This window comes from Citrobacter sp. C348 (assembly GCF_047467975.1).
GTDB classification, from domain to species: Bacteria; Pseudomonadota; Gammaproteobacteria; order Enterobacterales; family Enterobacteriaceae; genus Citrobacter; species Citrobacter gillenii.
Genome location: NZ_JASJUJ010000011.1, coordinates 1 through 115,343 on the forward strand (window position 1 = coordinate 1; position 115,343 = coordinate 115,343).

Sequence of the window (115,343 nt, forward strand, 5' to 3'; positions counted from 1 at the left end):
CGTTTAAGAAAATGCAGGTTTAAGCCTCAACTGGCATCATTCCGGCTTTTGCATGAGGGAAAAAAGATGCTGGTTGGTTATGTGCGCGTATCAACAAACGAACAAAACACCGCGCTACAGCGTGATGCGCTGGAGCGGTCGGGATGTGAGCTAATATTCGAGGATAAAATCAGCGGTAAATCGACAAACAGACCCGGATTAAATCGCGCGCTCAGGCAACTAAATGCCGGTGATACTCTCGTTGTCTGGAAGCTAGACCGGCTCGGGCGTAGCATGCGTCATCTTGTCTCGATGACCGAAGAACTTCGCCAGCGTGGGGTTAATTTCCGAAGCCTGACCGACAGTATTGATACCTCAACGCCGATGGGGCGTTTTTTCTTCCATATCATGGGCGCTCTTGCGGAAATGGAGCGTGAGCTAATTGTCGAACGAACCCGCGCCGGTCTGGATGCTGCCAGAGCACAAGGCAGAATCGGAGGTCGTAGGCCGAAGCTGACACCTGATGAATGGGCTCAGGCTGGCCGGTTGATTACGGCCGGTGAATCCCGTCAGCGTGTCGCGATAATTTTTGATGTGGGCATATCGACGCTGTATAAAAAATTCCCGGCGACAAATCCAGTTGTGTCAGCCACCGGCGAACCCTGACAAATAGCCCCCTGTAAACGTACACCCGACAATATCACCCACCCCAACTAACGGAGTTAAACGGATGAGTGATTTTCATCACGGTGTCGAGGTCGTCGAAATTAACGACGGCACCCGCACAATCTCGACGGTATCAACAGCGGTCGTTGGTATGGTCTGCACGGCCAGCGATGCTGACGCCGGGGCATTTCCGCTCAATGAGCCGGTGCTGATTACCAACCCACAAAGCGCCATCGCCAAAGCCGGTACTAAAGGTACTCTGGCAAAGTCCCTACAGCTCATCGCTAACCAGTCAAAACCGGTTGTCGTTGTTGTGCGTGTCGCTGAGGGAACTGGCGACGACGAAGAGGCACAGGCGCAAACCATTTCTAACATCATCGGCACCACGGATGAGAACGGCAAATACACCGGGCTGAAAGCGCTGTTAACGGCGAAAGCGGTCACTGGCGTGAAGCCCCGCATTCTCGGTGTGCCGGGTCTCGATACTCAGGAGGTGGCGACCGCGCTTGTCTCTGTGGCTCAGAAACTGCGCGCTTTCGCCTATGTCAGCGCGTGGGGCTGTAAAACCATTTCTGACGTCATTGCCTATCGTGAGAATTTCAGCGCGCGTGAACTCATGATTATCTGGCCTGAATTCCTCGGATGGGATACCACGGCCAGCGCCACAACGACCAGCTACGCGACCGCCATCGCGCTGGGTCTGCGCGCAAAAATTGACAATGACACCGGCTGGCACAAAACCCTGTCAAACGTCGGCGTCAATGAGGTCACCGGTATCAGTGCGTCCGTCTTCTGGGATTTGCAGGAAAAAGGCACCGATGCCGACCTGCTGAATGAGGCCGGTGTTACCACGCTGATTCGTGCCGATGGTTTCCGCTTCTGGGGTAACCGTAATTGCTCCGATGACCCGCTGTTTAAGTTTGAGAACTACACCCGCACGGCACAAGTCATCGCCGACACAATGGCCGAGGGGCATATGTGGGCGAACGATAAGCCCGTCACTGCTGTACTGATTCGCGACATTATCGACGGCATCAACGCGAAATTCCGCGAGCTGAAAACCGGCGGTTACATCATCGATGCGACGTGCTGGTTTGATCCAGAATCCAACAGCGAAGAGACTCTGGAGGCAGGAAAACTGCTTATCGATTATGACTATACGCCGGTGCCACCTCTTGAAAATCTGACCCTGCGTCAGCGCATCACTAAAAAATACCTGGCGAATCTTATCTCGTCCGTCAACAGCAAATAAGGAGCCTGACAAATGGCATTACCGCGCAAGCTCAAACTCATGAACCTGTTTATCGACGGGGTGAGTTATCTCGGCGTCGTGCAATCCGTCACGTTGCCAAAATTAACCCGAAAGCTCGAGAAGTATCGCGGCGGCGGGATGAATGGCTCAGCCTCGGTTGACCTTGGCCTCGATGACGATGCGCTGTCGGCTGAAATCTCGCTCGGCGGTTTTCCTGATGATGCTGTCTGGTCGTTATATGCCGCCACCGGTACGGCCTCCGTGCCGCTACGTTTTGCCGGGTCTTACCAGCGTGATGACACCGGCGAGACCGTGCCGGTTGAGGTTGTTCTCCGTGGACGTCAGAAGGAAATCGACCTCGGCGAAGCCAAGCAGGGCGAAGACACGGAGTCGAAAATCTCGCTCGAGTGCTCGTACTACAAGCTGACCCTCAACGGTAAAGATATGGTCGAAATTGACACCGTGAACCTCGTCGAAATGGTGAACGGTACCGACATGCTCGAGGCACACCGACAGAATATCGGCCTGTAATTATTGTCCCGGTCAGTATGGCTGGCCGGGCATCCTGAAACCTGAATTTAACGAGAAATATCATGGAAAAAGCTAACGAAAATATCGTCACTCTGATTAAACCCATCAAGCGCGGTGAGCAGGTTATTACCGATGTCACCCTGTTAAAACCGTGTGCCGGAACCCTTCGCGGCGTCAGCCTGGCATCTGTCGCAAACTCTGACGTCGATGCGCTGATTAAAGTGCTGCCGCGCATGACCATGCCATCGCTGACCGAGCAGGAAGCCGCCGCGCTGGAGCTGCCCGACCTGCTGTCATTTGCCGGTAAGGTGGTCGGTTTTTTGTCACCGAGTTCGGCAGCGTAACCTTCCCGAAAAAACTCTCGGTCGATGACCTGATGGCTGACATAGCGGTCATTTTCCACTGGTCGCCATCAGATCTTTATCCCATGAGCCTGACCGAGCTCGTCAACTGGCGCGAAAAAGCGCTACAGCGAAGCGGAAACACGAATGAGTAATAACCTCAAACTCGAAGTGCTGCTGAAAGCTGTCGACCAGGCGACCCGACCATTTAAAGCGATCCAGACGGCGAGTAAATCGCTGTCTGGTGATATCCGCACGACTCAGCAATCCCTGCGTGATTTGAATAGTCAGGCATCGAAAATCGACGGTTTTCGTAAAACCAGTGCGCAACTGGCGGTAACCGGTCAGTCGCTGGAAAAAGCAAAACAGGAAGCTGAAGCGCTGGCGGTGCAGTTTAAAAACACGGAGCGACCAACAGCGGCACAGGCCAGAGTGCTGGAGTCAGCGAAACGCGCAGCAGATGGGTTGCAGACGAAATATAACAGCCTCACGCAGTCAGTTAAGCGGCAACAGGCCGAGCTCGGTAAGGCGGGGATAAATACCCGCAACCTGACGAATGATGAAAATCGCCTGAAAAATAATATCAGCGAAACGACCACACAGCTTAACCGACAGCGTGAAGCACTGGCGCGTGTCAGCGCGCAACAGGCGAAACTGAGTGCGGTACAAAAACGCTATCAGGCAGGGAAGGCTCTGGCAGGGAATGCCGCCTCGATGGGCGCTGCCGGGGTAGGTATGGCAACAACAGGTACTCTCGCCAGTGTTGCACTAATGAAACCCGGTTATGATTTTGCTCAGAAAAACTCTGAGCTTCAGGCTGTTCTCGGCGTCGAAAAAGATTCAGCTGATATGGTGGCTCTTCGCAAACAGGCGCGTCAGCTCGGTGATAACACTGCCGCGTCGGCTGATGATGCTGCCGGTGCTCAGATTATTATTGCAAAAGCCGGTGGTGATACCGCTGCTATTCAGGCGGCTACGCCAGTGACGCTTGATATGGCGCTCGCAAACCGTCGAACGATGGAAGAGAACGCTGGGTTATTGATGGGGATGCGATCTGCATTCCAGCTCTCAAACGATAAGGTCGCTCATATCGGTGATGTTTTGTCGATGACGATGAACAAAACCGCCGCCGACTTTGACGGCCTGAGTGATGCGCTGACCTACGCCGCGCCGGTGGCGAAAAATGCCGGGGTCAGTATCGAAGAAACAGCCGCAATGGTCGGCGCACTGCATGACGCCAAAATTACAGGCTCGATGGCGGGTACGGGGAGCCGCGCCGTGTTAAGTCGCCTACAGGCTCCTACGGGAAAAGCGTATGACGCTATTAAAGAGCTCGGCGTAAAAACCGCTGATGGTAAGGGGAACACGCGCCCAATATTTACAATCCTGAAAGAAATGCAGCGGAGCTTTGAGAAAAACAATCTCGGTACCGGTCAGCGCGCTGAATATATGAAAACCATATTCGGTGAAGAGGCAAGCTCAGCTGCTGCTGTATTAATGACTGCCGCCTCAAGCGGAAAGCTGGACCAGCTTACCGCCACGCTTAAAGCATCTGACGGTAAAACGGCTGAGCTCGTCAAGGTCATGCAAGACAACCTCGGCGGCGACTTTAAAGAGTTCCAGTCAGCTTATGAGGCGGTCGGAACAGACCTGTTTGACCAGCAAGAGTCATCCTTGCGTAAGCTGGTACAAACGGCGACCGGGTATGTTTTAAAACTTGATGGCTGGATACAAAAAAATAAATCACTGGCGACGATGCTTGGGGTTATTTCAGCGGCGGCTATCGGTGTTGTGGGGGTTATAGGGGCAATCGGCCTTGTTGCGTGGCCGGTTATTATCGGTATTAACGCCATCATCGCTGCTGCTGGCGCACTTGGTGCTGTCTTTACGACAATCAGTGGCGGGGTTATCGCCGCTATCGGTGCGATTACATGGCCGGTCGTGGCCGTTGCGGCGGCGGTTGTCGCTGGCGCGCTGCTGATTCGCAAATACTGGGAGCCTGTCAGCGCCTTTTTCGGCGGTGTTATCGAGGGGCTGATGAGCGCCTTTGCGCCGGTCGGGGAAATGTTCGCGCCGCTGGCACCCATCTTTGACGGCCTCGGAGAGAAACTTCGCGGTATCTGGCAGTGGTTTAAAGACCTGATAGCGCCGGTAAAAGCGACTCAGGACACATTAAACAGTTGCCGTAATGTTGGTGTCATGTTCGGTCAGGCACTGGCTGATGCTTTGTTGATGCCGCTTAACGCCTTTAACAAGCTGCGAAGCGGGATTGACTGGGTGCTCGAAAAGCTCGGGGTTATCAACAAAGAATCCAGCTCGCTTGACCAGACCGCGGCGAAAGCCAGTGCGGCGACGCAGAACGGTTACAGCCCGGCTATCAGCTCTTACAACAGCTATCAGCCGGTCACGGCACCTGCCGGTAAAACCTACATCGACCAGAGTCGGCCAACCTATCAAATCAACGTGCCGGGAAACGGTATGCCGGGCGGTCGGTTAGGTAATGATTTACAGGATGCCTTAGAAAAATATGAGCGTGAGAAACGCGCCAAAGCCCGCGCAAGCATGATGCATGACTAAGGAGACCGATTATGATGCTGGCACTAGGTATGTTTGTTTTTATGCGTCAGACGTTGCCCTATCAGAGTATGCAGCGCAGCGCGGATTATAGCTGGACGTCAAACTCCCGCGTCGGGAAGCGTGACGCATTTCAGTATCTCGGTGAAGGGGAGGACAAAATTACCCTGAGCGGTGACCTGTATCCTGAGCTGACCGGCGGCAAGTTTTCGATGCTGACGCTTTATGCGATGGCCGAGCAGGGGCGAGCATGGCCGCTTATTTCTGGCTCAGGCTGGATTTACGGGATGTTTATTGTCAGCAATGTCTCGGAGACCGGCACGGTATTTTTTGAGGACGGGTCCCCCCGAAAAATCAGCTTCACTCTGTCACTGACCCGTGTCGATGAATCGCTCGCGGCGGTCTATGGCGATATCGGAAAACAGGCCGAAAGTCTGGTCGGTAAAGCTGGCGATCTGCTGTCTAAGGTGGGGGCTTAATCATGCTGGATATTATCACCGGCGCGGGGGCCACACTGACGCCCGATTTTATGCTGACACTGGAAAGCAAAGATATTACCGGCAATATCAGCGACCGGCTGATTAATCTCTCGATGACGGATAACCGGGGCTTTGAAGCTGACCAGCTCGACATTGAACTCGATGATTCTGACGGACTTGTCGCGCTGCCGATTCGTGGAGCGGTGTTGTCGCTGTACCTCGGCTGGAAAGGTTTCGCACTCGTTGGTAAGGGGCGATTTACCGTCGATGAGGTGGAGCACCGGGGGGCGCCAGATACGGTGACCATTCGCGCCCGTAGCGCTGATTTTCGCGGAACGCTCAATTCACGCCGCGAGGAATCATGGCACGACACCACACTCGGCGCTATCGTCAGCGCGATAGCCGCCCGTAATAAATTAACGGCCAGCGTCGCGGATTCTCTTGCCGGGATAAAAATTCCGCATATCGACCAGTCGCAGGAATCCGACGCTGTTTTCCTGACTCGCCTAGCGGAACGCAACGGCGGCGCGGTATCGGTCAAAGCGGGTAAATTGCTGATGCTTAAAGCGGGAAGTGGTACGACGACCAGCGGAAAAGCTATCCCTCAGATTACTATCCAGCGCAGTGACGGCGACCGGCATCAGTTTGCTATTGCTGACCGTGGTGCTTACACCGGCGTAACGGCTAAATGGCTGCACACCAAAGACCCAAAACCAGCGAAGCAAAAGCAATCGCTGAAGCTGAAGCGCAAGCCCAAAGAGCAACACCTCCGGGCGCTACAGCACCCGAAAGCAAAAGTCGTGGGCAGTAAAACCGCAGCGAAAAAGAAGAAAGAGCAGGAAGCCCGCGAGGGTGAATATATGGCCGGTGAGGCTGACAACGTTTTCGCACTGACGACCATTTACGCGACAAAGGCGCAAGCGATGCGAGCGGCTCAGGCGAAGTGGGATAAATTGCAGCGTGGCGTTGCGGAGTTCTCAATCATGCTGGCAACCGGTCGGGAAGATATTTATCCCGAAATGCCGGTCAGGGTCTCGGGCTTTAAGAGCGTCATCGATGACCAGTCGTGGATAATCAGTAAGGTGACCCATAATCTAGGCGGGAATGGCTTCACGACGGCTGTAGAGCTCGAGGTTATGCTTTCTGGCATAGAATATGAGTCGGAAGAAAATGGTTCTCAAATGGTGAATAACTGAGTATTATTAATTCACTTTTTGTGAATATGTGGGGGTGGCATGTTCCATTGTCCAAAATGCCAGCATGCAGCGCATGCTCGTACCAGTCGCTATCTTAGCGAGAATACTAAAGAGCGTTACCATCAATGTACGAATATTAATTGCAGTTGCACATTCGTAACGATGGAGTCTGTAGAACGTTTTATCGTTACACCGGGAACAATAATTCCGGCGCCACCTCACCCGTCGGTGAGTGGTCAGCGGCCATTGTGGCTCTGATAAATTTTCTCTAAAGACCCGCCGCGCGCGGGTTTTTTTATGTGCTCATGAAAGTGGTGGTAAAAAATCCACCGCCATTTCATCGCCACTCGAAAACAAGATAACAAAAAAGCCACTCGCTAGAGTGGCTTAATTATATGATTATAAAGCTAAAATTTGGTGGCCCCTGCTGGACTTGAACCAGCGACCAAGCGATTATGAGTCGCCTGCTCTAACCACTGAGCTAAGGGGCCGTGGCGGTGGATTATAAAGTAACTCTGCGTTGCAATCCAGCCATAAGCGTACGGATGCTGTTTTTATAAACAATGTATTTTCAGTCCGTTATACTGGTTGCCTGATGTATTGTGCGGAGTGATTATGGTTAAGGACATACTGGCGCCGGGGCTGCGGGTGGTTTTTTGCGGCATCAATCCGGGGCTCTCTTCGGCGGGTACAGGTTTTCCCTTTGCGCATCCTGCCAACCGCTTTTGGAAGGTCATCCATCAGGCGGGATTTACCGATCGTCAGCTAAAGCCAGAAGAGGCACAACACCTGCTGGATTTTCGCTGTGGCGTCACCAAATTTGTCGACAGGCCGACGGTGCAGGCCAATGAAGTGAAGCTCCAGGAGATGCGTAGCGGTGGTCGTCAGCTCGTTGAGAAGATTGAAGACTATCAGCCAGCGGCGCTCGCTATTTTGGGAAAACAGGCATTTGAGCAAGGCTTTAGCCAGCGTGGTGCACAGTGGGGGAAACAGACGCTGACGATTGGCGCGACGCAGATCTGGGTGTTGCCGAATCCTAGTGGGTTAAGCCGCATTACGCTGGATAAGTTGGTGGAGGCGTATCGGGAAGTGAATGATGCGCTGATTGCGCGCGGGCTATAAAGAAAAACGCCACCTTGCGGTGGCGTTGATGTTTATACGGCGAGATTAATCGTCGAGGAAGCTACGCAGCACTTCAGAGCGGCTCGGGTGACGCAGTTTACGCAACGCCTTCGCTTCGATCTGACGGATACGTTCGCGGGTAACGTCGAACTGTTTGCCGACTTCTTCCAGCGTGTGGTCGGTGTTCATATCGATACCGAAACGCATACGCAGAACTTTCGCTTCACGCGCTGTCAGGCCAGCCAGAACGTCGTGCGTTGCGGCACGCAGGCTCTCGGTGGTGGCAGAGTCCAGCGGCAGCTCGAGGGTGGTATCCTCGATGAAATCACCCAGATGCGAATCTTCATCGTCGCCGATCGGCGTTTCCATGGAGATAGGCTCTTTGGCAATCTTCAGCACTTTACGGATTTTGTCTTCCGGCATCAGCATACGTTCAGCCAGCTCTTCCGGCGTCGGCTCGCGGCCCATCTCTTGCAGCATCTGGCGGGAGATACGGTTGAGCTTGTTGATGGTCTCAATCATATGTACCGGGATACGGATGGTACGCGCCTGATCTGCGATAGAGCGGGTGATCGCCTGACGGATCCACCAGGTTGCATAGGTGGAGAACTTATAACCACGACGGTATTCAAACTTATCTACCGCTTTCATCAGACCGATGTTGCCTTCCTGAATCAGATCGAGGAATTGCAGACCACGGTTGGTGTATTTCTTAGCGATAGAGATAACCAGACGCAAGTTCGCTTCAACCATCTCTTTTTTCGCACGGCGGGCTTTCGCTTCACCGATGGACATACGACGGTTGATGTCTTTAACCTGCTCGATGGTCAGGCCGGTTTCTTCTTCAATTTGACGCAGTTTCTGCAGGCCGCGGTGGACGTCATCTGCCACATCGTGCAGTTTTTCAGACCACGGTTTGTTCATCGCGATGGCCGCGTTGAACCAGGTTTCGCTGGTTTCGTTGCCGGTAAACAGAGTAATGAAGTTTTTCTTCGGCATTTTGCACTGCTCAACGCAGAGCTTCATGATCAGACGTTCCTGAGTACGCACGCGGTCCATCATGACGCGCATGCTGTTGACCAGGTAGTCGAACTGCTTCGGCACCAGGCGGAACTGTTTGAACACTTCAGACAGCTTCTGAATTTCTTCCTGTGCGGCAGCATGGCTGCGGCCTTTCGCTTTGATTGTGTCGCGGGTGATTTCGTACTGAGTACGCAGCTCACCGAACTTCTCACGCGCTAATTCAGGGTCGATGCTGTTGTCGTCATCGCTGCTGTCGTCGTCTTCTTCTTCATCTTCGTCTTCGTCGTCATCCATCTCTTCCTGAGAGAGTTCAGACCCGACGTGCGTCGCCGTTGGTGCCATGTCTTCTTCCGCGTTCGGATCGACAAAGCCGGTGATCAGGTCGGAAAGACGCGCTTCTTCAGCTTCTACGCGATCGTACTGCTCGAGCAGATAGGTGATGGCTTCCGGGTATTCTGCAACGGAGCATTGAACCTGGTTAATCCCGTCTTCGATACGTTTAGCGATGTCAATTTCGCCTTCACGGGTTAACAGTTCAACGGTACCCATTTCACGCATGTACATGCGCACCGGGTCAGTTGTACGACCGATTTCGGACTCAACGCTGGACAGAACCTGGGCAGCCGCTTCTTCCGCGTCTTCATCGGTGCTGTTGGAGGTTTCAGCAAGCAGCAGATCATCGGCATCCGGTGCTTCTTCCATCACCTGAATACCCATGTCATTGATCATTTGGATGATGTCTTCGATTTGATCTGAATCGACGATATCTTCCGGCAGATGGTCATTGACCTCGGCATAGGTCAGATAGCCTTGCTCCTTACCACGTTGGACAAGTAGCTTCAGCTGTGACTGCGGGTTTTGCTCCATAAGACGGTATCCACACTTAATTCGTTTGATTGGTGTTGGGCGGTAAAACCGCCAACGGCAAAACGAGGGCATACTTATATTTTGCCGCTGCCTCTCCGTGCGGCTGTCGGGGGCTTCCCGATCGATATTCGGCAGTTAAGCCGTTAAATACTTCATCTTTCACGTTGTCTCTGCGTTAGCTGCGTTCTCTCTTCCTGGTCATGTACTTATGTACACTCCCAGGCGTTCGTTCACTTGCTGCCTTGATACAACGCGAATGATTTTGTCTTTGTTTTGTCTTTCTCTTATTTCTTGGCCAGTTCCTGGTTCAGCGTCCAGAGTTCCCGGCGTTCTTCGTTGCTTAAACCATGTGTGCGCTCACGAGCTATCAACTCTTCCTGGCGCAGTTCAAGCATCGAATCAAACATATGGTTGAGTGAGTCGGTGAAGGTTTTTTCCGCGATATCTTTATCTGCTATATCGTCCCACATCGACAGTTTTTCAAGGGTGGCCGCATCATTTGTGCCACGATAGTGTTCTAACAGTTGTCCGGTGGTCAGACCTGGCTGGGCCAGACAAGTGTTGACCAGTTCTCTGAATAAGCCAAGGCCGGGCAACTTATTTTGATCCAGAGCGCCTAACGGCGGCACCAGCGGGGCTAAACCTGGGTTCTGTACCAGTAACCCTATAAGTATACGCATGGTCGTACGTTTTAGCTGTGGAACAGGGCGGGAAGCTCCATTTTCTGCCAGTTTTGGCATTAAACGTTCAAGCTGGCTGTCATCCAGAATGCCGAGCTTGTTTCCCAACTCCTGCCGCAGATAAATGCGCAACGTTTCGCCCGGGACTTGAGTGATCAGCGGCAAGGCCAGCGTACTGAGCTGTGCTCGTCCGTCCGGGGTACTCAAATCTACCTGTGGTAACAGGCTGTTAAACAGAAACGCGGAGAGCGGTAAGGCCTGCTCCATCCGGGCTTCAAAGGCTTCTTTCCCTTCTTTACGCACCAGCGTATCGGGATCTTCACCGTCAGGTAAGAACATAAAGCGCAGCTGGCGTCCGTCCGTCATATACGGCAGTGCAGTTTCCAGCGCGCGCCATGCGGCATCGCGTCCGGCCCGGTCACCGTCGTAACAACAAATCACCTGGTTCGTTGCACGGAACAACAGCTGGATGTGATCGGCAGTGGTTGACGTCCCGAGGGAGGCCACGGCGTAGTTAATGCCGTATTGGGCCAACGCCACCACATCCATATAGCCTTCAACCACTAACAGGCGCTGCGGATCGGCGTTATCCTGCTGGGCTTCATAAAGGCCATACAGCTGGCGACCTTTATGGAAAATATCGGTTTCCGGGGAGTTCAGGTACTTCGGCAGGGCATCGCCCAGCACGCGTCCACCAAAACCAATGACCCGACCGCGTTTGTCGCGGATAGGGAACATCACTCGCTCACGGAAGCGATCGTAACTGCGTCCCTGATCGTTGGTCACCAACATACCCGCGTCAATCAATGCCTGGCGATTCTCAGGATTGCCGCCAAACCGTTTCAGGACGTTGTCCCAACCGGGGGGGGCAAAACCAATAGCAAAACGATCGATCACGTCGCTACTGAGTCCTCGCTTTTCCAGGTACTGGCGCGCAGGGGTAGCGGCGGGTTGTATCAGAGACTGTTGATAAAAAGTGTTCAGGCCGTCCATCAATTGATAGAGGCTTTGCCGTTGATGGCGCTCTATCTGACTGGGGCCGTTGCCTGCTTCATAAGGCACTTCAAGGTTGTGCATTGCGGCCAGTTCTTCGACGGTTTCCACAAACTCGAGCTTGTCGTAGTTCATGAGAAAGTCGACGGCGTTGCCGTGCGCGCCACACCCAAAGCAGTGATAAAACTGTTTTTCACCGTTTACGGTGAAAGAGGGGGTTTTCTCGTTATGGAACGGACAACACGCATGATAATTTTTGCCCTGCTTTTTCAGCTTAACTCGTGCATCGATGAGATCGACGATGTCGGTTCTTGCCAGCAGGTCATTAATGAATACACGTGGGATTCGTCCAGCCATATGCCCCGTTTATTTTTTTATGACTTAATTACACAAAATCATTCAAGTTGCATCAAGGCGGCAAGGGTGCGAATCCTCAGGAGCGTACATCAGTACGTGACTGGGGTGAGCGGCTGCAGCCAACGCAGAGGCAGCTTGAATGATGACGTGTATAAACGAAAATAAGCCGCGCATTCCTTCCGGAAGCACGGCCTTACAACTACAACTCAGTCTGAATTGAGAGCTTTAGCTCCCAATAGATTAGTACAGACGAGTGCGGCGTGCGTTTTCGCGAGCCAGTTTCTTCGCGTGACGTTTCACAGCAGAAGCTTTAGCGCGCTTACGTTCGGTAGTCGGTTTTTCATAGAACTCACGACGACGAACTTCCGCCAGAACACCTGCTTTCTCGCAGGAACGCTTGAAGCGACGCAGTGCTACGTCGAACGGCTCGTTTTCACGTACTTTAATTACCGGCATGTAACTCTCACCTTTATAAATTCGGTTTGCCGCTGGCATCTACGCCAGCTTATTTCAAAATGGTGCGGAATTTTACTGCAATTGCTGCTGCTTTGTAAAGCACCGACGCGATTTTGAAAGGGACTTTTATAAGGGTGAGGAGTATACACGAGGGTTCTTCCTTGGGCGAACAAAGTTTTACATCAACCCGCATTCGACCTACACTGCGCGGTATTAGAGCGAGGTAAAACAAGTCATGCGTGTACTGGGAATTGAAACATCCTGCGATGAAACCGGCATCGCCATTTACGACGATGAAAAAGGTCTTTTAGCCAACCAATTGTATAGTCAGGTGAAATTGCACGCTGACTACGGTGGAGTTGTGCCTGAATTGGCTTCGCGCGATCACGTGCGTAAAACCGTACCGTTGATTCAGGCGGCGCTGATTGAAGCAGGATTAACAGCAAAAGAGATTGATGCGGTGGCCTATACCGCAGGACCGGGTCTGGTCGGTGCGCTGCTGGTGGGGGCGACCGTAGGGCGTTCTCTGGCGTTCGCCTGGAATGTTCCGGCCATTCCTGTACACCATATGGAAGGCCATTTGCTGGCACCGATGCTGGAAGATAATCCGCCGGAATATCCTTTCGTGGCGCTGCTGGTTTCTGGCGGACACACGCAGCTGATTAGCGTCACCGGTATTGGACAGTATGAGTTGTTGGGCGAATCGATTGACGATGCTGCCGGTGAAGCGTTTGATAAAACGGCCAAACTGCTGGGGCTGGATTATCCTGGTGGCCCGATGCTGTCTAAGCTAGCGTCTCAGGGCGTGGAAAAGCGTTTTGTCTTCCCGCGCCCGATGACCGATCGTCCGGGGCTGGATTTCAGCTTTTCAGGCCTGAAAACGTTCGCCGCAAATACCATTCGCAATAACGAAAACGACGATCAGACTCGTGCGGATATCGCTCGTGCATTTGAAGATGCGGTGGTCGATACACTGATGATTAAGTGCAAACGCGCGCTGGATCAAACCGGCTTTAAGCGTCTGGTGATGGCGGGGGGCGTGAGCGCTAACCGTACCTTGCGGGCGAAGTTGGCGGAAATGATGCAAAAACGCCGTGGCGAAGTGTTCTATGCGCGCCCGGAATTTTGTACCGATAACGGGGCGATGATTGCCTACGCGGGAATGGTGCGTTTTAAAGCCGGAGCAACGGCAGACCTTGGTGTCACCGTACGCCCTCGCTGGCCGCTGGCGGAGCTACCGGCGGCGTAAGCGCACCGGGAAAGCGGTCTGATGAGATGCGCAGGGAAAAGGGGCGACGCTACGCCGCCCCGGCGGGATTTACAGTAAAACCAGAGGCATCCACAGCAGGCCGGTTATCACCAGCAGGACGAGGAATATCAGGCCGAAGATGGCGCCCAGTCGCCAGTAATCGACCGTCGGCAAGTAGCCGCTGCCGTAGTAGATCGGGCTTGGTCCGGTAGCGTACGGGGTCAAAATGCTGCCCAGACCAATGGCAGCGCCGACCATCAGGCAGAATACCGGCAGCGGGATGTCCGGCATCGCCAGCGCGGCTGCAATCATCATTGGCGCGAGGGCAGAGGTATAGGCCGTGGCGCTGGCAAAGAAATAACGCAACAGATAGAACACCACGATCAACGCTACCATTACCATCATTGGTGAGTAGCCGCTCAGTCCGTTCGCCAGCAGTTTACCGAACCAGGAGATAAAGCCGGTATTGTTCAGCCCGGTGGCCAGGGTAATCAGCGAGGCCAGCCAGAAAAAAACGTTCCATGCCGCTTTATTACTGACGATGTCATCCCAGCTGATGATGCGCAGTACCAGCATCAGCGCTACCACGCTGTAACCGACCATCGCGGCATCAATATAGTCACCGCCAAAGATCCACAGCACCAGCGCTCCCACCATCAATACCAGCATCTTTTTCTCACGCGCGCACAGTGGCCCCATCGCCTTCAGCTCGGTTTCCGCCCAGCGCGGGACCTGATCGCCAGATTTCTGCATCGGTGGGTACAGCACGTAGGCCAGCCAGGGCACGATCAAGACCAGCAAAATACTCAACGGCAGCATGCCTAAGAACCAGTCCCCCCAGCTTAACGCGGTGTGAGAAGCGCCTTTCATCAGGCCGATCAACAGCAGGTTTGGCGCCATCGCCGTTAAGAAAATGGCGCTGGTGACGCAGTCGGCGACGATCCCCATCCACATAATGTAAGAACCAATAGAGCGGGCGCTGGGATCGTTGGGTTGAGAGTGGTACAGCGGTGGCAGGTTACGAATGATCGGGTAGATAATGCCAGCGCCGCGCGCGGAGTTAGACGGCGTAACGGGGGCGAGGATCAGCTCAGAGAACATTACCGCATAGCCGAGAAACAGCGTGCGATGCCCCATCTTCTTCACCAGCATCAGCGCGATACGCCGACCCAGACCGGTTTTCTCGTAACCGGTGCCGAACATAAAGGCGGCGAAAATCAGCCAGATAACCGAGTTAGAAAAACCCGACACCGCCCATGACAGCGATTTGGCGGTAAATTTAAATCCGTCCTGGGCGAGTTGCTCCGGGCTGAACAGCAGCCACGGCGACAGCACGGCAATGATAGAAATACCAATCATCGCCACTACCGCACCGGGAACAGGTTCCAGAATAAGCCCGACGATGACCCCGGTAAAGACGGCAAAATAGAGCCAGGTGTGGCTTTCAAGACCGCCAGGAACGGGCAAAACAGCAATAATGGCGATGACCACCAGCGGAGCCAGGTATCGCCACCAACCAGCTAAAGGTGCCATTGTTGTATCCCTGCGAAAGGGGGAGAGGCACAGTGCCCCTCCGGAAGGGTTATTTGATGTAGTGCACGTGCTCGCAGATTTCGTCGACTATCGGGTCACGACGTTCAGCGAACAATTTTTTGTTTTCGGCGATCAGGTTATTGCCGTGGGTGTCGATGGAGACAATCAGCGGACCGAACTCTTTAACCCGGCACACCCACAGGGATTCCGGCATGCCCAGTTCCGTCCAGTGCACTTCTTCAATTTCTTCAACCTGGGTTGCGGCAACCACCGCGCAGCCAGCCGGGAAGATCACGTGCAGCGCTTTGAATTGCTTACACCCTTCTTCGGTCAACGGTCCCATGCCGCCTTTGCCGACCACCAGTTTGACGCCGGTTTGCTCGATGAACTCTTTCTCAAAGGCTTCCATACGCATGCTGGTGGTTGGGCCGACGGAGACCATCTCCCATTTTTCCCCGTTCTTACGCACGATCGGGCCAGCGTGAAAAATGGCTTTACCGTTTAGATCGTACGGGATCGGGCGCTTGAGTTCGATCAAACGGCGGTGGCACACGTCGCGACAGGTCACCAGCGTACCGGTCAGGTAAATGACATCGCCGACGCGAATGTCTTCCAGATCTTCGGCTTTGATCGGGGTTGTCAGGATCTTTTTCATAACGCGCTCCGGGTGTGAGACAGATTTTCGAAGGAGAGATCGGCATGAACCCGCAGCGTGCCGCGACGGTGTGCCCAGCAGCCGGTAGAAACGGCCACGCCGATAGTCGACGGGTGACGTGCGGCAGATTCGATATGCACGCCCATGACGGAACTGTTGCCTGTCAGCCCTTGTGGACCAATGCCCAGGCGGTTAAGTCCCTCTTCCAGACGTAGTTCGAGCTCTGCCGCTTTCGGGTTCGGGTGACGGGTGCCGATCGGACGCAGAACCGCTTTACGCGAAAGCACGGCGGCGGTTTCAACGGAGGTCGCAATACCTACGCCGACCAGCACCGGTGGGCAGGCGTTTACTGCTAGCGTGGAGATATTCTCAAAAACAAACTTCACGACACCTTCGTAGCCTTCGGAAGGCATTAACACTTTGGAACGCCCCGGCAGCGTACAGCCGCCGCCCGCCATATAGACTTCAATTTCTGCGTCGTCAGCGTCGGGGATGATGTCCCAGGTGACCCACGGTACGCCGGTACCGGTATTTTTGCCGGTGTTCACTTCGTCAAAAATCTCTACCGCATTGTGGCGCAGAGGCGCTTTCACGGTGGCGTCTTCAACGGCCTGCTTCAGGATGCTTTGCAGCTCGCCCAGCAGTGGAAAACGGGAACCGACCTTCACAAAGAACATAATTTCACCGGTGTCCTGACACGCCGGGCGATTCAGGTCGATCGCCTTCTGCATGTTGTCAAACATGGTGTGGTAGATAATTTTACCCATCGGCGAGGTTTCGCCTTCGCGTAGCTGTTTTAATTTATCCACCACATCGTCGGGCATGCGGGTTGAAATCATAGCCGTAAAATTAGCGACAATATCTGTCAGCGTCTTTATCGCGTTTTGGTTATTTTGATTGCTCATCATGTCAACTCCAGTTCTTTTATTTATCTGGAAATAAATTCTCCGAAACAAACTACCACTAAAAATGTGGTTTTATATTTTTTAGCGCTGTGAATAACCAATTAACAGTTCGTGAATGATGTCCGTTTAAGATAATAAAAATTGCGCAAAGGCAGGGTTTAGTATGCCAAAGGGAATTACACTGCGGCTCACACCCTCACGGATAACCTGAACATGCTGAACACCTATCCCCTGGCGAAAGACCTGCAGGTGCTGGTTGAAATTGTGCATAGCGGCAGCTTTAGCGCGGCGGCAGCGACCCTTGGGCAGACGCCAGCGTTTGTGACAAAACGTATTCAGATCCTGGAGTCTACGCTAGGGGCCACGCTGCTTAACCGCTCCGCACGCGGCGTGGCGTTAACGGAAAGCGGTCAGCGGTGCTATGAACATGCGCAGGAGATCCTTGCCCGCTATCAGCATCTGGTGGATGACGTCACGCAAATCAAAACGCGTCCGGAAGGGATGATCCGTATTGGCTGTAGTTTTGGGTTTGGGCGTAGTTATATCGCTCCCGCGATAACAGAATTGATGCACAGCTATCCTGAATTACAGGTGCATTTTGAACTGTACGATCGGCAAATTGATTTAGCGCAGGATAATATCGATTTAGATATTCGGATTAATGATGAAATCCCGGATTATTATATTGCGCATTTGTTAACGAAAAACAAAAGAATATTGTGTGCTGCACCGACATATTTACGAGAATACGGGGATCCAAAGACGTTACAGGAATTAAGTCGCCATGATTGCCTGGTTACCAAAGAGCGCGATATGACGCACGGGGTTTGGGAACTTGATAATGGGCATGAGAAAAAATCGGTTAAGGTGGCGGGGCATCTTTCTTCTAACAGCGGCGAGATTGTGTTGCAGTGGGCGTTACAGGGAAAAGGGATCATGCTGCGTTCTGAGTGGGACGTACAGCCGTTTCTGGCAAGCGGTGAACTGGTTCGCGTGCTGCCAGAATATGCGCAGAGCGCCAATATCTGGGCGGTGTATCAGGAGCCATTGTATCGCAGCGTAAAGCTACGGGTGTGCGTAGAGTTTCTGGCAACGTGGTGCCAGCAGCGGTTGGGCAAGCCGGTTGACGGGTATCAGATCCTGTAAGCCGGATAAGATACCGTCGCATCATCATCCGGCAGCACCGTCACTCGGGATCTTTTTCGCGCTTTTTCTTCAGCTTGGTCCAGATCTTCGGCTCCTGTCGACGCCACAGACGCTGGATATTGTCATGATGGCGCAGCAGAATTAAGCACGACAGCATGGAGACCGGGAAAGTGAACTGCGGTTTGAACCACCAGACATAGAATGGGGCTATCAGGGCGCTGACGATGGCCCCTAATGAGGAATAACCGCTCAGCAAGATGGTCAGCAACCAGGTGCCCGCCATGACGCCAGTTAAATCCCAGCCAATCGGCGCAATGGCGCCAAAGGCGGTGGCGACGCCTTTCCCACCTTTAAAACCGAAGAACACCGGCCAGATGTGTCCCAGGCAGGCGGCGATAGCAATCAAGCCCAACCAGAAAGGACTAACGCCTAGCGCGTATGCACCCCATACGGGTAACATACCCTTCAGGACGTCAAAAATCAGCACGGCGACGGCGGCTCCTTTGCCACCAATTCGCAATACGTTTGTCGCGCCCGGATTTCCAGAACCGCTATCACGTGGGTCCGGCAATCCAGCGAGGCGGCATACCAGAATAGCACTGGAAATTGAGCCGCAGAGGTACGCGAAGATAATCATTCCAGGCGCGATTGCACTCATAAGCTGTTCCGTTTTGAAAATGTCGTGTAAAACACTACTTCCGTGGATAATACGCATATTTCGCCGGAAGTGGTATCCGGGTTAGCCAAAAAGCAGGCAGGTCGTGATGGATATTGTATTTATAGAGCAACTTTCGGTAATCACCACTATTGGTGTTTATGACTGGGAACAGACTATCGAACAAAAACTGGTGTTCGATATCGAAATGGCATGGGATAACCGCAAATCAGCGAAAAGCGACGATGTTGCCGATTGCCTGAGCTATGCTGATATCGCACAAACGGTGGTCAGCCATGTGGAAGGCGGACGTTTTGCGCTGGTTGAACGCGTGGCTGAAGAGGTGGCAGACCTCCTGCTTAGCCGTTTTAATTCCCCATGGGTACGCATCAAGCTCAGCAAGCCGGGGGCGGTGGCGAGAGCGGCAAACGTCGGCGTTATCATTGAGCGTGGCAATAATCTGAAAGAAAGTAATTAAATTAATAATATCTAAACCTAACAGGTATAAAAGAGTCCTAACGTTGGCTCTTTTTTGCCGTGGTTTTCTATCTAGGGGTTAATTGATGAGTGATATGCACTCGCTGCTGGTGGCGGCAATTTTGGGTGTGGTCGAGGGATTGACGGAGTTTTTGCCTGTATCCAGCACCGGCCATATGATTATTGTTGGCCACCTGCTGGGGTTTGAAGGCGCTACCGCAAAGACATTTGAAGTGGTTATTCAACTGGGTTCTATTTTGGCTGTTGTGGTGATGTTCTGGCGCCGCTTGTTTGGCCTGATTGGCATTCACTTTGGTAAAGCCCCGCATGAAGGAACCGGCAAGGGACGCCTAACGCTGGGGCATATCCTGTTAGGGATGATCCCGGCCGTAGTACTGGGACTGATTTTCCACGATACCATCAAATCGCTGTTTAACCCGATCAACGTGATGTATGCGCTGGTGGTGGGAGGCGTGCTGCTGATAGCCGCAGAATGCCTGAAGCCGAAAGAGCCGCGCGCGCCGGGTCTGGATGATATGACTTATCGCCAGGCGTTTATGATTGGCTGCTTCCAGTGCCTGGCGCTGTGGCCGGGATTTTCCCGCTCCGGAGCGACCATTTCAGGCGGTATGCTGATGGGCGTGAGCCGCTATGCCGCATCGGAATTCTCATTCCTGCTGGCGGTACCAATGATGATGGGTGCCACGGCGTTAGATCTCTACAAAAGCTGGTCGTTCCTGAGCGCGTCAGACTTTCCAATGTTTGCTGTGGGCTTCGTGACGGCATTTATCGTGGCGCTGGTGGCGATCAAAACCTTCCTGCAGCTGATTAAACGTATCTCGTTTATTCCATTTGCGATTTATCGTTTTATTGTGGCGGCCGCCGTCTATGTGGTTTTTTTCTGATCGTCATTAAATGCCGGATGGCGCTGCGCTTATCCGGCCTACGGGCGCAATATGTAGGCCGGATAAGGCATTTATGCCGCCATCCGGCAACGTCAGTTTAATGGGCTGGTTTTGGGCAACGCTGTTCCTTCCAACTGGCCACCGCCGCAATGCGACGTCGTGTCAGCTCCTCGCGAATGTCCGGCCCTTTGAATCCTGCCTCAACGACCTCTTTTGTCGGCACTGTCTGTGCGACTTGCCATGCCTCCCGCAGCAGCCTACCTTGCGGGTAATCTGCTGCTTCAAAACCGGTGCGACCCCGGACGTCGGCCTCACTGGTCAGGGCAATTTGTTCCACACGCTGCGGTTTACGCCAGGCATCGATGGAATCAAACAACTTCACGATAGTTTTCGGCTGCAGGATCGGGAACGTATGAATGAGATCGTGGAATTCCGCCACCAGTTTGGCTAAATCGCGGATGTCATTGGGCACCCGCAGACGCTGACATAACTGCTCTACCAGTTTGACGCCCGCCGGGCCGTGACCATGATGACGTGGCCACAGCGCTTTTGGCGTCAGAGCCTTGCCAAGATCGTGGCACAGCGTGGCAAAACGTATATCTACGTTTGGGCTCAACATGGCCGCCATCGACAGCGTCATCAGCGTGTGAATACCGGTGTCGATTTCCGGATGCCATTGCGCCGGCGCCGGGACACCAAACAGAGCGTCTATTTCCGGGAACAGAACGCGCAGTGCGCCGCAGTCGCGCAGGACCTGGAAAAAGACCTGCGGATTACGGGTAGTTAACGCATTTTCCGTTTCTTTCCAGACTCGTTCCGGCGTCAAATGTGCCAGTTCTCCGGCAGCGGTCATCTCGCGCATTAAGGCCAGGGTTTCATCGGCGATACGGAAGCTGAGGTGTGCATAACGCGCGGCAAAGCGCGCCACGCGCAGTACGCGCAGCGGATCTTCGCTAAAAGCAGGGGAAACATGGCGCAGTAGACGATTTTCCAGATCGCGACGCCCGTGATATGGGTCGATAATCTCGCCGTCATCATCGCGGGCCAGCGCGTTGATCGTCAGGTCGCGGCGCTGGAGATCGGCTTCCAGCGTTACGTCTGCTGCGGCATAGCAGGTAAATCCGGTGTAGCCTGAACCTGATTTTCGTTCGGTTCGCGCCAGCGCATATTCTTCGCGTGTTTGCGGATGGAGAAAAACAGGAAAATCGCGGCCTACCTGCTGGTAGCCCGCGTCGAGCATCTCTTGCGGCGTGGCGCCGACGACAACCCAATCTTTATCTTTAACCGGTAGCCCTAATAACGCATCCCGAACAGCTCCACCGACCAGATAAATCTTCACGCCACTTTCCTTTTGAAAAAAATCATCCCTTAATCATATGTCAGTGTGGCGGAGAAGGCGATTCAGTTCATCCAGCGATCTTTGCGTTTACGGCTTGGGATCATGTGTGGCAGAACCAAACCGAGCAACAGACCCAGTCCCAGTACGCCGCCGCCATACATAAACCACTGCATGATGATGGTGCGCTGCTTGTCATCAAGCTGCAAATTCGCGGCACTGACCTTTTTCTGCGCCACAATCAGCTCGTTTTTTAGCTTCTGGTTCTCTTCTTTCAGCCCATTGATCACGCTGTCGCTTTGCGCCACTTTTTGCTGCATATCGGCGGTGCGCTGATTCCAGGTCGTATCGATATTATTGAGCTTATCGGTCAGCGTTTTAACCTGGTTCTCCAGGTCCGGAACGCGGGTCCGCAGGCTTGGCGTGCTGTTCAGCTCTTTCAGTGGGATCCAGGCCGTACGTCCGGTGCTGTCTTTCACCTGGGCGTAGTTAGTGCTGGCATCGGTTTGTAACAGAATGACTTCCTCGCCGGCGTTAACCGTACCCACGAGGCGATAATTATCTCCCGGACCGCTGCGGACCCAGGTGTTCAGTTCGTCAGAGACATAGCGCTTTTCTTCTGCATGGGTGACGGCAGTGGCGCTAAGTGCGAGTAAAGTTAATCCAATCAGGCGTAATTTTGGCATCAGGCTGTCGTTATTGTCATAGAAAGTGGAACGATAGTAGTGGCATCAGTGTCTCTACGCAAAGCATTCAACATCAATCGGAATCATCTGTGTCCTTTTTGCCACCACTCGAAACTTTTACGCCCGTCAAATTGCTCGTTGCATGGCAATTTGGCGCAAAATACTATCTACTGACAATCAAGAACGCACTTAGTTCGCAGTCTGTTTTCTCAACTGTGACATAACCCATAAGTACAAGATCATGACCCAGGAAATCGAATTAAAATTTATCGTCAATAATGATGCTGTTGATGCATTACGCGAACGTCTGAATACGCTGGGGGGAGAGCATCATGCGCCCAGCCAGTTGCTGAATATCTACTATGAAACGCCGGATGGGTGGTTGCGTAGCCATGATATGGGGCTGCGTATTCGCGGTGAGAATGGTCGTTATGAAATGACCCTGAAAATTGCCGGACGGGTGACGGGCGGTTTGCATCAGCGACCAGAGTATAATGTTGCGTTGAGCGAGCCAGAACTCGATCTTGCGCTGCTTCCCGCCGAAGTCTGGCCAAATGGCGAACTGCCAGCCGATCTCGCCTCTCAGCTACAACCGCTGTTCAGCACTGATTTTAACCGTGAGAAATGGCTGCTTGAGGTTGACGGTAGCCAGATTGAAATCGCCCTCGATCTGGGTGAAGTGAAAGCTGGAGAGTTCGCTGAACCTATCTGTGAGCTCGAACTGGAGCTGCTAAGCGGTGATACCCGTGCGGTACTGAAGCTGGCACATCAGCTGGTTGCCCATGAGGGGTTACGCCAGGGCAGCCTGAGTAAGGCGGCACGGGGTTATCATCTTGCGCAGGGGAACGCCCCACGCGAGCTGAAGCCGACGAGTATTCTGCACGTTCCGGCGAAGGCCAGCATTGAGCAGGGGCTGGAAGCCGCGCTGGAACTGGCATTGTCGCAATGGCAGTACCATGAGGAGTTATGGGTTCGCGGCGTAAAAGGCGCCAAATCGGAAGTGTTGGCGGCGATGGGGCTGGTACGCCACATCCTGATGCTGTTCGGCGGGAATGTTCCACGTAAAGCGAGCGCTCACTTACGTGATTTGCTGACCCAGTCGGAAGCGATTATTGCTGCTGAAACTTCTGCGGTATCTGCGGTTTACAACCCGCAAACGGCAATGGCCAAACTGGCACTCACCGAGTGGTTGGTGACTAAAGGGTGGCAACCGTTCCTCGATGCGAAAGCGCAGGCTAAAATCGCCGACTCCTTCAAGCGTTTCTCTGATACTCATCTTTCACGTCATGCGGCTGAACTGAAAACGGTGTTTGGTCAGCCATTGGGCGATCAATATGCCGACCAAATCCCGCGCCTGACGCGAAACATTGACAGTATTCTGATGCTGGCAGGCTATTACGATGAGAAGGTGGCATCGGAATGGATTGCGACCTGGCAGGGTTTACGTCATGCCATTATGACGCGCCAACATATTGAAATTGAACACTATCGTAATGAAGCGATCTCTGAGGAGCCGTTCTGGCTGCACAGCGGTAAACGATAATCAGGACCGAGATCAGGATGCCTTTATCAGGCCTACGCGATGGGCGTAAATGTCTTGTAGGCCGGATAAGGCAAAACGCCACTATCCGGCATCATTTAAAGGATAACCCGTAAATGCAGCAGCTCTCTTCACCGTTACAACAGTACTGGCCGGCCGTTGTTGATCGGCTGCCAGCAGCAATACCTGAAGCGTCGCTTAGCCTGCAGGCTAAGTCAGTGCTCACATTCAGTGATTTTGTTCGCGACAGCGTGATTGCCCATCCCGAGTGGCTGGCAGAGCTGGAAAGCGCACCGCCGCTGGCGGATGAATGGCAGCACTATGGCGTCTGGTTGCAGCAAGCATTGGCTGACGTCGGTGATGAATCGGCGCTGATGCGTGAGCTGCGCCTGTTTCGCCGTCGCATCATGGTGCGAATTGCCTGGGCGCAGACGCTGTCGCGGGTGACGGAAGAGAGCATTTTGCAGCAGTTAAGCCATCTGGCTGAAACGCTGATTATCGCTGCACGAGACTGGCTGTATGACGCCTGCTGTCGTGAGTGGGGAACGCCGTGCAACCCTGACGGTGTCCCGCAGCCGCTGCTGATTTTAGGGATGGGAAAACTGGGCGGCGGCGAGCTTAACTTTTCCTCCGACATCGACCTGATTTTTGCCTGGCCAGAACACGGGTCGACGCAGGGCGGACGGCGTGAGCTGGATAACGCGCAGTTCTTTACCCGTATGGGCCAACGGCTGATTAAAGTGTTGGATCAGCCGACTATGGATGGATTTGTCTATCGGGTGGATATGCGTTTACGCCCGTTTGGTGACAGCGGTCCGCTGGTGCTGAGTTTCTCGGCGCTGGAGGATTATTACCAGGAGCAAGGGCGTGACTGGGAACGCTACGCGATGGTTAAGGCGCGGATTATGGGGGATGCTGACGGTACTTACGTCGCTGAACTGCGCGCCATGCTGCGGCCTTTTGTTTTTCGTCGTTATATCGATTTCAGCGTGATCCAGTCTCTGCGTAACATGAAAGGGATGATTGCCCGTGAAGTCCGCCGCCGTGGTCTGAAAGACAATATCAAGCTGGGGGCGGGCGGTATTCGTGAAATCGAATTTATCGTTCAGGTCTTCCAACTGATTCGCGGCGGGCGTGAGCCATCGCTACAATCCCGCGCGCTGTTACCTACGCTTAGCGCCATCAACGCGCTGCATCTACTGTCTGATACCGATGCGGAGCATTTACGAAGTGCCTATCTCTTTTTACGTCGTCTGGAAAACCTGCTGCAGAGCATCAACGATGAACAGACCCAGACGCTGCCGGGCGATGAGCTAAACCGCGCACGTCTTGCTTGGGCGATGGGTGTGGATGACTGGTCGCAGTTGACGGCTGTCCTGAACGTTCATATGGGCAACGTGCGTCGGGTGTTCAATGAATTGATTGGTGATGATGAAACCGAAACTCAGGAAGAGTCGTTGTCGGAACAGTGGCGCGAACTGTGGCAGGATGCTTTGCAGGAAGATGACACCACGCCAGTGCTGGCGCATCTTGCGGAAGACGATCAGCGCCGCGTGCTGACCCTTATCGCCGATTTTCGCAAAGAGCTGGATAAGCGCACCATCGGCCCACGCGGACGTCAGGTGCTGGATCATTTGATGCCGCACTTACTGAGCGATGTCTGCTCCCGCGCTGATGCCTCGGTGCCGCTGTCGCGTATTACTCCGCTGCTGGTGGGCATTGTCACCCGTACGACCTATCTGGAGCTGTTGAGTGAATTCCCCGGTGCGCTGAAGCACCTGATTTCGCTGTGCGCCGCCTCGCCGATGGTCGCCAGCCAGCTGGCGCGCTATCCGCTGCTGCTGGACGAGTTGCTGGATCCGAACACCCTGTATCAGCCCACCGCAACCGATGCCTACCGTGATGAGCTACGTCAGTATCTGCTGCGTGTGCCGGAAGATGACGAAGAACAGCAACTGGAAGCGTTGCGTCAGTTCAAGCAAACCCAACTGCTGCGTATTGCGGCGGCCGATATCGCCGGGACGCTGCCGGTGATGAAGGTGAGCGATCACTTAACCTGGCTGGCGGAAGCCATTATCGATGCCGTGGTTCAGCAGGCGTGGACGCAAATGGTCGCCCGCTACGGGCAGCCAACCCACCTTGGCGATCGCGAGGGCCGCGGTTTCGCCGTTGTCGGTTACGGCAAACTGGGCGGTTGGGAGCTGGGCTACAGCTCCGATCTTGATTTGATCTTCCTGCACGATTGTCCGATGGACGTGATGACTGACGGCGAGCGTGAAATTGACGGGCGGCAGTTCTATCTGCGTCTGTCACAGCGCATCATGCACCTTTTCAGTACCCGCACGTCTTCCGGCATTTTATATGAGGTGGATGCGCGGCTGCGCCCATCCGGTGCCGCAGGCATGCTGGTGACATCAACCGAGGCTTTCGCCGATTACCAGCGCAACGAAGCCTGGACATGGGAGCATCAGGCGCTGGTGCGTGCTCGGGTGGTGTATGGCGACCCGCAGCTGACCTCTCAGTTTGACGCGGTGCGTCGCGATATCATGACGCTCGCCCGTGATGGAAAAACGTTGCAGACTGACGTGCGTGAAATGCGCGAGAAAATGCGTGCTCATTTGGGTAATAAGCATCGTGATCGCTTTGATATCAAAGCAGATGAAGGCGGGATCACTGACATTGAGTTTATTACTCAATATCTGGTGCTGTGCTATGCCCATGAAAAACCGAAACTGACGCGCTGGTCAGATAACGTGCGCATTCTGGAATTACTGGCACAAAACGACATTATGGAAGAGCAGGAAGCCCTGGCGCTGACTCGCGCCTATACCACGCTGCGTGATGAACTTCATCATCTTGCTCTGCAGGAGTTGCCGGGCCATGTGGCGGCGGAGTGCTTCAGCGCTGAGCGTACGCAGGTACGCGACAGCTGGCAGAAGTGGCTGGTTGCCGAGTGAAGTGTGCTATGATCGCGCGCAAATTTTAAGACCCTCAGAGAATCTCTCAGGAGACAGGAATGAAAGTAACGCTGCCAGAGTTCGAACGTGCAGGAGTCATGGTTGTCGGTGATGTGATGCTGGATCGCTACTGGTACGGGCCAACCAGCCGTATTTCGCCAGAAGCCCCGGTCCCGGTAGTCAAAGTGGATACCATTGAAGAACGTCCCGGCGGCGCGGCAAACGTGGCAATGAATATTGCCTCTCTGGGCGCCAATTCTCGTCTGGTGGGGTTGACCGGTATTGATGACGCGGCACGCGCGCTGAGCAAAACGCTGGCGGACGTGAACGTGAAATGTGACTTCGTTTCGGTGCCGACGCATCCGACGATCACCAAACTACGCGTACTTTCTCGCAACCAGCAGCTGATTCGTCTGGATTTCGAGGAAGGCTTCGAAGGCGTAGATCCACAGCCACTGCACGATCGTATTAATCAGGCGTTAGGGTCTATCGGGGCGCTGGTACTGTCTGACTACGCCAAAGGCGCGCTGGCAAGCGTTCAGCAGATGATTGCGCTGGCGCGCAAGGCGGGCGTACCGGTGCTTATCGATCCGAAAGGAACCGATTTTGAACGTTACCGTGGCGCAACGCTGTTAACGCCGAACCTGTCCGAGTTTGAAGCGGTGGCCGGTAAGTGTAAAAGCGAAGAAGAACTGGTTGAGCGCGGCATGAAGGTAATTGCGGATTTCGACCTTTCTGCACTGCTGATCACCCGTTCCGAGCAGGGAATGACACTGCTGCAGCCGGGCAAAGCACCGCTGCATATGCCGACCCAGGCGCAGGAAGTGTATGACGTGACCGGTGCCGGCGATACGGTTATTGGCGTGCTGGCGGCAACGCTGGCGGCGGGTAACTCACTGGAAGAAGCGTGTTATTTTGCTAACGCCGCGGCGGGCGTGGTGGTCGGTAAGCTGGGGACGTCCACCGTTTCGCCTATCGAACTGGAAAACGCCGTGCGTGGTCGTGCGGACACCGGTTTTGGCGTGATGACAGAAGCCGAGCTGAAACAAGCCGTGGCCAGCGCGCGCAAGCGCGGTGAGAAAGTGGTCATGACCAATGGCGTGTTCGACATCCTGCACGCGGGCCATGTCTCTTATCTGGCGAATGCGCGCAAGCTGGGCGATCGTCTGATTGTGGCAGTAAACAGCGACGCATCCACCAAACGTCTGAAAGGTGAAACGCGTCCGGTCAACCCGCTCGAGCAGCGGATGATCGTACTGGGTGCGCTGGAATCCGTCGACTGGGTGGTCTCTTTTGAAGAGGATACCCCACAGCGACTGATCGCAGGTGTTCTGCCGGATCTGCTGGTAAAAGGTGGTGACTACAAGCCGGAACAAATTGCAGGTAGCGAAGAGGTATGGGCGAACGGTGGTGAAGTGCTGGTGCTGAACTTTGAAGACGGCTGCTCAACGACCAATATCATCAAAAAGATCCAGAAAGACAGCGATAAATAACGAATGCTGGAAACGGGTCGTACTTTTTGTTTCGGCGCGCTTTCCGCTGTTGACGCTGCTGTTTTTTCGACCTAAAGTACAGGAATAAGGGTGAGAGGGGATTTCTCCCCCCTCTGATTGACTGTTAATAGGTCTGGAAACTTATCAATAACAGCACAACCAGTATGATGACGAACTTCATCATAACCCTTTCCTTATTAAAGCCCCTTCTTCGAGAGGGGCTTTCTTGTTGCAGCCCCATGCTGACAAGGCGATTGTTAGTGAGCCTCCTGACAGGGGCAAGGGCTTTCTCCTGCTGATTTCTTATTGCTGGATCGTCCACGCAAAACGCTGCTCCAGAATAAAAAATCCCCGGCTTTACGGGCCAGGGATGGGGGGAAACTCGGCAGACGTTGTTATTATTCTTTTACTGCAGCCTCATGGTTAATATCGACTCCTGCCGTTGTGTTTAACGGCGTAGTCAGGGCGTGTAGCGACCCCCCGGACAAGCCTACCTCATTTAACAGCGAATCAATCAGCGGCGCCTGGGTACGGTAGGCAAGGGCGGCGGATAACGCCTGCTCAGCCAGATTCCCGCCGCTTACGCTGCCGGCTGCGACTTCACCCACTGCGCCACCGCGATTGAGACCATCAACCTGAATAATCTTGATCCCATCGATAGACTTCATTGGTTCCACGGATTTTTCAATAACCGCTGGCAGAGACTGCAGCAGTGCCAGTTTAAACTTCAGGCTGGTTTGCTCGTCAGAAAGCACGTTGATAGCATCGTTCAGCGCACGCTGGGCTTCGGCTTCCGCCAGCCCTTTTTTACGCGTGGCTTCGGCCAGTTCAACAATCGCCGCCGCCTGCAGTTCGGCTGCTTCTTTCTCCGCTTTCGCCCGCACGGTCAGTTCAACCGCCTGGGTTTCTGCATCCTGCGCGGCGGCGATCAGCGCCACCTGTTTCGCGCGATCGGCTTCTGCGGTCTGGCGAGTGGTTTCTACATTCTGCTGGGCGCGAACGGCTTCTGCCAGCGCGTCGTTAGCGCGCGCTTCAGCCTGAGACTGCTGTTCGGACTTGGCGGCAATGGCGATGGATTTGGTCTGATTCGCAATCTCTGTGACCTGCTGTTGTTCGATCTCCTTAATGCGTACTTCACGTTCGGCCTCGACTTTTCTCGAACGAACGGCCTGCTCACGCTCGATTTCTGTTTCCTGAATCTGGCGTTCGGCAAGAATGCGCGTCTGTTCCGCTTCGCGGTGACGTTCGGCCTCAAACGCGGCGATTTTCGCGTTTTGCTCGGCGGTGCGGGTTTTCACCTGCTGCTCCTGCTCAAGCGTCATAAAGGCTTCCTGCTGTTCGATTTCCAGCTTACGTGACAGTGCATCACGATTTTTCTCGCGCACGGCAACCTCAACGTCTTGTTCAACCTCGTTGCGTTCGCGGCGACGGCGTTCGGTTTCCTGCGTCAGTTTTGTCAGACCTTCGGCATCGAAGGCGTTATTTGGGTTGAAATGGACCTTTTCCGTCTGGTTAAAGTTGGTTAACGAGACGCTTTCCAGCTCCAGACCGTTTTTTGACAGGTCTTCCGCAACGGTGTTCTGCACGCCTTGAACGAAGTTTTCACGGGTGTCCTGAAGCTCGTGCATGGTCATTTGCGATGCGGTTGCGCGCAGGGCATCGACAAATTTATCTTCGATCAACACGCGTAAATCTTCCGGTGACAGGGTGCGCTGCCCCAGTGTCTGGGCGGCGGTAGCAATACCTTCAACGGAGGGTTTTACTCTGACAAAGAACGCGACGACGACGTCAACGCGCATACGGTCTTTGGTGATCAGGCTGTCGACGGTGGAACGGCTAACCTCAAGCTTGAGGGTATTCATGTTGATCGGAATGATTTCGTGGAAGATGGGCATCACGATCGCACCGCCGCTCATCACCACTTTCTGTCCGCCAAGTCCGGTACGCACAAAGGCTTGTTCAGCAGAGGCGCGACGGTAGAGGCGAGCAAGGATAATACCGATAATTAATAAGACGACCACCGCCACAATGGCGGTAAACATCCATGAAGGTAGCATGCCAAAAACATCATCCATTCTGTTATTCCCTTAAAGTAAAACTACAAGACATTTGGCCAGGGGTTTAGCTCAGCTAAATAACGTGTTGCGGAGAGTCGGCAGATAATCAGCACCTTGTCTCCCTTTCTAAATTCTTTCCCGGGCTCAGGTTCCAGCAACAAATAGTGGGTCTGGCCAAACTTATCGGTAAATTTGCCTTCACAGGGCATTCCGGCAACGGCGCAGTGCCCGGTGACTATGGCCATGTTGCCGATAAAATCATCCTCCGCGAGGGCGGTAGTTTCGTCGCGGGGCATCCAGGGGGCAATGACCTTCCCGCTGTAATGCACGGCGAAAACCGAAAGCAGTAAACATATCGGGGCCAGCAACAGGTTACTGAACGGTGTTTGCCATAGCGTGACCCAGCCATGCTGGATGAGTATGCCGAAGAGCCCGAAGAAGCCGGCGAGTAAGCAAAGCACGATAAGTGAGGGAATGCGTCCGATGTTCAGATAGTGCAGCGCTTGTCCAATATTGCCGGAGGTCAGGGAGTCATAGTGATCGAGATGTGCATCCAGCGCGCCTGAAAGAAAATGGCCAAAAATAAGCGAGATAATTTCCAGTAGGCCAATAAGTAGAACAAATGAAATAGCAAACAGGTAGGGGCTGTTATATTCCGCAAATAAAATCAAGTCTCGTCCTCCTGTAACCGCGTTCCCTGATATACCCGTCATTCTTCAAGTTATTTGGGCATAGTGTCGTAAGTGATGGTTTTACCTCTTACTTTTACATAACGTTACAATAGCATGGACGCCCTTGATCCTTAAATCCGAAAAAGGACTCTTCCCCCTCTCAGATTTCGTAGGAAAGTGTGAAGCATAGCTCTCAATTTGCGCACATTATGTACAGAACAACTTTCTGTATAGGGAAATACTGAAATCAGAAAAAGCATATGGCCTTAACAGATATTCAATAACTGGAGGGTATGCTCATGAACAGCAATATGTATTCACTGAACAATTTCGATTTCCTGGCACGGAGTTTTGCCAGGATGCAGGCTGAGGGCCACCCTGTTGATATCCAGGCCGTAACTGGCAACATGGATGAGGAGCACCGCAGTTGGTTTTGCAAACGCTACGCGCTGTATTGCCAGCAGGCAACTGAGGCGAAAAAATTAGAGCTGGAACACTAACAGATAAACGGGCCTTGCGGCCCGTTGTCGTTTTTACGCTTGCGGATCTACGGGCGGGATAGCAGGCGCAGGCTTCACTTCAGCCGGTTTCTCGCGCGCTTCCAGCTCGGTCAGGCGTTGCTCAAGCAGCGCGAGCTTTTCGCGGGTGCGCAGCAAAACCTGGGTTTGTACATCAAACTCTTCGCGGCTTACCAGATCCAGGCGCGTCAGCTGTGACTGCAGCGTTTGGCGAATCTTTTTCTCGACATCTTCCCCAAACTCGCGGATCCCTTTCGGCATCGACTCGTGGACCTGACGAGCAATCTGCTCAATTTTTTTCGGGTCAATCATGGTGGTTTCCCTGAACTGGTACGTGTTGCTGCCTATTGTAGTGCGAACTGGCAGCGGCATAAACCAGAATTGTGTGAAGTGAAGTCAAGCAAAGGCGTTGATGAAGGTAATCAATAGCGTTATAGTTAACTCGCTTATTCTCAGGGCGGGGCGAAATTCCCCACCGGCGGTAAATCAACTAATGTTGAAAGCCCGCGAGCGCTTTTTGTTACGGCAAAAAGGTCAGCAGATCCGGTGTAATTCCGGGGCCGACGGTTAGAGTCCGGATGGGAGAGAGTAACGATCCAGTCGGGCATGGACCCGCTCACGTTATTTTTTTGCCGCTTAGACGGTACTCCTAAGACTGCCCTGATTCTGGTAACCATAATTTTAGTGAGGTTTTTTTACCATGAATCAGACGCTACTTTCCTCTTTTGGTACGCCTTTCGAACGTGTTGAACATGCGCTGTCTGCGCTGCGTGAAGGACGCGGTGTGATGGTGCTTGACGATGAAGATCGTGAAAACGAAGGCGATATGGTTTTCCCGGCAGAAACCATGACCGTTGAACAGATGGCGCTTACCATCCGTCACGGTAGCGGTATTGTTTGCCTGTGCATTACTGAAGACCGACGCAAACAGCTCGATCTGCCAATGATGGTGGAAAATAACACCAGTGCTTACGGCACGGGCTTTACCGTGACCATTGAAGCCGCTGAAGGCGTAACGACCGGCGTTTCTGCTGCTGACCGTGTTACCACGGTTCGCGCGGCAGTTAAAGATGGCGCTAAACCTTCCGATCTGAACCGTCCGGGACACGTTTTCCCGCTGCGTGCTCAGGCCGGCGGCGTGCTGACCCGCGGTGGTCATACTGAAGCAACCATCGATCTGATGACGCTGGCAGGGTTTAAACCGGCAGGCGTGCTGTGCGAACTGACCAATGATGATGGCACCATGGCGCGTGCGCCAGCGTGCATCGAATTTGCCGGCAAGCATAATATGGCCGTGGTCACGATCGAAGATTTAGTCGCTTACCGCCAGGCGCACGAACGTAAAGCCAGCTGATAGCACATGCTTCACCACGCCAGTTGTGGTGGCAATAAAAAAACCGAAGTCAGTTTTCTGGCTTCGGTTTTTTGTTATTGCAGACCGGTTATTTTGTTCTGGCCAGTTTAAGAGCCCAGGCTCCGCTCATTACCAGTAGCAACACTAAACACAAACCAAAGGCCAACAGGCAGGCTTGCGCCATATTCATAAACTGCCACGGTGGTAACAAATACCAGCCTTCAGACTGCTGGTAGAGATCGACAAACCACTTCTGCATGCTGCTGAGTACCACGCCATCAGGAACGATGGGGGCGTCATAGCCGCAGTCACCGGTGGGCTTAAACCATTCCGGGGCCCAGTTTGCCAGAGGCAAATTGAACGGGAAAGTGGGGTCAGTTGAACATCCCTGTACGCCAAAAAGTGAATCCGGATCCGGGTTGTGTACCGCATGATGAATGCCATTGAGCTTAAGTGAAAACTTAACACCCATAATGCTGCCGTAAAATGCTGCAATACAACCAATGAGCTTCAGAATGACATTTTTCGGGTTTATCGCCGCGATCAGCCCACCGGCCACCATCACAAACATGGCAAAGCGAATGTATACACACTGCTCACAGGGGGCCATGTAGAGATAGATCTGGAAAAACGAGTGCGCCAAAATAATTAGCCCACCCATCGCGACTGCCATCAACAGCCACAGAAATCGCTGTTCCTGCCATCTCACCAGCGTCTCTACCGGCGTGGTACGTAAATCTCGCCACAATCCCTTTATGAAAGCCATAAGCTTATCCCTGTTTATTTCGTTGCCAGTTCTCTGATGAGCGCCGCCATAGAATCAATGGATTTAATGCTCTTGGTGTAGATCAGGTATTTACCGTTGACGACGTAAGCCGGAACGCCCTGGATTTTGGCGACGTCATAGGCGGCTTTCCATTTTTCCAGCGTTTCCTGAACGGCAGGATCTTTCAGCGCAGTTTCAAAGTCGGCCTGGCTCATGCCTGCGGCATCCAGACCTGTTTTAATGAATGACGCCGGATCTTTCCCGTCTGACCAACGTTCTTTCTTGTCGTGGTAGGCCGTGTAATACGCGAATTTGGCTTTTTTAAACTGCGATTTGGTATCGAACAAGGAAATACCCGCGGCTTTATCTTTGGCAATCAGCACGGCAAAGACTTCGCTGGCTTGTTTTCCGTATTCGCCTTTGGTTTCCAGATGGAACGGCGTGAAGGTAACGAGATCGGCGACCTTGTCTGATACCGGACCGGTAACGGCTTTGTCGTACTTGTAGCAGAACGGGCAGGCATAACTAAACACTTTGATCAGTGTTTCATCGGCATTGGGAATCGGTTTCTCCAGGACCATATAATCGGTGCCTTCGGTAAACGCTGAGGCCGCAAAAGGGACCGCAAGAGCGGCGGTTAACAGCATGCTTTTAAATAATGAGGTAATCCATTTAGCTGACATAGTTAATCCTTAATGCACCGTGATTATTTGAACATCTGTTGTGGACGAACGGGTAATGCCCGGTAATGGGTTTGATTGGGCTTATCGGAAAGGACATCAATTTCAACTTTGACTTCTTTTGTTTTGTAGTCAATTTCATTGATTTTACCGATGGTCGGTTGTCCAACATCAAATAAATTAATTGAGCCACCGAAGCCAAACATGGTGTCACGGTCTTTTTGATATTCAATAACTGATGTAATCGGGCTGTAGAAATCGTAACCACGTTCTTTGCCGTATTCCCAAATTTGCTGGACGGTGCCTTTTTTCTCGTCAATTTTATATTCGACGAAACGGGAGTATTTCATGGTCGGCAACGCCGGTTGTTCCAGTCCGCGGCCATCGCCGTTGTCAAAAATAGTTAATGTGCCTTTGCTGGAAAGCCACGCCGTATGCTGAGTGTAGGTGAAGTCAAAATCGGTATTTTCGCACTTGCCGTTTTCATCGCACTGTAGCGCATTGCCTTTTGCATCGACCGGTTTCAGCAACTTGCTTGCCAGTTGTTTATTCCAGCCTTTAGACGGCGCAAGGATCCATTTCACCTGCTTATCCCGACCAATTTTGACGACGCCCTGGTGGCGAGAGGAGAGAATAATGGAATCATCTTTGGCATCATAGGCGATAGAGTTAACGTGCGCCCAGTTACGACCAGCGCCCACGCCCAGAGCATCGCCGAAAGGTGTATCCGGCTCCAGCTTAGCCTGTTGACCTACGTGTGCGAGGTCGACGTTGACGCATACCGCGCCTGCATCTAATGCACCGAGCAGCGCGTCACGCAGCGGGTCAAGAATTTTCGTCAGGTCCCAGACATCAACGACACGGCCCGATCTGTCGACTTCAATAATCTGGTCGCGAATGGTTTGCACATGTATGCCGTCTTCTTTGCGATAGTCGCGCTTACCGACGCGCAGCAGGACGGTGTCGTTGACTGTTTCAATCGACTCATGCGACGCATCAAGGAATCCGCGTGGTAGTTTATGGTCAGCCAGGATCTGGCCCATCAGATCGAATTCATACCAGTGCTGGCCCTGCACGGCGGTAAAGGTACCGCGCGGTGTTTCACGTATGCCCATCAGATAGCCGCGTTTGTTGATGTCCATGTCATGGCCATCATAGAAGGTGTCCTGATCCAGCCACCAGCGGTATTCACCTTGCGTGTCGACGACAAAGGTGAAGGGCGCGATGTCAAAAGGTAACGCGCCGCCCGCCGGACCGGCATCAAGAATGCCCGCATTTTTGTCTTTTTCGCCATGCCAGTGGAACTCAGCCCCCTGTGCGGTGAAGGTATGAGTATTTACCATATACAGGCGGTCTTCGAAGCCAGGGGCGACCTTAATGACTTTGGTTTGCTGCAGATCGGAAATAGAGCGGTTATCGATGTAGTGATTCACGATGGCAGAGGTTTGCACCACATAATCATCCTTCATCGGCTTGCCATTTTCTTTAAACTCGACGGTAACCTTATTAGCAAATTTTTGATAAAGACCAAAAATAGGTACGCCGTCATAGGTAGCTAACGATTCTTTGCCAACGGTATAGGTAACAGGAATCCCTTTTTCGTCTTTGCCATGAACGGTAACTTTAACATCTGAAATAACGTGACTATCTAATTCAACCAGTGCGGTAAGTGGTGCATTTCCATAAGGGTCAACAATTATTGCGCCTAAATTTCCTGCGGGTTGTGCTGGTTGAAATCCCGCCGCAAAAGAATTTACGGTGGTCAACCCGCTTGTCAGAGCGATAGCACCCACGAGGAATGTTTTACGGTATTGTTTAAACATGGATATATCTCCTTATATTACTTATAAGCATAATCAATATGAATGGACTATGTTTTTCCGTGAATAATAATTAAATGATATCGTTTTAGGAGGTGTTAAAATCAAAACTATTTATTGTCTTTAAATATATAAAATATCAATAGTCTATATTGCTAATGCTTTTTGATAGTAGGATTGGGATATTTTCAGAACAATAATTATTGTTCTGTAGTGTGATCCTTTCGACATTGTTTTATTTTGAATACACGTTTTCCAATTAGCTCCATCCGTTGGTTTATATGATCGAAATCATCTATTTGTTTCTGTAATGTGCCACTATAGTGGTAGGTTGAAATAAGGATATGTGAATTTTTAACGTTAAATGTTTAATGATGTTAAATTTTAAGGGTAAAAGAATGTTTATTGCCTGGTATTGGATGGTATTAATTGCACTCGTTGCTATTGGTTATTATTGTCATATGAAGCGTTATTGCCGCGCGTTTAGACAAGACCGAGATGCGTTGCTTGAGGCGCGTAACAAACTCTTTCGCCGTACGAGCGAAGAGGCTGGCACGGTCAGGGAGCATGAATAATCCCTGTCGCTTTGCTGTTGTAGAGGCGGATGGTCTGCAGGGTAGGACAGCATCCGCCGTCTGTATTATCCGATGCCCATTGATTGCAGGATGACAAGGCTGAGTCCCATCACCGACATTCCGCAGAGCACACCATAGCTGGGGTTATTATTCGGGTCGATTTCTTTTGCCAGCGGCATCAGTTCATCGACGGACAGCGCGACCATAATACCGGCAACAGCTGCCATAATCGCCGCCATGACCACCGGTGAAATTAAACTCCCCAGAATTAACCACGCCAGTACGCCGCCGAGTATTTCCGCCATACCGGAGATCCCGGCCCAAAATATTGCGGTACGTTTCGAACCGGTTGCGGCGTACACCGGCCCGGCAACGGCCAAACCTTCAGGAATATTATGTAACGCCACGGCGAGGGCGATACCAAAACCCAGCTCGAGGTTGCTGCTGGCGGTAACAAACGTCGCGACCCCTTCCGGGAAATTGTGCAGACTAATGCCAAGCGTGAGCAAAATGGCTGTGCGTTTAATAGAGCCGGGTAAAGGTGGTGTTGTTTTTTGCACGAGATCCTGAGGATGGGCGTGAGGCAACAAGCGATCCAGACCAAAATAGCCCAGTAAGCCTACGATAAACATCCCGTAGCCAAGTACGGGTGACATTCCTTTTGCAGCCAGTGCGGCGGGGAGCATCTCCATCAGGGAAATAAGCAGCATAATGCCCGCGGCAAAACCTAGAGAAAAGGCGAGCACGCGGTTTGAGGGCTTTTGTCCCAGCACGCCAAGAAAGGCGCCAATAAAGGTGGCGGCACCCGCCAGTAAAGTCAGAAGTAAAGGTACTGACATCGACAAATCCAACTCCTTATCCATCTGCTGTCCGGGCCAGACCGTCAAAATAACTGATGATCTTCATCATGGTTATCTGAGTTCTTCATCAACCGAAAAAGCGTATTGTGATGATATCAAAATGACTCCCTCAGTAAGGATATCATCATGTCTTCAACTCGTATGCCAGCATTGTTTTTGGGGCACGGCAGCCCGATGAATGTTCTGGAAGATAACGTTTATACCCGTGCCTGGCAGCAACTGGGGGAAACGTTGCCGCGCCCGAAAGCCATAGTCGTGGTTTCGGCGCACTGGTTTACCCGTGGCACTGGCGTAACTGCCATGGAAGCACCGAAAACGATTCATGATTTTGGTGGTTTTCCGCAGGCGCTGTATGACACACATTATCCGGCGCCGGGCTCGCCAGAACTGGCGCAGCATCTGGTGGATTTGCTGTCTCCCGTCCCTGTCGCCTTAGACAAAGAAGCCTGGGGTTTTGACCACGGGTCGTGGGGCGTGTTGATCAAGATGTACCCGAATGCCGACATCCCGATGGTGCAATTAAGCATTGATAGCACGAAGCCGGCCGCATGGCATTTTGAAATGGGTCGTAAGCTGGCGGCGCTGCGCGACGAAGGTATTATGCTGGTGGCCAGTGGTAACGTGGTGCATAACCTGCGCACGGCACGCTGGCACGGTGAAAATACGCCATACCCGTGGGCGTCCTCATTCAACGATTATGTGAAGGCCAACCTGACATGGCAGGGACCGGTTGAACAACATCCGCTGGTCAACTACCTGGATCATGAAGGCGGATCGTTGTCGAATCCAACAGCGGATCACTATCTGCCGCTGCTTTACGTATTAGGCGCGTGGGATGGAAAAGAATCGGTGACGATCCCAGTGGACGGCATTGAAATGGGCAGTCTGAGTATGCTGTCGGTGCAGATTGGATGATTAATGCCCGATGGCGCTGCGCTTATCGGGCCTACAGTTCGTGTCATAGGCCGGGTAAGGCGGAGCCGCTACCCGGCACTTTCATTCATTCGACAAAAATATGCGGATAAAAGCGGGAAAGATCTTGAGTGATCAGCGCTCTGTCTTCGCGAATGCCAATCCCGGCTGGCTGATCGTTAATCAGCCAACTGCCGATCAGCACGTAGCTATCGCCAAACTTCGGTAGCTGATGGAACTGCTGTACGATCATCCCTTCTTCACCGTACGGGCCTTCCACCGATTCGATCGTTTTACCGTTCTCAACGATCGAGACGTTAGCGCCTTCACGCGAGAAGATCGGTTTCACGACGAATTTTTCCATCTGCGGATAGTCGTCTTCGGCGAAATACGCAGGCAGCAGGTTCGGATGGTTCGGGAACATGTCCCACAGCAGTGGTAACAGTGCTTTGTTGGAGATGATGCTCTTCCAGGCCGGTTCCAGCCAGCGAACGCCGGCATCTTCCAGCTTGGTAGAGAACATCTCACGCAGCATAAATTCCCACGGATAGAGCTTAAACAGGTTGGCAATCACCTGATCTTCTAAGTCCGTGAACTGACCTTTCTCACCGAGGCCGATATCTTCGACATAGAGGAATTCGGTGGCGATTTCCGCTTCGGCCGCGCAATCCTGCAAATACTGGATGGTCCCGCGATCTTCGACGGTGTCACGACAGCAGGTCAGGTGCAGTAGCTGAAAGCCATACTGTTCGCGCAGCGCGGTGAAGCGTTCAATTAGCTTTTCCTGCAGGCTGTTGAACTGATCGCTGCCTTCCGGCAGGTTCCCGGCATTGAGCTGATCTTCTAACCAGATCCACTGGAAGAATGCAGCTTCGTACAGCGAGGTTGGCGTATCGGCGTTGTTTTCCAGCAGCTTAGGTTCACCGATGCCATCCCATGCCAGATCGAGGCGGGAATAGAGCGACGGCTGCTGAGTCAGCCATGACTGGCGGACAAATCCCCAGGTGTGTTTGGGAATACGAAACTTGGTCATCAGCTCGTCGCTGGCGATGACCTTTTCAACCACCTTGAGGCACATTTGATGCAGTTCAGCGGTGACGTCTTCCAGCTTTTCGACCTGTGCAAGCGTGAGCTTGTAGTAGGCGTCTTCACACCAGTACGGTTCGCCGTACATGGTGTGAAAGTTAAAACCATATTCGGTGGCTTTTTCGCGCCAGTCCGGGCGCTCAACAATACTGACTCTTTCCATGTGGATCAGCCGCCCATTGAACGCGTGGTGGTACCGCTGGCGCTACGTTGCATGGTGCTTTGCTTGGCGACAGATTCACCAAATCCACCGCGCGTGACGGTTGATGTGGTTGCCGGTTTCGGCGCCATGGCGGTTTTCGGTACGGTCATGGTACGGCCCGGCGTTGCTGCGCCGTAGTTTTTGCCGCCTGCATCGGTATATTTGCCATAGGCCGGGCTGGCCGGATTTTTCGAGCTGAACAGCGGCTGCTGAGCGCCCATACCGCCGCCCATCATGCGGCCCATCATGTAGCCTGCCATCAGCGGCATCCAGAAGCTGCCGCTGCTCTGATTCTGTGCCTGAGCCTGGCCTTCACCCGTTGGTGCCATACCGGCCTGTGCAGGTGCCTGCTGGCACTGACCTTCGCCGAATTCAGCGATACAGTCTTCGCGGGTGGCGTACTTCGGCGCCGTGCGCTCAGCTTCTTTCAGCGCGTTGTTGAATGCGGTTGTACATTCAGCGCTTTTACCCGGATTCGCCGTCGAGCAGTCGTCCGCATTTTGGTAAAGCGATACTGTTTCGTCGCTCTGCTCACAGCCCGCCAGCATAATAACGGCGGTAACAGCCAGGGCAACAGGAGTCAGGTGGCGTGCGCTCCAGCTTTTGCGGAACGACGCGTGATGTATAGATTTTGTCCGTTTCATTTATGTCTTCCAGGACCCAGTGGTAAATACTGCTCAGAATAGAGGATGACTGGTCGAAATTGAAGCGGGAAGAGGCGAGAATGCGGAAGAAGGGGCGGATCTTTACGTTGTCTTACGTTCAGACGGGGCCGAAGCCCCGTCATCACCATCAGTTACGGAACGGATTGTTGCCGGTGCTGCTGGTTGAACGTGCTGCCGTCGGCTGAGCGACTGCCGCGTTGTTGCTCGCGGTATAGCCGTCTGCTGCAGCGTCTTGCTGTGTGTTTTCCGGCGCGACGGTGTCAGGCGCGGTCGGAATCGGTTTGCCCAGCGTATTGTTCAGCGCCACCAGATCCTGTTCGTTCAGCGTACCGAGCGCAGATTTGATGTTTAACTGGTTAATCAGATAGGTATAACGTGCGTTAGCCAACTGCTGTTTGGCGTTGTACAGCGTGGTGGTGGCATCCAACACATCCACGATGGTACGTGTACCAACGGAATAACCGGCTTCCATCGCGTCCAAAGAGCTTTGTGCAGAGACAACCGCTTGTTTGTACGCGTTAATGCTACTGATGGACGCATTAATGTTATTGAAGGATGAACGTACGGTCTGTACCACGCTGCGGTGCGCACTTTCCAGCTGTTCGCTCGCGCCCACAAAGTTGTACTGTGCTTGTTTCACCTGCGAGTTAACCATGCCACCCTGATACAGCGGCAGCGAGAAATTCAGGCCAATTTTGTTCTGACCCATGTCGCTGTCGTCATACTGGGAACCTGTCGCCCCACGGGTTTTAGAGCCGCTGTAAGAGGTATCAGAAACACCGGTAGAGGCGGTTAAATCCAGCGTCGGCAGGTGACCGTCCTGCGCCAGACGAATTTGTTCACGCGCCAGGTCCTGGCTTAAACGTGCCTGCAGTAAGGTCAGGTTGCGATTTTCGGCTTCTTTCAGCAGTGCATTCACCGCCTGCGGCTTGTTGGTTTTAAAGCCGTCAACGTTCAGCGAGGCCAGTTCCGGGTAGTAGTTGCCGGTAACCTGGCGCAGCTCTTCCACCGCGTTGTCCAGATCGTTACGCGCGGTAACTTCATTTGCCAGCACGGTATCGTATTGTGAACGGGCGTTCTGTACGTCAGTAATGGCGACCAGGCCGACGTTAAAACGCTGGGTAGTCTGATCCAACTGACGGTAAACTGCGTCTTTCTGTGCCTGGGTGTATGACAGCACATCAATCGCGTTCAATACTTTAAAATAGGCCGTGGCGGTATTCAGGATCAGCGTTTGCTGATCGGTCTGATAGGTCACATCCTGGATGCCTGCTGATTTTTCTTGCAGCGTCAGGGCACGCCATTTCGACATATCGAACAGAGACTGAGTCAGGGTTAACGAAGCACTGGTAGCGTTAGAGTTAAGGCCATCTGCATCACCACGGTAACCATTGGTGTAGGTGTAATCGGCACCCAAACCTAACTGCGGCAGTAACGGACTACGCGCTTCGTTAATTTTTTCGAATGCAGCATCGCGATCGGCGGCGGATTTACGCAATTCCGGGTTGCTCAGGCGTGCTTGCTGATAAACCTGCATCAGGTTCTCTGCCTGGCTCAAAGTACTGAACCCCGACAGGCTCAGGCCGATAAGGATGGGGAGCAATTTCTTCATTTGCATTCCTTGTTGTGAAGCAGTATTTAGCGCTGATCAAATGGTAAAAATAATTGTTGATTCTAGCAGAATCCACCACTTCAAAAAGTTGGCGTTACGTGCCATACGGCGTTAATTTGCATCAATTTAACACAAGGGCGCCCAAACAGCAGTCAAACGACCTTGAAATTCACATTTTAATCACTATTGGTATCAGGACAGCACAATGCGTAAACCAGACAGCTTGCCAATGACTTTCACGAAAAATGATGTAGAAATTATTGCACGAGAAACGCTATACCGCGGTTTTTTTTCACTGGATCTTTATCGGTTCCGCCATCGCCTGTTTAACGGTGGAATGAGTGAGGAAGTCACGCGCGAAATTTTTGAGCGCGGACACGCGGCGGTCTTGCTACCCTTTGACCCTGAGCGGGACGAAGTTGTGCTGGTTGAACAGATTCGTATTGCGGCATTTGATACCAGCGAAAGCCCGTGGCTGCTGGAAATGGTCGCCGGGATGATCGAAGAAGGTGAAACCGTTGAGGACGTTGCCCGCCGCGAAGCGATGGAAGAAGCCGGACTGGACGTAAAACGAACCAAACCTGTGCTGAGCTATCTGGCAAGCCCCGGCGGCACGAGCGAGCGCTTGTCCATTTTGGTCGGCGAAGTGGACGCCACGACCGCAAGCGGGATCCACGGTCTGGCGGATGAAAACGAAGATATTCGCGTTCATGTGGTAAGCCGGGAACAGGCTTATCAGTGGGTGGAAGAGGGAAAAATCGACAACGCGGCTTCTGTCATCGCCTTGCAATGGTTGCAGCTGCACTATCAAGAGTTAAAAACTGAGTGGAAAAAATGAAGCGTTATACACCTGATTTCCCTGAAATGATGCGCCTGTGCGAAACCAACTTTTCGCAACTGCGCCGTCTGTTGCCGCGAAATGATGTGGTCGGCGAAACAGTGAGCTATCAGGTGGCAAACGCACAATATCGGTTAACGATTGTTGAATCGACCCGATACACTACGCTGGTTGCGATCGAACAGACGGCGCCTGCTGTCACTTACTGGAGCCTGCCATCGCTTACTGTCCGCCTGTATCATGATGCGAGGGTGGCTGAAGTGTGTTCAAGTCAGCAGATCTTTCGCTTCAAAGCGCGGTATGATTACCCAAATAAAAAGTTGCATCAACGCGACGAAAAGCATCAAATTAATCAGTTCCTGGCCGACTGGTTACGGTACTGTTTAGCACATGGAGCGATGGCGATTCCGGTTTATTAGCGTCGTGAAACCTAAGGACACCATTTGGAAAGCCTGTTAACCCTTCCTTTGGCTGGTGAGGCCAGAGTCAGGATCTTGCAAATTACAGACACTCACCTGTTTGCCGAAAAGCATGAAACGCTGCTGGGAGTGAACACCTGGGACAGCTATCAGTGCGTATTGGACGCTATACATGCTGAGTCGACCGACTTCGATCTGATCGTGGCGACAGGCGATTTAGCGCAGGATCAATCCGCTGCGGCGTATCAGCATTTTGCTGAGGGTATCGCAAGCTTTCGTGCGCCTTGCGTCTGGTTACCTGGCAATCATGATTTTCAGCCAGCCATGTACAGCGCCCTGCAGGACGCCGGAATTTCGCCTGCGAAACGCGTCTTCATTGGTGAACAGTGGCAAATTTTGCTGCTCGATAGCCAGGTTTTTGGCGTTCCCCACGGAGAATTAAGTGAGTTCCAGCTTGAATGGCTGGAGCGAAAACTTGCCGATGCGCCTGAACGGAATACCTTGCTGCTTTTGCATCACCACCCACTGCCTTCGGGCTGTAGCTGGCTCGATCAGCACAGCCTGCGCAATGCTGCTGAGCTGGACAACGTGCTGGTGAACTATCCGCGCGTGAAGTATCTGCTGTGTGGGCATATTCATCAGGAGTTGGATCTCGACTGGAACGGTCGCCGCCTGCTGGCTACGCCGTCGACATGCGTGCAGTTCAAGCCGCATTGTGCCAACTTTACGTTAGATACCATTAGTCCCGGCTGGCGTACGCTGGAACTTTTTGCTGATGGTTCGCTGCACACTCAGGTGTGCCGTCTGCCGGGAATTCGGTTCCACCCTGATACCGCTTCAGAAGGCTACTGATGTCTACGCTTCTCTATCTACACGGATTTAATAGCTCTCCTCGCTCGGCTAAGGCGTGTCTGCTGAAAAGCTGGCTGGCAGAGCACCACCCGCACGTTGAGATGATCGTACCGCAGCTGCCTCCGTATCCTGCCCAGGCGGCAGAGATGCTGGAATCAATAGTCCTTGAGCATGGCGGAGAGTCGCTGGGGATTGTTGGCTCCTCTTTAGGGGGCTATTACGCCACCTGGCTGTCGCAATGTTTTATGTTGCCTGCGGTGGTGGTGAACCCTGCGGTGCGGCCTTACGAACTGCTGGTCGACTACCTTGGCCAAAACGAGAACCCCTACACGGGCCAGCAATATGTGCTAGAGTCTCGCCATATTTACGATCTTAAAGTCATGCAGATTGACCCGCTGGAGGCGCCGGATTTGCTCTGGCTGCTACAACAAACGGGCGATGAAGTGTTGGACTACCGCCAGGCGGTGGCGTATTACGCCTCCTGCCGTCAAACTGTTATTGAGGGCGGAAACCACGCATTCACAGGCTTCGAAGATTATTTCAACCAGATTGTCGATTTCCTTGGGCTGCACAGTTTTTGACGATCAATTCGAATTGCTAATTTAAACCATGACGCAAACTTATAACGCTGATGCCATTGAGGTACTCACTGGGCTTGAGCCGGTTCGCCGCCGCCCGGGGATGTACACAGATACGACTCGTCCTAACCATATGGGGCAGGAAGTTATTGATAACAGTGTGGATGAAGCGCTGGCCGGGCACGCGAAACGTGTCGAGGTTATCCTTCATGCCGATCAATCACTGGAAGTCATTGATGACGGACGTGGCATGCCCGTCGATATCCACCCGGAAGAGGGCGTCCCGGCCATTGAATTGATCCTTTGCCGTTTGCACGCAGGGGGTAAGTTTTCTAACAAAAACTACCAGTTCTCCGGTGGCCTGCACGGTGTGGGGATTTCGGTGGTTAACGCCTTGTCAAAACGTGTTGAAGTGGCCGTTCGTCGTGATGGTCAGATTCACAGTATCGCCTTTGAACACGGTGAAAAGGTCGAAGACCTGCACGTTTCTGGCACCTGTGGAAAGCGCAACACCGGTACCAGCGTGCATTTCTGGCCGGATGAAAGCTTTTTTGACAGCCCACGTTTCTCCGCTTCTCGCCTGAGTCATCTGCTGAAAGCCAAAGCGGTACTCTGCCCGGGCGTAGAGATAATCTTCAAAGATAAGGTCAACGATACCGAACAGACCTGGCGTTACGCCGATGGCCTGACCGACTACCTGAGCGAAGCGGTGAACGGCCTGCCGTTGCTGCCGGAAAAACCCTTTGTCGGGACGTTCTCCGGTGATACGGAAGCGGTGGACTGGGCGCTGCTGTGGCTGCCGGAAGGCGGTGAACTGCTGACCGAAAGCTACGTTAACCTGATCCCAACCATGCAGGGCGGGACGCACGTCAATGGCCTGCGTCAGGGTCTTTTGGATGCGATGCGTGAATTCTGTGAATACCGCAATATCCTGCCGCGCGGCGTGAAGCTGTCGGCGGAGGATATCTGGGATCGCTGCGCCTACGTGCTGTCCGTGAAGATGCAGGATCCACAGTTTGCCGGTCAGACCAAAGAGCGTCTCTCTTCGCGCCAGTGCGCGGCGTTCGTTTCTGGGGTGGTAAAAGATGCCTTTAGCCTGTGGCTGAACCAGAACGTGCAGTCAGCAGAGCTGCTGGCGGAAATGGCGATTTCCAGTGCTCAGCGTCGTCTGCGTGCAGCGAAAAAAGTGGTGCGTAAAAAACTCACCAGCGGTCCGGCACTGCCGGGTAAGCTGGCGGACTGCACCGCACAGGATCTTAACCGCACCGAGCTGTTCCTGGTGGAAGGTGACTCGGCGGGCGGATCGGCCAAGCAGGCGCGCGATCGTGAGTATCAGGCGATCATGCCGCTGAAGGGTAAGATCCTGAACACCTGGGAAGTCTCTTCTGATGAAGTGCTGGCCTCCCAGGAAGTTCACGATATCTCGGTGGCGATCGGTATCGATCCGGACAGCGACGATCTGAGCCAGCTGCGCTACGGCAAGGTGTGTATCCTCGCGGATGCGGACTCCGATGGTCTGCACATTGCTACGCTGCTGTGCGCATTGTTTGTGAAGCACTTCCGCACGTTGGTCAAACACGGACACGTCTACGTGGCGCTGCCGCCGTTGTACCGTATCGACCTCGGGAAAGAAGTGTATTACGCGCTCACGGAAGAAGAGAAAGCGGGCGTACTGGAGCAGCTGAAGCGTAAGAAAGGCAAGCCGAACGTCCAGCGCTTTAAAGGTCTGGGTGAAATGAACCCGATGCAGCTGCGCGAAACCACGCTGGATCCGAACACCCGTCGCCTGGTGCAGCTCATCATTGATGATGAAGACGATCAGCGTACCAATGCCATGATGGATATGTTGCTGGCGAAGAAGCGCTCTGAAGATCGCCGTAACTGGCTGCAGGAGAAAGGCGACCTGGCGGATCTCGAAGGGTAAGCATGATGTTGAATGCCGGATAGCGCTTCGCTTATCCGGCCTACATTCGCATTGTGCCCGTAGGCCTGATGGCGACGCATCAGCGTCGCCATCAGGCGTTACGGCTTATGCCGCTTCCTGTACTGCAACGGCGTCTCACCAATGCCTTTACCAAAGGCGCTAATGAAGTACGTTACATCTGAAAAACCCACTTTTTGCGCAATCTCCCTGACGCTTGACTCGCTGTGTAACAGCGCCTCGCAGGCTTTTCTCAGCCTCAGCGTGTTGAGATATCCGAGGATGCTCTCGCCTGTTTCTACCTGAAAACGCCGGGAAACATAACTTTTTGATTTTCCTAACGCTTGTGCCAGCGTCACCAGACTAAATTTATGCATGTAGTGCTCATCAAGCCAGAACATCACCTGGCTGGCCATCCCCGTATCACTATCATGCATATTGACGTTATCTTCGGGTAGCAGGCTGAATAAATTCAATAACAGGCAGGCAACGTGCTCAGTGTTAAGCGGTTTCTGCGCGGACAGTTTTGCATAGCGGCTGAACAGAAAATCAATGTGCGTATGGACGTCTGCGGCGTCGATGACCCACGCCTCGCTCCCGCGTACACTCAGGTGTTGTAGACGCTGTTGATGAAGTGGAAAGTCGCGTAACACCTTCAACACCGCATGCTGATCGAGATGAATAATGGTCCGCCGATAACGTTCCCGCGCCTGCTCGTCGACAAAAATTTTATGCAGCGTAAACGGCGGGAAAAAGAACATCCGCCCTGGACGCATGGTGTATTGCTTATGATCAACCGTCACCACGCCAAACCCTTCTTCCACGTACAACACTTCCAGACACTGATGCCAATGGTGATAACGAACCGTATTGGCAAATAAACGACTGAACGACACCACCGCGTCGTTGAGGGCAATCAGCTCCAGGTACTCTTGAGGGGAAGATAAGTTCATAGTGCAATAAATTTAAACTTTCGCCGGCGAATTCCTGTTTATAAACCCTATTTTTAAATTTCTTCAATCACTGTTTTATTTTAATGTTTGTGGTGTGATTGAAGTAACATTTCTGCTTGTCTGCCATTCACTATTCTTTAGCCACTTAATTCAGAGGGGCAGAGTATGTGGTCGGCAACTGAAGAAAAATCAAATCCATTGTCATCCCGCGAAGACGTTACGCGTGCCGTTAATACCCTTTTACGGGCACTCGACAAGCAATTCCCAGCGGGACAGGCTCAGTTTTCTCTCGGTGATACCTGCGCGCATTACAGCGTGGATATTGCCTGCATGGAAGGGCTTTCCCGAGCGCTGTGGGGACTATTTCCGCTGATGGCCGGCGGGGCGGATGTGCCGTTTGCCGACAAATATATTCAGGCGATAAAACTCGGCACCGATCCCCACAGCTCGCACTATTGGGGGGACACCGGTCCTTACGATCAGCGTCTGGTCGAAATGGCGGCGTATGGTCTGGGCCTGGCGTTATTGCAGACGCGTTTAACCGGGATGTTCAGCGCAACGGAGCAGGACAATCTGCACCGCTGGCTGAATCAAATTACCGATGCTCAGATGCCGGACAGCAACTGGAACTATTTCGCCATTATCGTGCAGCTTGGCTTTAAACGTGCAGGATTACCGTTTGACCAACAGGCTATCGATCGGCGATTTGAGATGATGGACGCCTACTACCTCGGCGATGGCTGGTATTCCGACGGCCCCGGGCGACCTAAAGATTATTACATCTCCATGGCCTTTCATTTTTATGGCCTGCTGTATGCCACCCTCAGCCCGCAAGACACCTATCGCGCCGCTACCCTGCGTGAACGTTCCCGGCTGTTTGCCGCAGATTTTATCTTTATGTCTGCCGCCGACGGGGCATCGGTGCCGTTTGGTCGCAGCCTGACCTACCGCTTTGCCATGGTCGCCTTCTGGAGTGCGGTGGCCTTTGCTGAACTGGATGTGTTCTCACCCGGGGTTATCAAAGGGGTGATCCTGCGCCATCTGCGCTGGTGGCAACAGCAGCCGATTTTTGATCGAGACGGCATCCTGACGTTGGGCTTTGCCTATCCAAACCTGGCGATGTGCGAAGACTACAACTCGCCGGGATCGCCGTACTGGGCACTGAAAGTCTTTTTGATCCTCGCGTTACCGGACGATCACGCGTTCTGGCAGGCTGAAGAGTTGCCGCTCCCGGTGCTTGACGAAAAACGGGTGATTGCCCATGCCGGGCAGATCCTGCAGCACAGCGAGAATTCTGCGCATGTCACGATGCTGGCGTCAGGCCAGCTTGAGCTGAACAACTATGTGAATACCGAGGCCAAGTACACCAAATTTGCCTACTCCAGCCGTTTTGGCTTCACCATTGAGCGCGGGCGTTACGGCATCAAACATGCGGCGTGCGATTCTATGCTGCTGCTGGCAGATGGCGATAATTACTTCCGTGGACGTCGTCAGTGCGATGACGTTCGCGTCGACGAAAATTATCTCTGGTCCCGCTGGTCACCGTGGCATGACGTTGGTATTGAGACCTGGCTGGTACCGTTTGGCGAATGGCACTTGCGCCTGCACCGCATTCACAGTGCGAGAACGCTGCAAACGGTGGAAGGGGGCTTTGCCGTAATGAAGACAGAGCCGCAGCTCAGCGCACGAGGATGTCTGCTGGCAGCGCGTAACGGGACCAGTGCGATTGTGGATTTGTCGCCTGCAATAACCCGCCAGCCGGACAGTGTGGTCACGCCGCCCAACAGCAGCATTATGTTTGCCGAGTGCGCGGCTATTCCGACGTTGACCACCGAGGTCCTGCCGGGTGAGAGCTGGCTGTGCTGCGCGGTGAACGCCAGCGGCAAGCAAAAACCCGCGCTCACGGTCCCGCTGCTGCAAATTAACCATAACCAGGTCGTTATTCGCGAATCTGACGGTGCACGCCAGTTGTCGTTCTTTTTATAGCGAGGATGGTATGAAAAAGAGTTCAGCGAGTAACAGAACCGAATACTATAAAATCAGCAGCTTTATTTTTCTTTATTTCTTTACCTGGTCGGCCAGTATAGGTCTGCTGGCCATTTGGCTGGGGCAGAAAGCGCAGTTAAGCGGGACGGTTATCGGTACCGTATTTGCTGTGAACGGTATTTTCTCGGTGATACTGAAACCGATTTATGGCTATATCCTCGACAGAATCGGCATGAGTAAATACCTGCTCTATTTTGTCGTGATTATGTCGGCATTAATGGCACCATTTTTTATTTACGTATATCAGCCGTTATTAATCTCCAATACCCTGTTGGGAATTATTGTCGGCGCAATTTACTTAAGCTTTGCGTGGTACGCTGGTGTGGCTGCCTGCGAATCCTATTCTGACCGCTACAGTCGTTTAAACGGCATAGAGTTTGGGCAAATTCGCATGTGGGGATCGCTTGGTTGGGCAGTCGCGTCGTCGTTTTCGGGCCTGCTGTTTAACCTCTCTCCGGCGTATAACTTTATGTTGGGCAGCGTGGCGTCGGTGGTGATGCTGATTGTCCTGCTGAGCCTGAAGGTCAACGTAAATTCAGCCAATGCCTCAGAGGTACTGACCAAAGAAAAAATCTCTCCCGCAGACGTTTACGCGTTGCTGCGTAACCGTAAATTCTGGGCATTTTGCCTGTATGTTGCAGGTGTGGCGTGGATGATGTTTATCGCTGAACAGCAATTCTCGCGTTATTTTGTCACCTTCTTTGCTGATGTACATAAAGGCAATGCGGTATTCGGATATCTGGGCACCGTGCAGTCAGGTATGGAATTTGTCATGTATATGGTGATCCCGCTGTTTGTTAACTACATCGGCGCGAAGCGAGGATTGCTGATTGTCGGGGCGCTGGTCGGCGCGCGGCTGGTTATCTCCGGGCTGTGCGACTCGCACCTGTTAATTTCGGTACTGAAACCGTTGTACGGCCTGGAAATCTGTTTATTGCTGGTCTCTGTCTTTAAATACATTGCCGAACATTTTGATAAACGTGTCAATGCAACCATGTATTTACTGGGTTATCAGGCGATGCTGTATGTTGGCAACGTGGTAGTTTCGTCACCTGCCGGATTAATGTATGACCGAATTGGCTTTGAAAAAACCTATATCATTATGGGCATTATTGCGCTGACCTTTACGCTGATTTCGGCATTTACGTTATCCACCTGCCAAAGTAAACGTCGTAATAATACCGCGCTCGATATCGCCGAAAATAACGCGACAAGATAATCTACGTAATAAGGAACCGAAATATGTTAAAGCATATCGTTGAGGAAACGTTGCGCGCTTTTCCTGGTAGCCCGGTTAATACCGCAGCCTTTCAGGAACAAATGAATGGCGCCAGGGAACATGTCCTCGAGCTGATTAGCCGTCATTTAACGGAATTCGGTGAAAACTTTCCTGCCGAAACCTGCGTCAACGGTTATTACCCGCTGACGGATAATGTGGAATGGACCACCAGCTTCTGGACTGGGCAACTGTGGCTGGCGTGGGAAATGAGCGGCGAGGCGAAATTCCGTGACATGGCCGAAAAGCACGTGCGCTCATTTGGATTGCGTATTGCCGGGCGTCATGACACCAACACCCACGACCTGGGCTTCCTGTACACGCTCTCCTGTGTGGCGGCCTGGCGGTTGACGGGCAATCGCGATGCGCGCGGTTTTTCGCTGATGGCGGCAGAAGCGCTGCTCGAACGGTTTCACGAGAAGGCGCAGATCATTCAGGCCTGGGGCGATCTTCGCGATCCTGAGCAGGCCGGTCGGATGATCATCGACTGTAATATGAACCTGCCGTTGCTGTACTGGGCCAGTGAACAAACCGGCGACCCGCGCTTTGCTAATGCGGCAAAAGCGCATGTGGCGCAGGCGGCGAAATATCTGATCCGAGAAGATGCCTCGACGTTCCATACCTACTACATGGACGTACAAACCGGCGCGCCGCGCTACGGTAACACCCAGCAGGGTTACGCGGATGATTCATGCTGGTCGCGCGGGCAGGCGTGGGGGATTTACGGTTTTCTGCTGAGCTATATCTACACCGGTGACAAAGAGATGGTGCGGTTGTCGAAACAACTGGCCAACTACTTTCTCAATCGCCTGCCGGATGATGCCGTTTGTCACTGGGATCTGGCACTGGTGGGCACCGATGCGCTGCGTGATTCTTCTTCGGCGGCCATTGCGGTATGTGGCCTGCTGGAGTTGATTAAACACCTGCCGGTGACCGATCCGGATCGTGAGCGTTATCAACAATGGGCGATGGGGATCATGTCATCGCTGACGCAGCATTATCTGATGGGCAAAGATGAGAAGGGCAACGGGCTACTGAAACACTCGGTTTACCATCTTGCGAGCAATAAAGGCGTTGATGAGTGTGCTAGCTGGGGGGATTACTTCTACGTTGAGGCATTAACCCGTTTCACGCAGTGCTGGAAGCTGTACTGGTAAGTTTATTGGCCCGGTTGTACTGTGCTTACCGGGCTTACAGATCGTGTGTAGACCGGATACGTCGCGGGCGACGTCATCCGGTACATCAACAATCTTAAATACCTGACTCCAGAATACGAATGCTCATCTCCAGCACATCACCTTTTACGGCTTCGCTGTAGGCTTTCATATGCGGGGTCTGCAAATGCGCTTCAAGATGCGCAATGCTTTCCCACTGTTCAATCATCACGATTGAATCCGGCGCTGTGGTCTGAAAACTCACACCCGCGGCGTGATCGACCATCGGCGCGTAGCCATGACAGCCTTCTTCCTTCAGGACGGTTGGAACGATTTTAGCAAACTGATCCAGCACCGCCTGGCGGTGGTGTTGACCTGGACGTGTACGGATTTCTGCAATAACGGTAAGCATGGTTAACTCCTTCTAATTCCAGGTAACTAGTTAACCAAAAATCTCGGTCAGATGCTTGCGATATTCTGCGATATAACGCGGGACATCCGGCATTTTAATCACATCATTGGTGATAAAAGTCGGCAGCGCTTCCATACCTAAAAACTGGTTTGCTTTATGGAACGGCAGATAAACGCCATCAACGCCGACGCCGTGGAAGAACTGATCTTTGTCAGTAAAGGCTTCCATCGGTGCATTCCAGGTCAGGGACAACATGTATTTTTTGCCCTGAATCAGGCCGCCAGAACCGTATTTTTTAGTGGCATCAGAACGTGTGCGACCATCGCTGGCGTACAGCGTACCGTGCCCAGCAGTGAACACATCATCGATGTATTTTTTCACTGTCCACGGTGCGCCCATCCACCAGCCCGGCATTTGCCAGATGACGGCGTCAGCCCAGACAAAGTTCTGCACTTCTGTTTGTACGTCGTAATCGCTGTCTGCGCGCACGACTCTAACATCATGTCCGAGGTCGCGCAGGATACCGTCCGCGACCTCGGTCAGGGTGTCATTCAACTGACCATTGGAATGGCCGAATTTTTTCGCACCGTTGATAATCAGAATGTTGCTCATGTTGTGTCCTCAAAGAATTACGTTTGAGGGCGATTTTACGCCGATGATCGGTGCGGTGAAATTAGCAAAATGTGCAAAGTCTTTTGCTGGTAGCGCAATAATTCAACGTTACCAGCTGATTTTGGCCTCAAATCCACCTTCCGCGGCGTTGGCGAATGACACGGACATACCGTGCAACGTCGCAATACGCCTGACGATCGACAGGCCCAGGCCACTGCCGGTCGCGTTTTGTCCCGGTGGACGATAGAAACGCTCACCAATGTGCAGTAATACCTCTGGCGCAACGCCCGGACCGTTATCTTTAACGCTGAAACAGTGGTTGTTGAGCGTCACGTCCACGACGCTACCCTGCGGGCTGTAGCGGATTGCATTATCCAGCAGATTGCGGACCATCAGGCTAAGCAACAGCGGTTGGCCGGTGCGTTTAACATCGTGAGCGTTAATCTGCAAGCGTACGTCGATGTGGGCTTGCTGTGCCGGGTGGTAGATATCCATGACGGCGGATTGCAGTAACTCTTCAAGCGAGATATCGGCGACATCCTGAAGATTGTTGAGCGAATCGAGGCGCGAAAGCGTCAGCAACTGATCGACCAGGCGTGTGGCGCGGTCAATTCCCGTCTGCATCTGCATTAGCGCTTTTTGTCGTGACTGCGGGTCATCGTCAGACAGTTGCGCCACTTCGGTTTGAACCTTGAGCGCCGTCAGCGGGCTACGCAGTTCGTGCGCGGCATCGGAGGTAAAGCGTCGCTCGCGGACCATGGTGGTGTGAATACGGGTAAACAGCTGATTGAGCGACTCAACCAGTGGGCGAACCTCGCCGGGAATGCCTTTCAGGTTCAGCGGTTCTTCAGATTCCGGATCGCGCAAACGTAAAGCCTGCGCCAACTTTTTCAGCGGCTTGAGTTCAAGACTTAACAGTACAATCAGGATCAGCAGCATCAACGGCAGGGCGACCAGCCACGGCACCAGTTGGGCTGTTACGATCGCCAGCGCCATATCTTCGCGGTATTCCCACTCCTGACCAACTACGACCCGGTATTTTTTATCCGCTGAGGTCAGCCAGATAAAGCGCCATTTATCGTTGTCACCGTTCAGATAGCCGTCGTCAAACCCTTCCCGACGATAGCTATAGGGAATGTACTGACCATTGTCGCCGTCGTGCAGAACCATTTTTCCGTCCGGGGTGTAGACCGCAAAGGTCAGCACATCGTCGTCAATATGGCCGTGTTTGAATTTCTTTGGCGTTTGGGCAAAGCGCTCAGAGGCTTTTAGCTCGTCAAGATCCAGCGTGACCAGCCGTTTGGCAAACAGCATCAGCTGCGTGTCAAACATCTCGTCGACGTTGTCGGTGGTTTGCTTCCAGGCGACAAAACTGGAAACCAGCCAGGTCACCAAAACCAAAATGGTGAAGATAAGCGTAAGCCTGACGCGCAGGCTGAGGCGTTGTGTGAGTTTCATGCATCACCCAGGGTGTAACCAATGCCATGCACGGTGCGGATAAAATCACTGCCGAGCTTGCGGCGTAAGTGATGGACGTGCACTTCAACCGCATTGCTGGAGACGTTTTCGTCCCAGTTATACAGTTTTTCTTCAATGTGTTTACGGGGCAGGACGCGCCCTTTATTACGCATCAGCAGTTCCAACAGTGCGAACTCCTTCGGCTTGAGCGACAACGGCTCGCCTGCGAACGTGGCGACCAGTGCGCCGGGATTAAGCGTCACCTGACCGTGGCGTAATTCGCTGGTAGCCTGACCGCTGGCGCGACGTACCAGCGCTTCCAGTCGGGCGGCCACTTCAATCAGCGCAAAGGGTTTACACAGGTAGTCATCCGCACCGAGGCGCAGACCTTCCACGCGTTCTGCCAGCGCGTCGCGGGCCGTTAAAATCAGCACCGGCTCCTGTTTTCCTTTGGTGCGCCATTCGCGCAGGATATCGCGGCCGTCAATACCCGGCAGCGTCAGGTCGAGGATCACCGCGTCATAAGGCGCACTGTAAAGCGCCTCTTTACCCTGACGACCTTCGGTAAACCAGTCGATGGTGAACCCCATTTTACTCAGACCCGTTTTCAGACCGTCGCCAATCAACGCGTCATCTTCTACCAGTAAAATACGCATATGTTCTTCCCTGCGCTCACTCAGTTGGCTGCCAGTAAACCTTGTGTCAACCGGGGATGTACAGCAAAAAAAGAATCTTTTTTTGCCTTAAGAAGTTGTTAAGGATTAACTTATTAAATAGTCGTGAAACAACATGATAAGGGAGACATGAAGATGAAAAAATTAGCTGCAATGGTTACCGTGATGGCACTGTGTTCCGCACCTGTTCTGGCAGCGCAGCAGGGCGGATTCTCTGGCCCAACGGCGACGCAAAGCCAGGCGGGCGGATTTGTGGGTCCGAATGGCAGTAGCACGACGGTAGAAAGCGCAAAATCGCTGCGTGATGATGCCTGGGTTACTCTGCGCGGTAACATCGTTGAGCGTATCTCCGACGATCTGTACCTGTTTAAAGATGCTTCCGGCACGGTGAACGTGGATATCGACCACAAGCGCTGGAACGGTTTAACCGTCACGCCGCAGGATGTCGTAGAAATCCAGGGTGAAGTGGATAAAGACTGGAACTCCGTTGAAATCGACGTAAAACAGATTACCAAAGTCACCAAATAATCCCCATCAGGGCCGCGTTCGCGGCCCTTTTCTTTGTGACTCAACTCGCCAGATAGGGTAGTATCTGCGGCAATATTGCCTGACGAATACCGGGTATTGTTCGGGCTAACAGTTGAGGAACCACGATTAATGAGCGATATGGCAGAGCGCCTTGCGCTGCATGAATTCACGGAAAACGCCTATCTGAACTATTCCATGTACGTCATCATGGACAGGGCGTTGCCGTTTATTGGTGATGGTCTGAAACCCGTTCAGCGACGCATCGTTTACGCGATGTCCGAACTGGGGCTGAATGCCAGCGCCAAATTTAAAAAATCCGCCCGTACCGTCGGCGACGTACTGGGTAAATATCACCCGCACGGTGACAGCGCCTGCTATGAAGCGATGGTGCTGATGGCGCAGCCGTTCTCTTACCGTTATCCGCTGGTTGACGGCCAGGGGAACTGGGGGGCACCGGACGATCCGAAATCGTTCGCGGCGATGCGTTATACCGAATCTCGCCTGTCTAAATACGCGGAACTGCTGCTGGGGGAACTCGGCCAGGGGACGTCGGACTGGGTGCCAAACTTCGACGGCACCATGCAGGAGCCGAAGATGCTGCCTGCGCGCTTGCCGAATATTCTGCTCAACGGCACCACCGGTATTGCAGTCGGTATGGCAACGGACATTCCGCCCCATAACCTGCGTGAAGTGGCGAAAGCGGCGATTACGCTGATTGAACAGCCGAAAACGACGCTGGATCAGCTGCTGGATATCGTCCAGGGACCGGATTACCCGACCGAAGCAGAAATCATTACCCCGCGTGCAGAAATTCGTAAGATTTACGAAAACGGACGTGGCTCCGTGCGTATGCGTGCGGTCTGGACCAAAGAAGATGGCGCGGTGGTGATTTCCGCGCTGCCGCATCAGGTTTCCGGCGCCAAAGTGCTGGAGCAGATCGCTGCCCAGATGCGCAATAAAAAGCTGCCGATGGTGGATGACCTGCGCGACGAGTCGGATCACGAAAACCCGACCCGTCTGGTGATTGTGCCGCGCTCCAACCGTGTGGACATGGAGCAGGTGATGAACCACCTGTTTGCCACCACCGATCTGGAAAAAAGCTACCGCATCAACCTGAACATGATTGGTCTCGATGGTCGTCCGGCGGTGAAAAACCTGCTGGAGATCCTCACCGAATGGCTGGCGTTCCGCCGCGATACCGTGCGACGTCGTCTGAACTACCGTCTGGAAAAAGTCCTCAAGCGCCTGCACATCCTCGAAGGTTTGCTGGTGGCGTTCCTCAACATTGACGAAGTGATTGAAATCATTCGTCATGAAGATGAACCGAAGCCTGAGCTGATGTCGCGGTTTGGCATTTCTGAAACCCAGGCTGAAGCGATCCTCGAACTGAAATTGCGTCATCTTGCCAAACTGGAAGAGATCAAAATTCGTGGCGAGCAGGACGAGCTGGCGAAAGAACGCGATCAGCTGCAGGGCATTCTGGCCTCCGAGCGCAAGATGAGTAACCTGCTGAAGAAAGAGCTGCAGGCTGACTCCGATGCCTATGGCGACGATCGCCGTTCTCCGCTGAAAGAGCGCGAAGAAGCGAAGGCGATGAGCGAGCACGACATGCTGCCGTCTGAGCCGGTCACCATTGTGCTGTCGCAAAGCGGCTGGGTGCGTAGCGCCAAAGGCCATGACATTGATGCGCCGGGCTTAAGCTATAAGGCGGGTGACAGCTACAAGGCCGCGGTAAAGGGCAAGAGCAACCAGCCGGTGGTGTTCGTGGATTCAACCGGGCGCAGCTATGCCATCGACCCGATTACGCTGCCGTCGGCACGTGGTCAGGGTGAACCGCTGACCGGTAAGCTGACGCTGCCGCCGGGCGCGACGGTTGAGCATATGCTGATGGAAAGTGATGACCAGAAACTGCTGATGGCCTCCGATGCTGGCTACGGTTTCGTCTGCACCTTCAATGACTTAGTGGCGCGCAATCGTGCAGGTAAGGCATTGATTACGTTACCGGAGAACGCGCATGTGATGCCGCCGGTGGTGCTTGAAGATGAAAGCGACATGCTGCTGGCGATCACTCATGCTGGACGGATGCTGATGTTCCCGGTCAGTGACCTGCCGCAATTGTCGAAAGGGAAAGGGAACAAGATCATCAACATTCCGTCTGCGGAAGCGGCGAAAGGTGATGATGGACTGGCGCACCTCTATGTGTTGCCACCGCAAAGTACGCTGACCATTCACGTGGGTAAACGCAAAATTAAACTGCGTCCAGAAGAACTGCAGAAGGTGACCGGTGAACGTGGCCGTCGCGGTACGCTGATGCGCGGTTTACAGCGTATCGACCGTATCGAAATTGACTCGCCACGACGCGCTGGTCAGGGCGACAGCGAAGAATAATGCTGTCGTCTGACTCTCCCTGCTTTTACGCAGGGAGAGTCAGCATTAAAAATTCCCGTGAAACCGTTGTTTATTCGTGCATTGCGATTAACAATACGCTTTTCCAGAGAGCCGCTCTTAACAAAGCCCTAACCTGACGCAGGGTTCTGCATCCGGTGACGTAAAATGCCAGGCTCTTAGGCCTTAGAGGTTGTTATGCTATATATTTTTCGTTTATTTATCACCGTAATTTACTGCATTCTGGTCTGTGTTTTTGGTTGTATATATTGTCTGTTCAGCCCACGAAATCCAAAACACGTCTCGACGTTTGGCCATATGTTTAGTCGACTGGCCCCCCTGTACGGCCTGAAGGTGGAATGCCGCATGCCGCCGGACGCAAAGGACTACGGCAACGCTATCTATATTTGTAACCACCAGAATAACTATGACATGGTTACCGCCGCGAAGATCGTGCAACCACCGACGGTTACGGTCGGTAAAAAAAGCCTGCTGTGGATCCCGTTTTTCGGTCTGCTGTACTGGCTCACCGGTAACCTGTTGATCGACAGAAACAATCGCGCCAAAGCGCACAGCACCATTGCGACGGTCGTTAATCATTTTAAAAAACGTCGTATCTCTATCTGGATGTTCCCGGAAGGTACGCGTAGCCGTGGCCGTGGTCTGCTGCCGTTTAAAACTGGCGCGTTTCATGCAGCAATTGCCGCGGGTGTTCCGGTGATCCCGGTGTGCGTTTCAACGACCTCAAATAAGATTAAACTTAACCGATTAAATAATGGTCTGGCGATCGTCGAGATGTTACCGCCAGTAGATATCAGCCACTATGGTAAGGATCAGGTTCGTGAACTGGCCGCGCATTGCCGCACGTTAATGGAACAAAAAATCGCCGAACTCGACAAAGAAGTTGCCGAGCGTGAAGCTACCGGTAAGGTTTGATTCGCGCCATCCGGGTTTGTTACAGGAAATACTTTCCTGCGTGTTAATCGCCAGTTTTACATGGAGCTTATATGTCACTCAGTCGGCGTCAGTTCATTCAGACATCGGGGATCGCACTGTGTGCAGGTGCTATTCCGCTGAAGGCTAATGCTGCCGGTCAGCAACAACCGTTACCTGTTCCACCGCTGCTGGAGTCTCGCCGTGGACAGCCGCTATTTATGACCCTGCAACGCGCGCACTGGTCCTTTACGCAAGGCACCCGCGCTCCGGTCTGGGGGATTAACGGGCGCTACCTGGGGCCGACCATCCGCGTCTGGAAAGGGGATGACGTCAAGCTTATCTACAGCAACCGTCTGACCGAGAATGTCTCAATGACTATCGCCGGGCTGCAGGTTCCTGGCCCACTGATGGGCGGCCCGGCACGCATGATGTCGCCGAACGCCGACTGGGCGCCAGTATTGCCCATTCGCCAGAATGCCGCCACGTTGTGGTATCACGCCAATACGCCGAACCGTACCGCGCAGCAGGTCTATAACGGTCTGGCTGGTATGTGGCTGATTGAAGATGAAGTCAGTAAATCGCTGCCAATTCCCAACCATTATGGCGTGGATGATTTTCCGGTCATTATTCAGGACAAGCGCCTGGATAACTTCGGCACGCCGGAGTACAGCGAGCCGGGTAGCGGCGGGTTTGTTGGTGATACACTCCTGGTTAACGGGGCGCAAAGCCCGTATGTGGAAGTCTCCCGCGGCTGGGTGCGTTTGCGTTTACTCAATGCCTCAAACTCGCGTCGTTACCAGCTGCAAATGAGCGACGGCCGTGCGCTGCATGTGATTTCCGGCGATCAGGGCTTTTTACCCGCGCCGGTTTCGGTAAAACAACTCTCGCTGGCACCGGGTGAGCGTCGGGAGATTCTGGTGGATATGACCAATGGTGATGAAGTGTCGATCACCTGTGGTGAGGCGGCCAGCATTGTCGACCGGATCCGCGGGTTCTTTGAACCCTCCAGCATTCTGATCTCCACGCTGGTACTGACCCTGCGCCCGACCGGACTGCTGCCGCTGGTGACCGACAATCTACCGATGCGTTTGCTGCCAACGGAAATTTTAAGCGGTTCGCCGATTCGCAGTCGTGAAATCAGCCTGGATGACGATCCCGGTATCAATGGGCAGTTGTGGGATGTCAACCGCATGGATATTACCGCTCAGCAAGGCTCCTGGGAGCGCTGGACGGTGCGGGCGGACATGCCACAGTCTTTCCATATCGAAGGCGTCTCGTTCCTGATACGCAACGTGAATGGCGCGATGCCGTTCCCGGAAGACCGGGGTTGGAAAGATACCGTTTGGGTGGATGGACAGGTTGAGCTGCTGGTGTATTACGGGCAGCCTTCCTGGGCGCATTTCCCGTTCTACTTTAACAGCCAGACGCTGGAAATGGCCGACCGTGGCTCGATAGGACAGATGCTGGTGAACCCGGCGCCGTAATGCGCCGGAGAGTCTGTTACGCCCGCCAGAACATACGCGAGAAAAGGATCAAAATGGGGTAGATTTCCAGACGCCCCATGATCATGGCCGCGCACATCAACAGCTTTGCCTCTTCGTTTAAAGTACCAAACGTGACCGCCGTGACGCCAAATCCCAGCCCCATATTATTGATGCAGGCCGCGACGGTAGCAAAAGAGGAGAAAAGATCGTAACCCATCAAATTGAGCGCCCAGACGAAAAAACTGGTAAACAAAACGTAGAGAAAAAAGAAGCTCCACACCGAGCGGATCACGCGCTCGTTAACCACGCTATTACCTATCTTGATATTCAGCAGCGCGCGAGGGTGGGCGAGTTGATGTAATTCCTGTCGACACTGCTTGAACATAATTAAAAAGCGCAGCGCCTTAATGCCCCCGCATGTTGACCCCACGCAACCTCCAATGAAACTGGCGCTCAGTAACATGAAGATCGTGTGCGAAGGCCACTGGGCGTAATCCGCCGTCGACAGGCCGTTGTCTGTGAGCATTGAGCTCGCCAGAAAAAAGGCATGTACCAGACTGTCCGTAACATTGTACATACCCGCCCGCCAGACCTGCCAGGTGGCGATCAGGGTAAGAACCACGGCAATCACCAGAAACAGCTGCAGTTCGGCATTACGACGGAAGGGCTTAAAGGTACGCTTCACAATGGCTACGTACCAGAGGGTGAAGTTAAACGCGGAAAGCAGCGAAAAGACCCCAGCGACCAGCTCAATGGCGTGGCTATTATAAAAGCCAATGCTCTCGCTTCGGGTGGAGAAGCCGCCGAGAGAGACGGTCGAAAGTCCGTGACATAATGCATCGAAAAATGACATGCCGGCAACCCAGTAGGCCAGCGTACAGACAAGTCCCAGCGCGACATAGGTTAGCCACAGCGTGCGTGCGGTATCGGCAAGTCGTGGGGTCAGGCGTTCTTCTTTAAAGGGCCCCGGCATTTCAGACTGGTAGAGCTTCATACCGCCGATACCCAGCAGCGGCAGGACGGCAACGGCGAGGACAATGACGCCCAGGCCGCCGATGAAATTAAGCTGCGCCCGATAATACAAAAAGGATCTGGGCATGGCGCCGACATCACCAATCACCGTCGCGCCGGTGGTGGTAATGCCCGAGACGCCTTCAAACAGGGCATCGGCGAAGGAGAGATTTAACCCATCTTCCATCCACAGCGGCATGGCGCTGATGAATGAAAAGAGCAACCAGAACAGAACGATAATGACGAAACCATCCCGGGTTCGCAGCTGAATACCCGCGCGTTTGGTGGCCAGCCAGGCACCACCGCCGAGGGTAAAAAAAACGGCAAACGTGCTTAAAAAAGCGAAGTAGCTCCGTTCTTTGTTCACTAAGGCGACGGCCATCGGCGGCAGCATAGAGAAGCTGTACAGGAGAACCAGAAATCCACAAAGATGAAGAACAACCCGCAGCTGGGAAATATTAAGTGATTCGTTGCGATACAATGGAAAATCCCCCGCCAAAAAGACCTGGTACGGCTGGCAAGACATGATGTCAATTATGATATACCCGTCATACTTCAAGTAGCATGTGCGTTAGCTATGTTCGTTCACCCCAGTCACATAGTTATCTATGCTCCTGGAGATTAATGAGGGACATCCATGTCCCTCACCGGAGGCCAGCCTTTGGCTGTTCAAATTCTTTCCTGACGAATTTGTCACTCACTTGCCGCCTTCATGCAACTCGAATTATTTTGGGTATAGATAAAAGTAGGCGTAGTAAAATTTAACAATTTATTCAACTTTCTACTCGTCTGGCTCAGACTCCGCTTCATTTCTGGCGGGCATACAGCGTATAATCCCCGGCCTTTGATTATTTTTTTACCACTTTTGGAAGCATTATGAGCGCAATATCCCTGATCCAACCGGACAGAGACCTTTTCTCCTGGCCGCAGTACTGGGCCGCCTGTTTTGGCCCCGCGCCGTTTCTGCCGATGTCGCGAGAAGAGATGGACCAACTTGGCTGGGATAGCTGCGACATTATTCTGGTTACTGGCGATGCCTATGTCGATCACCCGAGCTTCGGTATGGCCATTTGTGGCCGTATGCTGGAAGCCCAGGGCTTTCGCGTCGGGATTATCGCCCAGCCGGACTGGAACAGTAAAGACGACTTTATGCGTCTGGGTAAACCGAATCTGTTCTTCGGCGTGACCGCCGGTAACATGGACTCGATGATCAACCGCTATACTGCCGATCGTCGCCTGCGCCATGATGATGCCTATACGCCGGACAACGTCGCCGGTAAGCGCCCGGACCGTGCCACGCTGGTTTATACCCAGCGTTGTCGTGAAGCATGGAAAGACGTGCCGGTGATCCTTGGTGGCATTGAGGCCAGCCTGCGTCGTACCGCACATTACGATTACTGGTCTGATACCGTGCGCCGCTCGGTGCTGGTGGATTCCAAAGCGGATATGCTGATGTTCGGCAACGGTGAACGTCCGCTGGTTGAGGTTGCGCACCGCCTGGCGATGGGTGAAACCATCGACCAAATCCGCGACGTGCGTAACACCGCGATTATGGTGAAAGAAGCGCTGCCGGGCTGGAGCGGTGTGGATTCCACGCGTCTGGATATGCCGGGGAAAATTGACCCTATCCCGCATCCGTACGGTGAAGATTTACCGTGTGCAGATAACAAGCCAGTAGCGCCTAAAAAGCAGGAAGCCAAAGCGGTGACCGTTCAGCCTGCGCGTCCGAAGCCGTGGGAAAAAACCTACGTGCTGCTGCCGTCTTATGAGAAGGTGAAAGGCGACAAAGTGTTGTACGCTCACGCCTCACGTATTCTGCACCACGAAACCAACCCTGGCTGCGCGCGCGCCCTGATGCAAAAACACGGCGACCGCTACATTTGGGTTAACCCTCCGGCGATCCCGCTGTCGACCGAAGAGATGGATAGCGTCTTCGCGCTGCCGTATAAACGTGTCCCGCACCCGGCATATGGCAACAGCCGTATTCCGGCCTACGAGATGATCCGTTTTTCCATCAACATTATGCGCGGCTGCTTTGGCGGCTGTTCTTTCTGTTCGATCACCGAGCATGAAGGACGCATCATCCAGAGCCGTTCTGAAGATTCGATCATCAACGAGATCGAGGCGATTCGCGATACCGTACCGGGCTTCACCGGCGTGATTTCCGATCTGGGTGGCCCAACGGCCAACATGTACATGCTGCGCTGTAAGTCGCCACGTGCGGAACAGACCTGCCGTCGTCTGTCGTGCGTTTATCCGGACATCTGCCCGCATATGGACACCAACCACGAACCGACGATTAACCTCTATCGTCGCGCGCGTGATTTGAAAGGCATCAAAAAGATTTTGATTGCGTCCGGCGTGCGCTACGACATCGCCGTGGAAGATCCGCGCTACATCAAAGAGCTGGCGACCCATCACGTTGGTGGCTATCTGAAGATTGCACCGGAGCATACCGAAGAAGGTCCGCTGTCGAAGATGATGAAGCCGGGCATGGGCAGCTACGACCGCTTTAAAGAGCTGTTCGATACCTACTCGAAGCAAGCTGGTAAAGAGCAGTATCTGATCCCGTACTTTATCTCTGCGCACCCGGGTACGCGTGACGAAGATATGGTGAACCTGGCGTTGTGGCTGAAGCAGCGTCGTTTCCGCCTCGATCAGGTGCAGAACTTCTACCCGTCACCGCTGGCAAACTCGACCACCATGTATTACACCGGGAAAAACCCGCTGGGTAAAATCGGGTATAAGAGTGAAGATGTGGTGGTGCCGAAAGGCGACAAGCAGCGTCGTTTGCATAAAGCGCTGTTGCGTTATCACGATCCTGCTAACTGGCCGTTAATCCGCCAGGCGCTGGAAGACATGGGTAAAAAGCACCTGATTGGCGGTCGTCGTGAATGTCTGGTTCCGTCGCCTACGTTGGAAGAAATGCGTGAAGCGCGTCGTCAGAATCGCCATACTCGTCCGGCACTGACCAAACACACGCCTGTCGCGTACCAGCGCCAGACGCCTGCCGCGAATAAAAAACGTGGCAAAGTCGCGGGGCGGTAATCAGTCTTGCCAGGTGGTAAAATGCTTACCGGGCCTGAAAGACGTTAGGCCGGATAAGGTGTTTACACCGCCATCCGGCAGAAGTACTCAGTATTTATGCCTCACGAATTCTGGCCGCTAATGCGGCCAGTTTTTCATCATCCGCCCGTTCGTGGTCGTGTGACGACAAATACCCTTCATACTGTTCGAAAAATTTGTTCTGCCGCGATTCAATCGGTTTCCAGTGAGTCAGATCGCCAGTGCCGTGCATGGGGCTGAGTTTGCTGTGCACATGGTCTACGCCGAAACCTTCGAAGAACGTCCCCGTACGACTGACGTCCGGAAAAGCCTTATCCAGTTTTTTCGCTACTTTTTGGGTTGCCAGCATCAGGTCAGCCAACGCCTGCGGCGGCATATCGAAGGCATAGCTGGGGTAATGTTTTTTCGGGATCACCACGGTAAAACCGTCTGTGTTCGGGAAAATCGACAGAAAAGCCAGGTGATGCTCGTCCTCCCAGACCTTATGGCAGGGCGCTTTGCCTTCAACAATCTGACAGAAAATACAGGTCATTCCTTTTCTCCGCAGGTAAGGTATTCGTCGGGACGCAGTCAGTTTAGTACAGACCCAGCATCTTCCACCACATCAGACCCACGGTAATAAAGACCGCCTGGTTAAACAGGCTGACGATAAACCCCGTCCGCCACCAGACGCCCGTCGGCACGTATCCCGCACCAAACAGGATCGGACCACGCGCATGCGTGTACTGGGTGAGAGAACAGTACAGGCTACTGGTGAAAGCCAGCATCAACGCGGTCGGGGCTGCCGGGATATTCAGATGCAGGCCGACGCCAAGGAACACCGCGTACAATGCGGCGATCTGCGCATTTCCGCTCGCAAAAAAGTAGTGGGTGTAGAAGTAGGCGGCGTTAAGCAGTAGCAGGACGACCACCCAACTGGTGCCATGCATGGTGCTGCTGAGGCTATCGCCGATCAGATTACCAAACCAGGTGGTGAAACCGAGTTTCTTCAATTGGTTTGCCATCATCAGCAGTGCGGCAAACCAAATCAGCGTGTCCCAGGCGCCTTTCTCGCTTTTGACGTCTTCCCAGCTCAGCACGCCGCTGAGCAGTAAGATCGAGAGTCCAACGAACGATGCTGTGGTGGCATCGACGCCGAGCGTATCGCCAAAAATCCACAGCACCAGCAGGACGCCAACGGTACCCAGCATCAACCACTCGCCGCGTGACATGCTGCCCATTTCCGCCAGTTCCTGACGGGCCAGGTTCGGGGCATCCGGCGTGTGTTTAATTTCCGGACGCACCAGCCAGTACACCAGCAACGGAACCAACAGCAAAGACACCATGCAAGGCAGCAGCGCCGCCATAAACCAGCTTCCCCAGGTTAGCGTGACCCCGGCGTTGGCCGCCAGTTTTACTGCCAGTAGGTTGCCGGTATAGCCGGTCATAAACAGTGCGGCGGTGACGTCGTTGACGTTGCCAATGCAGGTAATGAGGAAGGTGCCGATTTTGCTGCGCGATTCATCTTCCGGATTGGAATGAAAACTGCGCGCCAGTGAGTCGGCAATCGGATAGATGACGCCGCCGCAGCGTGCCGTATTGCTGGGCATCGCGGGAGAGAGGATCAGATCGGCAAACGCCAGGCCGTAGGCGAGACCCAGTGTACGCTTGCCGAGCAGGCGGATCATCTGCAGGGCGATACGTCGACCAAGGCCGGTTTTGATAAACCCGCGGGCAATCATAAAGGCAACGACGATCAGCCAGATAAGCGAGCTGTTCAGTTCGCTCAGGGCGGTGGTAATCGCACCACTGGCGGTTTTATCTCCGGCGGCATAGGCAAGCGCAAAGACGGTTATGCCAATAATACCGACCGCGCCAATGGGCAGAACTTTTGCCACAATAGAGGCGATAGTGGCCACGAAGATAATCGCCGAATGCCAGGCGGCTGCGCTTAATCCTGCTGGCGGGGTTAGCTGCCAGAGCCCGGCGGATATCAAAATTATTAGAATTAATGGGAGCCATTTAACGCCATGTGGTTTTTTCTCAGCCACGATTACGCACCTATATGTATTATGAATATATTCACCAAATGAATATATTCAGTGAATAATTAGTAGGTTAGATGGCGTAATGCTGCTCCAGTGACTGCAATAAATACATCAATAAATGTAAGTGAATTGTTTCTTAATATTTCCATGCTGGAAAGGCCCGACGGGGATGCCGGGCTGGAGAGAAGGGATTAGCCGCCGAACTGGTCCGGGTCCGGCCCCAGACGTTTGCCCTGGTCGAGTTTGGCCATTTCGCCTAGTTCATCTTTGTCCAGGCGGAAGTCCCAGACATCAAAGTTCTCCGCGATACGCGCAGGAGTGACCGATTTCGGGATCACCACCAGGCCGCTATCCAGATGCCAGCGAATGACAATTTGCGCCGGTGACTTACCGTATTTTTCGGCAAGATCGCGAACTATCTTTTGATCAAACACATCTTTGCCACCTTGCGCCAGCGGGCTCCAGGATTCAGTCTGGATTTTATGTGTGGCGTTCCAGGCATGCAGCTGCCGTTGCTGTAATAGCGGGTGTAGCTCGATTTGGTTAATCACCGGGGCAACGCCCGTTTCATCTATCAGGCGCTGAAGATGATTGATCTGGAAGTTGCACACGCCGATGCTTTTGATGAGTCCCTGTTTTTGCAAGTCGATCATGTTTTCCCATGCTTCAACGTAATGGTCGATCGCCGGGACGGGCCAGTGCATGAGGTAAAGATCGAGGTAATCGAGCTGGAGTTTCTCCAGGCTTTCGAGCAACGCTTCACGGGGACGTTTCTGGTCGTCATTCCACAGCTTAGTGGTGATGAATAATTCTTCCCGCGGTACGCCCGCATCGCGTAATGCTTTACCGACACCGTCTTCGTTTTTGTACGCGCTGGCGGTATCGATAGAACGATAACCCACTTCCAGCGCTTTATGGATTGCGGAGATGACTTCTTCATTCGTTGCCTTCCAGACCCCCAGGCCCAGTTGCGGCATGACGTTACCATCCTGTAGCTTGATAATGGTTGGACCGGTCATAATTCCCCCCTACACTGAATCCTTCAGGCTGCCTCTTTGTTGGCTGCTTGCGTTTACCCCGGTCACGTACTTATGTACGCTCCCGGGGATTCACTCAATTGCCGCCTCGATGCATCATGAATGATTGGGTGTAAATTGAGTTCACCGGAGCAGCCCCGGTGAGGTTTGTGTGACTTAAGCCTGGTATAAATACCCAAAAACGAAAGTCTGAGGTCAAAAAACCTTAGCGTGCCGCTTCGTAAATGCGGCGGCTGACGTCCAGCGTAATGTCCTGATGTTCGCCCAGTTTCGTCCCACCGTGCGCTTGCAGTTTTTCCAGCAACGCCGGGATGGAGCTGCCGTCCAGGCCGTAATCGGACAGGCGGGTCGGGACGCCCATTTGCTCGAAGAATTGACGGGTAGCGGCAATGGCGGCATCGATACGCTGGTCGTCACTGCCTTCGGTGATATTCCAGACGCGCTCCGCGTATTGCAGCAGTTTGGCGCGCTTGGTATCACGTTTTTCATTCCACAGTGCCGGCAGGACGATGGCCAGCGTTTGCGCATGATCGAGACCGTGCATTGCGGTCAGTTCGTGGCCCAGCATATGGGTAGCCCAATCCTGCGGTACGCCAGCGCCGATCAAACCGTTCAGCGCCTGGGTCGCAGCCCACATGACGTTAGCGCGGACATCGTAGTTTTCCGGTTCCTGCAACGCTTTCGGACCTTCTTCTACCAATGTGAGCAAAATACCTTCGGCAAAGCGGTCCTGAATTTTTCCGTTGACCGGGTATGTTACGTACTGCTCTACGGTGTGAACGAACGCGTCCACTACGCCGTTTGCGACCTGACGCGGCGGCAGGGTGTAGGTGTAAACCGGATCCAGCACGGCAAAGACCGGCTGCACAAACGGCGTCATAAAGGCCAGCTTATCGCCGGTGGTTTTGCGGGAAATTACCGCGCCGGAGTTTGATTCAGAGCCGGTTGCCGGCAGGGTCAAAACGGAGCCCATCGGGATGGCGCTTTTTACGTCGTTGCCGTGAGTTTCCAGGATGCGCCACGGATCGACACCGTCCGTATACTGTGCTGCAGCCGCGATGAATTTGGTGCCATCCAGTACCGAACCGCCGCCGACTGCCAGCAGAAACGTCACTTTTTCATCACGCACGATGTTGACCGCGTTCATCAGCGTTTCATAAGACGGGTTCGGCTCAATACCGCCAAACTCCAGAACATCCAGGCCTTTCAGCGCATCCTGAACCTGTGCCAGGACGCCGGTTTTTTTCACGCTGCCGCCGCCGTAGGTAACCAGTACGCGAGCATCCTGAGGGATTTGATCGCGCAGCTCAGCGATAGCGCCTTTACCGAACAGAATGCGGGTTGGGGTATGGAGATTAAAGTTGTTCATTGCTCGTTCCCTTATGTGGGTAAAAAAAGAGGGCAGGAGAGTGTCTGCCGGATGATGAACATTGTGGTCGTCAGACGTGTTCCTCTCAATGCTCATTTCTGCCGATGTCTTGCCCATTTCTACAGGCTACTGGAGAAAACGGATAAATCTGCGCATTATGTCAGGGTCGCAAACCGATGATGAAATGGTGCTCTATGAACCGTGATGAGATCTGCCTGCTGCTGACAGATAAAATTAAGCAGCTGAAAAACAATGAAAATAAACTCAGTGAATTACTGCCAGATATCCGCCTTCTGTACGGCACGGAGCCGGCGGCGCGTACTCCGGTCATGTATCAGCCTGGCATCATATTTCTCTTTTCGGGACATAAAATTGGTTACATCAATGAGCGTGTGTTTCGTTATGACGCCAACGAATACCTGCTGCTCACCGTACCTTTACCCTTTGAATGTGAAACGTATGCGACACCGGAGATTCCACTAGCCGGTCTGCGGCTGAATGTCGATATCCTGCAATTGCAGGAACTCCTGATGGACATTGGCGAAGATGAACTGTTCCAGCCTGCAATGGCGGCGAGCGGAATAAACTCGGCCACGCTTTCTGATGAGATTCTTTGCGCGGCCGAGCGTTTGCTGGATGTGATGGAGCGACCGCTGGACGCGCGAATTCTGGGAAAACAGATCATCCGTGAGATTTTGTACCATGTGCTGACCGGTCCACGCGGTGGCGCATTGCTTGCGCTGGTCAGCCGTCAGACGCATTTCAGTTTGATCAGTCGCGTGCTGAAGCGCATCGAAAACAAGTACACCGAGAACCTCAACGTTGAGCAACTGGCGGCAGAAGCCAACATGAGCGTGTCGGCGTTTCATCATAATTTTAAATCGGTGACCAGCACTTCACCGCTGCAGTATCTGAAGAGTTATCGCCTGCATAAGGCGCGGATGATGATCATTCACGACGGCATGAAGGCCAGCGCGGCAGCAATGCGGGTTGGCTATGAGAGCGCGTCGCAGTTTAGCCGCGAGTTTAAACGGTACTTTGGCGTAACGCCGGGGGAGGATGCGGCAAGAATTCGGACGATGCAGGGAAGTTAATGATGTTCACCGTTGGCCTGATTAGCAAAGCGGCATCAGGCGAAAATGCCGGGTGATTTTACCCGGCCAACGATGACGACTCAGGCGCTACAGCATTTTTTTTTAATCACCACGAACAAGGTACCTAGCAGACCAGCAGTTAACAGCGCGATGGGTAGGATCATCAGAAAGGTCATCACCTGATCTTCATGGCGTTTAACGAATGGGATCATGCTGAGAGCATAGCCAAAGCTGGTGACCACGGTGACCCACAGCAGGCCGCTCAGCCAGTTAAAGAACTGAAACCGGCGGTTAGGCAGACCTGAAATCCCCGCCATGGTCGGTAACAGGGTGCGAACAAATGCCAGGAAACGTCCCGCGAGCAGCGCCATCAGACCGTGTTGGTCAAACATACAGGTGGCACGCTGATGATATTTTTCAGGTAATTGCGCCAGCCAGCTTTTCACCGTCCGCGTATTGCCCAACCAGCGCCCTTGAATATAGCTCAGCCAACAGCCCAGACTGGCTGCGGCAGTCAGAATAGCAATTGTCGGGAGAAAGCTCATCACGTCCTGCGCGATCAGCGCTCCGGCCAGTAACAGCAGGCTGTCTCCGGGTAAAAAGGAAGCAGGCAGCAGACCATTTTCTAAAAACAACGTGGCAAACATGACGAAGTACACCACACTCACAACGTGCGGATCTGCCAGCGCGGCAAAATCGTGTTGCCAGAGCGCGGAGATAATATCTTGAATGACTACCATGGACTTTCCTGTGGAACAGCATTTATGAGTGGATTGTACTCCTGAATTGTCCGGGATGCCTTGATCCCGGACGCAACAATTGCAGACTTTTCCAGCAGAAGTGTCTGCATATATGTCCAACTGCGGCAATGTTACTCGATTCGGGCGAATCCGGCGGCTAAATCCGCAATCAGATCGTCAACATTTTCTAAACCGATGTGTAAACGGATGAGCGTACCGCTGAAGTCCACGTTGCCTTCAGGACGGATGGCGGCAATGTGTTCGGGTTGATTGGCCAGAATCAGTGATTCAAACCCGCCCCAGGAGTAGGCCATGCTGAACAGCGTAAAGTGATCCAAATACGCTGACAGCTCGTCATTGTTCAGCTTCTTATTCAACACAAACGAGAACAGACCGCTGCTGCCGGTAAAATCACGTTTCCAGAATTCGTGCCCTTTGCTGCCGGGAAGCGCGGGGTGGTTGACGCGGGCGACCTGCGGATGATCGGCCAGCCATTCGGCAACCTTCAGGCTGCTTTCGTGATGCTGGCGCAGACGAACGCCCAGAGTCCGCAGTCCGCGGCTGGTCATATAGGCGGTATCGGCATCCAGCATTTGCCCCATTAAATAGGCGTTTTCGCGCAGTTGGTCCCAGCAGCGGGCATTTGATACCGCCGTACCGACCATTGCATCGGAATGGCCAATCAGGTATTTGGTGCCCGCCTGAATTGAGATGTCGATTCCAAAATCCAGCGCGTTGAACAGCACCCCGGCAGCCCAGGTGTTATCGATCATGATGATGGCGTCCGGCGCGACGCGTCTGACGGCGGCGACAATCGCCGGAACATCATGCACTTCCATGGTGACGGAGCCTGGAGATTCCAGAAATACCACTTTGGTGTTCGGCTGAATGTGCTTCACAATATCGGCGCCCACTAACGGATCAAACCAGCCGGTGGTTACGCCGAGCTTGCCGAGGATCTTCGTGCAAAAATCCTGGCTCGGCTCATAGGCCGTGTTGGTCATTAGCACGTGGTCGCCGTGTTCAACAAAGGCCAGAATCGTATTGGCAACGGCTGCAGCGCCACAGGGAAACAGGGCGCATCCCGCGCCGCCTTCCAGCTCGCACATGGCTTCCTGCAGGGAGAAATGCGTCAACGTACCGCGACGCCCGTAAAAAAGCGCGCCGTTAGCGCGATTGTGCGTGGCCTGCTTTTTGGCCTCAACGGATTCGAAAACCAGTGAAGAGGCGCGTTGGATCACGCTGTTGACGGAACCCAGCGTGTACTTTTTACTGCGTCCTGCCTGAACGAGTTTAGTCTCGAGGTGCTTGTCTGCCATGTTGGATTACCTATTTTTATACGTCTGGATGTCTAAACTAGCATGAATCCAGGGCGGCGCATCCAGCAGAAGGGCCATAAAGTAGAAAATAGTCCCAAAATGTGTCTGCTGACTTTTTTACTGCGTAAGCGCAAGGAAAAGAAACCAAAGGTGCGGCACTATGTAAATAGTAATGAGAACGACTATCAATTCGACGTCTTTTTGATATCATTACGCTCAGATTTTGTGATTTGCGTCCTGGAGATACAGAGTGGGTAATAATTTGATGCAGACGGACCTTTCCGTCTGGGGTATGTATCAGCACGCCGATATCGTGGTTAAGTGCGTGATGATTGGGCTAATTTTGGCGTCCGTGGTCACCTGGGCTATCTTCTTCAGTAAGAGCCTTGAGTTCTTTACGCAGAAGCGCCGTCTTAAGCGCGAACAGCAACTACTGGCAGATGCCCGCTCTTTAGATCAGGCAAGTGAGATTGCCGCGGGATTCGACGGAAAAAGCCTGGGCGCAATGTTAATTAACGAAGCGCAGAACGAGCTGGAACTGTCAGAAGGCAGCGATGACAACGAAGGGATTAAAGAGCGTACCGGGTTCCGCTTGGAACGTCGTGTTGCCGCTGTAGGGCGTCATATGGGGCGGGGTAATGGATATCTGGCGACCATTGGGGCTATCTCTCCCTTTGTGGGCCTGTTCGGTACGGTATGGGGCATCATGAATAGCTTCATCGGTATTGCACAAACGCAAACGACGAACCTGGCCGTGGTTGCGCCGGGGATTGCAGAAGCGCTGTTAGCCACCGCGATTGGTCTGGTTGCCGCTATTCCTGCTGTTGTTATCTACAACATCTTCGCCCGTCAGATTGGCAGCTACAAAGCCATGCTGGGTGATGTTGCGGCACAGGTGCTGTTATTGCAAAGTCGCGATCTGGACCTGAGTGCAAGTGCTGCGGCGCATCCGGTACGCGCTGCGCAGAAATTACGTGTAGGATAATGTTCCATGGCAATGAGTTTTAATGAAAACCTGGACGATAACGGTGAAATGCACGACATCAACGTCACGCCGTTTATCGATGTTATGTTGGTGTTGTTGATCATTTTTATGGTGGCCGCGCCGCTGGCAACGGTGGATGTGAAGGTGAATCTACCGGCTTCGACCAGCACGCCGCAACCGCGTCCTGAAAAACCGGTTTACCTGTCAGTGAAAGCGGATAACACGATGTTTATCGGCAACGATCAGGTGACCGATGAAACCATGATTAACGCGCTAAACACGCTGACAGAAGGCAAGAAAGACACCACTATCTTCTTCCGGGCTGATAAAACCGTCGACTATGAAACCATGATGAAAGTGATGGATACGCTGCATCAGGCAGGTTTCCTGAAGATTGGTTTGGTTGGTGAAGAGACCGTGAAAGCGAAGTAATCTCTGTTGCCGGGTGAAGGGTTTCACCTTACCCGGCCTCCTCTTTCGGCTTCCTCCATTCCTTCATTTCTTTTCGTCCAGCGCGACGGTAGTGACTTTGGTCGCGGCGTAACTCCCTTCAGATAGCTTACGCGTCAGGCGCAATGTCGCCGTTTCTCGCGCGAGTAAATGCTGGTACGCGCTTTCCAGACGGGCCATGATTTTGTCCCGCAGCGCCGGCTGTTGGGCAATAATGGCTTCAATGGTGGCACCGTAGATCTCTTCTTTGGCTTGCAGAGCATAGATTTCCCGGCGGTTTTGCCACTTCATGCGTACCAGGGCTGCAGGTATTGATACCATCTCCTGAGCCACGCTCTCCAGCGTGGCGCTCTTATTAGCAATTAAGATATCCAGATTCTGCTTTAAGACAAACTCGTCACTTTTATAGTTGTCTAAAGCCAAATACACGTTATTATCCTCAACATCTTTCATTTTATTTCTCTTCCAGAGAATAAAAAATCGGATCGCTGGTTTCGCGAGTCAGTAAATTAAGCCAAATTTTATTGCCCTGCTCATTTATTAACGCAGTATTTTTTGCCAAAATTTTACTTAATTCTTGTGCGTTAATGTCACCTTCCGCTTGCAGTGAATTAAGCAAACGGGTGAACGATTCGATTTTTGCAGCACGAAACAGTCGCTCTTTTAAATGGCGGTCACATTCTTCAAATAACATGTTACGGGGCTGACCGGTAGCGGTAGCGCTGATTAAAATATCCGCTTCATACTCGCTTAAGGTGGTCTTTCCCTGAGTCAAATTTTCACTATTTTCTACGGTGTCAGTATTGGTCGGGGATGTAGATAAATGAAAACGAGAGGGAACAAGATGCTCGGGAAGCATGTTGAAATATCCTTTACTGCCAGTGAGGTAAGTTTTTTTAATAAGACAGGCTGCGTTGACAATAGCATGGGGTAATTTTAAAATCAAAAAAAATGGAGCCTATATATGAACAGTATATTTTATTCTGTTATTACCCTGCTATTGCTTACCTGCGGGGTTCTTGTGCTGATGCGCGGTGCAAATAAAAATCGATCGAATGAGGAACTTACCTCTTATCCCAAACTGGAAACACTGAGCAAAGAAGAGGGGGAAGATCATTTCTCAGCACTGATGAATTCGATTACGCCTGTATGGTATTGGCGGGTCAATCATGAATATATTGATTTTATTCACTCGACAATAAAGCGGATGACCATGGTGGAGTTAAATGAAACGCCGGGGCTATTTGATGCACAGCGGCGCTGCAGCGATCTCAATTCAGCGGTCTATAAATATTACGACAACATCAAAAAACGCTGCCTGAGCGGAGAGAAAGTCCCGCACGCCGATTTAGATGTGCTCAATTTACGTCAATGTTTCAGGGAGTTCAGCCTGGAAGCCTATCCTGCACTCGTCGCACTGGTGTGGCCAGAGTTCCAACGCCCGTCCATCAATGCCGAAGAGGTTTAAGGTATATCATTCGCCTCTGAACTGACCAACATGAAACGATGACAGCCGGGTCGACAACGCCGCCCCCGGCACACTGTTTAGACGATTATTTATCTGATGAGGCCTGCCACAGATTGAGCTTGCCGTCGGCGACGTGCTTATCTATCTGCGCCAGTTCTTCAGCGCTGAACGTCAGGTTATTCAACGCCTGAACGTTTTCTTCTAACTGCTCGGGACGGCTGGCGCCAATTAACACTGACGTCACGCGATTATCTTTGAGTAGCCAGCTCAATGCCATTTGCGCCATCGACTGTCCACGCCGTTGCGCCATCTCGTTCAGCAACCGCAGGCTGTTAAGATTCTCTTCCGTCAGCATATTTTCCGTCAGGCCACGGACTTTTTTCCCTTCACGCTGCATGCGCGAGCCTTCTGGAATACCGTTCAGGTATTTCCCCGTCAGCAACCCCTGAGCCAGCGGGGTAAAGGCGATGCAACCAATACCGTTTGTGTCCAGCGTATCCAGCAGGCCACTGCTGTCGACCCAGCGATTAAGCAGGTTGTAGGACGGTTGGTGGATCAGCAGCGGAATTTTCCATTCCCGCAGCAGGTCGGCCATTATTTGCGTGCGCTCCGGGGAATAAGATGAAATACCAACATACAACGCTTTGCCACTTTGCACGGCGTGAGCCAGCGCCGCAGCGGTCTCTTCCATTGGCGTGCTTTCATCAACGCGGTGAGAATAGAAAATATCGACGTAGTCGAGCCCCATGCGTTTCAGGCTCTGGTCGAGGCTGGCAAGCAGATACTTACGCGAGCCGCCAGAACCGTACGGTCCCGGCCACATGTCGTAGCCAGCCTTGGTAGAGATAATTAATTCGTCACGGTACTGCGCGAAATCCTCACGCAATAATCGGCCGAAGTTTTCTTCAGCGCTGCCCGGCGGCGGCCCGTAGTTATTGGCTAAATCGAAATGTGTGATGCCTAAATCAAAGGCTTTACGCAGCAGGGCACGCTGTGAATCCAGTGCTTGGACGTGTCCAAAACTGTGCCATAAACCCAGCGACAGTGCAGGCAAGCGCAAACCGCTGCGGCCACAGTAGCGATAGAGCATCTGCTCATAACGTTCAGGGTTGGCAAACCAGGCCATGAGATCTCCTTAGTGCAGGTTAATCGTGCAGGTGAATTTCGAAACGACGTTTCTATTCTAGCCGTTTCACGATGATTATCCCGTTCACCAGGTCACATTGAGATGAAAAACTGAGAGTTGTGTTTCGTGTTAAAAAGCATCCTTCAGGCGTCGGGCCAGATAGCCGCTCCCTTATTTAACACATGGAATTGATTTTCCAGGTAATAATAATTGCTGTTTTTATTAGCCTTCATATCGATATAACGGGGAGAATCAGCAATGGTTGATGTGCTTAAAAAAGTAAAAAAATAAACAACACATTATATCTTCTTCGTGACCTGCCGATAACAAGGATAAGACTCGCCTGATGGCGAAAATCCTCATCTACGGCAAGGAAACTATTATGCGTTTGCTGCAAAACTTCACTATTCGTATCGTCATGCTGGCAATACTGGGACTATTTTGCCTGCTCTGGTCGGGCGTGGGGTTATTTAGCCTCCATTCGTTATCCAAAATATCAGCAGGCAATGAGATTGATCGTCATCTCGTACAGCAGATGACGGTTCTTAGTCAGGGGAACGATCAGTACTTTCGCTTTGTCACACGGCTAAACCGAGCTGTGGATGTCAAAATTGGCGGCGGAGCGCCTGACTTTGGTCCGGCTCAGCAATCGCTGGATGGTTTGCGTAACAAACTTGAGCAGATGAAAACGCTGTCGCCGGGGCCGATGGATGCGGAAATTGCCACCGCGGTGCTGACGACGTGGCAAGCGCTGCTGGAGAAAGGCGTGATCCCGCAAATGCAACTGGCGCAGCAGGGATCGCTTACCGCCTGGTCAGAGCATGCCAGCACCGTGACACCGGCGCTAAGCCGCGACTTTGGTGCCAGCGCCGAGCGGTTTAATACCGCCGCCGGTGAGCGACTGGATGCGACCCGGATTATGGTCGACGGTAAAACGTCGATTATCCGTACCTTGATTATCACCGCCGTTATCCTCGGTATTGCCATTCTTATTTTTACCGACCGCTATCTTGTATCAATGATGGTGAAGCCGCTGGCACGCATTCGCCAGCAGTTCCGCCAGATTGCTCAGGGCGATCTTAGCCATCCGATTGAAGAATTTGGTCGTAACTGCGTGGGGCAACTGGTGCCTTTACTCAGTGCGATGCAGGACAGCCTGCGTGAAGCCGTCAGTACGATTCGCTCAGGTAGCGACAACATCTGGCGCGGCGCGACGGAGATTTCCAGCGGCAATAACGATCTCTCTTCGCGTACGGAAGAGCAGGCCGCAGCGCTGGAAGAGACCGCCGCCAGCATGGAGCAACTCACCGCCACGGTGAAACTGAATGCTGAGAATGCGCGCGAGGCCAGCCAGCTTGCCGATACGGCATCAGAAACGGCGGGCAAAGGCAGCACGCTGGTTTCGCAGGTGGTGGATACCATGGACGGGATTGCTGCAAGTTCTAAGCAGATCGCCGAAATTACCTCAGTTATTAACAGCATCGCATTCCAGACCAACATCCTGGCGCTCAACGCCGCCGTCGAAGCGGCCCGAGCGGGTGAACAGGGCCGTGGTTTTGCGGTGGTTGCCGGTGAGGTGCGAAATCTTGCCAGTCGCAGCGCAGGCGCGGCGAAAGAGATTGAGACGTTGATTGGCGAGTCGGCGCGCCGTGTCGATCAGGGCGCGCGTCTGGTCAAGGAGACCGGCTTGACGATGGACGCTATTCTGCGCGGAGCAACCGAAGTGACGGCAATTATGAAACAAATTGCCTCCGCCTCTGAAGAGCAGAATAAAGGCATCTCACAGGTGAGCGTCGCGATCACACAAATGGACAGCGTGACCCAACAAAATGCCGCGCTGGTGGAGCAGGTATCGGCGGCGGCAGTGGCGTTGGAGCGACAAACCGAAGACCTGCAGCGTGCCGTTCAGCAGTTCCGGCTTTCCGCAAGTGACGTGCAGCATGCACCCACCAACACCGTTTTACCTGCTGAAGAAAGCGCTGCGCCTAAAGCATCTAAACCGGATGAATGGGTGGCCTTTTAATCTGGCACAAAAAAGTGCGTGATACCTCTGGCCTTTGCTTAAAAAATCGCTATATAATTTATTATATAGCGATTGGAGGTAATGCATGGATAACCATTTTGGAAAAGGCCTGATGGCAGGATTAAACGCCTCAAGTGCAGATAGCGCGCGAACGGTGGCGAATTTTTGTGCTGACTATAAGCGTGGCTTTGTGCTGGGCTTTTCACATCGGATGTTTGAACGAACGGGCGATCGGCAACTGAGTGCGTGGGAGGCGGGGATCCTCACGCGCCGCTACGGGCTGGATAAAGAAATGGTGATGGATTTCTTCAAGGAGAACCAGTCCAGTACAACAATTCGCTTTTTCATGGCCGGCTATCGGCTCGAAGCTTGATCCGAAAGGGGTATTATCTTGCTTTAATTAATTACACTATTGACCTACACCTTCGTTTTGTTGCCCTGCCGAAGTATTATAATGCACATAACCATATAAAAAGTGTGGTAATGGCGCGCCGATCGCAATAAGCAACATGCGGATGGTGCAAAATAAAAGCCAGGTCTTCGCAACGGAATAACAATAAAATGACTGGAGATAACTCTCTCATCAATTCGAACGGCATTAATCGCCGTGATTTCATGAAGCTTTGTGCAGCATTGGCCGCTACCATGGGGCTCAGTAGCAAAGCCGCCGCAGAAATGGCGGAATCAGTATCCCGCCCTCAGCGCCCGCCGGTTATCTGGATAGGTGCTCAGGAGTGTACGGGCTGTACTGAATCGCTACTTCGTGCGACACATCCTACCGTGGAAAACCTCGTCCTGGAGACGATCTCTCTGGAATACCATGAGGTACTTTCCGCCGCCTTCGGCCACCAGGTTGAAGAGAACAAACATAACGCTCTGGAGAAGTACAAAGGGCAGTATGTTCTGGTCGTAGATGGTTCTATCCCACTGAAAGATAACGGTGTTTACTGCATGGTTGCCGGTGAGCCTATTGTGGATCATATCCGCAAGGCGGCCGAAGGCGCTGCGGCGATCATTGCTATCGGCTCATGTGCCGCATGGGGTGGTGTTGCTGCCGCGGGCGTTAACCCAACGGGGGCAGTTGGCTTGCAGGAAGTCCTGCCAGGCAAAACCATCATCAATATTCCAGGCTGTCCGCCGAACCCGCATAACTTCCTCGCAACGGTCGCACACATCATCACCTACGGTAAGCCACCGAAGCTGGATGCGAAAAACCGTCCAACGTTTGCCTACGGTCGTCTGATCCACGAACACTGCGAGCGTCGTCCGCACTTTGATGCGGGTCGTTTTGCTAAAGAGTTCGGCGATGAAGGCCATCGTGAAGGCTGGTGCCTCTACCATCTGGGCTGTAAAGGGCCAGAAACCTATGGCAACTGCTCAACGTTACAGTTCTGTGATGTTGGCGGCGTGTGGCCAGTGGCGATCGGTCACCCTTGCTACGGCTGTAACGAAGAAGGCGTCGGTTTCCATAAAGGCATTCACCAACTCGCTTCTGTGGAAAACCAAACTCCGCGTTCAGAGAAGCCGGATGTCAACCTGAAAGAAGGTGGCAACATTTCTGCTGGGGCTATTGGGCTGCTGGGTGGCGTAGTAGGACTGGTGGCCGGCGTCAGCGTGATGGCGGTACGTGAACTGGGACGTCAGCAAAAGAAAGATAACGCTGACTCACGGGGAGAATAACCGTGAACAGACGTAACTTTATTAAAGCAGCTTCTGGCGGAGCATTGCTGTTGGGCGCTGCGCCGTCCGTCAGCCATGCGGCTGCAGAAAACCGTCCGCCGATCCCGGGTTCCCTTGGGATGCTGTATGACTCGACGCTGTGTGTCGGCTGTCAGGCCTGTGTCACCAAGTGTCAGGACATCAACTTCCCAGCGCGCAACCCTGAGGGGGAGCAAACCTGGTCGAACAACGACAAACTGTCACCGTACACCAATAACATCATTCAGGTGTGGCGTAGTGGAACAGGCGTTAACAAAGACCAGGAGCAGAACGGCTACGCGTACATCAAGAAACAATGTATGCACTGTGTCGATCCGAACTGCGTTTCTGTTTGTCCGGTCTCCGCGCTGAAAAAAGATCCGAAAACCGGCATCGTCCACTATGACAAAGATGTCTGTACCGGTTGCCGTTACTGCATGGTCGCTTGCCCGTACAACGTGCCTAAATACGACTACAACAACCCGTTTGGTGCACTCCATAAGTGCGAGCTGTGTAACCAGAAAGGTGTAGAGCGCCTGGATAAAGGTGGTTTACCGGGCTGTGTTGAAGTGTGTCCTGCCGGTGCGGTGATTTTTGGTACGCGCGAAGAGCTGATGGCTGAGGCGAAAAAACGCCTGGCGCTGAAGCCTGGCAGCGAATACCACTATCCGCGTCAGACGGTGAAAGACAGCGATACCTATCTGCACACGGTGCCGAAATATTACCCGCACCTGTACGGCGAGAAAGAAGGCGGCGGTACGCAGGTATTGGTACTGACGGGCGTTCCTTATGAAAACCTGGATCTCCCACAGCTGGCTGACCTGTCAACCGGTGCGCGTTCTGAGCATGTTCAACATTCCCTGTATAAGGGCATGATTTTACCCCTGGCAGCGCTGGCGGGCATAACCGTGCTGGTTCGTCGTAATATGAAAAACGACCATCACGATGGAGGAGACGATCATGAGTCATGATCCTAAACCGCTGGGCGGAAGAATAATCAGCAAGCCGGTCATTATTTTTGGGCCGTTAATCGTCCTGTGTATGCTCCTGATCGTAAAACGTCTGGTCTTCGGGTTGGGCTCAGTCTCCGATCTGAACGGGGGATTCCCGTGGGGTGTATGGATCGCGTTTGACCTGTTGATCGGCACCGGTTTTGCCTGTGGCGGTTGGGCACTGGCATGGGCGGTCTATGTTTTCAACAAAGGGGAATATCACCCGCTGGTGCGCCCAGCCTTGTTGGCGAGCCTGTTTGGTTATTCTCTGGGTGGTCTGTCGATCACCATTGACGTCGGTCGTTACTGGAACCTGCCGTATTTCTACATTCCGGGCCACTTTAACGTGAACTCGGTGCTGTTCGAAACGGCAGTCTGTATGACCATTTATATCGGCATCATGGCGCTGGAATTTGCGCCGGCCTTGTTTGAACGCCTGGGGTGGAAAGTTTCGCTCAAGCGTCTGAACAAAGTGATGTTCTTTATTATCGCCCTCGGCGCACTGCTGCCGACAATGCACCAGTCTTCAATGGGTTCATTGATGATTTCTGCCGGTAATAAGGTGCATCCACTGTGGCAAGCCTATGAAATGCTGCCGCTATTCTCGGTGCTTACCGCTTTTATAATGGGCTTCTCGATCGTCATCTTTGAAGGTTCGCTGGTACAAAGCGGCCTGAAAGGTAATGGGCCGGACGAGAAGAGTTTGTTCATCAAACTGACGAATACGATTAGCGTCTTGTTGGCGATCTTCGTGGTTCTACGCTTTGGTGAACTGATCTATCGGGACAAGTTGTCGTATGCGTTTGCAGGCGATTTCTACTCAGCCATGTTCTGGCTTGAGGTTGTGCTGATGGTCTTCCCGTTGGTGGTACTGCGTATCGCGAAACTGCGAAATGACTCGCGCATGCTGTACCTGTCTGCGCTGAGCGCATTGCTGGGTTGTGCAACATGGCGTCTGTCCTATTCGCTGGTGGCGTTCAATCCTGGTGGTGGCTACCACTACTTCCCGACCTGGGAAGAACTGTTGATTTCTATTGGTTTTGTGGCTATTGAGATTTGTGCATACATCGTACTCATTCGTCTACTGCCGATACTTCCTCCTTTAAAACAAAACGATCAAAATCGTCATGAGGCGAGCAAAGCATGAGCCAGAGAATTACTATTGATCCGGTAACCCGTATTGAAGGCCATTTACGCATCGACTGCGAAATCGAAAATGGCGTGGTATCAAAAGCATGGGCGTCCGGTACCATGTGGCGCGGCATGGAAGAGATCGTGAAGAATCGCGATCCGCGTGATGCGTGGATGATTGTGCAGCGTATTTGTGGTGTGTGTACCACCACGCACGCTATCTCTTCCGTGCGCGCTGCTGAAAGCGCACTGAACATTGATGTTCCCGTGAACGCGCAGTACATCCGTAACATTATTCTGGCAGCGCACACCACGCATGACCATATCGTGCACTTCTATCAGTTGTCTGCGCTGGACTGGGTGGATATCACCTCCGCACTGAAAGCCGATCCAGCAAAAGCCTCGGCGATGCTGAACGGCGTGTCGACCTGGCACCTGAACAGCGCGGAAGAGTTCACTAAGGTTCAGAACAAGATCAAGGACCTGGTTGCCAGCGGTCAGTTAGGTATTTTTGCCAACGGCTGCTGGGGTCACCCGGCAATGAAACTGCCACCGGAAGTGAACCTGATTGCAGTTGCACACTACCTGCAGGCGCTGGAATGCCAGCGTGATGCCAACCGCGTCGTGGCGCTGCTGGGCGGTAAAACACCGCACATCCAGAACCTGGCGGTCGGTGGGGTGGCGAACCCAATCAACCTCGACGGTCTTGGCGTGCTGAACCTTGAACGCCTGATGTACATCAAGTCCTTCATTGATAAGCTGAGCGACTTTGTTGAGCAGGTGTACAAAGTGGATACCGCGGTTATTGCCGCATTCTATCCGGAGTGGCTGGAACGCGGCCAGGGTGCGGTAAACTACCTGAGCGCGCCGGAATTCCCGACTGACGGCAAAAACGGCAGCTTCCTGTTCCCAGGTGGTTACATTACCGATGCAGACCTGTCGACCTATCGTCCGATCACCTCTCATTCTGATGAATACCTGATCAAAGGGATTCAGGAGAGTGCGAAACATGCGTGGTACAAAGACGAAGCGCCGCAGGCGCCGTGGGAAGGAACAACGGTTCCGGATTACACCGGCTGGTCTGACGATGGCAAATACTCCTGGGTTAAAGCGCCAACCTTCTACGGCAAAACGGTGGAAGTGGGTCCACTGGCTAACATGCTGTGTAAACTGGCGGCAAAACGCGAGTCTACCCATGCCAAGCTGAATGAGATCATTGCGATTTACACCAAGCTGACCGGTAAAACCATCGAGGTGGCACAGCTGCATTCGACGCTGGGTCGTATCATTGGTCGTACCGTTCACTGCTGTGAACTGCAGAACGTTCTGCAAAATCAGTATAACGCGCTGATCGTAAACATCGGCAAAGGCGACCACACCACCTTCGTGAAACCGAATATCCCGGCCACCGGCGAATTCAAAGGTGTCGGTTTCCTTGAAGCGCCACGCGGTATGCTGTCTCACTGGATGGTGATTAAAGACGGCATTATCAGCAACTACCAGGCGGTTGTACCGTCAACCTGGAACTCTGGCCCACGTAACTTTAATGATGAAGTAGGGCCGTATGAGCGTTCACTGGTAGGCACGCCGATTGCCGATCCGAACAAACCGCTGGAAGTGGTGCGTACTATTCACTCCTTCGACCCTTGTATGTCATGTGCGGTGCATGTGGTGGACGTTGACGGGAACGAAGTCGTCTCAGTTAAGGTTCTGTAATGCGGATATTAGTCTTAGGGGTCGGCAATATTTTGCTGACCGACGAAGCCATCGGGGTACGTATCGTTGAGGCATTAGAGCAACGGTACATCCTGCCAGACTATGTTGACGTTCTGGACGGCGGTACGGCGGGGATGGAGCTGCTCGGCGATATGGCGGACAGAGATCATCTGATCATTGCTGACGCCATTGTGTCGAGAAAAAGCACGCCGGGAACCATGATGGTCCTGCGGGATGAAGAGATCCCGGCGCTGTTTACCAATAAAATCTCGCCGCACCAGCTTGGCCTGGCCGACGTGTTGTCGGCCCTGCGTTTTACCGGCGAGTTTCCGAAGAAGCTGACTCTGGTCGGCGTTATTCCGGAATCGCTGGAGCCGCATATCGGGCTAACGCCGACGGTTGAAGCCATGATTGAACCTGCGCTTGAGCAGGTTCTCGCCGCGCTGCGCGAATCGGGTGTGGAAGCCATCCCTCGGGAGGCGGCCCATGTCTGAAGAGTTTTTAGGCTTTCAGACAGCCCCAAAAGCGCAGATTCAGGCCGCGTTTGAAGAGGTAGCCCGCCGTTCGATGCACGATCTTTCGTTCCTGCATCCGAATATGCCGGTGTATGTTTCTGATTTTACGCTGTTTGAAGGTCAGTGGACGGGGTGTGTAATCACGCCCTGGATGCTGAGTGCACTGATTTTCCCAGGGCCAGATCAGATCTGGCCCCTGCGAAAAGTCAGCGAGAAAATGGGGCTGCGTCTGCCATACGGTGAGATGACATTTACCGTTGGCGAACTGGATGGTGTATCGCAATACCTGTCCTGTTCGCTGATGTCGCCGCTTTCGCACAGCCTGTCGGCACAAGAGGGTGTCCGCCTGACTGACGATTGCGCAAAAATGTTGCTATCGCTGCCGGTGAGCGATCCGAACGCACCACAACTTGGTCGTCGCGCGCTGCTGCTGGGCCGTCGGAACTGCGAAAATGCATGAACTGTCTCTTTGCCAGAGCGCGGTTGAAATTATTCAGCAGCAGGCAGAGCAGCACGATGTTAAACGTGTTACCGGCGTTTGGCTGGAAATTGGCGCGCTCTCCTGCGTTGAGGAGAGCGCCGTACGTTTCAGTTTTGACATCGTCTGTCAGGGCACGGTCGCGCAGGGATGTGCGTTGCACATTGAGTACAAACCCGCCCAGGCCTGGTGTTGGGATTGCAGTCAGGTTGTGGAAATTACCCAGCATGATGCGCAATGTCCACGTTGTCAGGGCGATCGTTTGCGGGTTGAAAGCGGCGATTCACTGAAAGTGAAAAGTATTGAAGTTGAATAGCCCATAGGTTGCTATGGGGCGGAGTGAGATATGTGTATTGGAGTCCCGGGTCAGGTTCTGGCCGTCGGTGAAGATATTCACCAGCTTGCGCAGGTTGAAGTGTGCGGTATCAAGCGCGATGTCAACATTGCACTGATTTGTGAAGGCGAACCGGCTGAGCTGGTCGGGCAATGGGTACTGGTGCACGTAGGATTTGCTATGAGCATCATCGATGAAGATGAAGCCAAATTCACGTTGGATGCACTTCGCCGCATGGAGTATGACGTCACCAGCGCGTGACAACTTCGCTTATCAGGCCTACGCCTTATATGTAAGCCGGATAGGGCATTTATGCCGCCATCCGGCATCTTGCGTTAGCCCTGACGTTTGTCTTCGGTATTGGTATCGAAGTCACGGGCGTCATGGCGTTCATGAAGCTGTTCATTCAGCGGCCCGTTAGTGCGGTTCACAATCCGTCCACGCTTAACCGCCGGACGCGCTGCAACCTCTTTGGCCCAACGTTGAACGTGTTTGTAGCTCCCCGCATCAAGGAATTCTGCCGCGTCATAGACGTTGCCCAGCACCACATTGCCAAACCACGGCCAAATGGCCATATCGGCAATGGTATATTCATCCCCCGCCACAAACTGATGCTGCGCCAGTTGCTTATCCAGCACGTCGAGTAAACGCTTGGCTTCCATCGTGAAGCGATTGATCGCGTACTCAATTTTTACCGGCGCATAGTTGTAGAAGTGGCCGAAACCGCCGCCGAGGAAGGGGGCTGCGCCTTGTAGCCAGAACAACCAGTTCAGCGTTTCGGTACGTTTCGGTAAATCCTGCGGCAGGAAATAACCATATTTCTCTGCCAGATAGAGCAAAATGGAGCCAGACTCAAACACGCGTACCGGTGGGTTTTGCGAATGGTCGCGTAGCGCTGGGATCTTTGAGTTCGGGTTCACTTCAACAAAGCCGCTGGAAAACTGGTCACCCTCGCCAATACGGATGATCCAGGCATCATATTCCGCGCCGGTCACGCCCTGCGCCAGCAGCTCTTCCAGCATAATCGTCACTTTCTGACCGTTTGGTGTACCCAGTGAGTAGAGTTGCAGCGGATGCTTGCCGACCGGTAGCGTTTTCTCGTGCGTAGGGCCGGAAACCGGACGGTTGATGTTGGCGAATGCACCGCCGTTGGATTTATCCCACGTCCAGACTTTCGCGGGCTGATAAGTATTGTCTGACATAGTGACCTGCCTTCTGAGTGGTTGTGTTGAAGCAGTGTAGCAGTTAGGGAAAACTCAATTTAACAGATTGGGACTTTATGTCGCGTTGTGCTGAAAGGGGAAGATAAATCTAACCCGTTCATTGTACGCAGACCGTACTCCATGAAGAGGAAATCAATGTTGGACGGAAATTGCTACCGTACTACCCTCAATAATTGGCGGTGAAAAAGCAGTAACAATGAAAAATGGTGTTCCAGGAGTAAGCGGTTATCAGGGCCCGGCGGGTGGGTGGGGCGCGGTAAAAGCTGTCACTGCTTCGGTGTTTTCGCAAAAGGCCGTCGCGCGCGACATTATCGCGATGTTCAAAATGAACCAGGTTAAAGGGTTTGATTGCCCGGGGTGTGCGTGGCCCGATCCGAGCCATCGTGCGCCGATGGAACTGTGCGAAAACGGCGTAAAGGCAGTGTCCTGGGAAACCACCAGTAAGAAAGCCTCACCTGCATTTTTTAGCCGCCACCCGGTATCGACGCTCTGGCAGTACAGCGATTATGCGCTGGAAAATATTGGCCGTTTGACGCACCCGATGAAATACGATCCCGTGACGGATACCTGGCAGGCCGTGGCGTGGGACAAGGCGTTTCAGGAAATCGGCGAGCGGCTGCGCAGCTATGACTCTGCACAGCAGGTTGAGTTTTATACCTCCGGCAGGACCTCAAATGAAGCGGCGTTCCTGTATCAGCTGTTTGCCCGCGAATACGGCAGCAGCAACTTTCCCGATTGTTCAAACATGTGTCATGGCCCAACCAGCGCAGGGCTGACGCAGGCCATTGGCCTTGGGAAAGGGACTGTGCAGCTTGACGATTTCGACCAGTGCGATCTGGTGATTTGCATTGGACATAATCCTGGCACTAACCATCCACGCATGCTGACTACGTTACGCGACGTCGCCAAACGCGGGGCTAAAATTATCTCCATTAACCCGCTGACCGAGCGGGGGCTTGAGCGCTTCAGCTTCCCGCAAAGTCCGAAAGAGATGTTCACCGGTCAGGCAACAGAGCTCAGCAGTGATTACTACCAGGTCAAAATGGGCGGTGACGCCTCGCTGCTCAAAGGCATCATGAAGGCGTTGATCGAAATGGATGAAGCGCGGATCCTGCTGGGTCAGCAGCCTACGCTCGATCATGCGTTTATCGACGAACATACCGCGGGTTATTCGGCGTTGTATGACGATTTACGTCAGTGTTGCTGGGCTGAACTGGAGCAGGACTCTGGTCTGACGCGCAGCCAGATGGAAGACCTGGCGCACAGCTATAACAAATCTCGCGCGACGATCATTTGTTATGGATTGGGTATTACCCAGCATAAAAACGGCACCGAAAACGTCCAGCAACTGGTAAACCTGCTGTTGCTGAAGGGCAATATGGGTAAACCGGGGGCGGGGATCTGCCCACTGCGCGGGCATTCCAACGTGCAGGGCGACCGTTCCGTAGGGATTAACGAGGCGGCATCTGAAGACTTCCTGCAGCGCCTGGAAGCGCATTTTTCTATCAACGTTTCGCGTCAGCATGGTCGCTCCAGCGTGGAAAGTATTCGGGCGATAGAGCGCGGTGAGGCGAAGGCATTGATTTGCATGGGCGGGAATCTGGCGGTGGCGATGCCGCAGCCGCAGCGTACCTTCGAGGCGATGAAAAAGCTGGATATGCAGGTTCACATTGCGACCAAGCTCAATCGTTCGCATTTGCTGCTGGCAAAACACAACTATCTGCTACCCGCGCTGGGCAGAACGGAACGCGATATGCAGGCAACGGGTATTCAGTCAGTAACCGTCGAGGATTCTATGTCGATGGTCCACGCTTCCTGTGGTGGGCTGAAACCGGCCTCTCAATGGCTAAAATCGGAACCGGCGATTGTCGCGGGGCTGGCTCGCGCCACGCTTCCCCACTCGCCGGTAAACTGGGAAGCGCTGACCGGGAACTATGCGTTGATCCGCGACGCCATCGAGGCCGTTATTCCGGCGTTTCGCGATTACAACGCGCGTATTGTCGAGCCTGGCGGATTTCGTATGGATACGCCGGCTTCGCGGCGTGAATGGCATACCGCGAACGGTAAAGCCAATTTTGTCGTCAGCCGCCAGCGTGCAGTCGAGCGGGAAAAACAGCCTGCTGAGGCGCTGGTGCTGGCCACACTGCGTAGCCACGATCAGTACAACACTACTATTTATGGTATGAACGATCGCTATCGTGGCATTACCGGTCGTCGGGATGTGGTGTTTTTAAGCGCCGTGGAAGCAACGGCCCGCGGGCTGGTTCAGGGCAATGTCGTCAACGTTCAGGCGCTGGACGACCACGGCAAACCTTGCGTGGATCGTATGATGCGCGGGTTAACGGTCGTTATTTACGACATGGCGGCGGGGTCGATCGGCGCGTATCTGCCGGAAGCGAATGTGCTGCTGTCGCTCGATGCGGTCGATACGGAAAGTCTGACCCCGGCGTATAAAAGCGTGCCGGTTATCCTCAGTAAAGCGTAGCTCCTGCTACGAATTTTTCGCCTCTGAGCGCCAGCCGCTGCGTTGAGGTGTATGATAAGTCGACCTCTGTCCGGTTAGTGTCGCAGAGCAGGCAATCAGAGCGAAAAATTCACGCCAACCTGCTCAGGCTGTATTGTTTTGAGGTAAGGTGCATGAGCAAAGGAACGACCAGTCAGGATGCCCCATTCGGGACATTATTGGGCTACGCCCCCGGCGGCGTAGCAATCTACTCTTCAGATTACAGCTCCCTGGACCCACGGGACTACGACGATGATGCTGCGTTTCGCAGCTATATCGACGACGAATACATGGGCCATAAATGGCAGTGCGTCGAGTTCGCGCGCCGTTTTCTCTTTCTCAACTATGGCGTAGTCTTCACCGATGTGGGTATGGCCTGGGAGATCTTTTCCCTGCGCTTCCTGCGCGAAGTGGTGAATGACAATATCCTGCCGTTACAGGCATTTCCCAACGGCTCACCCCGCGCGCCGGTAGCTGGCGCTCTACTTATCTGGCAAAAAGGCGGTGAGTTCAACGAAACGGGCCATGTGGCGGTCGTCACCCAGTTGCTGGAAAATAAAATCCGTATTGCTGAACAGAATGTGATCCACACGCCGCTGCCGCCCGGACAGCAGTGGACCCGCGAGCTGGAGATGGTAGTTGAAAATGGCCACTACACCCTGCGTGATACCTTTGATGACACCACGATCCTCGGCTGGATGATCCAAACTGACGATACCCGCTACAGTCTGCCGCAGCCGGAGATCGACAATGACGCCCTGAAGATTGGCGGCGCGAGACTGGAAGATAGCGGACAGTTTGATGGTAAGTGGCTGAACGAGCAGGATCCGTTGCAAAAAGCCTACGTATTGGCAAATGGTCATGTGATCAATCGGGATCCGCATCAGTACTTCACCATTACTGAAAGCGCGGAGCAGGAGCTAATTAAAGCGACCAACGAACTGCATCTGATGTATCTGCACGCCACCGACAAAGTGCTGAAAGACGATAACCTGCTGGCGCTGTTCGATATTCCAAAAATTCTCTGGCCGCGTCTGCGCCTGTCCTGGCAGCGTCGTCGGCACCATATGATCACCGGTCGTATGGATTTTTGTATGGATGAGCGCGGGCTGAAGGTGTACGAGTACAACGCCGATTCCGCATCGTGCCATACTGAAGCAGGCCTGATCCTTGAACGCTGGGCTGAGCAAGGCTACCGTGGGCAGGGGCACAATCCGGCAGAAGGGCTGATCAATGAACTGGCCGGCGCCTGGAAGCACAGTCGCGCGCGTCCTTTCGTTCACATCATGCAGGATAAGGACATTGAAGAGAACTACCACGCGCAGTTTATGCAGCAGGCGCTGCGCCAGGCGGGTTTCGAGAGCAAAATCCTGCGTGGTCTGGATGAACTGCGTTGGGATGATGCTGGTCAGTTGATTGACGGCGAAGGTCGTTTGGTGAACTGCGTCTGGAAAACCTGGGCGTGGGAAACCGCGATTGAGCAAGTGCGAGAGGTCAGTGAAACGGAGTACGCCGCCGTGCCAATTCGTACCGGACATACTCACCAGGAAGTACGACTGATTGATGTTCTGCTGCGCCCGGAAGTGCTGGTCTTCGAGCCGTTGTGGACGGTTATTCCCGGCAACAAGGCAATATTACCGATCCTATGGCAACTATTCCCTCATCATCGCTATCTGCTTGATACTGATTTCACTGTTAATGAAGAGCTGGCGCAAACCGGTTATGCGGTGAAACCCATTGCAGGACGTTGTGGTAGCAACATCGATCTGGTGAGTCATCAGGAAGAGTTGCTGGATAAAACCAGCGGTAAGTTTGCCGAGCAGAAAAACATTTATCAGCAACTTTGGTGTTTGCCAAAAGTTGCCGGTAAATATATTCAGGTCTGTACCTTCACCGTAGGTGGTAACTACGGCGGCACCTGCCTGCGCGGTGACGAGTCGCTGGTGATTAAAAAAGAGAGCGATATCGAGCCGTTGATTGTGGTGAAAGGGGCGTAACCTTTCCGATCTGTTTCCAATTGCGCTAAAAAGCTGGGGCATGCCTCCGGCTTTTTTATTTATTGTTATATAGGCTGTGATTATATTAAGCATGGCTGTGGTGGATATATTAAATCATTCATATATTCATCGTATGAAGCAGTTATGTTTATTTTTTCATTAATTCAGTGAATGGCTTTTGTTTTAATTATTTTTATTTGTTTGTATTAGATGCAATTCTTTTGGTTGTCTTTTTTAAATAAATAATATTAATGTGTTATTTGAAAGAATAGTGACTTTGATCACTTTTTGGCGCCCACAAAATATCGGATTACCTTAGCATACTAATTATAATCATTAATTCTTATTGATAGTCACTGGTCGTCATATGCAGGAAACGCCCTCACCGGCGTCAGGCCGTGAGTGACTGGAAAGGGAAAATGTTCCATTGGGAAAAGTTATATACCGGTAGGACTCACCGGTTTGAGAGGGACGTATGGGTGACAGTTTTCAGAATGAAGTGCCGACGGCACGCGTTAACATTAAGTTGGATCTACACACCGGAGGCGTTCAGAAGAAGGTTGAACTGCCGTTAAAACTTTTGACCGTGGGTGATTTCAGTAATGGTAGAGAACAGCGACCATTATCTGAACGTGAAAAAATTGATATTAATAAAAATAATTTCAATGACGTGTTAGCAAAGTTCTCTCCAACCGTGAACCTGACTGTGGAAAATACGTTAGCGGGTGACGGTAGAAATGAAGAGATTAATCTTAATTTTAAGAATATCCGTGATTTTGAACCGGAGCAGGTAGCGCGCAATATCCCACAACTCCGTGTGCTGCTGGCAATGCGTAATTTACTGCGCGATCTGAAATCTAACTTACTTGATAACGCAGCATTTCGCCGTGAGCTGGAAATCGTCCTTAAAGATCCTGCCCTGAGTCAGGAGTTGCGTGATGAGTTGGCAACAATGATGCCAGAAGAGATTTAACGCTATACAGGGTTTCCTCCGCTTAAGCGGCTGGAATAGTAAAGGATCATTAAAGGAATATGTTGATGTCTGTTCAGGAACATACCTCTTCAGCTGCGGCCACCACCACGACGGGTGAGCGCAGTGTTTATCAGTCCCTCTTTGACAAAATTAATCTTGCTCCGGTTTCTTCATTGAAAAATGTCGATGCGTGGCAGAGTGATGAAGCGCTTTCTGATGCGGCTCCGACCGAACGGGTGACCGCCGCCATTCAGGTTTTAGTCTCATGTCTGGCAGATGCGGCTCAGCCACTGGAACGTCTGGATAAAACGCTACTTGATGACCAAATAGCGCGTCTGGACAAGCAGATTAGCGATCAGGTCAATGAAGTTATGCACCATGCCGAATTCCAAAAGCAGGAATCACTCTGGCGCGGTTTGCACTCGATGATTATGGGTATCGATTTTCTCCGTAATGTTCGCGTCGAAATGATGGATATCAGTAAAGACGCATTGCGTGATGACTTTGACGATGCACCGGAACTCATCCAGAGTGGGTTGTATCGTCATGTTTATATTGAAGAATACGATCAGCCTGGCGGTGAGCCTATCGCGGCAATGATCTCCGCGTATGAATTCGACAACAGCCCGCAAGATATTGCGCTGCTGCGTAATATTTCAGGGGTCTCAGCGGCTTGTCATATGCCGTTCATTGGCGCAGTCGGACCGAAATTCTTCCTGAAAGACAATATGGAAGACGTCGCCGCGATTAAAGATATCAACGACTATTTTGAACGTGCTGAATACATCAAGTGGAAAGCATTTCGTGATAGTGATGACTCCCGCTATATCGGGCTGACAATGCCGCGAGTACTTGGCCGCCTGCCGTATGGCCCCGATACGGTGCCGGTACGTAGTTTTAACTATGTTGAAGAGGTTAAAGGCCCCGATCACGAAAAATACCTGTGGACCAGCGCATCTTTCTCTTTTGCTGTGAACATGGTGAAAAGTTTTATCAAGAATGGCTGGTGCGTTCAGATCCGTGGCCCGCAGGCGGGTGGCGCGGTGAAAGATTTACCGATCCATTTGTACGATTTGGGTACTGGTAATCAGGTTAAGATTCCGTCTGAAGTGATGATCCCTGAAACCCGTGAATTTGAGTTTGCTAATCTTGGCTTTATTCCTCTTTCTTATTATAAGAATCGAGATTACGCCTGTTTCTTTTCTGCTAACTCGGCGCAAAAACCGGCTCAGTTTGATACCCCAGAAGCGACGGCGAACAGTCGAATTAACTCACGCCTGCCGTATATCTTCCTGCTTTCCCGCATTGCGCATTACCTGAAAATCCTGCAGCGCGAGAATATCGGTACGACAAAAGATCGCCGCCTGCTTGAGCTTGAACTCAACAACTGGTTGCGCAGTCTGGTAACCGAAATGACCGATCCTGGTGATGATTTGCAGGCTTCGCATCCGCTGCGTGATGGGCGGGTTGTCGTTGAGGATATTGAGGATAACCCAGGATTCTTCCGTGTGCGCTTGTATGCCATTCCTCACTTTCAGGTTGAGGGGATGGACGTCAGCCTGTCGTTGGTTTCACAGATGCCGAAGTCGAAATCTTAACGATATAGAGCACAGGAGGTGCGATGAAGATTTATCGTCCATTATGGAGCGAAGGGGCCTTTCTGGCCCCCCAACAGTTTCAGCAACAAACTCGCTGGGATGCGTATGTGGCTGATGTTGTTGCTCACATGTCACTTTCATCACCGTGGGGCGTCATCAGCGCGGAGTTTGATGAAAGTGCACTGGCTGTCTTTCGCTTGAATCCGGTTAATCTGGTCGTGCGTTTCCCTGACGGTACGTTAGTAGACACGAGTGTTTCAGACAACTTGCCTCCGGCGTGTGATTTATCTCATCTCACTGGCTACAACAGCGCTGATGTCGTGCTGGCATTGCCGCTGCTTTCTGCAAACGGCGGCAATTTGTCATTAGGCGGCGGTGTCAGCCGCCCATGCCGTTGGCAACAGGAGTGGTTACCCGTCCAGGACTTATCCGGCCAGGAACGGACTGACATGGCGGTATTACGGCATGCTATTACGCTGCGGTATGCCCATGATGATAACAGTGCATATCTGACCTGTCCGGTAGCTTGTCTTATACGTAATACCCAGGGGCAATGGGAGTTAGGGAGAGATTTTTTACCGCCCTCACTTTCACTCACGGCAAGCCCCTCATTAATCAATTCGCTCAGTGATTTGGTGCATCGTATCCAGGCCCGCTGTCGCCGCCTGATGGCGTTGCGCCGCGAAAGTAACGAACGAATGGCAGATTTTGCCGTAGCAGATGTGTCGCTTTTTTGGTTGCTAAATGCACTCAATAGCGCGTCTCCCGTGCTGAGTGAAATGCTGGAAAATCCCGGACGGCATCCTGAACTACTGTGGCGAGAACTGGCGCGACTGGCAGGTAGTCTCCTGACGTTTTCACTGGATCATGATGTCAATGCTGTACCGCCTTATCAGCATACCCATCCAGAGCGCGTCTTCCCGCCATTGTTTGCTCTGCTGGTGGAACTGCTGGAAGCTAGCCTGCCTTCTCGTGTTGTCTCTGTTGAACTGATACAGGAACGACAGTTCTGGTATGGCGTACTGGCCGATGCCCGATTGCGTGAAGGCGCCGATTTTTACCTTTCCGTTCGTTCGGATCTTCCTGCGCATTTACTCCTGACGCAGTTTCCGCAGCTCTGCAAAGCAGGGAGTCGAGCCGATGTGTCTGATGTCGTCAATGTGGCACTCAGCGGCGTGCCTTTAAAACCGTTGACTCATGTACCTGCGGCTATCCCGTTACGCCTGGAAAACCAATATTTTGCGCTGGAGATTGCTCATCCAGCAGCTCAGGCAATGCTGGAGGCGGGTAATTGCGCCTTCTACGTCCCAGGTACGCTGGGAGACATTCAACTAGAGCTGTTCGCGGTATTAAGGGATTAAAAGACATGAATAAGGATATCGATCAGGTTTTCTGGCCGGCCTGGCTTGCCGTAAGCCAACTACGTGGTGGCGCCGACGTAGACGATGGGGCCGCACTCTATCGGCGCGCCTGCCAGTGGGTTGATTCTGCGCGTGAAGCCTTGTGTGAAATGGGATACAGCGATCATAGCGTTGAACACATGCTGTATACGCAATGTGCATTACTGGATGAAAGCGTATTGAACCGTAATCGGCAGGACAGCGGTTACATCACCTGGCTGGCCACACCATTGCAAGCCCGCTATTTCAATACCACCAACGCCGGAGAAGAGCTTTGGGAACGTATCCGTACGGTACTTCGGGAGCCCGTTCCCGATATCGCGGTATTAACCTGTTTTTATCGTGCGGTCACGCTCGGTTTTGTTGGTCGTTATCGTGAGCAGGGAGATGAACGTCGTGAGGACGTGCTTGAAGCGCTGGCGGCTCAGGCTCTGCCTTTTAAATTAAAGCACGATGCTCCCGTGGTTATTCGGGCCTCAGGTTTTTCTGGTGGGCAGCGTCGCTGGTGGTCGGCCTGGATTTTGGGGGCGGTGACGTTAGGTGCCATGTGGCTGGTATTTTCTCACGTCCTGCAGGAGCAGGTTACTCTGCTTATAGGACAAGGTTAAGACATGATCCAGTTACGAGGGATCGTGAACTACCTGCTGGCAACCGTGTTGGCATTGTTGTTGATCTGGGGATTTAGCCCGGTAAGTACCGGTGTGCGAGGCGGCCTTAGCGTTCTGATTTTGGTGTTGGCAATTCCAGGGATCGTTTATGGCCGGCGTCGCTATAGCCAACTTGCGTCCGATCATTCGGGTATTGACGTGCCTCTACCTCCTGAAAGTTTCCACGGGCCGGTGGTACTGGTGTGTGGTGATAGTGAGCGATTGTTTGTCGCACGGGGGGCTTCTTGTGAAAGCTCACAGGGCTGGTATCTATGCGTCCAGACACCGGAACATTTTGCAGTTCTGGTTCGCCAAATAGCGGTACAACGTCCGGGTCTTCTGATGCGGGTTTCCGTTATGTTGGCGTTGACCCCGGAACAGCATAACGATGAAGACGCGCTTAAGCACATGCTGCTCAGTTGGCGGCGTGTGGTAATGCAGAGTCGGCGTTGGCTATCAGGAATACCACCGTTATGGTTGTGCTGTTGGTTGAATTATCCTGAGTGTAAAGAGACTGCGCGCTGGTTTATTCGAACGCCTCAGGATGCGGAAGTGCAGTCTGCCACGGGCTTAGACGATTTTGCCCCATTCTCTTCGGAAGAGCGTCCGGCTCGCCATTTTCACCTTACCCATGCCATATGGCTGGATAACGTATTGAATTGGCTAGAAAGCGTGCAAGGTGATGCCGGGCGTAATGTGCCGTCTCTTTTTTCGGCTTTGCGCGTGGTGTGCTTCACCTCTTTAAGCGGCAGAGAAAATAATCTGTGGCAGCAGCATATTGCCAGTCAGACAACGCTATCTCCTGCGGTGTCTTCTGAATCCGTTTTACTGCCATTTCCGGATCTGGCTTTGTCTTTTTTATCTCGTCGCCGGGCATTAACGGCATTTCAACGCACAGTAGGCGTGAGTGGCTTGCTGTGTGGTGTTTTTGTTGGTCTGGCGATGCTGTTCAGCTTTATCAATAACCAGCATCTGATCAGAATCACAAACGATCATCTGACTTTATATAGCCGTCTGACCGGCAATCCCGTCGAACCTAAAATTCAGGCTCAGGACCAACTGCGGCGTGATGTCGAGCGACTTGATCGTTGGTACCAGCGTGGTGAACCGCTTTCTCTTTCAATGGGCCTATACCAGGGTATGAGACTGATTCCTCCGCTTCGGGCGGCTATCAGTAATTGGGTGCCTCCTGCGAAACCGAAGATGGTGGCACCGCAAACCGTCCGTCTCGACAGTATGTCGCTGTTTGATACCGGCAAATGGGCCTTAAAAGCGGACTCAACAAAAATTCTCATCGCCGCACTGGTCAATATCAAAGCCAAACCGGGCTGGCTGATTGTTGTCGTCGGACATACCGATGATGTGGGCGATGAGAAATCAAATCAGCAACTTTCCCTCAAACGCGCGGAGTCCGTTCGTGACTGGATGCGTGACACTGGCGACGTACATGAGAGCTGCTTTGCCGTTCAGGGCTACGGTGAATCGCGCCCCAATAAATCGAACCATACGCCGGAAGGTCGGGCAGCCAACCGTCGTGTAGAAATCAGCCTGGTGCCGCAGGCTGATGCCTGTCGGATGCCGGGTATGAAGGAACCGTCACCGGAAGGCGGTGACGCATTAGCGAAGTAAAAAATGGAGAAAGAATTATGGCTATTCCAGTCTACTTATGGCTGAAGGACGACGGCGGCGCGGACATCAAAGGTTCTGTTGACGTGAAAGACCGTGAGGGGAGTATCGAAGTGGTGGCTCAGGAACATAACCTGTACATCCCTACCGATAATAACACCGGTAAGCTGACCGGGACGCGTATTCATACGCCGTTCATGTTCACCAAGGAGATCGATGCCTCCAGCCCGTATCTGTACAAGGCTGTTACCACGGGTCAAACCCTGCGCCAGGCGGAATTTAAATGGTATCGCATTAATGATGCGGGCCAGGAAGTGGAGTACTTCAACACCACTCTGCATAACGTCAAAGTCGTGAAAGTTAATCCAGTGATGCACGACACCAAAGACCCTGCCAAGGAGAAGCACAACCACCTGGAGCAGCTTGAATTGCGCTACGAGAAAATCGTCTGGACGTACAAGGATGGCAATATCATCCATTCAGACGCCTGGAACGAGCGTACCACCGCGTAATACCCAAACGGATGAGGATTTCCTCATCCGTTTTTTTTTGCTCTCTGCTGAGCGCTTGGAAAGCACGTTCAGCAGAGAGTGACAACGTCAATATTACCTTATGGGCATTGGATTACGGCCAGGGGCGGTAGCGTGTCTGGATACAGGGAGTCAGGAAGCAAATGGAACATCAGTCAGCAGTGTTATTACGGCGCCTCAACCCTTACTGCGCGCAGGCTCTTGAAGCTGCGGCATCGTTATGTCAAACGCGAGCGCATGCAGAAATTACACCTGAGCATTGGTTACTGAAGTTACTGGAGCAAGGGGAGGGCGATATTACGGTAATCGCTCGGCGCTATGAATGGGATATTGATAATCTCTGGCAGTCGTTGCTGGCACATCTTGATGTCCAGTCTCGTTCCGTTAAAAGCCGTCCGCAGCTGTCAGAACCGCTTATTTCTTTAATGCAACAGGCCTGGCTATGTGCCGCGACGGATGAAAATTCGCAAATACGCGGCGTACATCTGCTGATGGCGCTGGTGGGAAAGCCTTCGCTACTGAAGTGTGATGGTTTGTGGCCGCTTCTGAGCGCCGGGCATACCCAACTGGAACGGCTCCTGCCGTTACTAAATGCCCAGTCGGATGAGCGTCCGGAAAGACAGCAAGAAGCCGCTCTGGCGCAGGTTTCCCCAGATGACGAAGTGCGTCCTGGCCTGGCTCAGTCGACGTTGTCGCCAGCATTACAAGGTGTACTGGATAAATTTACCCTGGATGTGACCGCGAAAGCGCGTGCCGGCGATATCGACCCGGTATTTGGTCGCGATAATGAAATTCGCCAGATGGTGGATGTATTGTCACGTCGGCGGAAAAATAATCCGATTCTGGTCGGTGAGCCAGGAGTGGGTAAGACCGCGCTGGTAGAAGGTCTGGCGCTTCGCATTACTGAAGGTAACGTACCGGATAGCCTGAAATCGGTGACGCTGCGCACCCTGGATCTTGGCCTGCTTCAGGCGGGAGCGGGAGTGAAGGGCGAGTTTGAACAGCGGTTGAAAAACATTATTGATGCCGTGCAGCAGTCCCCAATGCCAGTTTTGCTGTTTATCGATGAAGCTCACACCATCATTGGTGCCGGTAATCAGGCGGGGGGCGCGGATGCGGCTAATCTGCTCAAACCGGCCCTGGCCAGAGGGGAGCTGCGAACCATCGCGGCGACCACCTGGAGCGAATATAAACAATATTTTGAGCGTGATGCTGCGCTGGAACGGCGCTTTCAAATGGTAAAAGTGGATGAACCGGATGATGAAACGGCTTGTCTGATGCTGCGTGGTTTGAAATCGCGCTATGCAGAACACCACGGCGTGCATATCACCGATGAAGCGGTCAAAACCGCCGTTACGCTCTCTCGCCGTTATCTTACGGGAAGACAATTGCCGGACAAAGCCGTTGATCTGTTAGATACCGCAGGTGCCAGGGTACGGATGAGCCTTGATACTGTTCCTGAGCCCCTCACGCGTTTGAAGTCAGAGATCACTGCGCTTGAAATGGAAAAACAGGGACTACTTGAAGATATCGCCGTAGGCACTGGTCAACATGCTGAACGACTGGCGGCAATTGAACAGCAGGAAAACCGTCTGCTGGTCGAACTTGATGAACGCGAAACCCAGTATGGTCAGGAAATGGCCCTCACTGAGCAGCTTATTGACTGCCGTCGTGATATTTCTCGCCAGGCAGAAACGACTGAATTGCAGCACAAGCTTAATGCACTTCAGCAGGATACTCCTTTGCTGTTCCCGGATGTGGATGCGCGTACCGTTGCCACGGTGATTGCCGACTGGACAGGCGTTCCTCTCTCCTCATTAATGAAGGACTCTCAGGCCGACTTGCTGACGCTCGAAACCCAAATGGGTAAACGCGTTGTTGGTCAGGAGTATGCGCTGAACGCTATTGCGCAACGTTTGCGGGCATCAAAAACGGGTCTTACGCCGGAAAACGGCCCGCAGGGTGTGTTTCTGCTTACCGGGCCAAGCGGAACCGGCAAAACAGAGACGGCACTGGCGCTGGCCGACATCCTCTTTGGCGGTGAAAAATCGCTGATTACCATTAATCTGTCTGAATATCAGGAACCGCATACCGTGAGCCAGCTCAAAGGCTCACCTCCGGGATACGTAGGGTATGGTCAGGGCGGAGTTCTGACGGAAGCTGTGCGAAAGCGCCCCTATAGCGTGGTGCTGCTGGATGAAGTAGAAAAAGCACATCGCGACGTCATGAACCTGTTCTATCAGGTGTTCGATCGTGGCTTTATGCGCGATGGCGAAGGGCGTGAAATTGATTTTCGTAACACCGTTATTTTGATGACCTCCAATTTGGGCGGCGACTCTATTATGCAAATGCTGAATGAACAGCCGGAAGCAACAGAGTCTGAGTTGCACGAACAGCTGCGTCCACTTTTGCGCGATCATTTCCAGCCAGCCTTGTTGGCGCGCTTCCAGACCATTATCTACCATCCGCTCAGTGAGCCGGCGTTACGTACGATTGTACAGATGAAACTGGATCAGGTTAGCCAGCGATTACTGCGTCACTACGGTATCACCACAACGATATCCGAGAACCTTTTTGATGCCCTGACCGCCGCTTGCCTGCTGCCGGATACGGGGGCGAGGAACATTGACAGTCTGCTGAATCAACAAATATTGCCTGTGCTCAGCCAGCAGTTGTTAACGTATCTTGCCCGGCAGCAAAAACCACAGCAGCTTACCTTGGGCTGGAGTGATGAAGGGGGCATTGAGCTCATATTAGATCCCGAATGAGAAAATAAAGTCCAGTGATAAGCATATCGCTGGGCTTTATTTTGTGCTGTGTCGTACCTTTTTCTAAAGGACTAAATATGGATAGTGCAAAAGATATAGCAAAAGATATGCTCGATGCGATTAATGTTGATCATTCTGGTTTTTTAGGTGCTCTGGCAAAAGGATTTATATCATTCCCAGTGAGCATGGGGTATCTGGCCTATGATTTTCTGGATACAGAACATCGTTGGAATAATCAGAATGATACATACAGATTTGCGTTACTTATTAAGAGAGTAACATTCAATAAGGAGTTGATAGGTAAAGTTATTGGGGTTTTTATTGATGATTTTGCTTCCAGAGTAAATCTTGTTTTAATGGCGGAGAGGGTTTCCGGGAATATTGCAGGGAAAGTGTTATTTTCTAAATTAACTGGCATTAATCTTGGTATTCTGATCTCAGAAAGATTGGTCGCTGCGTTTTTTTCAGGTGCTGCTATAGGTACAATTCTTGCAGTGGGGGCGGAGGTATCCAGAGCAATCTATACATCCCGCTATCTTGCCGAAAGAAATCCGTCTCACTATCAAAAGCTAAGAGATCGGGGGGATTTGGATCTTCTTTATTTCCTTGTTGAGGATATTGTGAAACCCTTTGAGAAAGCGATTGATATTAGTAATGCAAATATAGATTGTTTTAATGAGGTTTGCCAATGTTTTCTGGATGGTCTGGGAAGTTTAGAAATATAACTATATATTTAATGTATTTTTGTATATTCGCAGTAGGTGATATTTTATGCACTATGGGTATCGGTTTTTCTATTTGGTTCTTTTTTATTTCTGAAGATAATTATCGATATTTCTGGGGTGCGGTAAGCATTTCATTGATTTTTTTAGGGTATGTTTTGATGCGGCTTTTCTGGCCTCACGTGCGTAGTCATTGGGATGATTATCTATAACGATTTAATTTAACACGAAGGGCGTTGCTTGTCAGTTATCGATATGCGTTTGATAAATGATGTTCTGATTATTTATCGGGGTATGGCGAGCAGTAATTTTCTGATGAATTATAAAGCGCATTTTTTCAACTGATTTTGACGTCGGGCTATTAAACGGAGTTAACCCTATGAATTTGGAACCAGCAACACCAGAAGCCTCGCTTAATCGCTATAGTCTGACTATTTCCTCATGTCCGTATAAATTAGACGTGGAGCGTTTTGAGGGGCTGGAGCAGGTAAGCGTCCGCTACCATTATTCGATTTATTTCACCTGCACCAGCCCTAAACTGACCGCCGATATGTTCCTGAACCAGCCGGTGTTACTGACGATGAAAGGCGGGGAATTACTCAGTGCCCGGCCGGTGAAGTTTGTGCACGGCGTGGTCACCCACTTCCGGCGTCTGGCGGGGTCGCGGGACCAGGTCAGCCACGAAATCATCGTGGAGCCTTATCTCTCCCTGCTGGATAAACAGTTCCGCACGCACCGTTTCTTCGTGAATAAATCGGTCCCGGAGGTGGTGGGCGAAATCCTGCAGGAGCACGCGCTGCGCGGCTGGGAGTATGAGTTCACGCTGACGCAGAGTTATCCGAAGCGTGAACAGATAAATCAGTATCAGGAGAGTGACCTGGCGTTTATCGAGCGTCTGCTGGCGGAAGTGGGGATATTTTACTTCTTCACACTGCAGCCGGATACGCGCACGGAAGTGGTGCATTTTGCGGACAGGCAGAGTGCGTATGAGTTTGACAAACGGCTGGCGCTGGACAGTCCGTCAGGGATGAGCGACAGCGGGGCAGACTCCGTCTGGAGTCTGAACATCCGGTATCAGGTGGCACCTGCGGGGGTGACAGCGAAAGATTACAACCACCGTGAAGCGCAGAAAGTGCTGCAGTCGGCAAGGGCGGATATCACCAGTGGCGAGGGTGAAGAGATGCGCTATGGCGAGGTGTATCACTACAAACCGCGTCATCTGGAGGCGGGGGATGCATCCGACCCGGCCCCGGAGACGGCGAACTTCTGGGCGCGGCTGGACCATGAGCGTTTTCTGGCGGAGCAGACGCTGATAACGGGTGTGAGTACGGATGCAGGGCTGCGTCCGGGGCAGGTGCTGACGGTAACGGACAGCAGCGTGCCGTCGACGCTGCCGGGCGTGCTGCAGCAGCCGGTGGTGGTCATCCGCACCGGTTTCAGCGGCAGCAGGAAGGAGGCGCTGAAGGTGACGCTGGCGGGTGTGCCGTACAGTGAGACGCAGTGCTGGCGCCCGGCGCTGAAGCCGAGGCCGAAGGTGAGCGGCACGCTGACGGCGCGGGTCAGCAGCCCGAAGAGCGGGGATATGTATGCTCACCAGACGGCGGAAGGGTTGTACCGGGTGAAGTTCGACGCAGACCAGGACAGCAAACAGCAGGGCTATGAGAGCATGCTGCTGCGCCTTGCCAAACCCTACGGCGGCGACACCTACGGTATTCACTTCCCGCTGATACAGGGTACGGAGGTGGCGGTGGCGTTCCACGAGGGAGACCCGGACCGACCGTATATCGCCCACGCGCTGCATGACTCGCGGCACCCGGACCACGTGACGGACGCAAACAACACGCGCAACGTCATCCGCACGCCGGCGAACAACAAGCTGCGTATGGAGGATAAACGGGGCGAGGAGCACATCAAGCTCAGCACCGAGTACGGCGGGAAGACGCAACTGAACCTTGGGCATAACGTGGATGCACAGCGTGCGTTGCGGGGAGAAGGGGCCGAGCTGCGCACAGACGACTGGGTGGCGGTACGCGGCGGAAAAGGGGTCTTAATTAGTGCGTATAACCAGCCGCAGGCCCAGGGAGAGATGTTGGACATGCGTGCTGCAATTGCTGAGCTGCAAAATGCACTCGAACTGGTTACAGCGTTAGCGAGTAGTGCCAAAGTATCCGGTTCACTTGATGCCGATATCGCTTCACAGCAGGAACTGACGAAAACACTGGCGCAATTAAAAGGAGCGGGTTTGTTACTGAATGCCCCTGCTGGTATAGGTGTGGCCACACCCAAAAATATACAGCTCACCACGGGCCATTCTTTAACTGTCACAACGGGAGAAAATGCAGATCTGACGTTGTTTAAACGTCTGACCGTTGCCGCCGGAGACGCAATCAGTCTGTTTGCCCAAAAAATGGGTATGAAAATTTTTGCCGCCAGAGGAATGATCGATATTCAGGCACAAACTGATGCCATGCGATTGCAGTCAGATAAAACGATGAATATTAATAGCGTTAATGGTGAAGTTGTTTTAAACGCCCAGCAGGGGATTACACTCACCAGTACTGGCGGAGCGTATATAAAAATCAAAGATGGATCCATCGAGCTTGGCGCGCCGGGGAGTCTTAAGCTAAAAAGTCTTGATATCCAGTGGGGCGGAGTAGGCATTCTGGAAAAAGCGCTTAAGCCGATGAGTGTTTCTGACCCGCAATACAAATACCCTATGAATGGTGCTTTTCAGATCGTTGATAAAGGGGATGGGAAGCCTAAACCGTACATTAAATATCGTATTGAAACTGAAAGTGGTGAAACTATTCGTGGTGTGACTGATGAGAATGGATATACCCAATCTCATTATGGCCTTGAACCCCAGACTATGAAGTTATTCCTTGAATAAAACCAGGTTGGTATCATGAGCGAGACATCCACATTACCCGTAGCAGAGAATCAGTTAAGTAAAAAAGAAAATAACACCGTACAGATATCACATGAATCATGTGATATCTATTATTGTACCGAAAATCAGGAGTTACTATTCTTAACGACGGCAGCAGCGAAAAACCTTGATGAGCATGCCAGTGAAATAATGACGGCAGTTGATGAATTTCATCAGGCTAACGAGGGATATTCTAAAGCTGTTGAGGAGTTTGGCGTATTAAATTCAAAAATAGAGGAAAGTGCCGCCCTTACTGACAAAGAGAATAATATTGCTAGTCAAGAAGCTAATTTAACTGGCAAAAGAGATGCTATACAAAAAGTAATTGGTAAGTTTGAATCTGAAGGTGCTGGTTATGATGATGTGGTTGAGCTCATCCCTATCTCTCGAAAAAATGGTGGTGCTGGCACTAAGAAACGCTATGCTTTTGCTAAAAAAGGATATGTTGATAATTTGGGAGCAGGAGTCAGACATAAAGTAAAGTTTAAACAATCGGATGCGGATAGTATCCTAAAAAGAGAAAATGGTAATATAACAGGAATATCAGTTTCTAAATTAAAAAAGCAGATTAAAGATCTGGAGTTCGAAAATAAAGGTGTAAACCTTTTTGATCCAATTGACAAGAAATTAATAGATGAGACGTTAACGGGCTGGGCAGAAAGCTGGAATAACAGTTTGGTTTCGCATAAAGAAATTGGCCAGTTTATCGATTTTTCAGCTGGTGCGCAGTTCATGCGCTGCACGTCTAATTTGGCGGCTTCTGCGGAATGGGATCCATCAACCGGAGAATTGGCTATCAAAGGTGAGTTTAAGGCCACGCTTTCTCTGGCTTCTGGCATTGTTGAAACGACATTTTATCTTCCGGATCGCGTCGGCTGGAGCCTGACATTTCAGCCTGAAAATCGAACTGAACCATTAAAAATGGGAATGCTCAGAGTCTATCTGAAAACCTCACTTATTGGCTTTGTGGGCGCCTCTGCCCAGGCTGAAGCGCAATTGCAGATTACCACCTATGGCGGTAAGCAAATGATTATGGGTAACAGCGCCGGGCGTCTACCGAGATTTAGTGAACGGCATGTGAACGGTGCAACCTTCCATAAGGCCAGAGAGGAAAACGAAGATGGTGCCAAAGTTAGCGCAGAAGCTTTTGGCGGCGCGCGCGCAGAACTAAAGCTTGCAGGTGGAGTACAGTGGTTGCAGCCGCCGGAACTAACCGTACGCCAGGGCAAGACCGGAGACGATGCCAAAGAAGCTAACGAGTTCGCCGATTTTTGTACCTTTACTGAAAGCCTGGTCGGAATGGCCGGCGCCGGAATTGGTGGTACTTTTCAGTGTGATTTTGTTAACGGTAAGTTTTGCTTCAAAATCGCGGCCAGCCTCTGTGTCGGACTCGGGGCAAAAGGCAGTTTTGAAGCTGAAGTGGATTTCGACAAATTTTATGAATTTTCAAAATGGCTCATTTATCAGTTGTATGGATTAGACTACGCCTTTTTCGAAATAATGGCACAGAAAGCTTTTGAGGCATTTACCCAGGTTAGTGTTTTATTACTTTCAGATATGGAGGAGTCAATAGCTAAAGGGCTAAGGAGTTCACAAGAAACGCTAATCACAATTGGTAAAGAATTTAATAGCCTGGTGAATAGTATTGAATCCGCCTTTGATGAATCGGAAAGACGAAATCAGTTGGCAACAAAAATCATTAATAATCCTGATTTAATTCTGATGCGTACCCCTGAGGCCAAAGGAATATTACTCTACCTGCTTACCCGCCACGGTACCTCAGACCATTTTGATTTTGATAATCGCGGTGATTATTTTATCGATATTTATCAGGAGCGCAAACAAGCGATTATTGTTGTTTTACAATCCATTCAGACGCAGCGGGAATGGTTCCAGATATTTAGCCGATTTAATACCAGTGGGAGTGGTATGGCAGAGGGGAACTCTGCCTTAAAATATATGGTGGCGCAAAATTCAATGAACGCGGTAAGGCGTTTTCTGCAGGAAGGTTTCGATAAAGACCGTGAAATGGATCTTATCTATAAGAGATTAAGAACGACGCCTGCCTGGGGGTATGCCCTGACGATGAACAATACCACTGCGTATCGCTTAACGACGGCGGATAACCCCTTTTATCCACGTATGGGAACATTTTCACCGCTGTCTGGCGCAAATTCTGAGGAATGGTCATGAAGATAAAGTATCCGTTATTACTCCTGTGCCTGGCAGTCAGCGCGATGGCTGGCTGCGATCAAAACCCCACCTCAGTCACCCCCCGGCACAGTGCGGAAGACCAGGCCCGGCTGCAGACGTTTGTGGCGCAGATAAAGTCAGAGCTGGTATTTGTGGAAGGCGGTGAATACCTGATGGGGGATTTTGGCGAAGAGTATGGTGTAGAAAGGCTGCAGTACGACGGGCGTAAAGACAGCAAGCCTTTGCACCGGGTGGAGTTAAGCAGCTATTCGCTGAGTAAGTTCAAAGCCAGCAACCAGCAGTACCAGTTTTATCTGGCCTGGAATGGCCTGAATGGCCGAGAGGTTAAGGGGCGTTTAAACGGGAGGGACTGGAATGACAGGAAACGGATCCCGGATACGCCAGCCCGCGTGGACTGGCATGAAGCGGAGCGGTACTGCGCGTGGCTCGGGGAGGTGACGGGCCTGCCGTTCTCGCTACCAACGGAGGCGCAATGGGAATACGTGGCGCGTAGCCGGGGTAAATATGTGGTGGCGCCCACCGACGATGGCACGATACGTATAGAAAATCGCAGGGGCATCAATATTGCCACTGAGCTGGATGCTGAAGAGTATGCAAAAAAGGCAGGCCTGACCCTCAAGTGGCTATCCCCGCTTCCCCGGGATTTCCGTCCCCCCAATCCACTGGGGATTTACGACATGGCCGGAAACGGCTGGGAATGGATGAAGGACTGGTATGACCCGGAATACTACAGCCATTCGCCGGTAAAAGACCCGCAGGGTCCGGAGCAGCCGGTATTTAAAGACCGGGACGGGTACTACACGCGGGTGCTGCGCAGCCAGGACTTCTCGGGACCGGGGCGCGGGCTGACCATGGTGCGCTATAAGGCTGACCCGGACAGTAGGCGTTACTCTCCTGACGACAAAGCTGTGCGCTGCGCCGTTAACCACCCAAGTCCGGTGAAATGAGGGCTGTGATAATGAAAAACGACAGGTTGTGGCTGTGTGCCATTGTGATGGTCGCAGCATCTGGCTGCGATCAAAAGCCCGCCTTAGTCACCCCCCGGCACAGTGCGGAAGACCAGGCCCGGCTGCAGACGTTTGTGGCGCAGATAGAGTCAGAGCTGGTATTTGTGGAAGGCGGTGAATACCTGATGGGGGATTTTGGCGAAGAGTATGGCGTGGAAAGACTGCAGTACGACGGGCGTAAAGACAGCAAGCCTTTGCACCGGGTGGAGTTAAGCAGCTATTCGCTGAGTAAGTTCAAAGCCAGCAACCAGCAGTACCAGTTTTATCTGGCCTGGAATGGCCTGAAGGGCCGAGAGGTTAAGGGGCGTTTAAACGGGAGGGACTGGAATGACAGGAAACGGATCCCGGATACGCCAGCCCGCGTGGACTGGCACGAAGCGGAGCGGTACTGCGCATGGCTGGGGGAGGTGACGGGCCTGCCGTTCTCGTTGCCGACGGAGGCACAATGGGAATATGCGGCGCGTAGCCGGGGTAAATATGTGGTGGCGCCCACCGACGATGGCACAATACGTATTGAAGGTCAGAAAGGTATCAATGTAGCCACCGCCACGGACCGGGAAATTTATGCCCGTCAAAGCGAAAGCTCTTTAGATATTGCTTCCTCCCTTCCCCGGGATTTCCGTCCCCCCAATCCGCTGGGGATATACGACATGGCCGGAAACGGCTGGGAATGGATGAAGGACTGGTATGACCCGGAATACTACAGCCATTCGCCGGTAAAAGACCCGCAGGGCCCGGAGCAGCCGGTATTCAAAGACCGGGACGGGTACTACACGCGGGTGCTGCGCAGCCAGGACTTCTCGGGACCGGGGCGCGGGCTGACGATGGTGCGCTATAAGGCTGACCCGGACAGTAGGCGTTACTCTCCTGACGACAAAGCTGTGCGCTGCGCCGTTAACCATCCGAGTCCGGTGAAGTGAGGGCTGTGATAATGAAAAACGACAGGTTGTGGCTGTGTGCCATTGTGATGGTCGTAGCATCTGGCTGCGATCAAAACCCCACCTCAGTCACCCCCCGGCACAGTGCGGAAGACCAGGCCCGGCTGCAGGCGTTTGTGGCGCAGATAAAGTCAGAGCTGGTATTTGTGGAAGGCGGTGAATACCTGATGGGGGATTTTGGCGAGGAATATGGTGTGGAAAGGCTGCAGTACGACGGGCGTAAAGACAGCAAGCCTTTACACCAGGTGGAGTTAAGCAGCTATTCGCTGAGTAAGTTCAAAGCCAGCAACCAGCAGTACCAGTATTATCTGGCCTGGAATGGCCTGAAGGGCCGAGAGGTTAAGGGGCGTTTAAACGGGAGGGACTGGAATGACAGGAAACGGATCCCGGATACGCCAGCCCGCGTGGACTGGCACGAAGCGGAACGGTACTGCGCGTGGCTGGGAGAAATGACGGGCCTGCCGTTCTCGTTGCCGACGGAGGCGCAGTGGGAATACGCGGCGCGTAGCCGGGGTAAATATGTGGTGGCGCCCACCGACGATGGCACAATACGTATTGAAGGTCAGAAAGGTATCAATGTAGCCACCGCCACGGACCGGGAAATTTATGCCCGTCAAAGCGAAAGCTCTTTAGATATTGCTTCCTCCCTTCCCCGGGATTTCCGTCCCCCCAATCCGCTGGGGATATACGACATGGCCGGAAACGGCTGGGAATGGATGAAGGACTGGTATGACCCGGAATACTACAGCCATTCGCCGGTAAAAGACCCGCAGGGTCCGGAGCAGCCGGTATTCAAAGACCCGGACGGGTACTACACGCGGGTGCTGCGCAGCCAGGACTACTCAGGGCCGGGGCGCGGGCTGACCATGGTGCGCTATAAAACCGATCCGGGAAATAAAGGCTATCCACCAACCGACAAAACCGTGCGCTGCGCCGTTAACCACCCGAGTCCGGTGAAGTGAGGTGATCATCCGTTTTTACAGGCATTATACATCTGAATAATCAAGGAAAAGATTATGAGTGAATCAGATAAGCCAGCAGCAGATCATAAACTAAGTAAAGTTGAATCGAATGTAAAAGTTGTGATTGTCAAATCTTGCCAATGTTATTTCAGGATTGAAAAATTACAATTAATCTTTATTGATGAAGCGGATGCCAGCGCGTTTGAGGACGCAATGAGCAAGCTGAGCAATCTGGTAAACACACATCATATTGCAAAGAAAAAATATTCAAACACTATTGAAAAATATGGTGTGCAGTTAAAGGATACTGCCAATAAGGACCGATTGCCTGAACTGGAAAAGGAAATTTCAAAGGCCGAAGGTGAGCTACAAACAGCAACTAAAAATCTACAACAGGAGTTAGGCGAGTTCAGGGAAGAAAGCGGATACAAACCCATAATTGAGCTAATACCCATTGAAGATGTTAAAAAAAGGCATTTGGTCGATTTTATTCCTATATAAAAGAAGAAGATTATAAGAAGTTTGAAGAAAAATTCACAGTGATTTCCGTGGATGATTTTAGTGGTGATAAGATTTTCACCAAAGATAAAGACAATAATATCATTGGTATTGATATAAAATCTTTATCAGAGAAATTGAAAGCGGCCAGGGTAAAGATCAAACAAATGATGGATCGCACAATGATTGTTAGTGCCAACATCAAGTATGAAGATACATTAACTGAGTGGGCTTCTGTGTGGAATGATAAAGCCTATAATAAAACAGGGGAGCATATTGATGTTTCTGCGGGTGCTCAATTTATGCGCCTGACAGCGAATGCTTCCACTTTTAATAGCTGGAACCCTGATACTGGACAAGCACAAATCAAAGGTGAGGCTCAGGCTGAACTCACGGTTTTTTCCGGGAAAGTTAATTCTACTATTTATGTTCCAGACCGAACCGGCTGGCCGCTTAAATTTATGATTAATGATACGGATGAAGCCAATATTGGTGTGCTGAGGGCAAAGATAGACGGGGAGTTAACAGGGTATGTTGGCGCGTCGGCTAAGGTAGAAGCTAACCTACAGTTTGTGACACATAATAATAAACAGTTATTAATGGGTAATCGCACCAAAAGTTCGACATTTGCAGAACGAAAAGAAGGTGTAAAAGTTAAAGGTAATAAAGGCAAAGCAAAAAAGGGGCTGGAAGTAAAAGCTGAAGCCTTTGGTGGTGCTAAAGTCGGCGCAAGTTTAGGGGGAACATTACAGTGGCTGAAGCCCTTTACTTCACTGGTTGCGGAAATCCCGGCCATGTTAAGAAAATTAGGTCTTGATCCTGAATTAATGCTTGAATCCGCAGCAATGGCAAAATTAATTCAACACAGAAAAGAGAATGATAAAAAGAAAGACGATCATTTGGGAACATTTCAGGATTTTGGTTCACTTAAAGTCGGTGGCGAAGTTCAGTTAGGTGCTGGGGCCAGCGGTGAATTTAGGGTTCGCTTTGTTAAAGGACGATTCAGGTTTCATATTCATGGCAGTTTGTGTTTGGGCCCCGGCGCGAAGGGATTTGTGGAGGGCGAAATTACGCCTGAACTGTTTATGGAGTTCGCAGTATGGGTTATCTATCAACTCTATGGTATGGATTATAAGCACTGGGTGATTATTGAGGAAGATGCATTTAAGGCTTTGGGATATATTTTGTTGATGGACCAGGAGAAAAAATACCAAGAGTATTATGATAAAGTCCAAGCTGACTTTGATGATGTTCTCAAAGATTTCTCTGGGTTTGTTAAGAAAACATTTGCAGAAATTATGACAGCAAGAGACCAGTCGGCAAAACGCAATAAATTTGCGTCTGAAATTAATAGCAACCCTGGCAATGTATATCTTTATTCACCAGAGGCAAAAGGGTCTGCCCTGTATATCCTGACCTTAGACGGTGCGTACGATCGCATTGATATCAATAACCAGGGGGATGGCTTCATCCCGGATACCAACCATGAACGAAAAAAAGCGGTATTATTTATTTTGTCCAGTATTCAAACTAAACGGGAGTGGAAAAAGGTATTGACGCGCATCACAGCAACGGGAACGGTGTATCCGGGGAATGAGGATGCGGTTGTTAAAATGGCACAAAAGAATATCCGGATATTCTTGCAGACGGGCATTGATAGTGATGACGAGTTGGATAACATCATCGATAAACTAGAACTACGTGATTTCGATGAGCTTGTGTCGCGTTTAAAGAAAAAACCAACCTACGGCTATTCTTTTTCTCCCAACTGCAGTAAGCAATATAAGCTGCATTGTGATGATAATCCATTTTATAGCTCACTGTGTCATTTTGTACCGGTTGAACCACAGTATCAGCAAAAGTGGGAGAATAACGATTAATGGAAAATAACCGAATCTATAAATATAGCCTGGCGCTACTGCTGTTGCTGAGCGGTTGCGATAAACCGGAACCGGCGGTGCGGGATAACGCGGAATTAGCACAATACCTGCAACGCATCACCGGCGATCTGGTTTTTATTCCGGGCGGCACGTTCTGGATGGGGGATTTTTGCTCCCGCACGTATGGCGAGGGGGCACGCTGCTCTTCGGAAAAAGATACCAAACCGCTGCATGAGGTGACGCTGAGCAGCTATTCCATCGGTCGTTTCAAGGTGACCCATGAGGATTACGCTTTTTATCTGAAAATGGCGGGATTACCGGAGTTACGTTACAAAGATCAATACGATAATAAAACGCTGGCGGATATGAACCATTTTAAAAACAGTCCGGCGGTGGTGTCATGGAGCGAGGCCGACAGCTACTGCCGCTGGCTGAAAAAGGAGACGGGGCTGCCGTTTTCCCTGCCGACGGAAGCGCAGTGGGAGTACGCGGCGCGTGACCGGGGCCAGTATATTCTGGTGGCAACGGATGACGGCGACTGGCGTGAGGATGAGAAAACCGGGCGCGGTGAAAACTACGGTACCAGCCAGGACCGCCAGGCAACGGAAGAGGCCACCGGGGTGGAAAGTTTATTCGTGCGTTATGCCGTCGATCGTTATCCGCCGACTCCCGGCGGGCTGTACGGCATGTCAGAGAACGGCTACGAGTGGGTGAGCGACTGGTATGACCCGGACTATTACGCGAAATCCCCGCGCCAGGATCCACAGGGACCGGAAAAGGGTGTCATCCTGGATGACGATAATGGGCAATATATGAAGGTCCGGCGTGGAGGTTATCGTCCTTCTCCCGGGTTTGATGTGGGCCTGACCTTTTTCCGCGGCTATGCCATCAAGGACAAGCCTTATCCCGATGGTACCACCGTACGCTGTGCGGTGAACGCTGCGGAGGCGATGAAATGACGGTCGGAAAATATAGCCTGGTGCTGGTGCTGCTGCTGAGCGGTTGCGATAAACCGGAACCGGCGGTGCGGGATAACGCGGAATTAGCACAATACCTGCAACGCATCACCGGCGATCTGGTTTTTATTCCGGGTGGCACGTTCTGGATGGGGGATTTTTGCTCCCGCACGCATGGCGAGGGGCGCGCTGTTCTTCGGAAAAAGATACCAAATCGCTGCATGAGGTGACGCTGAGCAGCTATTCCATCGGTCGTTTCAAGGTGACCCATGAGGATTACGCTTTTTATCTGAAAATGGCGGGGTTACCTGCCCAGCAGTTTGATAAAGAATGGCGGAATAAAATGCTGGCGGATATGACTCATTTTAAAAATAGTCCGGCCGTGGTGTCATGGACCCAGGCTGACAGCTACTGCCGCTGGCTGAAAAAGGAGACGGGGCTGGCGTTTTCCCTGCCGACGGAAGCGCAGTGGGAGTACGCGGCGCGTGACCGGGGTCAGTATATTCTGGTGGCAACGGATGACGGCGACTGGCATGAGGATGAGATAACCGGGCGCGGTGAAAACTACGCCACCGGCGAGGACCGCCAGGCAACGGAAGAGTCCACCGGGGTGGACAGTTCCTTCGTGCGTTATGCCGTCGATCGTTATCCGCCGACCCCCGGCGGGCTGTACGGCATGTCAGAGAACGGCTACGAGTGGGTGAGCGACTGGTATGACCCGGACTATTACGCGAAATCCCCGCACCGGGATCCGCAGGGTCCGAAAAAACCGGTCATCAAAAATAAAAAAACTGGGCAATACCTGAAGGTCCGCCGTGGAGGTGACAATCCTTCTCCCGGGTTTGATGTAGGCCTGACCTTTTTCCGCGGCTATGCCATTAAGGATAACTATTTTCCCGATGGTACCACCGTACGCTGTGCGGTGAACGCTGCGGAGGCGGTGAAATGACAGTCGGAAAATATAGCCTGGCGCTACTGCTGTTGCTGAGCGGTTGCGATAAACCGGAACCGGCGGTACGGGATAACGCGGAATTAGCACAATACCTGCAACGCATTACCGGCGATCTGGTTTTTATTCCGGGCGGCACGTTCTGGATGGGAGATTTTTGCTCCCGCACGCATGGCGAGGGCGCGCGCTGCTCTTCGGAAAAAGATACCAAGCCGCTGCATGAGGTGACGCTGAGCAGCTATTCCATCGGTCATTTCAAGGTGACCCATGAGGATTACGCTTTTTATCTGAAAATAGCGGGGTTTCCGGAGTTACGTTACAAAGATCAATACGATAATAAAACGCTGGCGGATATGAACCATTTTAAAAACAGTCCGGCGGTGGTGTTATGGCACGAGGCCGACAGCTACTGCCGCTGGCTGAAAAAGGAGACAGGGCTGCCGTTTTCCCTGCCGACGGAAGCGCAGTGGGAGTACGCGGCGCGTGACCGGGGTCAGTATATTCTGGTGGCAACGGATGACGGCGACTGGCGTGAGGATGAAAAAACCGGTCGCGGTGAAAACTACGGTACCAGCGAGGACCGCCAGGCAACGGAAGAGGCCACCGGGGTGGACAGTTCCTTCGTGCGTTATGCTGTCGATCGTTATCCGCCGACCCCCGGCGGGCTGTACGGCATGTCAGAGAACGGCTACGAGTGGGTGAGCGACTGGTACGACCCGGACTATTACGCGAAATCCCCGCGCCAGGATCCGCAGGGTCCGGAGAAGGGCGTCATCCTGGATGAAGATAATGGGCAATACATGAAGGTCCGCCGCGGAGGTGACAATCCTTCTCCCGGGTTTGATGTGGGTCTCACCTTTTTCCGCGGCTATGCCATTAAGGACAAGCCTTATCCCGATGGCACCACCGTACGCTGCGGAGGCGGTGAAATAAGCGTTTAGTATTATTTATTAATTGAGAAGGAATAAATATGAATCAGAATGTTTCTACGTCATCAAACGGGCCTTGTACTTTAATTTCTTTAAAGAAACGATTATTGGATTTAAATGAAGTTCAAGATGTTCCATTCGTTATACAGGAAGATAAGGATGATATTGTTGTCATTTGTAATTATGTTGACGCTAACTGGTCTAATATTTATGACGCTGGTGGCCTGAAAGAAAGTTTTCAGATTAAGCTTGTATTTGATGATGTTGGTAAGCAGGTTAGCTATCAGGAAAAATCAACCAGTAGTGAATGGGAGGCAGGACCGGGGAAGGTTGGTTTTAAAAAAGAATTTCAGTTAGGACGGAGGAAGGAATTCAAATTTGGTGGTGCCTGGGGGCTAAAAGAGAATGGTGGATTTGGGAAGATTTATAGTTACGACTTTGAATCATCCAGTGTAACAGCTCCTTTGTTTAATGTCATAAAAGAATCTGGTTGGCGTGTTAAGTCAACTTTTTCTGCTGGAAAGAAAAGAACAGCGAAATGGAAAGTTTTTTCCTGTCTGGCATTTGTCGCTATTCTAACAATATCTATTCTCTCCTTCATATTTTTTATGACGACTGGTGTTAAGGAGGCGGCAAGATCTGAAATAGATTTGTTACGTGATAATTCATATATCTTAGCCTATGCGCAAACTGCTAGTGAGATGCGTGAGGAGATTACAAGTGAAGGTTTTAAGTTGGCAATGAAATCTTATAATTTTGAAAGCATAGAGGATTATAGTTTTAATAATATTTCTGTCGAAGGTGATAGAGGTGTACTTTCAGGAAGTGTTACGTTTAAAAACGGTAATATACGTGATATTACCGTCATAATGATTCAGGAAGCTAGCATGTGGAAGATGCTATCTATTGATATCAGCTAGTATTCACAAAAATAAGGGGTAGAGTATGCTTGGAGTTATTCGTATGACGGATAAAACAACGCACGGTGGGATTGTTCTTGAAGGCAGCACTGGTGTTCTATTTATGGGGTTACCTGTTTCGTGCATGATGGATAAAGTATTCTGTCCCGTACATGGTAAAACGATAATTATCGAAGGTGATATAGGTTCCCGGATTAATGGTAAACCTATTGCGCTTCATGGTCATCGTTGTGGGTGT

107 protein-coding genes, 1 tRNA gene and 1 riboswitch (1 of these 109 running past the window's edge) are annotated in these 115,343 nt (G+C 52.4%); of the genes, 71 read left to right on the top strand and 37 right to left on the bottom strand.

The window, feature by feature from the left end; translation table 11 throughout:
* Window positions 1-66 precede the first annotated feature (66 nt).
* From QNN86_RS18755 to QNN86_RS18795, 9 genes are all read left to right on the top strand, one after another.
* Complete coding sequence (locus QNN86_RS18755) at window positions 67-645, top strand: recombinase family protein (RefSeq protein ID WP_414212249.1); 579 nt, start codon at window positions 67-69, stop codon at window positions 643-645.
* A gap of 64 nt (window positions 646-709) precedes the next feature.
* Complete coding sequence (locus QNN86_RS18760) at window positions 710-1,897, top strand: phage tail sheath protein (protein WP_414212148.1); 1,188 nt, start codon at window positions 710-712, stop codon at window positions 1,895-1,897.
* Between the two features lie 12 nt (window positions 1,898-1,909).
* Window positions 1,910-2,428, top strand: a complete 519-nt coding sequence (locus QNN86_RS18765; RefSeq protein ID WP_023223221.1) for a phage major tail tube protein — start codon at window positions 1,910-1,912, stop codon at window positions 2,426-2,428.
* 62 nt (window positions 2,429-2,490) lie between these two features.
* Window positions 2,491-2,772 (top strand): phage tail assembly protein, encoded by a 282-nt coding sequence (locus tag QNN86_RS18770; protein WP_100194864.1) that lies wholly within the window; start codon window positions 2,491-2,493, stop codon window positions 2,770-2,772.
* A gap of 32 nt (window positions 2,773-2,804) precedes the next feature.
* Window positions 2,805-2,924, top strand: a complete 120-nt coding sequence (locus QNN86_RS18775; protein WP_000763326.1) for a GpE family phage tail protein — start codon at window positions 2,805-2,807, stop codon at window positions 2,922-2,924.
* The gene (locus QNN86_RS18780; RefSeq protein WP_414212151.1) at window positions 2,917-5,346 is read left to right on the top strand and encodes a phage tail tape measure protein; all 2,430 of its coding nucleotides are present in this window, start codon (window positions 2,917-2,919) and stop codon (window positions 5,344-5,346) included. The genes QNN86_RS18775 and QNN86_RS18780 overlap by 8 nt, the downstream gene beginning before the upstream one ends.
* A gap of 11 nt (window positions 5,347-5,357) precedes the next feature.
* Window positions 5,358-5,822: a phage tail protein gene (locus QNN86_RS18785; RefSeq protein WP_103014989.1), complete on the top strand. Its 465-nt coding sequence runs from the start codon at window positions 5,358-5,360 to the stop codon at window positions 5,820-5,822.
* Between the two features lie 2 nt (window positions 5,823-5,824).
* On the top strand, window positions 5,825-7,018 hold the full coding sequence (locus tag QNN86_RS18790; RefSeq protein WP_414212153.1) for a phage late control D family protein: 1,194 nt from the start codon (window positions 5,825-5,827) through the stop codon (window positions 7,016-7,018).
* A gap of 39 nt (window positions 7,019-7,057) precedes the next feature.
* Entirely contained in the window at window positions 7,058-7,276 is a 219-nt protein-coding gene (locus QNN86_RS18795) for a DNA-binding transcriptional regulator (protein ID WP_023223216.1), read from the top strand.
* 157 nt (window positions 7,277-7,433) lie between these two features.
* Here QNN86_RS18795 and QNN86_RS18800 read toward each other — a convergent pair.
* Window positions 7,434-7,509, bottom strand: a tRNA-Ile gene (locus QNN86_RS18800).
* Window positions 7,510-7,633: 124 nt separating this feature from the next.
* On the opposite strand from QNN86_RS18800, the gene mug reads away from it, so the two are divergent.
* Complete coding sequence (gene mug, locus QNN86_RS18805) at window positions 7,634-8,140, top strand: G/U mismatch-specific DNA glycosylase (RefSeq protein ID WP_181617949.1); 507 nt, start codon at window positions 7,634-7,636, stop codon at window positions 8,138-8,140.
* Window positions 8,141-8,185: 45 nt separating this feature from the next.
* Here mug and rpoD read toward each other — a convergent pair whose 3' ends face one another.
* From rpoD to rpsU, 3 genes are all read right to left on the bottom strand, one after another.
* Window positions 8,186-10,030 carry an RNA polymerase sigma factor RpoD gene (rpoD, locus tag QNN86_RS18810; protein WP_096755616.1) on the bottom strand — a complete coding sequence of 615 codons (1,845 nt, stop codon included), beginning with the start codon at window positions 10,028-10,030 and terminating at the stop codon, window positions 8,186-8,188.
* Window positions 10,031-10,314: 284 nt separating this feature from the next.
* Window positions 10,315-12,060: a DNA primase gene (gene dnaG, locus QNN86_RS18815; protein ID WP_117342687.1), complete on the bottom strand. Its 1,746-nt coding sequence runs from the start codon at window positions 12,058-12,060 to the stop codon at window positions 10,315-10,317.
* Between the two features lie 240 nt (window positions 12,061-12,300).
* A complete protein-coding gene (gene rpsU, locus QNN86_RS18820) occupies window positions 12,301-12,516 on the bottom strand; it encodes a 30S ribosomal protein S21 (RefSeq protein ID WP_001144069.1) in 216 nt (71 codons plus the stop codon).
* Window positions 12,517-12,751: 235 nt separating this feature from the next.
* Here rpsU and tsaD point away from each other — a divergent pair, with 235 nt between their 5' ends.
* The gene (gene tsaD, locus QNN86_RS18825) at window positions 12,752-13,765 is read left to right on the top strand and encodes a tRNA (adenosine(37)-N6)-threonylcarbamoyltransferase complex transferase subunit TsaD (RefSeq protein WP_181617948.1); all 1,014 of its coding nucleotides are present in this window, start codon (window positions 12,752-12,754) and stop codon (window positions 13,763-13,765) included.
* Window positions 13,766-13,834: 69 nt separating this feature from the next.
* Here the strand turns inward: tsaD and QNN86_RS18830 are convergent, their stop codons facing one another.
* Genes QNN86_RS18830 through ttdA form a run of 3 tightly spaced genes read right to left on the bottom strand, consistent with a single transcriptional unit; the run spans window position 13,835 to window position 16,861 of the window.
* A complete protein-coding gene (locus QNN86_RS18830; protein ID WP_181617947.1) occupies window positions 13,835-15,298 on the bottom strand; it encodes an anion permease in 1,464 nt (487 codons plus the stop codon).
* Window positions 15,299-15,347: 49 nt separating this feature from the next.
* A complete protein-coding gene (ttdB, locus tag QNN86_RS18835) occupies window positions 15,348-15,953 on the bottom strand; it encodes a L(+)-tartrate dehydratase subunit beta (RefSeq protein WP_181617946.1) in 606 nt (201 codons plus the stop codon).
* Window positions 15,950-16,861 carry a L(+)-tartrate dehydratase subunit alpha gene (ttdA, locus tag QNN86_RS18840; RefSeq protein ID WP_414212158.1) on the bottom strand — a complete coding sequence of 304 codons (912 nt, stop codon included), beginning with the start codon at window positions 16,859-16,861 and terminating at the stop codon, window positions 15,950-15,952. The genes ttdB and ttdA overlap by 4 nt, the downstream gene beginning before the upstream one ends.
* 210 nt (window positions 16,862-17,071) lie before the next feature.
* Here ttdA and ttdR point away from each other — a divergent pair, with 210 nt between their 5' ends.
* Window positions 17,072-18,004, top strand: coding sequence for an L-tartrate utilization transcriptional activator TtdR (gene ttdR / locus QNN86_RS18845; protein WP_279277647.1), 933 nt, complete (start codon window positions 17,072-17,074; stop codon window positions 18,002-18,004).
* Between the two features lie 40 nt (window positions 18,005-18,044).
* Here ttdR and plsY read toward each other — a convergent pair whose 3' ends face one another.
* Window positions 18,045-18,662, bottom strand: coding sequence for a glycerol-3-phosphate 1-O-acyltransferase PlsY (gene plsY, locus QNN86_RS18850; RefSeq protein WP_096759329.1), 618 nt, complete (start codon window positions 18,660-18,662; stop codon window positions 18,045-18,047).
* Window positions 18,663-18,768: 106 nt separating this feature from the next.
* Here plsY and folB point away from each other — a divergent pair, with 106 nt between their 5' ends.
* A complete protein-coding gene (gene folB / locus QNN86_RS18855; protein ID WP_096755623.1) occupies window positions 18,769-19,137 on the top strand; it encodes a bifunctional dihydroneopterin aldolase/7,8-dihydroneopterin epimerase in 369 nt (122 codons plus the stop codon).
* Window positions 19,138-19,222: 85 nt separating this feature from the next.
* Window positions 19,223-20,041 (top strand): undecaprenyl-diphosphate phosphatase, encoded by an 819-nt coding sequence (bacA, locus tag QNN86_RS18860; protein WP_181617945.1) that lies wholly within the window; start codon window positions 19,223-19,225, stop codon window positions 20,039-20,041.
* Window positions 20,042-20,138: 97 nt separating this feature from the next.
* Here the strand turns inward: bacA and QNN86_RS18865 are convergent, their stop codons facing one another.
* Window positions 20,139-21,380 carry a multifunctional CCA addition/repair protein gene (locus tag QNN86_RS18865; protein WP_181617944.1) on the bottom strand — a complete coding sequence of 414 codons (1,242 nt, stop codon included), beginning with the start codon at window positions 21,378-21,380 and terminating at the stop codon, window positions 20,139-20,141.
* 62 nt (window positions 21,381-21,442) lie between these two features.
* Window positions 21,443-22,063: a TIGR04211 family SH3 domain-containing protein gene (locus tag QNN86_RS18870; RefSeq protein WP_181617943.1), complete on the bottom strand. Its 621-nt coding sequence runs from the start codon at window positions 22,061-22,063 to the stop codon at window positions 21,443-21,445.
* Between the two features lie 241 nt (window positions 22,064-22,304).
* Here QNN86_RS18870 and QNN86_RS18875 point away from each other — a divergent pair, with 241 nt between their 5' ends.
* The 3 genes from QNN86_RS18875 to hldE all read left to right on the top strand — a co-directional run bounded on the left by QNN86_RS18875 (window position 22,305) and on the right by hldE (window position 28,053).
* Window positions 22,305-23,606, top strand: a complete 1,302-nt coding sequence (locus QNN86_RS18875; protein ID WP_414212162.1) for an inorganic triphosphatase — start codon at window positions 22,305-22,307, stop codon at window positions 23,604-23,606.
* 113 nt (window positions 23,607-23,719) lie between these two features.
* On the top strand, window positions 23,720-26,560 hold the full coding sequence (gene glnE / locus QNN86_RS18880) for a bifunctional [glutamate--ammonia ligase]-adenylyl-L-tyrosine phosphorylase/[glutamate--ammonia-ligase] adenylyltransferase (RefSeq protein ID WP_279277649.1): 2,841 nt from the start codon (window positions 23,720-23,722) through the stop codon (window positions 26,558-26,560).
* A gap of 59 nt (window positions 26,561-26,619) precedes the next feature.
* The gene (gene hldE, locus QNN86_RS18885; protein ID WP_181617940.1) at window positions 26,620-28,053 is read left to right on the top strand and encodes a bifunctional D-glycero-beta-D-manno-heptose-7-phosphate kinase/D-glycero-beta-D-manno-heptose 1-phosphate adenylyltransferase HldE; all 1,434 of its coding nucleotides are present in this window, start codon (window positions 26,620-26,622) and stop codon (window positions 28,051-28,053) included.
* A 124-nt stretch (window positions 28,054-28,177) separates the two neighbouring features.
* Here the strand turns inward: hldE and QNN86_RS18890 are convergent, their stop codons facing one another.
* The 3 genes from QNN86_RS18890 to QNN86_RS18900 all read right to left on the bottom strand — a co-directional run bounded on the left by QNN86_RS18890 (window position 28,178) and on the right by QNN86_RS18900 (window position 30,781).
* The gene (locus QNN86_RS18890; RefSeq protein ID WP_199947192.1) at window positions 28,178-28,237 is read right to left on the bottom strand and encodes a type I toxin-antitoxin system Ibs family toxin; all 60 of its coding nucleotides are present in this window, start codon (window positions 28,235-28,237) and stop codon (window positions 28,178-28,180) included.
* Between the two features lie 214 nt (window positions 28,238-28,451).
* Window positions 28,452-30,128, bottom strand: coding sequence for a flotillin family protein (locus QNN86_RS18895; protein WP_279277650.1), 1,677 nt, complete (start codon window positions 30,126-30,128; stop codon window positions 28,452-28,454).
* A gap of 23 nt (window positions 30,129-30,151) precedes the next feature.
* Complete coding sequence (locus QNN86_RS18900; RefSeq protein ID WP_279277651.1) at window positions 30,152-30,781, bottom strand: OB-fold-containig protein; 630 nt, start codon at window positions 30,779-30,781, stop codon at window positions 30,152-30,154.
* 293 nt (window positions 30,782-31,074) lie between these two features.
* On the opposite strand from QNN86_RS18900, the gene glgS reads away from it, so the two are divergent.
* Window positions 31,075-31,281, top strand: coding sequence for a cell surface composition regulator GlgS (gene glgS / locus QNN86_RS18905; protein WP_096755633.1), 207 nt, complete (start codon window positions 31,075-31,077; stop codon window positions 31,279-31,281).
* Between the two features lie 33 nt (window positions 31,282-31,314).
* Here the strand turns inward: glgS and ubiK are convergent, their stop codons facing one another.
* Window positions 31,315-31,611 (bottom strand): ubiquinone biosynthesis accessory factor UbiK, encoded by a 297-nt coding sequence (ubiK, locus tag QNN86_RS18910; protein WP_135953046.1) that lies wholly within the window; start codon window positions 31,609-31,611, stop codon window positions 31,315-31,317.
* 132 nt (window positions 31,612-31,743) lie between these two features.
* Window positions 31,744-31,893, top strand: a riboswitch (FMN riboswitch).
* Window positions 31,894-31,999: 106 nt separating this feature from the next.
* On the opposite strand from ubiK, the gene ribB reads away from it, so the two are divergent.
* The gene (gene ribB, locus QNN86_RS18915) at window positions 32,000-32,653 is read left to right on the top strand and encodes a 3,4-dihydroxy-2-butanone-4-phosphate synthase (protein WP_096755635.1); all 654 of its coding nucleotides are present in this window, start codon (window positions 32,000-32,002) and stop codon (window positions 32,651-32,653) included.
* An 88-nt stretch (window positions 32,654-32,741) separates the two neighbouring features.
* On the opposite strand, the gene dsbI is transcribed toward ribB, so the two are convergent.
* From dsbI to QNN86_RS18930, 3 genes are read right to left on the bottom strand one after another with little or no spacing between them, the layout of a single operon-like run.
* Window positions 32,742-33,419 (bottom strand): protein-disulfide oxidoreductase DsbI, encoded by a 678-nt coding sequence (gene dsbI, locus QNN86_RS18920; protein ID WP_181617936.1) that lies wholly within the window; start codon window positions 33,417-33,419, stop codon window positions 32,742-32,744.
* 14 nt (window positions 33,420-33,433) lie between these two features.
* Window positions 33,434-34,102 carry a thiol:disulfide interchange protein DsbA/DsbL gene (locus tag QNN86_RS18925; protein ID WP_279277652.1) on the bottom strand — a complete coding sequence of 223 codons (669 nt, stop codon included), beginning with the start codon at window positions 34,100-34,102 and terminating at the stop codon, window positions 33,434-33,436.
* 23 nt (window positions 34,103-34,125) lie between these two features.
* The gene (locus tag QNN86_RS18930; protein WP_279277653.1) at window positions 34,126-35,922 is read right to left on the bottom strand and encodes an aryl-sulfate sulfotransferase; all 1,797 of its coding nucleotides are present in this window, start codon (window positions 35,920-35,922) and stop codon (window positions 34,126-34,128) included.
* A gap of 395 nt (window positions 35,923-36,317) precedes the next feature.
* On the opposite strand from QNN86_RS18930, the gene QNN86_RS18935 reads away from it, so the two are divergent.
* A complete protein-coding gene (locus tag QNN86_RS18935; protein ID WP_096759330.1) occupies window positions 36,318-36,494 on the top strand; it encodes a hypothetical protein in 177 nt (58 codons plus the stop codon).
* A gap of 65 nt (window positions 36,495-36,559) precedes the next feature.
* Here QNN86_RS18935 and zupT read toward each other — a convergent pair whose 3' ends face one another.
* Complete coding sequence (zupT, locus tag QNN86_RS18940) at window positions 36,560-37,333, bottom strand: zinc transporter ZupT (RefSeq protein ID WP_279278094.1); 774 nt, start codon at window positions 37,331-37,333, stop codon at window positions 36,560-36,562.
* A gap of 147 nt (window positions 37,334-37,480) precedes the next feature.
* Here zupT and ygiD point away from each other — a divergent pair, with 147 nt between their 5' ends.
* Complete coding sequence (gene ygiD, locus QNN86_RS18945; RefSeq protein ID WP_181498624.1) at window positions 37,481-38,269, top strand: 4,5-DOPA dioxygenase extradiol; 789 nt, start codon at window positions 37,481-37,483, stop codon at window positions 38,267-38,269.
* Between the two features lie 85 nt (window positions 38,270-38,354).
* On the opposite strand, the gene QNN86_RS18950 is transcribed toward ygiD, so the two are convergent.
* The 3 genes from QNN86_RS18950 to tolC form a co-directional block, all read right to left on the bottom strand.
* Complete coding sequence (locus QNN86_RS18950) at window positions 38,355-39,515, bottom strand: glutathionylspermidine synthase family protein (protein WP_096755641.1); 1,161 nt, start codon at window positions 39,513-39,515, stop codon at window positions 38,355-38,357.
* 5 nt (window positions 39,516-39,520) lie between these two features.
* Window positions 39,521-40,198 carry a DUF1190 family protein gene (locus QNN86_RS18955; protein ID WP_115257469.1) on the bottom strand — a complete coding sequence of 226 codons (678 nt, stop codon included), beginning with the start codon at window positions 40,196-40,198 and terminating at the stop codon, window positions 39,521-39,523.
* 148 nt (window positions 40,199-40,346) lie between these two features.
* On the bottom strand, window positions 40,347-41,837 hold the full coding sequence (gene tolC / locus QNN86_RS18960; RefSeq protein WP_135911399.1) for an outer membrane channel protein TolC: 1,491 nt from the start codon (window positions 41,835-41,837) through the stop codon (window positions 40,347-40,349).
* Window positions 41,838-42,036: 199 nt separating this feature from the next.
* Here tolC and nudF point away from each other — a divergent pair, with 199 nt between their 5' ends.
* From nudF to parE, 5 genes are read left to right on the top strand one after another with little or no spacing between them, the layout of a single operon-like run.
* Window positions 42,037-42,669, top strand: coding sequence for an ADP-ribose diphosphatase (nudF, locus tag QNN86_RS18965; protein ID WP_096755644.1), 633 nt, complete (start codon window positions 42,037-42,039; stop codon window positions 42,667-42,669).
* Window positions 42,666-43,088 carry a DUF1249 family protein gene (locus QNN86_RS18970; RefSeq protein ID WP_096755645.1) on the top strand — a complete coding sequence of 141 codons (423 nt, stop codon included), beginning with the start codon at window positions 42,666-42,668 and terminating at the stop codon, window positions 43,086-43,088. The genes nudF and QNN86_RS18970 overlap by 4 nt, the downstream gene beginning before the upstream one ends.
* Window positions 43,089-43,112: 24 nt before the next feature.
* Window positions 43,113-43,940 carry a 3',5'-cyclic-AMP phosphodiesterase gene (cpdA, locus tag QNN86_RS18975; protein WP_096755646.1) on the top strand — a complete coding sequence of 276 codons (828 nt, stop codon included), beginning with the start codon at window positions 43,113-43,115 and terminating at the stop codon, window positions 43,938-43,940.
* A complete protein-coding gene (gene yqiA, locus QNN86_RS18980; RefSeq protein WP_115257472.1) occupies window positions 43,940-44,521 on the top strand; it encodes an esterase YqiA in 582 nt (193 codons plus the stop codon). Before cpdA ends, yqiA begins: the two co-directional genes overlap by 1 nt.
* A gap of 28 nt (window positions 44,522-44,549) precedes the next feature.
* Entirely contained in the window at window positions 44,550-46,442 is a 1,893-nt protein-coding gene (parE, locus tag QNN86_RS18985) for a DNA topoisomerase IV subunit B (RefSeq protein ID WP_096755648.1), read from the top strand.
* A 98-nt stretch (window positions 46,443-46,540) separates the two neighbouring features.
* Here the strand turns inward: parE and QNN86_RS18990 are convergent, their stop codons facing one another.
* Window positions 46,541-47,392, bottom strand: a complete 852-nt coding sequence (locus QNN86_RS18990; protein WP_181498621.1) for a helix-turn-helix transcriptional regulator — start codon at window positions 47,390-47,392, stop codon at window positions 46,541-46,543.
* A 165-nt stretch (window positions 47,393-47,557) separates the two neighbouring features.
* Here QNN86_RS18990 and QNN86_RS18995 point away from each other — a divergent pair, with 165 nt between their 5' ends.
* Genes QNN86_RS18995 through QNN86_RS19005 form a run of 3 tightly spaced genes read left to right on the top strand, consistent with a single transcriptional unit; the run spans window position 47,558 to window position 51,871 of the window.
* A complete protein-coding gene (locus tag QNN86_RS18995) occupies window positions 47,558-49,378 on the top strand; it encodes a DUF2264 domain-containing protein (RefSeq protein WP_414212172.1) in 1,821 nt (606 codons plus the stop codon).
* Window positions 49,379-49,388: 10 nt separating this feature from the next.
* On the top strand, window positions 49,389-50,657 hold the full coding sequence (locus tag QNN86_RS19000) for an oligosaccharide MFS transporter (RefSeq protein ID WP_414212174.1): 1,269 nt from the start codon (window positions 49,389-49,391) through the stop codon (window positions 50,655-50,657).
* 23 nt (window positions 50,658-50,680) lie between these two features.
* Window positions 50,681-51,871 (top strand): glycoside hydrolase family 88 protein, encoded by a 1,191-nt coding sequence (locus tag QNN86_RS19005; protein WP_414212176.1) that lies wholly within the window; start codon window positions 50,681-50,683, stop codon window positions 51,869-51,871.
* Window positions 51,872-51,965: 94 nt separating this feature from the next.
* On the opposite strand, the gene QNN86_RS19010 is transcribed toward QNN86_RS19005, so the two are convergent.
* The 4 genes from QNN86_RS19010 to qseB all read right to left on the bottom strand — a co-directional run bounded on the left by QNN86_RS19010 (window position 51,966) and on the right by qseB (window position 55,006).
* Window positions 51,966-52,280: a putative quinol monooxygenase gene (locus tag QNN86_RS19010; protein ID WP_182270959.1), complete on the bottom strand. Its 315-nt coding sequence runs from the start codon at window positions 52,278-52,280 to the stop codon at window positions 51,966-51,968.
* 30 nt (window positions 52,281-52,310) lie between these two features.
* Window positions 52,311-52,892 carry an NAD(P)H-dependent oxidoreductase gene (locus tag QNN86_RS19015; protein WP_117342677.1) on the bottom strand — a complete coding sequence of 194 codons (582 nt, stop codon included), beginning with the start codon at window positions 52,890-52,892 and terminating at the stop codon, window positions 52,311-52,313.
* Between the two features lie 108 nt (window positions 52,893-53,000).
* Window positions 53,001-54,350, bottom strand: a complete 1,350-nt coding sequence (gene qseC / locus QNN86_RS19020; RefSeq protein ID WP_414212179.1) for a quorum sensing histidine kinase QseC — start codon at window positions 54,348-54,350, stop codon at window positions 53,001-53,003.
* Window positions 54,347-55,006 carry a quorum sensing response regulator transcription factor QseB gene (gene qseB, locus QNN86_RS19025; protein WP_096755656.1) on the bottom strand — a complete coding sequence of 220 codons (660 nt, stop codon included), beginning with the start codon at window positions 55,004-55,006 and terminating at the stop codon, window positions 54,347-54,349. The genes qseC and qseB overlap by 4 nt, the downstream gene beginning before the upstream one ends.
* 153 nt (window positions 55,007-55,159) lie before the next feature.
* Here qseB and QNN86_RS19030 point away from each other — a divergent pair, with 153 nt between their 5' ends.
* The 4 genes from QNN86_RS19030 to ftsP all read left to right on the top strand — a co-directional run bounded on the left by QNN86_RS19030 (window position 55,160) and on the right by ftsP (window position 60,357).
* On the top strand, window positions 55,160-55,552 hold the full coding sequence (locus QNN86_RS19030; protein WP_181617929.1) for a YgiW/YdeI family stress tolerance OB fold protein: 393 nt from the start codon (window positions 55,160-55,162) through the stop codon (window positions 55,550-55,552).
* 129 nt (window positions 55,553-55,681) lie between these two features.
* Window positions 55,682-57,940 (top strand): DNA topoisomerase IV subunit A, encoded by a 2,259-nt coding sequence (gene parC, locus QNN86_RS19035; RefSeq protein ID WP_096755658.1) that lies wholly within the window; start codon window positions 55,682-55,684, stop codon window positions 57,938-57,940.
* A gap of 195 nt (window positions 57,941-58,135) precedes the next feature.
* Window positions 58,136-58,873 carry a 1-acylglycerol-3-phosphate O-acyltransferase gene (gene plsC / locus QNN86_RS19040; protein ID WP_181617928.1) on the top strand — a complete coding sequence of 246 codons (738 nt, stop codon included), beginning with the start codon at window positions 58,136-58,138 and terminating at the stop codon, window positions 58,871-58,873.
* Between the two features lie 71 nt (window positions 58,874-58,944).
* Window positions 58,945-60,357 (top strand): cell division protein FtsP, encoded by a 1,413-nt coding sequence (ftsP, locus tag QNN86_RS19045; RefSeq protein ID WP_181617927.1) that lies wholly within the window; start codon window positions 58,945-58,947, stop codon window positions 60,355-60,357.
* Window positions 60,358-60,373: 16 nt separating this feature from the next.
* On the opposite strand, the gene QNN86_RS19050 is transcribed toward ftsP, so the two are convergent.
* A complete protein-coding gene (locus QNN86_RS19050) occupies window positions 60,374-61,849 on the bottom strand; it encodes a TrkH family potassium uptake protein (RefSeq protein ID WP_414212250.1) in 1,476 nt (491 codons plus the stop codon).
* Between the two features lie 395 nt (window positions 61,850-62,244).
* Here QNN86_RS19050 and QNN86_RS19055 point away from each other — a divergent pair, with 395 nt between their 5' ends.
* A complete protein-coding gene (locus tag QNN86_RS19055) occupies window positions 62,245-64,416 on the top strand; it encodes a YgiQ family radical SAM protein (RefSeq protein WP_181617926.1) in 2,172 nt (723 codons plus the stop codon).
* A gap of 94 nt (window positions 64,417-64,510) precedes the next feature.
* Here the strand turns inward: QNN86_RS19055 and QNN86_RS19060 are convergent, their stop codons facing one another.
* The 4 genes from QNN86_RS19060 to yqhD form a co-directional block, all read right to left on the bottom strand.
* Window positions 64,511-64,966: an HIT family protein gene (locus QNN86_RS19060; protein ID WP_414212183.1), complete on the bottom strand. Its 456-nt coding sequence runs from the start codon at window positions 64,964-64,966 to the stop codon at window positions 64,511-64,513.
* Between the two features lie 43 nt (window positions 64,967-65,009).
* The gene (locus tag QNN86_RS19065) at window positions 65,010-66,464 is read right to left on the bottom strand and encodes a DASS family sodium-coupled anion symporter (protein WP_414212185.1); all 1,455 of its coding nucleotides are present in this window, start codon (window positions 66,462-66,464) and stop codon (window positions 65,010-65,012) included.
* Window positions 66,465-66,652: 188 nt separating this feature from the next.
* On the bottom strand, window positions 66,653-67,480 hold the full coding sequence (gene dkgA / locus QNN86_RS19070; RefSeq protein WP_181617924.1) for a 2,5-didehydrogluconate reductase DkgA: 828 nt from the start codon (window positions 67,478-67,480) through the stop codon (window positions 66,653-66,655).
* Between the two features lie 223 nt (window positions 67,481-67,703).
* Window positions 67,704-68,867: an alcohol dehydrogenase gene (gene yqhD, locus QNN86_RS19075; protein WP_414212188.1), complete on the bottom strand. Its 1,164-nt coding sequence runs from the start codon at window positions 68,865-68,867 to the stop codon at window positions 67,704-67,706.
* A gap of 194 nt (window positions 68,868-69,061) precedes the next feature.
* Between yqhD and QNN86_RS19080 the strand changes: the two genes are divergently transcribed.
* Window positions 69,062-69,961 carry an AraC family transcriptional regulator gene (locus tag QNN86_RS19080; protein WP_181619517.1) on the top strand — a complete coding sequence of 300 codons (900 nt, stop codon included), beginning with the start codon at window positions 69,062-69,064 and terminating at the stop codon, window positions 69,959-69,961.
* Between the two features lie 80 nt (window positions 69,962-70,041).
* Here the strand turns inward: QNN86_RS19080 and yghB are convergent, their stop codons facing one another.
* Together yghB and metC are read right to left on the bottom strand one after the other, a co-directional pair.
* The gene (gene yghB, locus QNN86_RS19085; RefSeq protein ID WP_115257486.1) at window positions 70,042-70,701 is read right to left on the bottom strand and encodes a DedA family general envelope maintenance protein YghB; all 660 of its coding nucleotides are present in this window, start codon (window positions 70,699-70,701) and stop codon (window positions 70,042-70,044) included.
* Between the two features lie 131 nt (window positions 70,702-70,832).
* On the bottom strand, window positions 70,833-72,020 hold the full coding sequence (gene metC, locus QNN86_RS19090) for a cystathionine beta-lyase (protein WP_414212190.1): 1,188 nt from the start codon (window positions 72,018-72,020) through the stop codon (window positions 70,833-70,835).
* A gap of 250 nt (window positions 72,021-72,270) precedes the next feature.
* Between metC and exbB the strand changes: the two genes are divergently transcribed.
* Window positions 72,271-73,005 carry a tol-pal system-associated acyl-CoA thioesterase gene (gene exbB / locus QNN86_RS19095; RefSeq protein WP_181617921.1) on the top strand — a complete coding sequence of 245 codons (735 nt, stop codon included), beginning with the start codon at window positions 72,271-72,273 and terminating at the stop codon, window positions 73,003-73,005.
* Between the two features lie 6 nt (window positions 73,006-73,011).
* Complete coding sequence (gene exbD, locus QNN86_RS19100) at window positions 73,012-73,437, top strand: TonB system transport protein ExbD (RefSeq protein ID WP_096755670.1); 426 nt, start codon at window positions 73,012-73,014, stop codon at window positions 73,435-73,437.
* 63 nt (window positions 73,438-73,500) lie between these two features.
* Here the strand turns inward: exbD and QNN86_RS19105 are convergent, their stop codons facing one another.
* Window positions 73,501-73,908, bottom strand: a complete 408-nt coding sequence (locus QNN86_RS19105; protein WP_181617920.1) for a cytoplasmic protein — start codon at window positions 73,906-73,908, stop codon at window positions 73,501-73,503.
* A gap of 1 nt (window position 73,909) precedes the next feature.
* The gene (locus QNN86_RS19110) at window positions 73,910-74,314 is read right to left on the bottom strand and encodes a hypothetical protein (RefSeq protein ID WP_181617919.1); all 405 of its coding nucleotides are present in this window, start codon (window positions 74,312-74,314) and stop codon (window positions 73,910-73,912) included.
* A gap of 105 nt (window positions 74,315-74,419) precedes the next feature.
* Between QNN86_RS19110 and QNN86_RS19115 the strand changes: the two genes are divergently transcribed.
* Entirely contained in the window at window positions 74,420-74,923 is a 504-nt protein-coding gene (locus QNN86_RS19115) for an ESA_00282 family adhesion-associated protein (protein ID WP_181617918.1), read from the top strand.
* An 85-nt stretch (window positions 74,924-75,008) separates the two neighbouring features.
* Here QNN86_RS19115 and QNN86_RS19120 read toward each other — a convergent pair whose 3' ends face one another.
* Window positions 75,009-76,049 (bottom strand): aldo/keto reductase, encoded by a 1,041-nt coding sequence (locus QNN86_RS19120; protein WP_181617917.1) that lies wholly within the window; start codon window positions 76,047-76,049, stop codon window positions 75,009-75,011.
* A 382-nt stretch (window positions 76,050-76,431) separates the two neighbouring features.
* On the opposite strand from QNN86_RS19120, the gene QNN86_RS19125 reads away from it, so the two are divergent.
* The 10 genes from QNN86_RS19125 to hybG all read left to right on the top strand — a co-directional run bounded on the left by QNN86_RS19125 (window position 76,432) and on the right by hybG (window position 85,197).
* Window positions 76,432-78,072 carry a methyl-accepting chemotaxis protein gene (locus tag QNN86_RS19125; RefSeq protein ID WP_096759333.1) on the top strand — a complete coding sequence of 547 codons (1,641 nt, stop codon included), beginning with the start codon at window positions 76,432-76,434 and terminating at the stop codon, window positions 78,070-78,072.
* 85 nt (window positions 78,073-78,157) lie between these two features.
* Window positions 78,158-78,445 (top strand): DUF2623 family protein, encoded by a 288-nt coding sequence (locus tag QNN86_RS19130; protein ID WP_096755675.1) that lies wholly within the window; start codon window positions 78,158-78,160, stop codon window positions 78,443-78,445.
* A 188-nt stretch (window positions 78,446-78,633) separates the two neighbouring features.
* Window positions 78,634-79,752, top strand: coding sequence for a hydrogenase 2 small subunit (gene hybO, locus QNN86_RS19135; protein WP_096755676.1), 1,119 nt, complete (start codon window positions 78,634-78,636; stop codon window positions 79,750-79,752).
* Between the two features lie 2 nt (window positions 79,753-79,754).
* The gene (hybA, locus tag QNN86_RS19140) at window positions 79,755-80,741 is read left to right on the top strand and encodes a hydrogenase 2 operon protein HybA (protein WP_096755677.1); all 987 of its coding nucleotides are present in this window, start codon (window positions 79,755-79,757) and stop codon (window positions 80,739-80,741) included.
* On the top strand, window positions 80,731-81,909 hold the full coding sequence (gene hybB / locus QNN86_RS19145; RefSeq protein ID WP_096755678.1) for a Ni/Fe-hydrogenase cytochrome b subunit: 1,179 nt from the start codon (window positions 80,731-80,733) through the stop codon (window positions 81,907-81,909). The genes hybA and hybB overlap by 11 nt, the downstream gene beginning before the upstream one ends.
* Entirely contained in the window at window positions 81,906-83,609 is a 1,704-nt protein-coding gene (gene hybC, locus QNN86_RS19150; RefSeq protein ID WP_115257492.1) for a hydrogenase 2 large subunit, read from the top strand. The genes hybB and hybC overlap by 4 nt, the downstream gene beginning before the upstream one ends.
* A complete protein-coding gene (locus QNN86_RS19155; RefSeq protein ID WP_414212196.1) occupies window positions 83,609-84,103 on the top strand; it encodes a HyaD/HybD family hydrogenase maturation endopeptidase in 495 nt (164 codons plus the stop codon). The genes hybC and QNN86_RS19155 overlap by 1 nt, the downstream gene beginning before the upstream one ends.
* Window positions 84,096-84,584 carry a hydrogenase-2 assembly chaperone gene (gene hybE / locus QNN86_RS19160; RefSeq protein WP_181617915.1) on the top strand — a complete coding sequence of 163 codons (489 nt, stop codon included), beginning with the start codon at window positions 84,096-84,098 and terminating at the stop codon, window positions 84,582-84,584. The genes QNN86_RS19155 and hybE overlap by 8 nt, the downstream gene beginning before the upstream one ends.
* On the top strand, window positions 84,577-84,918 hold the full coding sequence (hypA, locus tag QNN86_RS19165; RefSeq protein ID WP_096755682.1) for a hydrogenase maturation nickel metallochaperone HypA: 342 nt from the start codon (window positions 84,577-84,579) through the stop codon (window positions 84,916-84,918). Before hybE ends, hypA begins: the two co-directional genes overlap by 8 nt.
* Window positions 84,919-84,948: 30 nt before the next feature.
* Window positions 84,949-85,197, top strand: a complete 249-nt coding sequence (gene hybG / locus QNN86_RS19170) for a hydrogenase maturation factor HybG (RefSeq protein WP_048213216.1) — start codon at window positions 84,949-84,951, stop codon at window positions 85,195-85,197.
* A 74-nt stretch (window positions 85,198-85,271) separates the two neighbouring features.
* Here hybG and yghU read toward each other — a convergent pair whose 3' ends face one another.
* Window positions 85,272-86,138 (bottom strand): glutathione-dependent disulfide-bond oxidoreductase, encoded by an 867-nt coding sequence (gene yghU, locus QNN86_RS19175; RefSeq protein ID WP_182270972.1) that lies wholly within the window; start codon window positions 86,136-86,138, stop codon window positions 85,272-85,274.
* A 217-nt stretch (window positions 86,139-86,355) separates the two neighbouring features.
* Between yghU and QNN86_RS19180 the strand changes: the two genes are divergently transcribed.
* The 23 genes from QNN86_RS19180 to QNN86_RS19290 all read left to right on the top strand — a co-directional run.
* Window positions 86,356-88,644 (top strand): FdhF/YdeP family oxidoreductase, encoded by a 2,289-nt coding sequence (locus tag QNN86_RS19180; protein WP_414212199.1) that lies wholly within the window; start codon window positions 86,356-86,358, stop codon window positions 88,642-88,644.
* 152 nt (window positions 88,645-88,796) lie between these two features.
* Window positions 88,797-90,659 carry a bifunctional glutathionylspermidine amidase/synthase gene (gene gss, locus QNN86_RS19185; protein WP_414212201.1) on the top strand — a complete coding sequence of 621 codons (1,863 nt, stop codon included), beginning with the start codon at window positions 88,797-88,799 and terminating at the stop codon, window positions 90,657-90,659.
* A 475-nt stretch (window positions 90,660-91,134) separates the two neighbouring features.
* On the top strand, window positions 91,135-91,632 hold the full coding sequence (gene tssB / locus QNN86_RS19190; RefSeq protein ID WP_181617911.1) for a type VI secretion system contractile sheath small subunit: 498 nt from the start codon (window positions 91,135-91,137) through the stop codon (window positions 91,630-91,632).
* A 65-nt stretch (window positions 91,633-91,697) separates the two neighbouring features.
* Window positions 91,698-93,230: a type VI secretion system contractile sheath large subunit gene (gene tssC, locus QNN86_RS19195; RefSeq protein ID WP_414212204.1), complete on the top strand. Its 1,533-nt coding sequence runs from the start codon at window positions 91,698-91,700 to the stop codon at window positions 93,228-93,230.
* Window positions 93,231-93,253: 23 nt separating this feature from the next.
* Window positions 93,254-94,591: a type VI secretion system baseplate subunit TssK gene (tssK, locus tag QNN86_RS19200; RefSeq protein WP_414212206.1), complete on the top strand. Its 1,338-nt coding sequence runs from the start codon at window positions 93,254-93,256 to the stop codon at window positions 94,589-94,591.
* 5 nt (window positions 94,592-94,596) lie between these two features.
* Entirely contained in the window at window positions 94,597-95,238 is a 642-nt protein-coding gene (tssL, locus tag QNN86_RS19205) for a type VI secretion system protein TssL, short form (protein ID WP_414212208.1), read from the top strand.
* A gap of 3 nt (window positions 95,239-95,241) precedes the next feature.
* Window positions 95,242-96,906, top strand: a complete 1,665-nt coding sequence (locus tag QNN86_RS19210) for an OmpA family protein (protein ID WP_414212210.1) — start codon at window positions 95,242-95,244, stop codon at window positions 96,904-96,906.
* A gap of 17 nt (window positions 96,907-96,923) precedes the next feature.
* Window positions 96,924-97,415, top strand: coding sequence for a type VI secretion system tube protein TssD (tssD, locus tag QNN86_RS19215; protein WP_182270977.1), 492 nt, complete (start codon window positions 96,924-96,926; stop codon window positions 97,413-97,415).
* 161 nt (window positions 97,416-97,576) lie between these two features.
* On the top strand, window positions 97,577-100,201 hold the full coding sequence (gene tssH / locus QNN86_RS19220) for a type VI secretion system ATPase TssH (RefSeq protein WP_414212212.1): 2,625 nt from the start codon (window positions 97,577-97,579) through the stop codon (window positions 100,199-100,201).
* 77 nt (window positions 100,202-100,278) lie between these two features.
* Window positions 100,279-100,926: a hypothetical protein gene (locus QNN86_RS19225; RefSeq protein WP_414212214.1), complete on the top strand. Its 648-nt coding sequence runs from the start codon at window positions 100,279-100,281 to the stop codon at window positions 100,924-100,926.
* 376 nt (window positions 100,927-101,302) lie between these two features.
* On the top strand, window positions 101,303-103,813 hold the full coding sequence (locus QNN86_RS19230) for a type VI secretion system Vgr family protein (protein WP_414212216.1): 2,511 nt from the start codon (window positions 101,303-101,305) through the stop codon (window positions 103,811-103,813).
* Window positions 103,814-103,828: 15 nt separating this feature from the next.
* Window positions 103,829-106,045, top strand: coding sequence for an ATPase (locus QNN86_RS19235; protein WP_414212218.1), 2,217 nt, complete (start codon window positions 103,829-103,831; stop codon window positions 106,043-106,045).
* Window positions 106,042-107,013 carry a formylglycine-generating enzyme family protein gene (locus QNN86_RS19240; protein WP_279277670.1) on the top strand — a complete coding sequence of 324 codons (972 nt, stop codon included), beginning with the start codon at window positions 106,042-106,044 and terminating at the stop codon, window positions 107,011-107,013. The genes QNN86_RS19235 and QNN86_RS19240 overlap by 4 nt, the downstream gene beginning before the upstream one ends.
* An 11-nt stretch (window positions 107,014-107,024) precedes the next feature.
* Window positions 107,025-107,993, top strand: a complete 969-nt coding sequence (locus QNN86_RS19245) for a formylglycine-generating enzyme family protein (protein ID WP_279277671.1) — start codon at window positions 107,025-107,027, stop codon at window positions 107,991-107,993.
* An 11-nt stretch (window positions 107,994-108,004) separates the two neighbouring features.
* Window positions 108,005-108,973 (top strand): formylglycine-generating enzyme family protein, encoded by a 969-nt coding sequence (locus QNN86_RS19250; protein WP_279277672.1) that lies wholly within the window; start codon window positions 108,005-108,007, stop codon window positions 108,971-108,973.
* Between the two features lie 54 nt (window positions 108,974-109,027).
* Window positions 109,028-109,474, top strand: a complete 447-nt coding sequence (locus QNN86_RS19255) for a hypothetical protein (RefSeq protein WP_279277673.1) — start codon at window positions 109,028-109,030, stop codon at window positions 109,472-109,474.
* Window positions 109,475-109,512: 38 nt separating this feature from the next.
* The gene (locus QNN86_RS19260; protein WP_279277674.1) at window positions 109,513-111,351 is read left to right on the top strand and encodes a hypothetical protein; all 1,839 of its coding nucleotides are present in this window, start codon (window positions 109,513-109,515) and stop codon (window positions 111,349-111,351) included.
* A complete protein-coding gene (locus QNN86_RS19265; RefSeq protein WP_279277675.1) occupies window positions 111,351-112,310 on the top strand; it encodes a formylglycine-generating enzyme family protein in 960 nt (319 codons plus the stop codon). Before QNN86_RS19260 ends, QNN86_RS19265 begins: the two co-directional genes overlap by 1 nt.
* A complete protein-coding gene (locus QNN86_RS19270) occupies window positions 112,307-112,537 on the top strand; it encodes a hypothetical protein (RefSeq protein ID WP_279277676.1) in 231 nt (76 codons plus the stop codon). Before QNN86_RS19265 ends, QNN86_RS19270 begins: the two co-directional genes overlap by 4 nt.
* Window positions 112,468-113,256 (top strand): formylglycine-generating enzyme family protein, encoded by a 789-nt coding sequence (locus QNN86_RS19275; RefSeq protein WP_279277677.1) that lies wholly within the window; start codon window positions 112,468-112,470, stop codon window positions 113,254-113,256. Before QNN86_RS19270 ends, QNN86_RS19275 begins: the two co-directional genes overlap by 70 nt.
* Entirely contained in the window at window positions 113,253-114,197 is a 945-nt protein-coding gene (locus tag QNN86_RS19280; protein WP_414212223.1) for a formylglycine-generating enzyme family protein, read from the top strand. The genes QNN86_RS19275 and QNN86_RS19280 overlap by 4 nt, the downstream gene beginning before the upstream one ends.
* 29 nt (window positions 114,198-114,226) lie before the next feature.
* Window positions 114,227-115,105, top strand: a complete 879-nt coding sequence (locus QNN86_RS19285; RefSeq protein WP_414212225.1) for a hypothetical protein — start codon at window positions 114,227-114,229, stop codon at window positions 115,103-115,105.
* Between the two features lie 25 nt (window positions 115,106-115,130).
* Window positions 115,131-115,343 carry the 5' portion of a PAAR domain-containing protein gene (locus QNN86_RS19290; RefSeq protein ID WP_137399239.1) on the top strand. The gene runs 45 nt beyond the window's last position, so only the first 213 of its 258 coding nucleotides appear in the window; the start codon lies at window positions 115,131-115,133; the stop codon falls past the right edge of the window.

Bases quoted from the DNA above. Each gene is read 5' to 3' on its own strand.
- QNN86_RS18870 (WP_181617943.1), bottom strand. From the start codon at position 22,063: ATGCCAAAATTACGCCTGATTGGATTAACTTTACTCGCACTTAGCGCC.
- QNN86_RS18955 (WP_115257469.1), bottom strand. From the start codon at position 40,198: ATGAAACGGACAAAATCTATACATCACGCGTCGTTCCGCAAAAGCTGG.
- tssH (WP_414212212.1), top strand. From the start codon at position 97,577: ATGGAACATCAGTCAGCAGTGTTATTACGGCGCCTCAACCCTTACTGC.
- ftsP (WP_181617927.1), top strand. From the start codon at position 58,945: ATGTCACTCAGTCGGCGTCAGTTCATTCAGACATCGGGGATCGCACTG.
- rpsU (WP_001144069.1), bottom strand. From the start codon at position 12,516: ATGCCGGTAATTAAAGTACGTGAAAACGAGCCGTTCGACGTAGCACTG.
- dkgA (WP_181617924.1), bottom strand. From the start codon at position 67,480: ATGACCGGTCCAACCATTATCAAGCTACAGGATGGTAACGTCATGCCG.
- metC (WP_414212190.1), bottom strand. From the start codon at position 72,020: ATGGCAGACAAGCACCTCGAGACTAAACTCGTTCAGGCAGGACGCAGT.
- ygiD (WP_181498624.1), top strand. From the start codon at position 37,481: ATGTCTTCAACTCGTATGCCAGCATTGTTTTTGGGGCACGGCAGCCCG.
- QNN86_RS18830 (WP_181617947.1), bottom strand. From the start codon at position 15,298: ATGGCACCTTTAGCTGGTTGGTGGCGATACCTGGCTCCGCTGGTGGTC.
- glnE (WP_279277649.1), top strand. From the start codon at position 23,720: ATGCAGCAGCTCTCTTCACCGTTACAACAGTACTGGCCGGCCGTTGTT.
- exbD (WP_096755670.1), top strand. From the start codon at position 73,012: ATGGCAATGAGTTTTAATGAAAACCTGGACGATAACGGTGAAATGCAC.
- hybO (WP_096755676.1), top strand. From the start codon at position 78,634: ATGACTGGAGATAACTCTCTCATCAATTCGAACGGCATTAATCGCCGT.
- QNN86_RS19280 (WP_414212223.1), top strand. From the start codon at position 113,253: ATGACAGTCGGAAAATATAGCCTGGCGCTACTGCTGTTGCTGAGCGGT.
- tolC (WP_135911399.1), bottom strand. From the start codon at position 41,837: ATGCAAATGAAGAAATTGCTCCCCATCCTTATCGGCCTGAGCCTGTCG.
- QNN86_RS19105 (WP_181617920.1), bottom strand. From the start codon at position 73,908: ATGAAAGATGTTGAGGATAATAACGTGTATTTGGCTTTAGACAACTAT.
- QNN86_RS19010 (WP_182270959.1), bottom strand. From the start codon at position 52,280: ATGCTTACCGTTATTGCAGAAATCCGTACACGTCCAGGTCAACACCAC.
- QNN86_RS18795 (WP_023223216.1), top strand. From the start codon at position 7,058: ATGTTCCATTGTCCAAAATGCCAGCATGCAGCGCATGCTCGTACCAGT.
- QNN86_RS19015 (WP_117342677.1), bottom strand. From the start codon at position 52,892: ATGAGCAACATTCTGATTATCAACGGTGCGAAAAAATTCGGCCATTCC.
- ubiK (WP_135953046.1), bottom strand. From the start codon at position 31,611: ATGATTGACCCGAAAAAAATTGAGCAGATTGCTCGTCAGGTCCACGAG.
- glgS (WP_096755633.1), top strand. From the start codon at position 31,075: ATGCTCATGAACAGCAATATGTATTCACTGAACAATTTCGATTTCCTG.
- ribB (WP_096755635.1), top strand. From the start codon at position 32,000: ATGAATCAGACGCTACTTTCCTCTTTTGGTACGCCTTTCGAACGTGTT.
- QNN86_RS19250 (WP_279277672.1), top strand. From the start codon at position 108,005: ATGAAAAACGACAGGTTGTGGCTGTGTGCCATTGTGATGGTCGTAGCA.
- QNN86_RS19115 (WP_181617918.1), top strand. From the start codon at position 74,420: ATGAACAGTATATTTTATTCTGTTATTACCCTGCTATTGCTTACCTGC.
- yqhD (WP_414212188.1), bottom strand. From the start codon at position 68,867: ATGAACAACTTTAATCTCCATACCCCAACCCGCATTCTGTTCGGTAAA.
- dnaG (WP_117342687.1), bottom strand. From the start codon at position 12,060: ATGGCTGGACGAATCCCACGTGTATTCATTAATGACCTGCTGGCAAGA.
- QNN86_RS19120 (WP_181617917.1), bottom strand. From the start codon at position 76,049: ATGGCCTGGTTTGCCAACCCTGAACGTTATGAGCAGATGCTCTATCGC.
- QNN86_RS18780 (WP_414212151.1), top strand. From the start codon at position 2,917: ATGAGTAATAACCTCAAACTCGAAGTGCTGCTGAAAGCTGTCGACCAG.
- QNN86_RS19005 (WP_414212176.1), top strand. From the start codon at position 50,681: ATGTTAAAGCATATCGTTGAGGAAACGTTGCGCGCTTTTCCTGGTAGC.
- zupT (WP_279278094.1), bottom strand. From the start codon at position 37,333: ATGTCAGTACCTTTACTTCTGACTTTACTGGCGGGTGCCGCCACCTTT.
- qseB (WP_096755656.1), bottom strand. From the start codon at position 55,006: ATGCGTATTTTACTGGTAGAAGATGACGCGTTGATTGGCGACGGTCTG.
- QNN86_RS19030 (WP_181617929.1), top strand. From the start codon at position 55,160: ATGAAAAAATTAGCTGCAATGGTTACCGTGATGGCACTGTGTTCCGCA.
- hypA (WP_096755682.1), top strand. From the start codon at position 84,577: ATGCATGAACTGTCTCTTTGCCAGAGCGCGGTTGAAATTATTCAGCAG.
- QNN86_RS18760 (WP_414212148.1), top strand. From the start codon at position 710: ATGAGTGATTTTCATCACGGTGTCGAGGTCGTCGAAATTAACGACGGC.
- yghU (WP_182270972.1), bottom strand. From the start codon at position 86,138: ATGTCAGACAATACTTATCAGCCCGCGAAAGTCTGGACGTGGGATAAA.
- rpoD (WP_096755616.1), bottom strand. From the start codon at position 10,030: ATGGAGCAAAACCCGCAGTCACAGCTGAAGCTACTTGTCCAACGTGGT.
- QNN86_RS18935 (WP_096759330.1), top strand. From the start codon at position 36,318: ATGTTTATTGCCTGGTATTGGATGGTATTAATTGCACTCGTTGCTATT.
- folB (WP_096755623.1), top strand. From the start codon at position 18,769: ATGGATATTGTATTTATAGAGCAACTTTCGGTAATCACCACTATTGGT.
- gss (WP_414212201.1), top strand. From the start codon at position 88,797: ATGAGCAAAGGAACGACCAGTCAGGATGCCCCATTCGGGACATTATTG.
- tsaD (WP_181617948.1), top strand. From the start codon at position 12,752: ATGCGTGTACTGGGAATTGAAACATCCTGCGATGAAACCGGCATCGCC.
- QNN86_RS18755 (WP_414212249.1), top strand. From the start codon at position 67: ATGCTGGTTGGTTATGTGCGCGTATCAACAAACGAACAAAACACCGCG.
- QNN86_RS18895 (WP_279277650.1), bottom strand. From the start codon at position 30,128: ATGGATGATGTTTTTGGCATGCTACCTTCATGGATGTTTACCGCCATT.
- QNN86_RS18995 (WP_414212172.1), top strand. From the start codon at position 47,558: ATGTGGTCGGCAACTGAAGAAAAATCAAATCCATTGTCATCCCGCGAA.
- QNN86_RS19265 (WP_279277675.1), top strand. From the start codon at position 111,351: ATGGAAAATAACCGAATCTATAAATATAGCCTGGCGCTACTGCTGTTG.
- QNN86_RS18775 (WP_000763326.1), top strand. From the start codon at position 2,805: ATGGCTGACATAGCGGTCATTTTCCACTGGTCGCCATCAGATCTTTAT.
- hybC (WP_115257492.1), top strand. From the start codon at position 81,906: ATGAGCCAGAGAATTACTATTGATCCGGTAACCCGTATTGAAGGCCAT.
- tssB (WP_181617911.1), top strand. From the start codon at position 91,135: ATGGGTGACAGTTTTCAGAATGAAGTGCCGACGGCACGCGTTAACATT.
- mug (WP_181617949.1), top strand. From the start codon at position 7,634: ATGGTTAAGGACATACTGGCGCCGGGGCTGCGGGTGGTTTTTTGCGGC.
- parE (WP_096755648.1), top strand. From the start codon at position 44,550: ATGACGCAAACTTATAACGCTGATGCCATTGAGGTACTCACTGGGCTT.
- yqiA (WP_115257472.1), top strand. From the start codon at position 43,940: ATGTCTACGCTTCTCTATCTACACGGATTTAATAGCTCTCCTCGCTCG.
- tssD (WP_182270977.1), top strand. From the start codon at position 96,924: ATGGCTATTCCAGTCTACTTATGGCTGAAGGACGACGGCGGCGCGGAC.
- QNN86_RS19230 (WP_414212216.1), top strand. From the start codon at position 101,303: ATGAATTTGGAACCAGCAACACCAGAAGCCTCGCTTAATCGCTATAGT.
- ttdB (WP_181617946.1), bottom strand. From the start codon at position 15,953: ATGAAAAAGATCCTGACAACCCCGATCAAAGCCGAAGATCTGGAAGAC.
- dsbI (WP_181617936.1), bottom strand. From the start codon at position 33,419: ATGGCTTTCATAAAGGGATTGTGGCGAGATTTACGTACCACGCCGGTA.
- QNN86_RS19285 (WP_414212225.1), top strand. From the start codon at position 114,227: ATGAATCAGAATGTTTCTACGTCATCAAACGGGCCTTGTACTTTAATT.
- tssL (WP_414212208.1), top strand. From the start codon at position 94,597: ATGAATAAGGATATCGATCAGGTTTTCTGGCCGGCCTGGCTTGCCGTA.
- nudF (WP_096755644.1), top strand. From the start codon at position 42,037: ATGCGTAAACCAGACAGCTTGCCAATGACTTTCACGAAAAATGATGTA.
- QNN86_RS19255 (WP_279277673.1), top strand. From the start codon at position 109,028: ATGAGTGAATCAGATAAGCCAGCAGCAGATCATAAACTAAGTAAAGTT.
- QNN86_RS18785 (WP_103014989.1), top strand. From the start codon at position 5,358: ATGATGCTGGCACTAGGTATGTTTGTTTTTATGCGTCAGACGTTGCCC.
- QNN86_RS19055 (WP_181617926.1), top strand. From the start codon at position 62,245: ATGAGCGCAATATCCCTGATCCAACCGGACAGAGACCTTTTCTCCTGG.
- QNN86_RS18930 (WP_279277653.1), bottom strand. From the start codon at position 35,922: ATGTTTAAACAATACCGTAAAACATTCCTCGTGGGTGCTATCGCTCTG.
- hybE (WP_181617915.1), top strand. From the start codon at position 84,096: ATGTCTGAAGAGTTTTTAGGCTTTCAGACAGCCCCAAAAGCGCAGATT.
- QNN86_RS19155 (WP_414212196.1), top strand. From the start codon at position 83,609: ATGCGGATATTAGTCTTAGGGGTCGGCAATATTTTGCTGACCGACGAA.
- parC (WP_096755658.1), top strand. From the start codon at position 55,682: ATGAGCGATATGGCAGAGCGCCTTGCGCTGCATGAATTCACGGAAAAC.
- QNN86_RS19000 (WP_414212174.1), top strand. From the start codon at position 49,389: ATGAAAAAGAGTTCAGCGAGTAACAGAACCGAATACTATAAAATCAGC.
- QNN86_RS19110 (WP_181617919.1), bottom strand. From the start codon at position 74,314: ATGCTTCCCGAGCATCTTGTTCCCTCTCGTTTTCATTTATCTACATCC.
- QNN86_RS18970 (WP_096755645.1), top strand. From the start codon at position 42,666: ATGAAGCGTTATACACCTGATTTCCCTGAAATGATGCGCCTGTGCGAA.
- qseC (WP_414212179.1), bottom strand. From the start codon at position 54,350: ATGAAACTCACACAACGCCTCAGCCTGCGCGTCAGGCTTACGCTTATC.
- QNN86_RS19060 (WP_414212183.1), bottom strand. From the start codon at position 64,966: ATGACCTGTATTTTCTGTCAGATTGTTGAAGGCAAAGCGCCCTGCCAT.
- QNN86_RS18950 (WP_096755641.1), bottom strand. From the start codon at position 39,515: ATGGAAAGAGTCAGTATTGTTGAGCGCCCGGACTGGCGCGAAAAAGCC.
- QNN86_RS19080 (WP_181619517.1), top strand. From the start codon at position 69,062: ATGAACCGTGATGAGATCTGCCTGCTGCTGACAGATAAAATTAAGCAG.
- hybB (WP_096755678.1), top strand. From the start codon at position 80,731: ATGAGTCATGATCCTAAACCGCTGGGCGGAAGAATAATCAGCAAGCCG.
- QNN86_RS19235 (WP_414212218.1), top strand. From the start codon at position 103,829: ATGAGCGAGACATCCACATTACCCGTAGCAGAGAATCAGTTAAGTAAA.
- ttdA (WP_414212158.1), bottom strand. From the start codon at position 16,861: ATGATGAGCAATCAAAATAACCAAAACGCGATAAAGACGCTGACAGAT.
- QNN86_RS19180 (WP_414212199.1), top strand. From the start codon at position 86,356: ATGAAAAATGGTGTTCCAGGAGTAAGCGGTTATCAGGGCCCGGCGGGT.
- plsY (WP_096759329.1), bottom strand. From the start codon at position 18,662: ATGAGTGCAATCGCGCCTGGAATGATTATCTTCGCGTACCTCTGCGGC.
- bacA (WP_181617945.1), top strand. From the start codon at position 19,223: ATGAGTGATATGCACTCGCTGCTGGTGGCGGCAATTTTGGGTGTGGTC.
- QNN86_RS19245 (WP_279277671.1), top strand. From the start codon at position 107,025: ATGAAAAACGACAGGTTGTGGCTGTGTGCCATTGTGATGGTCGCAGCA.
- plsC (WP_181617928.1), top strand. From the start codon at position 58,136: ATGCTATATATTTTTCGTTTATTTATCACCGTAATTTACTGCATTCTG.
- QNN86_RS18925 (WP_279277652.1), bottom strand. From the start codon at position 34,102: ATGTCAGCTAAATGGATTACCTCATTATTTAAAAGCATGCTGTTAACC.
- tssC (WP_414212204.1), top strand. From the start codon at position 91,698: ATGTCTGTTCAGGAACATACCTCTTCAGCTGCGGCCACCACCACGACG.
- QNN86_RS18990 (WP_181498621.1), bottom strand. From the start codon at position 47,392: ATGAACTTATCTTCCCCTCAAGAGTACCTGGAGCTGATTGCCCTCAAC.
- yghB (WP_115257486.1), bottom strand. From the start codon at position 70,701: ATGGTAGTCATTCAAGATATTATCTCCGCGCTCTGGCAACACGATTTT.
- QNN86_RS19225 (WP_414212214.1), top strand. From the start codon at position 100,279: ATGGATAGTGCAAAAGATATAGCAAAAGATATGCTCGATGCGATTAAT.
- tssK (WP_414212206.1), top strand. From the start codon at position 93,254: ATGAAGATTTATCGTCCATTATGGAGCGAAGGGGCCTTTCTGGCCCCC.
- QNN86_RS19125 (WP_096759333.1), top strand. From the start codon at position 76,432: ATGCGTTTGCTGCAAAACTTCACTATTCGTATCGTCATGCTGGCAATA.
- QNN86_RS18770 (WP_100194864.1), top strand. From the start codon at position 2,491: ATGGAAAAAGCTAACGAAAATATCGTCACTCTGATTAAACCCATCAAG.
- QNN86_RS18790 (WP_414212153.1), top strand. From the start codon at position 5,825: ATGCTGGATATTATCACCGGCGCGGGGGCCACACTGACGCCCGATTTT.
- hldE (WP_181617940.1), top strand. From the start codon at position 26,620: ATGAAAGTAACGCTGCCAGAGTTCGAACGTGCAGGAGTCATGGTTGTC.
- QNN86_RS19240 (WP_279277670.1), top strand. From the start codon at position 106,042: ATGAAGATAAAGTATCCGTTATTACTCCTGTGCCTGGCAGTCAGCGCG.
- hybG (WP_048213216.1), top strand. From the start codon at position 84,949: ATGTGTATTGGAGTCCCGGGTCAGGTTCTGGCCGTCGGTGAAGATATT.
- ttdR (WP_279277647.1), top strand. From the start codon at position 17,072: ATGCTGAACACCTATCCCCTGGCGAAAGACCTGCAGGTGCTGGTTGAA.
- QNN86_RS19270 (WP_279277676.1), top strand. From the start codon at position 112,307: ATGACGGTCGGAAAATATAGCCTGGTGCTGGTGCTGCTGCTGAGCGGT.
- QNN86_RS18875 (WP_414212162.1), top strand. From the start codon at position 22,305: ATGACCCAGGAAATCGAATTAAAATTTATCGTCAATAATGATGCTGTT.
- QNN86_RS18765 (WP_023223221.1), top strand. From the start codon at position 1,910: ATGGCATTACCGCGCAAGCTCAAACTCATGAACCTGTTTATCGACGGG.
- QNN86_RS19130 (WP_096755675.1), top strand. From the start codon at position 78,158: ATGGATAACCATTTTGGAAAAGGCCTGATGGCAGGATTAAACGCCTCA.
- QNN86_RS19210 (WP_414212210.1), top strand. From the start codon at position 95,242: ATGATCCAGTTACGAGGGATCGTGAACTACCTGCTGGCAACCGTGTTG.